Below are 115343 nucleotides of genomic sequence, written 5' to 3' on the forward strand. Positions count from 1 at the left end.
CCGGGAATGCCATAACACCCGGGACAAAAACTGTGTCGGCGCAAACACTGCCCGCTGTAATGCCACGACCGTGCCGCCGTTTACACAAGGGCAGTGCGGCATCGATGCCTGAACCCTGTTCCGGCAAATCCTTTATGTATCATTTCACCCTTTAAAATTGTTCTGATGAAAAAGAAAACTGGTTCCGGAAAAAATCTGTCGCTTACCAAGATCCACATTACGGCATTGGATAAGATCACCGGTAAAGGCGGCGTTACCGCCAGTAACAACGGCTGCGGAAGCGCCCGCACTATTGACGGCGCCTCAGGCGGATGCGGCTATTGCCAAAATTAGGAAACAGATCGCCCCATATAACGGCTATCGCGTAACGGCATACTGCTGTTACGCGATAGCCGTTTGTATCTTAAAGCTGCGTGGCCAACAGGTCATCCAGTGTTTCCCTGCGCCGGATGAGTTTATCCGTGTCGCCATCGACCAGCACCTCTGCGGGCCTTAGCCGGGAATTGTAATTTGAGGCCATCATAAAGCCGTAAGCGCCGGCATTGTGAAAGCACAACAGGTCGCCTTCCCGCACTTCCTTGAGCGGACGGTCCCAGGCAAACGTATCCGTCTCACAGATATAGCCCACAACAGTATACACCCTTTGCCGGCCGTGCGGATGCGAAAGGTTGGTGATGTGGTGGTAGGCATCGTACAGCGTGGGCCGCATCAGGTGGTTAAAGCCGGTATCCAGCCCGGCAAATACGGTAGCAGTGGTCTGCTTGATCACATTCACCTTTGCCAGGAAATAACCAGCTTCGCTTACCAGGAACTTGCCCGGCTCAAAGTGGATCTGGATCTCCCGCCCGTACTCCTTACAGAAACGCTGGTAGCGCTCCGTTAGCCTTTTTCCCAACAGGGCCACATCGGTGGTCACATCGTCGGGCTTATAACCCACCTTAAAGCCGCTGCCGAAATCGATATAAGCAATATCGGGAAAAGACAAGGCCAGGTCAAACAGCAGCTCCGCGCCGTTCAGGAACACATCGACATCCAGGATATCGCTGCCTGTATGCATATGGATGCCTTCCACCTTAATACCCAGGGAGCTTATCAACCTTTCTACATGCCGCATCTGGTGTATCGATATCCCGAATTTACTGTCGATATGACCAGTCGATATTTTATAATGACCGCCCGCCATAATGTGCGGGTTCACCCGGATGCACACAGGCACCGAAGCACCATATCTGTGTCCGAATTGCTCCAGGATGGAAATATTATCGATGTTCAGCTTTACACCTAAAGCAACACATTCCTCGATCTCGGCAAAAGATACGCAATTGGGCGTGTAGAGGATATCTTCGGGCGGATAGCCGGCCAGCAGGCCTATGCGCACCTCTTCCAGCGATACGGCATCAAGTCCCGCGCCCAGCTCCCGGAACAGCTGCAATACATGGATATTGCTCAATGCCTTCATGGCATAATGGATCTTTACCTGGCATTCCTTAAAGGCATCTTCGAGCTTGCGGTACTGCCGGCGCATGGTCTGCGCATCGTAAACATAAAGGGGGGCGCCATATTCGGCGGCCAGGCGAATCAGCTCCTGCTGGGCAATCGATGTGCTCATGGTCGTTTTTCTCGTTAGTATTAAGACATAAAAAAAGCTTACCGGTTCCGGTAAGCTGTATCATTATTGTTTCGTTCAGGACAATAAGATCTCCGCTCACCCATACAGGTAAGGTTTCTTGGTCTTTATTGTCTTTATGCTTGTTATCAGGGACATGTTGTTGTCGGTGGACGCAAAGATAAATATAAATCTGAATTCCGCTCTTCTTTAATCGATCAGGCTTTTGCGTTTGCCTGCCGGCGGCCTGGCATATCCTTTCTTATTGTGCGGCAGGTTGTCGTTCCGTTTCCTGATCGCCAGGCTATCCGATCGTGTGTAATGGCTGAATTCCTGCTCCCGGATCAGGTTGTCCACCTGGTATTCCTCTTCCCGGGTCAGCTGACCGGTAAGGGCGTCATAATAGCGCCATACGCCATGCTTGGTATAGCCCAGCTCTGTAGGCACCATCACCAGGGAGTCCTCCAGGGTTTCGGGGCTCGTTACCCAAATGGAGTCATATTTGCCATCGGCATAGAGACCGCGGTAATTGCCTACGCATACAAGCCGGCCTTGTTCGTAGTACTGGGAAGTGCCGTTGAGCTGGCCACGCAGGTAATTCTCGGTGGAAAGAAGCCGCTGATCCTCATCCAGCTTGGTCCATACGCCGGCTTTCTTGTCGTCGATGTAGCTTCCGTATTCGTAGTAATGTGGCTCCCCCATGTGGGCCGCATATTCGTAGAACCAAAGTCCCTGCTTGTGGTTGCGGATATCGGTCCGGTTCAGGTTATCCTTTTTGGCTATCGCCGGCTGATGTTCCGGCTTATTTTCCTTTTTGCTCTGGGCAAAAACGACAACATCGCCCGAAAGCGCTATTATCACCATCACTATTAAAAACCCGGTCTTTCGTTTCAATTACTTTCCTCCGTTTTTTATGCGTCCAAAGCGGGCGTCGCAGGCTTATACTGCGAACGAAGTGCCGCAACCGCAAGAGCTGCTGGCATTGGGATTATTAAATACAAAACCACGGGCGTTAAGGCCAGCAGCAAAGTCGATCTCCATACCCAACAGGTAAATGCCGTGCGCTTTTTTCATCACGACAGGAATACCCGCTACCTCGCTCACAATATCGTCTTCCTCCCGGTGGTCAAAACCCAATACATAACTAAGGCCGGAACAACCGCCGCCTTTCACCCCTACACGCAGCATCATGCCCTCCGCCTCGGGTTGGGCCTGCAGCTGCCTCAGTTCTCTCAGGGCGCCTTCCGTAAAGGAAACCGGTGCCGTCTCTGTTGTCGTCATCTTTCCAGATTTTATTTTATTGATCGTTATGCTTTGCCAACGGCCTTTTGCTCCCCTTCGCCTTCTTCTTTTTCACCCCCTTCCTTTCCATCGGCCGGCTCGATGATGAACTGCGGGAACATCATTTGCGGCCCCTGCTGCTGCTTGTCCTTCTCTTCCAGGAAAGCGCTGTAGCTTCCAAACTGGCTCATGAGCTGGTAGCCTTCATTGGTGAGCGAAAGCTTGCCCGCATTACCAAAGCCGATAATGGAATGTACCAGCCCGGTATTGATCATGATATCCCATATCCGTCCTGCATCTTTCTCCGATATCCGGATCTGGTTAGGTATCAGGATATCGTCCTGTAGAGAACGGGTTACCTTATCTCCTTCATTATACAGGGAGCTCAACGCAGTATCGATGATGTAGACATCCTGCTGTTTACGATCCTTCATCGAAGGCAGGGGCACCCTATTCTTAAAGCGCTCAACGATCTTCTTTTTCCGTTGGCGTTGCTCGTTATCTTCTATTTTCTTAAAAGCCATAAATAGCGTGACGTGATTTTTGGGACAGGGATGAAACCTGCCGGTTATATTTTAGCCAGTATAGTCTGACCGCCTTTTACGGCCTCGCCTATCTTCACCTCGATCTTGGTGCCTACGGGAAAAAAGACATCGACCCTTGATCCGAAACGGATAAACCCGAACTCAGCATTCTGCTGAATCGTCTCTCCTCCCTTTACGTAATATTTAATACGACGGGCCATAGCTCCGGCGATCTGGCGCATAAGTAAAGTTACATGATTATTGCTTACCACCACTGTAGTACGTTCATTCTCTGTGGATGATTTGGGATGCCAGGCGACCAGGTACTTTCCGGGATGATATTTTACATAATCCACTTTACCGGTGATGGGGCTGCGGTTGACATGCACATTGAGCGGCGACATAAAAATGGATACCTGCAGCCGCTTATCCTTGAAATACTCGCCTTCCTGGGTTTCTTCGATCACAACCACCTTTCCGTCGGCAGGCGCGACAACCACATTTTCCCCTTCGGTGAATTTACGTACAGGGATGCGGAAGAACCAAAGTACCCAAAACCAGAGCAGAAAAAAGACTATCTGTATCGGCCAATACAATACCGGTATAGAATAAAGGAAATGAAAATTGAGCCAGGAAATTCCAATCCAGAGGATGGTGGCAATGAGGATGTGGATATAGCCTTCGCGATGAATGTACATGTGCCGTGTTTAGATGTTAGACTTTAGATATTAGATGTTAGACTTTAGATGTTAGACTTTAGATGTTAGATATTAGACTTTAGATATTAGATTCAGGATTATCGGAATCAGAATTTCTTGATTTTTATCTTTTGATTCCTGTTTCTTGATCCTTGGTTCCTGTTTCCTGGTTCTTAATTCTTGGTTCCTGATTCCCACAAAGATACGCCGTCTTTAATTGATCATAAACAGCACAGCGTAGCAAAAAGCAAAGGGTAGCGTTACCAGCAACGAATCGAAACGATCGAGTGCACCGCCGTGTCCCGGCATAATATTGCCGGAATCCTTGATACCCGCCAGCCGTTTGAGTTTGGACTCGAGCAGGTCACCTGCTGTGCCCGCTACAGCCGCGCACAAGGCCAGCACCATCCAATCGGTCATATCGTATTGTTTGAAGGGCGCATAATAGCCCCATACTGCTGCACCGGCAATGGTAAGCAGGGCGCCGCCAGCCGTTCCTTCCCAGGTCTTTTTGGGTGAAATAGGGCTGAAAGGTGTTTTCCCGATAAAAGAACCTACTATATAAGCCATGGTATCGTTCATCCAGATCATGAGGATAAGCGCCAGGGGTATTACCCAGTTGATCCCTCTCAAGGTCACCAGGAACGCCATAGGCAAGGCAATATACAGGAGGCCGGTAATGGCGGCAAAGCCTGCTACTAGCGCAGTCTTCTTATCCAATATCGTACAGAGCAGGATCAGTATGGGGCACAACATCAATATAAAGGCGTAGCCGGGTGTAGTTATCAGCATGGGTACACTCAGCACCACCAGCACGCCCGCCACCTGGGTAAACCACATGAGCCAGCCCGGGAAATGCTGGTCGGGGAATATTTTGCCTACAAGACCAAAGAACTCACGGATACAGAGGAACTGGATGAGCAGGGCCAGTATAAAGATCGCCATCGGATGCGAATACAGCAGGCCCAGCATCATAATGATGGCAAATATAATGGCAGAACCCAGTCGGGTGAAGAATACAGGCCAGTTCATTCCGGTAGGATACGGTTTCTAGGATTAAATGATAAAGGATCAGGCATCTTTTTCGGGCAGCCAGCTACCCTTATTACTGCCGGGCGCTACGTTCCAGCCCGCTGGTAAGGGAGTCCGTTTGCGGTACAGCACAAACACACAGCCGGCAATGAGCACAGCGCCGATAACGAAGGCAATGACCGTGGGACCAGCGCCTTCCAGCGATTTTTCCATACCAGGAGTAGCGTAAATACCGATCAGCGCCTGTATCCCGTTGAACAGCAGGTGCAGCAAGATGCTCATCCACAGGCTGCCGGTAATATAGTACACCCAGCCCAGCACAACCCCTGCGATGAAGATGGGCAGAAACTCGGATATGCTGGCATGAAACAACGTGAACAATATAGACGATACGCCAATGGATAGCCACCAGCGCCGGAATATGGACTGGGCAAATTTGAATATGACTCCTCTGAAGAACAGCTCCTCGCAGATGGCTGGCACCAGGGCAATCAAGGCTACGTTGCGCAACACCGACCAGACACTGCCTGAGCTCAGATAAGCATTAATAAAGCCCTCCCGCTGGCGGTCCAGCTCTTGCGAAGCCTTACCCAGGTCCAACTGCGCCATCCATTCGGCAAGGGCACCTGTAAAGCACAACAGGCCCAGGGCCAGTACCAGCATGCCGGCAATACGGATCTTACGGACAGGATTGACGAGACCCAGGTAGCTGCGTGGCGAGGGATCGGCCAGGTAAGCATAGATGAGCGCGGGTACCAGGAAAGAAAAAACCTGGAAAAGTGTATTCGAAACAAAGATCAGGTTGGGATACCGGTAAATATCCTGCTCCAGGAAATGATCCATTTGATCGGCGCCGATACCGGTGACGGCTTTAATATACAGCGGTTGTATAAACAGACCCAGCAGCATGAGCGCGCACCAGAAAGACAGGAAAACGAGCAATTGTACCGATACAGGCTGAATTCTCAGATAACTTTTGAACATATTCGGAATGGGAAGCTGCCATAAGCGGGCCGCTACAATATAAAGGCAGCAAAAATACGGCTTTTTACGGAAGCAACAGGCTCATTGCCCGGCCAGCGAAAAAGCATCGGGCGACGATACCACCGAAGTCTGTTACAGATGGGCGCAAAACGCCCCGATGCTTTATAACTCCTTTTTAAAGCGCTGGTTAAACATAAATTATTGCTAAAGCGTCTTTGGGGCGCGGCGCAATAGCTTAATTTTAGCGATCACAATCAAAACCACGCTTGCCCTGCAAGCCAACCTCATTTGTTGTACCTTATGAATAGAAAATTTGTACTGCTATTCCTTTTTGTTGCTTCCCTGACCGTGTTGGCTGCTCCCGACGCTTTTGCCCAAAAGAAAAAGAAAAAGAAGGATAAGAAAAAGGAGAAGATCGAAAAGCTGGAACCCTGGGAAATAGATACCCTTATTGCGCCCATTCCTATCAACCGGCAAATGTTTACCGGCAATATCGAGAAGCAGGTAAAGAAAGCCGATCTGAAGGACGGTGAAGCAGATGGCGTCATCGAGCTGGAGGATACTGCCGTGTCCCATATGGTAACCCAGGCCCTGCTCAAAGACGCGCCCCTGATCATGATCCATATCGAAAACCTGCCCAATACCACACCGCAGAAAAAGATACAATACCACCGCTCACTGGAGAACCTGATGCGCCGGCTCAATAGCCGGCCGCTTACGCCCGACAATGCCACTTATATCAAACGTTCCGTAGCCAATTTTGAAGAGCTGGTGCTGGCCCGTGAGCAGAATCGCGTCATGGACTTCGTAAAGCAGAATGACAATATCTACACCCTCGACAACAGCGAACTGCTGAATGAATACCCCGAAGCCAAGGCCTATGTGTTTGAAGCAGTAGGTAAGGCCAAGCCCGAGATCATGATCAAGAGGCTACCGGAGTTTGCCAAAGAGTCTTATGCCGATCCCGTGATCGCCGCAGCGGCTAAGATAGTTCCCGGCACCATTCTCACCTACGCCACCTCTACCAGCGCGCTGAGCGCTGCCGTGCGGCGCAACAAGGATCCTCTGGTGCAGACCATAGTACAGATCGGCACCGAATCCCGCACGCCGCTAAAGGCCCTGCCCTTCCTTACAGAGATATACAATAAGAAAAGGACCATCCGCGAGGTCGATGCCATTACTGCCAACCCCAAGGCTTACTACAAGGCCCTGGTAGGCCTTAAGATAGAAGGCAACAATATATCGGAAAAAGCAGTGGACCAGGAGCTCAACCTTCGCGGCCTGGAGCTGGTACGCGAAGTGAACCGCCTGCACGACTCCCCCGCCCCGGTACGCTTTAAGTCGCTTATGGATTTTGATGCCGAGGATCTTTATTTTATGATGATCGGCAGCCAGGATGAGATCTATACCAGCAGCTTTACCTGGATGTTTGACCGTATGCTGGAAAAAATGAAGCCGATGAGTGGCGACCAGCTATTGGATAAGGTACACAAGAGCCACTTCCGCACCTTTATCCGTATGGCCGCCGGCTACAATGAGCTGTCTCCGTTCCTGTCTTCCATGGAAGAGGATAAGAAAAGTGCGCTGATGAAGGAGTTCGTGGCCAACCTGGAACAAGGCGCCGAAGATGACCTGGAAGATGCGGTGGATGTGGCCGACGCTTTCGGCAGCATCACCGATCCCAAGCTGATCGACTTCCTGAAAAGCGAGATCAAGAGCAATTACGAAAGGACCTATAATACCAACAATAAAGAAAGCGAAAAAGGTGTGATCGTTTACGGGTTGCTGAGCACGATCTTCAACAGCGCCGATAACTCGAGTGAGCTGAGCGGACAACTGAGCGTGATCCCACCCATTACCTATGTGCCCTACGAATCGCTGAAGAATGCTAAAGGAGAAGTGATTGTCCAGGCATTCTTCTATGGCGACGAGGACGGCCGTTCCTCTTTTGCCAGCTTCAAATCCAATTTTCCCGCCGCCAAATGGAAGGTAACCAGTAATAAGGACTGGGTAACCTTCTCTTCGCTGGGCGACCATCCGGTGATCGTTTATGCCAATCTGCCACTGGAAGAACCCAAGGACGAGGAAGCCCAGCGGGCCTTGCAGAAATATCTTTCCGAAAAGGAGATCGTTCCCAGCATGGTGATCCATCGCGGGCACAGCTATCACCTGGGCGGATCGCTCGAAAACCTCACACCTGATGTAAAGGTAGTAATGCTGGGTTCCTGTGGCGGTTACCACAACCTGGCACAGGTGCTCGATAAAGCGCCCGATGCCAATATCATTTCATCCAAGCAGGTAGGTTCCAAGAGCGTGAACGAGCCCATTATCCGAACCATGTTTGCGCAATTGCTGCAAGGGCAGGATATCGACTGGATCAATTCCTGGTCGGAGCTGACCAAATATTTCAACGGGCGTGGCGCGCAGGAAAGGGACCTCTTCAGCGACTACGTGCCACCCAACAAGAACCTGGGCGCGATCTTTATTAAGGCTTACCGCAAAATGGCCCTGAAGAACAATACAGAAAGCTGATCCCGGTTCTTCATATGATTGTAACGCTGCCCGTGAGTTGCCCGACTTCCGGGCAGCCTTTTATTATAGAAACGGCCCTTTTGCGATGCAGCCAGGAAAGACCGACTGGCCAAAAGTTAATACCTTTATACCGGATTTACATTTTGGCCTGAAATTTGCCGTCATTGGTTTAAACGCAAGATCTTTTTTGCCCTTGCACGCTACTATTTGTTCTCCTTACCGCATTTGTATATGAAACGCACTACCCCTATTGTTCTCGCTTCCGGCCTTTTGCTGTTGCTGGGCGCCGATGCCCTGGCCCAACAAAAAGGCAAAACCAACATCGCTGCACCCGCCCCCTGGCAGATCGACACGCTTATTCATCCTATTCCTACCAACAGGGCCATGTTTACCGATAAGGTATTGCAGCAGGTAAAGAAAGCTGACCTGCGCGACGGGGAATCGGACCATAAGATCGAGCTGGAAGATGCCACCGTATCGGGTATGCTCAGCCAGGCGCTGCTGGTGAAGGCGCCGCGGATCATGATCCATATCGAGAACATGGACATCCCCCACCAGACCAAGATCCAGTACCACAAGGCGCTGGCCAATATGCTGCGGCGTCTCAATGCCCGCAGCTCCGGTCCCGACGATGCTACCTATATCAAGCGGTCGGTAGATAACTTCGAAGAATTAATGCTGGCACGCGAACAGAACCGACTGGCCGACTATGTAAAAGCCAACGACAATATCTATACCCTCGACAACAGTGAGCTGCTCGATGACCATCCCGAGCTGAAAAGCCTGGTCTTCGCCTCGGTAGGTAAGGCAAAACCGGAAATGATGATCCGCCGGCTGCCCGACTTTGCCAAGGAAAGTTATGCTGATCCTGTGATCGCCGCTGCCGCACAAGTAATGCCCGGCACCATACTTACCTATGCCAGCTCGACCAGCGTACTGAGCGCCGCCGTGCGCCGCAACCAGGATCCTTTTGTCAAAGTGATCGTTGCCATTGCCGACAAGGCTAAAAATCCGCAAAAGGTATTGCCCTTCGTTGCCCAGATCTATGCCGGCAAAACGACCATTGCCGAGATCGACGGCATTGCCAACGATCCCAAGGCTTATTTCCAGGCCCTGGTCAACCTGAGGATGCAGGGACAATCGGTAGCCGACAAGGCCATTGACGAAGAGATCAATTTCCGCGGGCTGCAGTTTGTACGCGTGGTCAACGAGCTGCACGACTCGCCTGCCCCTGTACGCTTCAAATCCCTGATGGACTTCAATGCCGAAGACCTTTATTTTATGATGATCGGCAGCCAGGACGAGATCTATACCAGCAGCTTCACCTGGATGTTTGACCGGATGATGGAAAAAATGAAGCCGGTGAGCGGCGACGCGTTCCTGGCCAAGGTGCAGAAAAGCCATTTCCGTACCTTCCTCCGCATGGCCGCCGGCTACAATAAGCTTTCGCCTTTCCTGGCCTCCATGGAAGAGAACGCCAAGAATGAGCTGATGAAAGAATTTGTGGCCAACCTGGAACAGGGACCTATGGACGACCTGGAAGATGCTGTGGATGTGGCCGACGCCTTTGGCAGTATCAACGATCCCAAGCTCATTGCCTTTCTGAAAGAGGAGATCAGGACCAATTATGAGAAAAAGGCGAATGAAAAAGGCGTTATCGTTTATGCCCTGCTTTATACCATCTTCAATAGTGCGGAAAATGCAGAACAGCTGAATGCCAAAGTGAGCGACTTGCTTCCCCCTATCACTTATGTACCTTATGCCTCGCTCAAAGATGAGCAGGGCGACATTGTGCAGCAAGTCTTTTTCTACGGCGACAAAGACGGCATGGGCGCCTATAAAGGCTACCTGAACCTGTTCCGCAGCGCCAAATGGAAGATCGAGCAAAACCAATATTGGGCTGCCATCACTTCGACAGGGGCCAACCCCATAAAAATATTCGTGAACGTTCCCCTGCCGGAAGAAGCGGAAGAGAATGATGTCTTTGCCCAAACCAAGTTACAGCAGTACCTCGACGACAACGGCATCCATCCTTCGATCGTGATCCACCGCGGACACAGCTATTACCTGCCCACAACACTGGAGCACCTGCAGTCTTCGGTAAAAATCGTAATACTGGGCTCCTGCGGCGGCTACCACAACCTGAGCAAGGTGCTGAACAGTTCGCCCGATGCGCATATCATTTCCTCTAAGCAAGTGGGCGCCTATGCCGTAAACGTACCGATCATCAGCGCGCTCAACGATGTGCTGGTCGCCGGTAAAGACGTGAACTGGATCAGCATGTGGCAGAATCTTTCCAAATACTTTGCCGGCCGGGGCGCCGGGATCAACGACCTGTTCAGCGATTATGTACCACCCAACAAGAACCTCGGCGCTATCTTTATTAAAGCCTACCGTAAGCAGGCAATGCTGATGGGCAAACAGGATTAAGTGAAGAAAGAATAGCTCGCCGGATACCTGGAATACCGGCGGAAAGCCATTTTTAATAAGCATAACCCAAGATACCAATCGTAACCTATGGCAAAAGCAAAAGCAGCCTACCGGCTGGATAAGATCAGCACACGGGCCCCGAAAGGCCTTGATAAAGACGCGACCAAGGGCAAAACCCTGGCACTCCTCCAGGAGCTCGATGAGCTGCAAAACCTGCTCTACGCCGAAAGCAGGCACTCCCTGCTGGTGGTCGTACAAGGTATGGACGCCTCCGGTAAGGACGGTCTTGTGCGGGATGTGTTCAGCAGCATGAACCCGCAGGGTGTACGTGTGGCCTCTTTTAAGGTGCCCACGGCCGAGGAGGCTTCGCACGATTTCCTCTGGCGTATTCACCGGCAAACACCGGAAAAAGGTATGATCCAGCTTTTCAACCGCTCACACTACGAAGATGTACTGGTGACCCGTGTACATGGCTGGTGCGACGACAAGACCGCAGCAAAACGCATGCGTGCGATCAACGATTTTGAGCGCCTGCTCGAAGAAAACAATACCCATATCCTTAAGGTATACCTGCACGTATCCCACGAGGAGCAGCGCGCACGGCTGGAAGAGCGGCTGTCTATTCCGCGGAAAATGTGGAAATACAATAAGAGCGACCTGATCGAGTCCAATAACTGGGATCGATACCGCAAATACTACGAGGAAGTGTTCAGCGCCTGCAACGAAGTACCCTGGCACATTATCCCTGCCGACCAGAACTGGTACAAATCGCACCTGGTGGCTCAATTGCTTAAGGACACTTTAAGCGGGCTGAAGATGAAATATCCGGGACTGAAGAAATAAACATGATATCTTTTTTACTCCTATCAAACGGCTATGCTCCCCGGAAGCATAACCGTTTGCTCATGGTGGTCTGCCGGCTACCCTGCCCTTACCGGACAAGCAGCTTAAAGCGCCCGGCTCCCTCAGGACCCTCAAGGCGCAGCAGGTACATACCCGAAGCCAGCTGCGGAACCGCAATCCACTCATTCCCTTTAAGCTCCCGTCGCAATACAACGCTGCCCTGCCCGGTAACCAGCATCAGGCGATAAGCCGTGGCCGGGTTCAGACCGGAGAACCCAAACGCTTGTTCTTCCCGGATCAGTCGCACACCTTCCAAATTGTTTCTCAGGGAAATACCAGTGGTATTTGAAGTTTGTCCTGCCTTGATCGGTTGGTTCAACGTTTCATTACAAGCCCAGTCTTTTACGGTACAGGTAAGGGCGCTACCATTTGTCACCGTCAACCGTATCCATCCATAACGAGCGCCGCCGGCCGCCGGGATACGGAAGCCGAGGTATTTATCGTTGGCATCCGAAAGCCAATTACCCGTACCGTCCTGGCTCAGCGGCTTCAGCGCATTTTCGTACCAGCAGCTTAAGGCGCTGCTGATGTCGGCGCCGCTGTTGAGCTTATCCGGCAAGCCGCCGGCGCCGCAAAGCACCTCAATACCAGGATGTCCCAGCACGCCTATGCCAGGCATATCGCTCCAAAGCAATTGCAGGCTACCGGCGATGGCGCCGTGAAAGGTAAAGGAAGATACCATGCCTGCTGTTGCGCCAAGTGTGGTGTCGGGTGTAATGTCGTAGTACCGGATCTGAGCGCCGGCACTCAATGGGAACAGGGCCGCCAGGGCCGCGATGGAAAATAGCTGTCTGATCATTGCTTTAAAGGTTTGTGTTAAGGATCGCGCACGGGACGGCATCATTTGCGATGACGGCCGCATGCATTACCAGGATTTGTCCGGGGAAGACCCTTCCTTTTGCAAAGAAGCACACAACAGGTAATGCGCAAAAATAAAGCGCTGCGCTGTCAATACGTTTACCGGGAAGCCGGTATTTTACTTTTTGAGCAATAAAACACGAAACAGAAAGGGGCGTACACATCCGGCAAGACGTGCCCCTATTACCGCAGCACCGTTACCGTTCCTCTTGTGCGGGCAGGACCATCGCCGGGATTCAGATAGGCGGCATCAATCACATAAAAGTAATCGCCCTGCTCCACCGGCTGCCCGTTAAAGGTGCCGTCCCAGGTCTTGTCCAGGCTAAGGCTTGTGAACAGCCGCTGCCCGTAACGATTGAATACTTGCAAGTTGATCGTCCGGAAGGGGCATCCGGCTTTGACCACGAAACGGTCGTTCCTGCCATCACCATTGGGTGTAAAGGCATTGGGTACGAACAGGCAATATTTGCAATCGATATAGCCGATATGGATCTTGTCGGCAGCAGTGCCACAGTGGTTGGTAGCCCGAAGCTCGTAATCACCCGGCCGGGTAACCACCATATAATTGGTCGTATCGCCCTCGCTCCAGCGATAAGTCGCATCGGCCTGCAGCGGTGTTTCGATCCGCAGCGGCATACCGGTACACAATGTGGTATCGGCGGGTAGCTGCACTTCGGGCCTTGGCCTGATGTCGATGGTATAAGCCGTGGTCTGCGTCGCCATCAGAGGGCAGCCATCGTCGCTGTAGGTGAGATTGATGAGGTACCGGCCGGGCCGGGCCTGTGCCGCCGCCCAGCGGAAATGTGCCTTCGGCGTGGGTGTACCTTCGCCCTCGACGGTAAGACTGGCTTCCTCCGGCAGCACGCCATGGGTGATCGTGATATTATCCAGGTTGCTATCGCTTCCCTTAATATCGATCTTCAGCTCCTTATCCCAGCCTTCGCATTGACTGAAAACGAGTGCGCCGCTATCATCGCGGCTCGTGTCCAGTTCTTCAACATCGCCGATTATGCCTTGCGGTGCGTCGTTGTTACAATTATCTATCGTGACAAAGGTGACCGCTTTTTGCGTGCTGCCCATTTTCACACCTTTACGGTACTCGTTGACCTGGTACACCACCAGATTATTGCTTACCTGGTTGGGCAAGAAGCGGATCTCTCCGTTCCGGCTGTTAAGCTTGAAGCTGCCCGGTGCGGCCGCCAGGGGTGTATCTGGTGTATAAGGCGAAATGTAACGCAGATTATAAGCTTCCTGCGGCGACTGTATGGTTGGGGAGCTGAACATCTTGCCGGATATCAATTTGAATTCCAGCTGGTCGTTATCGGGATCCCGGGCGCCGGGACTATATAGGGCAGGCTTATTCTCGCAGAAGAAAGGAGCATAACCATCGTCGTAGTCAACAGAATTATTGGGGCCCATCGTATTATTCAGGGTAGCATCCAGGTATAGGGGGAATAGTTTTTCCGGATCGGGGGCAAGCGGGGAAGGCATGGCATCTATATTCTGGATAAAGGCGCCGGCCACGCCGGCATAGGTAAGCGGATCCGGCGATTGGGTAATGCCCGAGGTAAAGGCAATATGCCAATTGTCGTTCTTGCCCTTGATGGTCACATTACCGCTATATGTAATTTGGCGCACACCCGGATAAACCTCTAATGGCCCGCTGCAGGTGGTGTGATCTGCTTCATCGGGACAAATGGGCGTAATATTGAGCTCGCTCCGGCTCGAGTCGTAAGGCAGGAAAGCCATGTCCAGGGACGACTGCATACCTTTATATATCTTGATTTTTGCACGACGGCCGATCATGTAGAATATTTTATTAGGCGTACCGCAATAAGCATAAAGCTTCACGGTGACCTCATAAGTCTCTTCCTCACCCCTGGCACCCACAAAACGATAGCTGATCGCGCCGCCCAAAATATGCTCCGCCTTTGCCGGCAAGCCGGCCAGCAGCAACAATACAATAATACACCACTGCTTCATTCTTGAATCAATATTATCCTATACAGACAATAACACAACAAGGCGAATACTATACTACCGGCGGAAAAGTTGAGATATACGCAACAATTACAGGTTTTCCTTTAGTCACAGACCGTCATTATTTTACCTGAAGATAGACAGTAGCCATCCGCGACTACCGCAGCACCGTTACCGTCCCTCTTGTGCGGGCAGGACCATCGCCGGGATTCAGATAGGCGGCATCAATCACATAAAAGTAATCGCCCTGCTCCACCGGCTGCCCGTTAAAGGTGCCGTCCCAGGTCTTGTCCAGGCTAAGGCTCGTGAACAGCCGCTGTCCGTAACGATTGAACACCTGCAGGTTGATCGTCCGGAAAGGGCAGGCCGCTTTGACCACGAAACGGTCGTTCCTGCCATCACCATTGGGCGTAAAGGCGTTGGGTACGAACAGGCAATATTTGCAATCGATGTAGTCTATATGGATCTTGTCGGCAGCAGTGCCGCAGTGGTTGGTAGCCCGAAGCTCGTAGTCGCCCGGCCGGGTAACCACCATATAATTGGTCGTATCGCCCTCGCTCCAGCGATAAGTCGCATCGGACTGAAGCGGCGTTTCGATCCGCAGCGGCATACCGGTACACAATGTGGTATCGGCGGGCAGCTGCACTTCGGGCCTCGGCCTGATGTCGATGGTATAAGCCGTGGTCTGCGTCGCCATAAGAGGGCAGCCATCGTCGCTGTAGGTGAGGTTAATGAGGTAACGGCCGGGCCGGGCCTGCGCCGCCGCCCAGCGGAAATGTGCCTTCGGTGTGGGCGTTCCTTCGTCTTCGACGGTAAGGCTGGCTCCCTCCGGCAGCGCGCCATGGGTGATCGTGATATTATCCAGGTTGCTATCGCTTCCCTTAATATCGATCTTCAGCTCCTTGTCCCAGCCCTCGCATTGACTGAAGATGAGTGTTCTGTTGTCGTCGCGGCTCGTGTCCAGTTCTTCGACATCGCCTGTTATGCCTTGCGGTGCGTCGTTGTTACAATTATCTATCGTGACAAACGTGACCGCCTTTTGCGTACTGCCCATTTTCACACCCTTGCGGTACTCATTGACCTGGTACACCAATATGTTGTTGCTCACCTGGTTGGGCAGAAAGCGGATTTCCCCGGTGCCGCCGTTGAGCTTGAAGCTGCCCGGTGCGGCCGCCAGGGGTTGTTCGGGTGTAAAAGGCGAAATGTAGCGCATATCATAAGCCTCCCGTGGCGATTGTATTGCCGGGGACCCCAGCTTTCTGCAGGGTATCAATTTGAATTCCAGCCGGTCATTATCGGGATCCCGGGCGCCGGGACTATACAGCGCGGGCTTGTTGATGCAGAAAAAAGGAGCATAGCCATCGTCGTAGTCAACAGAATTATTGGGTCCCATCGTATTGTTCAGGGTAGCGTCGAGGTAGAGGGGAAATGGCTTTTCCTGATCTTCGGGAAAAGGCGGAAGCACGGCATCTAAGTTCTTGATAACGCCGGCAGCCAAACCGGCGCGGGTTAGCGGATCAGGCGTTTGCGTGATATCCGAATTAAAGGCAAAATGCCAGCTCGGGTCCTTTCCCTTAATCGTAACATTACCGCTATAGGCAAATTGAAGTACACCAGGATAAACGCCCATAGGATCGGCGCAGGTATTCTGATCCATTTCATCGGGACACACGGGCGAAATATTGATCCGGCTATGGCCGGCATCGTAGTCCAGGAACACCATATTCAGAGACGACTGGCTGCCCTTATAGATCTTGATCTTTGCACGCTGATTGATGATATCACCGCTTCTGTTGGGTGCGCCACAGTAGGCATAAAGCCGCAGCGTTACCTGGTAGGTCTCCTCCTCACCCCTGGCCTCGACAAAATGATAGCTGATAGCGACGCCGAAAATATGCGATGCCTTAGCCGGCAAACCGGCCGCTATCAGCAGCAGCAAAAATATTATCTTCACAAGCCGTATCTAATTAGTAAAAATATTATTTTTTTTACTTAAATAAAATGAACCTAAAACAAGACACAACAAATGAGGTGTCGTACCAGTTTTCTATTTCATGACAGCGAAAGTTTTCGACAGCACAAACAAGAGGTTCAACGCGACGGCAGGAACGCCAGCTCGGCATATACGGGCAGATGGTCGGAGATTTTACGGGCAATGGTCATATTCCACTGATAAGTACTTGGAAAGGAAACAATGCCGGCTTTTACTAATGCAAACATCGCAGTAGAATAAAATATATTATCATATTCCGAGGCCAGGCAATTGCCGTTGCGGCACGCCTGCTTTAAAGTGGTGGGCTGACCACTAAGCGCAGGCAGAAAATGTTGCTTCCGGAGCGGGTTGAAAACGGTATGGGATTGCGGGCAGTTAAAATCGCCCAGAAATACAGGCATTGGCAGCCGCAGGGAGTCGGGAAAGTATTTCAGGTATTTGATCTCCCGTTCGGGCTGCTTCTTTTTGGGCAACGCATGAAAGTTAACCAGGCTAAATACCTTCCCTTCTGCGCGGAAAATAGCAATAAATGGCTCCCGGCTCATCTCCGTAGCAAAAGTAGCCGCCAGGAATGGCCGTCCCATGCAAGCGACCCGGGCAGACTTCCAGATAAAGGCATACCGCTCCGATTCGCCCGGCTGCAGCGCGGTGGTCGGCTGACTGATGCGGTAATCCCATTGCTGCCCGGTCTGGTTGAGGAAAGCAACGAGCCGGGAAAGCGCATTGGCGCCGTCGCCGGTATTGATCTCCTGCAGGGCCACCAGGTCGAAATCTTTCAAATAGCCCGCCATAAGCCGTAATGTACTATCAGACTTATGCCTTCCCAGGTGCTGCAGGTTCCAGCTGGCAATCCTGATCGCGGCATTTGCCGGTAACAGGCCCCACAATAGGAGCAAGAGGACCCCAAAATATATTTTTACCTCAAAAAACCTTCTTATAAACAACACAAAAATTTCAAAATCAAATAATTAATCAACAATAAACTCGGCATGAAGCTTTTCTTCATCCAATTCCTTTTCCCAGCGGGCTACCACACAGCTAGCCAGGCAATTGCCCATAACATTAACTGAAGTACGGGCCATATCCATGAGCTCGTCGATACCGAAAATGGCCATAATGGGCCATAAAGGTAAATGAAAGGTGGCTGCAGCGCCAATGAGGATCACCAGCGAAGCCCGGGGCACCCCTGCTACACCCTTGCTGGTCAACATGAGCGTAAGCCCGATGAGCAGCTGCGAACCTATACTAAGCTCTATACCTGCCGCCTGGGCTACAAATATAGATGCAAGGGAAAGATAAAGTGTAGTGCCATCAAGATTAAAAGTGTATCCGGTCGGTATCACAAAAGAAACGATCTTCCGGGGCACGCCTATCTTTTCCATATTCTCCATGGCCTTGGGCAGGGCGCTCTCGGAACTGGTGGTGGCAAAGGCGATCGATACGGGCTCCTTGACCGCACGGTAGAAGGTACGGACCGGGATGCGACAGATCAGCAATACGGAGCCGAAGACCAGGACAACAAAAATAGCCAAAGCACAATAGAGCGTAAGCAGGAGCTTGGCGAGGGCAAAAAGGATATCGGTACCCAACTCGGCGGTCGCATGCGCTATAGCTGCTCCCACGCCAAAGGGGGCAAAATACATAATGATATTTGTGAATTTGAACATGGTTTCGGCCAGGCTTTCGGCAAAGGCCAGCATGGGCTTTTTACGCTCTTCCGGGATCATTGCCAGGGCGATACCAAATAATATACTGAAAATTACTATGGGTAATACTTGTCCCTCCGCTACGGCTTTTGCTATATTCTCCGGGAAAATGTCCAGGATATGATCTTTCCAGCTCTTGCCCGGTGCGTCGGGTAGCCGGTTGATCAGGCCCGGAGGGACACTCACATCGGCACTGTCCAGGATGGCAATCACCTTCTCCTGCATTTGTCTTTCCGACGACCTGGGCAGTTCGTGAATAATGCTGTGCGGAATATCGATATGCTTCCCCGCCTGCGATATATTGATCGCCAGCAAACCGATCACGAGCGCCAATGTCGTTACGATCTCAAAATACAATAGCGACTTCCAGCCCATCCGCCCCAATTGCTTCAGGTTGGCATGGCCCGCAATTCCGACCACCAGGGTAGCGAATAAAATAGGTCCTATTACTGTCTTAATTAATTTCAAAAAAATCTTACTTAATACCTGGAGGTCAAGGGCAAACTCTCTGAAAGTAAATCCCACCAGCACCCCGATCATCATAGCAACCAGGATCCAGGTAGTGAGCGATTTCCGGTAAATGGCATAGCCCGATACGGCAACGGCAAAAAGCCACCAGGAACCTTTAACTAATGCCAAATTGACATCAATCCATTTATTAAGATACAACAGGGAAAAAACGGCTGCTATACTCAGCGTTAGAATGGAAATTAAAGTAAATATTTTTTTCATTCAAAAATAGTATAAATCGATTAGGTGCCTACCATGGCAAGACTGTAAAAATATAAAAAATAAGCACATTTTAGCCTAAATTTTGACACTTTTCATTACACATAATTATAGATATTAATGTAATTACAGTTTTTTCAAATTGATGACTCTTTAATAGATATTTTAGTACTGGTAACCGATATAATAAATTTTATTTGAGTTTTTTAATTGAAAATTTCCGTTCAAAAATTTGTCATTGTGCCACAATGTCAGCATTCCATGTAATAATATTTGATAATAATCTGGTTATTAATTATTTAATAGATATTTTCTAAACTAAAAAATAGAAACAATAATCACAAACTACTTTTGGAAATGTATTTTTATTTTTGAACTTATAGTATAATATTAAATACAATTTTATGGCAGGTGTTTTTCGTGCGAAAAAATGAGGCGTGAATAGCAGTTCTACCCTACCCTGGTTTCTGGTTATGTTTTCCTATAGATAGTATTACAATTTTACATTTTAATAAATTATACTCTTAAATAACGGAAATCAAAACTGAATTTCTTATGAAATCAAGAATTAAGCCAAAAAGGCACACATTAAAACAATAAATAACTTAAAAATTAAAATAACATGATATATTTTTATATACTAAAAATCGCTAATAAAAATCGTACCCTCCCCTACCCGCACTAACTCTTCTATGAAGGGCTAACCGGGAGACGTAAGCCGGCAACCAGGAGGTAACAAAAACACATCATAAAATAATATAAGTTTATTTATTTAATTTGAAAAAAATTTCGTCTTTCGTGCCAGGCAATGCAAAAGAAGCGTATCAGGTAATTAGCCTCCGACTTTCAGAATAATGATATCGATTTAAAATATAAATCTGCCATTATGTATCGATCCTGATTCGAATAACCCAGGCATTAAAAAGTTATTTTTTAGCATATATTTCATCTGGTATATTTCGTAGAACGAAGAAGCGGTTCTCTATCCCGGAGTGCAAAAGATATACCCGCTTATTAAAATGTAAAATCATTCTATACTAAAGAGGGGCAAGATTATTTTTCCCGTAAAATGGCTGCATGAATACATCCAGCATTTTACGCCACTATACATAGGAAATAGATCACTTTATTATTTTGCTTGCTATCATGCTCTGGAGATAACCGGCATGTTCCGGCCGATAAATTTGTAAGAAAACCTTTTTCCCCTGGTTAGGCCGATGACATGCCCCGACCGGGCATATTTGTGGAAAACCTGCTTCTCCATTCAGGACGCTGACGTGTTCCGACCAGGCATGTTTGTGGGGAAACCAGCCTCGCCGTTCAGGTCGCTGGCGCGTCCCGACCGGTATCTCCGGCGTGCCTCTGCGGGAGAGCCTACTTTTCCGTTCAGGTCGCTGACGTGTTCCGAGCGGGCGTGTTTGTGGGAAAACCAGCCTCTTCGTTCAGGCCGCTGGCGCGTCCCGACCGGCACGTCGAAGTCGCTGACGCGTACCTACCAGTATACAAAAAAACCTCCTTCGGGTGGGAAGGAGGTTTGTCGTCTGAATCAGGATATGGCTTAACCCCAATGCGGATGCATCAGTTGATCCAGGAAGTATCGTCCATGAGAAGGGTCGATCACCAGCATACACAGCAGGCCATACAGGGAACCCCAAAGGTGCGCGTCGTGGTTGACTACTCCCGATCCCCGGCGCGCCAGGTAAGCCGTATAGGCCAGGTAAAGGACTGCAAAAATGATGCTGGGCAGCTGGATAATAAAGAAGATACCGATCTGTTGCCAGGGATTGAGATAAATTGTGGCAAAGAGTATGGCTGCTACGCCGCCGGAAGCTCCTAGTGAAGCGTAGCCGGGTATATGACGTTTTTTGAAATAGGAAGGAATGCCGGCAACGATAATTCCCGTTAGATAAACTATTGTAAATCTTTCTGGACCAATATTTTGCTCCAATAATTCACCAAAAAAATAAAAAGTGATCATATTAAAGGCCAGGTGCATATAGTCGACATGCACAAAACCCGATGTGAGGAAGCGGTAATACTGTTCGGGGCTATGCATCCGTGCGGGCCACAAGAGCAGGTTGTTCAACAGCCTTTCATTGTTAAAGGCCAGTACCGATACCACTACAGTAACGATAATGAAGATAAGGGTGACTGTCATGCTGCGAAGATAATGATTGCAGGGACAGGGCAAATGCGGGCATGCGAGATTTTGGCAGGATAACTTTACATTTGCTGCTGATTGAGCAAACTATATCCTGTTTGAACCTCCCTTTTTTTATCGCCCGCCGTATTGCGGCCAACCGGAAGGCCTCGTTTTCCCGGTTCATTATACGACTGGCCACGGTGGCCACAACCCTTAGCGTGGCGGTCATGATCGTGGCCGTAGCGGTAGTGTTTGGCTTCAAGGAAACGATAAAGGATAAGATGTTTGTGTTTTGGGGGCATATCCAGATCGCGCCATTCAACCCCAACCCAAGCTCTATCCTGTCGCCCTCCCCCTTTGACGGCAATCCGGTACTGCTGCAACATATAAGGCAGGAGCCGGGTGTACGTTCGGTCCATCCTTTTGCCGTAAAGGCCGGTATCCTCAATGCCGGACCCGTTATGGAAGGGATCAGGCTCAAGGGCGTAGACCGGGATTACGATTGGAACAGCAACGCCGAGATCCGTTTTTCGGGCAAGCCTCCCGATTTCGCAACCTCCGGCTATGCACAGCAGATCGTGTTGTCGCAATCTACCCTGGACAAGATTAACCGGAAGACAGGTGATACGGTGCTCGTGTATTTTATCGATCCGGAACAAAGCACGCCCCGCTACCGCAAGCTGGAGATATGTGGCGCCTTCCATACAGGAATGGAGGAAGTGGATAATAATTTCTGTTTTTGCGACATCAGGCTGCTGCGCCGCATCAGCAACTGGGATAGCAATGCGATCAACGGCTACCAGGTTAGTCTCAACGATTACCGCCTTTCCGATACCATTGCCAACCGTATCTATCACAAGTACCTGGAGCCGCCCATGACCCGCACCACCATGAAGGAATTGTATCCCAATATCTTTAACTGGCTGGAGCTGATGAATACCAATGCGTATATCATCCTGGTCATTATGGCCGTGGTAGCCGTGATCAATATGGCCACCGCCTTGCTGATCTTCATTATGGAACGTACCAATATGATTGGCACACTGAAAGCGCTGGGCATGCAACCGGGCAGGATGCAACTGATCTTCCTGTACCATGCCGCCAATGTAGCCGTAAAGGGTATCCTGGCCGGCACCTTGCTGGGCGTTGCTTTTTGCCTGCTGCAGTATTACACCCATTTTATCAAAATGGATGAAAGCGCCTATTATATGACTTATGCACCGGTGAAGCTGGTGGCCTGGCAGGTACTGCTGATCGATGCCGGCACTTTTCTCTTTTGCCTGCTGGTGATGCTGCTACCGGTATTGATGGTACGAAGCATCAATATTGTAAAGGCTTTGCGGTTCAAATAGGTTAATTAAGGTTAAACTTCAGGAGGCCTTGCGTGTTTCCCGTTTATTTTGCTGCATCGATGGAAATAATTGTCCTGCTTTTGAATCAAATTTTTATTTTTGCTAGCCTTTGAAACAAAAGAAAGGTTTGCCGGGAATGGGTTTGTTGACCGATGCCAGAGCGAAGCGGCCGGGCCAAGGGCACTTAAAAGATACAAGATGAAAAAAGCACCTTCTTATATATATTCGATCATAGGCATTTCACTCGTCCTGTTCCTGCTGGGCACTATAGGCTGGATGGCCATTAACGGCAGGGCATTATCCCGTTATTTTAAAGAGCAGGTAGAATTACAGGTGATCCTGCACGACAATACCAGGGAGGAAAAGACAAAAGCGCTGGAGACGATGCTGCAGCAACAGCCGTTTGTAAGCAAAGCAACGGTGGTGACCAAGGAGGAAGCTGCGCAGCAAATGACGAAGGAAATGGGTGAAGACTTTATGCAGCTGCTTGATGCCAATCCACTATATACTTCGGTTAAGATAAATCTTCATTCGGAATATGTGAATACAGACAGCATAGACAAGATCAAGCAATTCCTGCTACAGAGCAATATTGTAAGGGAAGTATCGTATGAGCGCACCGTGGTAGACAAAATGAATGCCAACCTGCGCAAAGTCGGTATCGTGCTGGGAGTGATCGCGCTGATCCTGTTCATTGCCGTGATCATTATTATCGACAATACGGTACGCCTGGCTATGTTCAGCAACCGGCTATTGATCAAGACCATGCAGATGGTGGGCGCCACACGCTGGTTTATTGCCCGTCCCTTTGACAAGCGGGCCATTATTACCGGCCTGCTGAGCGGCCTGATCGCTGTGGCCGGCCTGTTACTCCTCATGTATTTTGCCGGTTCGGTGCTGAGCGAGCTCAATGCGATCCGCGACTACACCTCGCTTGCGGTGCTCATGGCCGCTATATTGATGCTGGGTGTGCTCATCTCGCTGCTGAGCACGCATCGTTCGGTGGTTAAATACCTGAAGCTAAAGCTTGATGATCTTTACTAAACGATCCGTTTATCATTTTAATACCCTATTTTTGGCCACATAAATTTTTGAAACCATGGCAGTAACCACTTCCACAAAAGATAAAGGAAAAAAAGACAGCCGCTTATTCCTGTTTGACAAGACCAATTATTATATCATGTTTGCTGGTCTCGCCCTTATCCTGCTGGGCTTTGTGCTGATGGCGGGGGGAAAAAGCAATGATCCGCACGTTTTCAACAAAGAGGAGATCTATAGCTTCAGGCGGATCACGCTGGCGCCGTTCCTTATTATTGCCGGCTTTGTTGTGGAAGTGATCGCGATCATGCGCAAGCCCAAATCCGTCGAATAACGCTTTAGTAAAGATATTTTTAAATCATTGTAAGCCTTGAAACCCGGTTTCAGGGCTTTTTCTATGTCTCCTCTCCGCTAATCACCCACCCTATATCTTCCGTTCCATTGAGCATTTCCCCAATTACGAACAGTTGAGGAAGCTAAGCCCTATGCAAAGGAAACTTAAGAACGGTATGAAATTTATCATTAGGAATATTTTCCGCCAGGAAATATACTTGCAGCTACCAGCAGATCCGGCCCTTCTCATTTGCCAGGGACAAAATCAAAGTGTTACAAATATTGTTTTGAGCTGCATTTGTCTTCCTATCCGGAACTGCTTCTTCATAATAAGATTATCTGACTATCCGGATATAGGAAACAGGATACAATTTGCTTCCCATTAAACGGTTGCTGAGCTTGTCGAAGCATCATCTTTGTCCTTTCGACAAGCTCAAGGACCGGCTTTGTTTCCTATATCCGTATAGTCACTTAAGATTATAGTACCGGACAACATTTCACAGTTACATATACTTTAGCTGCTGATTACAATCCGGTTTTCCATATACAATAGTTCATCTGTTTTTCTAACCCACTTATTTCCTCCTCTTATCTACCCGATTCGGGTACCTACATTTATGTGCAGGATGCACATTACAAATCATCTAGATATTTATCTATAATAATTATGTCTATAAGTTTCCTTTTACAGAAATTTTATACAAACTTGACATTTGCTTAACACAACATTAAGTTTAACATACTTAAAGAGCGCGTCAGGGGGCAATGCCGAAAACCCCTGACCTAAAAACACCAAGCTAAAACAGAGTAGGCATTACCCAAAAACACCATCCTGATGATGAGAACAATTACACGGCTGTTCCCGGCATGGCGACAGCACACCAAAACCCTGCTGCTAACGACACTATTAAGCGCTGCCGGCACCAGCGCCATAGCGCAATTCCCCGCGCCTTACTGCAGCGTTACCTTCGCCAACGGCGTGGAACCGATCACGCTGGTCCAGTTTGCCGGCATTAACAACACGACACCAGCACCCATAGGCGGCACGGCCCATGAAGACTTTACGGCCATTCAGGGAACGGTATACCAGGGCTTCAGCATGCCTATCAAGCTGAAAGGCAATACCGATGGGAGCTTTACCAGTTATTTCAGGGTATATATCGACTGGAACCAAAACGGCTCTTTTACCGATGCCGGCGAATCGTATGATATAGGAACCATTGCCAGTTCAAACGGCACAGACGCCAAGGAATTGAACGGCAATATTGCTACGCCGGCAGGCGCCACATTGGGCGCTACCCGCATGCGGGTGATCAAAAAGTTCAATGCTTATCCTACCGATGCCTGTACCATAGGGGGCGGCACCACACAGTACGGACAAGCGGAGGATTATACGCTCAATGTGATGGCGGCGCCCTGCACCGCGCCGGTGGCCACATATGCCATCGTACCCGACTGCAGCAACGGCCAGTTTTCTATCAGCGTCAACATCAGCAATATGGGCAGCGCAACGAGCATTGCCATCAACGATGGCGCCACAACCCTGGGCACGGCTTCCGCGACAGGTAGTACTGTGGTAGGTCCTTTTGCCTCGGGTAGCTCCAAGACACTGACATTGGTACATAATGTCAATACGCTGTGCAACGTTACATCGGCAGCGCAAGCCTATATATGCCCGGCTCCAAATGACGATGTGGCCAATGCTATTACAGTCCCGGTAAACGCAGATTTTAATTGCACTTCCGTTATAGCCGGAAGCACGGCAGGCGCCAGCGCCAGTTTACCGGCTCCCTCCTGCCGCCCCACCGGCGCCAATGATGACGTATGGTTTAAGTTCCAGGCTACCGGGGCAATACACCGGGTATCGTTGATTAATACAGCGGGTGAGTCTGATATGAATATGGTCGTGTACAGCGACCTGGGCATAACGGAAGTTCCCGGCGGCGGAACCTGTGCCAATGTAAGCGCTCAATATCTGACAGGGCTTACCGCAGGACAGACCTACTACGTAAGAGTATTTACCTTCGTAGCAACTGCTGCAACCTCAAACTTTAATATCTGTGTCGGCACACCGCCTCCACCACCAGCCAACGACGAATGTGCCAATGCCATTAATGTGCCTGTCAATACCGGTACAACCTGTACATCGGTTATTTCAGGGACGCTGGCCGGTGCTACGGCATCGGCGGGTCCTGCTTCCTCCTGCGGCACTTACGACGACGATGTATGGTTTTCCTTTACAGCATTGGCCAACGCTCATACGATCACGTTGCAAAATCTTGCCGGCAGCACGAGTGACCTTACGTTCCAGGTACTGAGCGCCTGCGGCGCATCCACGGCAATGGTATGTAGCGATCCGCAAACAGCGCTGGTAAGCGGTCTCGTTCCGGGCAACACTTATTACCTGCGCGTAGCCAGCTATACGAGCGCCGGCGGGCAAACCAGCACCTTTGATGTCTGTATCACCACTCAAGTGATGAATTTTGTGTCTACCACTACCATACAGGCTTCTTCTTCATCGTTAACCGCCGGTACCGTTGACCAGCAGATCCTGCGTGTAGCGGTAGTAGTAAGCGGCACCGCCAATCCCCTGTCTGTAACCCAGTTGGATTTTAATACCACGGGATCTACCAATGCAGCAAATATCGCAGCGGCTAAAGTATATTATACCGGCACAAGCAACACCTTTGCCGCTACTACTCCCTTCGGAACGCCGGTAAACAGCCCGAGTGGTTCCTTCAGCGTGACCGGTAACCAGGCACTGACCGGAGGGGCCAGCAACACGACCAATTATTTCTGGCTGGTATACGATGTCAATTGCGCGGCAACCAGCCCCAATGTACTCGATGCCCAATACACATCGGCAACTATAGGCACGCCACGTACGCCCACTGCTACCAATCCCAGCGGCACCCGGGCGATTACCAACGCATCTTTTACGGCCAGCACCAACCAGCCCATGACCTCGACGGTGTTTACAGGCAGCACCGATCAACAGGTGCTTAGGGTGGCGCTGACCGGCTGCGCCAATACCGCGGTCACATCCATAGCCTTTTCCACTACGGGCAGCACAGCCCCTGCAGACATTACTGCAGCCAGGGTTTACTATACAACGACGACGACCTTTGCTACAGCAACACCGTTTGGCAGCACAATACCCAATCCCAACGGCGCCTTTACCGTAAACGGCTCGCAAACGCTTGCGACCGGTACCGGCTACTTCTGGCTGGTGTATGATATCTCGGCTACCGCTACGGCGGGAAATGTTGTCGACGCGTCCTGCTCTTCGGCAATGATCAATGGCAATACAGCAACACCTACAACTCCCAATCCTACCGGCACCCGCACTATCTTGCAGGCACTGGTTAATGACAACGCTTCCGGTGCGATGACGCTTACCCTGGGCTCTGGCTGTACCGGTGCGCCTTATACCAATGTCAATGCATCGCAATCGGCAGGCGAGCCTGTAAGCAATTGCAGCAGTTCCTCCGGTTTTCATACGGTATGGTTCAAGTTCACTGCTCCTGCCAGCGGCGCTGTAAGGGTAAGCACAGATATGGGTTCGGGAGGAACGATGACCGATACACGGTTAGGGCTGTTTACCGCGGCCGATCCCTCAGTATATTCCGGGTTTAGCATTATTGCTTGTGATGATGACGGCGGCAGCTTTATTCTGGATCCCGATGATGAAGAAGGGTATATGTCGGTGGTGTACGCTACTGGCCTTGTGCCCAACCAAACCTATTATGTAGAGGTTGATGGCTTTTCCAGTTCAACCACAGGCACCTTCTGTATTGCGGTTGATGAGCTTTCAAGCAGCATGCTGGCCACCAGCGCAGACTGCAATTCCGATGTTCAGATCCCGGAGCCCAGCACCTTACCGCCCATGTATACCGGTTGGGTTCCGTTGATGGATGCCAGCAGCAGGCTGATCGCATTGGTGAGAAATAATGCAGGAGGATCGGTAGGCAATTTTACGCCGGCTCAGAATATCAATACCGGCGCCATTCGCCAGGATGCAGGCGGGCGGCCTTATCTCGACCGCAATTTCAGGATCAGCAACAGCACTACGGGCAGCTACGAAGTACAGCTGTTCCTGCTCAACAGCGAACAGGCTGCGCTACAGGCAGCCGATCCCTCGGCGTCGCTCGGCAATCTGAATGTTACCAGGGTTACGGGCGAATCTTCCTGCAATAATAATGGCAGCGGCACTTATTCACTGCTGACACAGACAGAAAGTAACACGGCCAACGGCGTCAGCTGGATAAAGTTTGCAACGCCCGGCTTCTCGAATTTCTTTATCAGCAGCGGCACAACGCCCCTTCCTGTGAAGCTCCTCAGCTTTACCGGCAAAAAGGTTGGAGCAAGCCATATCCTGACCTGGGAAACCGCCGAGGAACGCAACTTCAGCCACTTCGAGCTGCAGCGCTCGGCCGACGGGCGCCAGTTCAGTAAGCTGGCAACCCTGCCCGGTAACAAAAAGGGTAACTATAGCTTTATCGACGAGCGGCCGCTGAACGGTATGAACCTGTACCGCCTGAACATGGCCGATGCCGATGGTAAGGTGGTGCTTTCTGACGTGGTAACACTGATTAGAACCCAAGCCGGCCAAATGGCCGTAGTGGTGTCGCCCAACCCGGTACAGCAACAGCTACAGGTACTGCTCGATGGCCATGCCGACGGCAAGCCTGAGCTGCAGCTGATGGACATTACCGGCAGGGTGCTGCAGACTGTAACCGTTACCGGTGCGCAGGCAACGATCGATATGAGCCGTTTGGCAACGGGCAGCTATTTGCTCCGTTATGCCGATAACAGCCAGCAATCCGTGATCAGGATCAGCAAGCAATAAATAAGCCCGGCACCATTTTAAGCAAAAGCCTCCGTATACGTGATTACGGGGGCTTTTGTTGTCAACAAACGTTAAAAGCAGGAAATCTAAACAGCTCATTTTCAAGGTTAAAACCGTTTCGCATTACCGGCAAATATCTGTTTACCATACTCATAACCAGGATATAATCCAGTAAAAGCGGGCAATATGGTCGTTTTTTAAAATGAGTTACAAAAAGTTTGCAAAGTGTTAAAAAAAAGTTTACATTTGACTCAACTTAGCACTTCAGACTGACCGGCTGCGGCCCGGTCCTGTTTATACAAAGGGCCTTGCCCTTAACCAAGAACCACACATAACCAAATATGGATGACCAAGCAGCCCTTCGGGCTTGCCTTGAATTCTTTTGCAGTGACCAAAGGCCGGAAAATCCTGTGTTAAACCTGTCCAGGAGGGCCGCAATTTAAACTTATGTCTATGAGAAAAATCGACACTTTCTTCAAAAGTATCTCGAAAGGAAAAATGGCAACGCTCTTTGGCGCGCTGGCCATGGCAGCTTCGGTATCGCTGCAGGCGCAGACAAATATTGCCAATTACACCTTTACACAAAGTACAAGTACCTACACCCCGATCACCGGGGGGACCGTAGTGGTAGCGGCCAATACCAATTATGACGATCTGAACTCTTCAGCCATTACAATTCCTGCTTTTCCTTTTGGAGGCGCTTCGATTACGACAGTGTATGTAAACAGCAATGGCTACATTACCATGGGCGGCTCACACAATGTCGGCGAATATACGCCACTATCAACGACCGGAACCGGAGTGAGCGGCGTGGTCTCGGGCTTAGGCTGCGACAACGGTTACAGTTCTGGAAACGGTACTACGGGGGCGACTTCAGAGATCAGATGCCAACAAATAGGCGACGAATTCGTCGCCCAATTCCAGGATGTAAAAAGGTGGAATTCGACCAACGAGCGGATCACCTTTCAAATCCGGCTGAATTCAACCACCGGAACGATTAAAATTATTTACGGTGGTACTATTGTGATAGGCAACAGTACTACAGCGCCGCAGGTGGGCATCAGAGGTAACAGTACCACATGGAGCAGCAACGTCAATAACCTCCGCTTACTGGATATACCAGCAGGTACGACCTGCAACTGGAGCAATATGGTTACGGGCAATAATAACAGCGCTACCATGACATTATCCAGTAGCAATACGGCACAAGCCCCCAGCAATGGTCTTACTTATACGTGGACATCAGCTACAGCGCCTGCCCCTGTGCGGACGTTCAGTGCGGTGACCAATATTACAGGCAATTCCGCTACCGTCGCCTGGACTGCTCCTACAGGTGCTACCCAGTATAATATCCAGTACCGCATACCGGGCACCTGTGCCTGGACCAACTTTACAGGCAACCCTGTAAGCACGGCAACCGCCAACATAACAGGCCTCGCACCTTTGACCTCCTACCAGGTAAGGGTTCAAAGCGTTTCCGGTACCAATACCTCTATCTGGTCGCATATTCCTAGTTCGAGCGGCACCGGAGATGGTTACAGCGCCACAGGCACTTTTACTACATTACCAACTTGCGGACAGCCAACAGCGGTTACCGTACCCGCTGCATCGATTAATTCCACACAGGCTGTAGTCAACTGGACCGCCCCCACCATAGGTCCGCCTACGGGCTATAAATGGGAAGTAAGAACCTCGGGCGCCGCCGGCAGTGGCCCCACTGGTCTTGCAGCCACTGGTAACAGTACAACTGCAACCGCGACACCGAATACACTCACCAGTGCAACAACTTATTCGGTGTATGTAAGAACCCTCTGTGGTGCATCAGACAGCAGCATCTGGACCTCGGCTGTAAACTTTACAACGTTGTGCACTACGCCCGCCCCCGGTGCAACGATTGCTTCAATATCGACCGGTCTTTGTGCCGGCACTACAGTTGCGTTTTCGCTTACTACCGCCACGCCCGGGCCTGGCGTTACCTATCAATGGCAGTCTTCTGTGGATAATCTGACTTTTACAAATATATCGGGAGCGACTTCAGCGACATATACCGGCCCTGCAGTTGCCAAATATTACCGCTGCATGGTCAAATGTGCCGCGGGACCCGATAGCACGGCGTCAGGACCCGTGCAATTGACTTATAACAATAACATTGCTTCCACTACCAATGTCCAGCGCTGTGGTGTGGGTACGGTCGACCTGATGGCATCCGGCCCCGCAAGTGCTACCTTAAAGTGGTTTGCTGCCGCAACCGGTGGCACGGCTATCGGAACCGGCAGTCCGTTCACTACGCCTTCGATCAATACCACGACCACCTATTATGTAGCGGCCGAAACAGGCGCTCCGTCAACTGCTACTATAGGTACCGCTACTACGCTTACCGGTGCTACCAACCAACCAACAGCATTTTGCAACCGCTGGAAACAATACTGGTGTCAAATGGTGTTTACAGCTGCAGAACTGACCAGCGCCGGACTCACCGCCGGCAATATCAGCGGTATCACCTTTAACATTAATACCCTTGGCGACGGAACCAATGTTACCAATTTCAGGATAGCGCTTGGCACGGCCCCTTCCACATTGACCGGCTTTACGACAAACGGGCTAACAAACGTCTATGGCCCCGCCACCTATACCCATGCCATTGGTGTCAATACAATTGATTTTGACGGCTATTACAATTGGGATGGCACATCCAACATATTGGTTGATATCCGGCAAACAGGAAATGATCAAACCAATAACGCGCAGACCTATTTTACAGCTACAACCAATAACACCTGCGCCTCTGCTACCACCAGCTCTACCTCGCCTGACCTGTCAACTACCAGTCCAACTGCGAGCCTGAGTATGCAAAGGCTGAATATCGTGTTTAAGCAACCGGCCTGTAGCAGTCCCCGTATACCGGTTACTGCCACAGTCAATGCCCCGCCCACCTTTACAGTCACTGCTAATAAAACCGTTTGTAACAATGCGATAACCCAACTCACAGTAACCTCTAATCAAAGCAGCTTTAATACCTACATCTGGAGTCCGGCAACCAACCTTTATACCGACGCAGGCGCAACTGTAGCCTATGTTGCAGGAGCCAGTGCGGCTACGGTGTATCACAAATCTGCAACAGCAGCCGCTACTACTTATACTGCTACCGCCAACAACAGCACCACCCAGTGTGCTGCTACTGCTACAGTGGCCGTTACCGTACTTCCCGCGTCTGCAGTAGCCATAGCCACACCGGCATCAATCTGTGTTTCCGGCACTACCTCCCTGGCATTAACACCCGCTACCGGTTATGGCGCAGCGACCTTACAATGGCAGTCTTCAATGAATAACAGCACTTTTGTAGACACTAACGGTACCGGCGTCACCTATACCACGCCGGTGTTGAATAGTACCCGGTATTACAGGGCTGTGATCAAAAACAGCGATGGTACTGTTTGCTTCAATTCGGTATCTGATACTGCCAAAGTGTATAATCCTTTGATCTCCGGCACAACGCCTGCTACTCGTTGCGGCCCGGGTACAGTAGTACTGGGTGCTACGACCACGGAAGGTACTCCTAAATGGTATGCTGCTTCTACCGGCGGTGCTCCTTTATTTACCGGCTCATCCTTTACCACACCTACTATAGCCGCGAGCACTACTTTTTATGTCTCCGGTGCGGCTGGCGGTGCGGCTGGCGTCGCCACTATTGGCGCCGGCGCGTCAACCAGCCTTTCCGGCAGTCCGGATTTTAGCGGCATCAGTCCCTATGCTTATCACTACGGCAATTATAAACACCAAATGCTACTTACTGTAGCCGAACTCAACAGTGCGGGTATCGCGGCCGGACAAATAACCTCTCTTGCTTTTGATGTTGCTACCGCAGGATCACCGGTTGCTGCTTTTAATAATTTCAAGATTACCCTCATACCCACTTCACAAAATGCGATGACGGCGACCTTTGTAACGGGTGGTACTCCAGTATACTCCGCGGCCAGCGTAACACCGACTGTAGGTATCAATACTTATACATTTAGTACACCTTTCATCTGGGATGGCGTTACCAATATCGTCGTACAGACTTGCTATAATAATGATAATAGCGGTGTTGTAGCCAGTAGCGCAGAGGTTAAATACGACAACACCAGCTTCGTTTCCCAGGCCATTTACAGGGTGGACGGTATACAAACCGGCGGTGTATGTGACTTTGCGACTGCTAATACCAGTAACGATGGCCCCATCATATCTAAAAGGCCTAAGATGCTGCTTGGATATAATGGGTCCTGCGAAAGCCCCAGAATACCTGTGATCGCTACCGTCAATCCCCTGCCCACCATCGCCGTGACCCCTAACGGTACGGTTCAGGTATGCACAGGCAGCACCACTACGCTCACGGCTACCGGCGGCGGTACTTACCAATGGAAAAATGCTTCCGGCAATATCGGCGGCCAGACCAACGCTGCCTTCACTACCGGTAATGCCGGCACTTACAAGGTAGTCGTGACTACACCAGCCACCGGCTGCTTCGACAGCTCTGCAGCCATCACCGTAAATGTAAACCCCATACCCGTAGTAAACCTCGGCAACGATACCACGTTCTGCTCAGGCAATACGCTGACGCTGAATGCCGCCAACGCCGGCGCTACTTACCTGTGGAACGACAACAGCACCAACCAGACCAGGGCGGTGACCAGCACCGGTACTTATTCGGTGAAAGTGACCAACAGCAGCAACTGTTCCAAGTCAGACACCATTAATGTGACCGTTAATCCCTCGCCCGTTCTCGACCTGGGCAACGATACCAATATCTGCCTCGGCGTGAACTATGTGCTGAATGCCGGCAACCCGGGCGCCACTTACCTGTGGGATAACGCGACTACGGCGCAAACCCGCGCGGTAACCAATACCGGCACTTATTATGTACGGGTACGCAACAGCTTCAACTGTATCGCACGCGATACCGTAACAGCAACCTTCCTACCCACCCCGATCGTGAACCTTGGCGCTAACCGCGACATCTGCGCCGGCGCCAGCGTGACCCTTGATGCCGGCAACCCCGGTGAGAGCTACCTCTGGGACGATAACTCCACCAGCCAGACCCGCACGGTGAATACCACCGGCACTTATCATGTAACGGTGAGCAATATCGCCAATTGCCGCGGACGGGATACGGTAAATGTAACCGTGCATCCGCTGCCGGTAGTCAACCTTGGTAATGACACTGTGTTCTGCCATGGCAATACCCTTACCCTGAATGCCCGTAACCCGGGCGCCAGCTACCACTGGAACGACAACTCTACCAACCAAACCCTGATTGCCGGCAGCACCGGTAATTACAATGTGGTGGTAACCGACGGCTATGGCTGTGTGGGCACCGACGATATCAATATCCTGGTTAAAGATCCGCCCAGCGGCAATATCAATGCGGTGTACAGCAACGATGCGATTTATGTGTTCAATGTGCTGAACGCGCGTTATGTATCGGGCTATACCTGGGACTTCGGCGATGGCAGCCCCAGGGTAACCGGAGCCGTGGTACAACACCAATATGCTAAGAACGGCATCTATAATGTTACCGTAATGCTGGCAGGCGAGTGTAGCGATAGCCTGGGCCGAAGCCGTACCGTCGACGTATTCGACGCCACCGGCGGCACTGGTATCCCGCAGGTGAATGATAGCAAAGACCTTCTGCTGTACCCCAATCCTGCCAGGGACATCGTTACACTGGAGAACAAGCTTAACCTGAAGATGAAGCATATCACGGTGTACAATGTAGTAGGACAGGTGATCATCGACAGCAAAGCTGACAGTGGCGACAAGCATATCCTGCATACCGGCACCTATGCTCCCGGTGTATATACCATCCGCATCGAAACGGAAAGAGGCATGGTGACCCGCAAGTTTGAGATCATGAAATAAACGGGTCAAAAAATGAATCAAAAAGGGCTGCTCCGACCAGGGCAGCCTTTTTCTGTAATGCAAAGCCCGAACGGGCGATTTGCAAATCTTTTACTTAATAAAAATCAAATAATCCGGCGGCGGTGGCTCTTTATCCTGGCCCAGACCCGATCATCCTGCTAATTCCGTTAACTTTAAGGTATAAAAGCATTGAGCGTATGCCCTTTTTCAATCAGGAAGCGGAGACCATGAACCTGGACCAGCTGCGGCGCCTCCAGGACGAACGCTTGCGCGATAAAGTCCATCTTCTTTACAACCGGGTGGCCTTCTACAGGGAGCTGCTGACGGCGCAAGGTATTACTCCCGATGATATTCGCACCGTTGCCGACCTGCACAAGCTGCCTTTTACCAAAAAGGATGCCTTGCGGCAGCAATACCCTTTCGGCCTGTTCACGCTATCACGTAGCGAAGTAGCCCGCTTGCATTGCAGCAGCGGGACCACCGGCAAACCCATCGTAGTAGGCTATACCCGCAACGATATCGATCTTTTTGCCGAGGTGGTCGCCCGTTCTTTATCGGCAGCGGGCTGCCAGCCAGGAATGCTGCTACAGAATGCTTACGGCTATGGGCTCTTTACCGGCGGGCTGGGCCTTCATTACGGCGCTGAAAAACTGGGGATGACCGTGCTGCCGATATCGGGCGGCGGTACGGAGAAACAGCTGATGCTGATGCAGGACTTCCAGAGCGAAGTGATCTGCTGCACCCCATCCTATGCGCTGACACTGGCCGAAGAGATCAAAAAAAGGAATATCGATCGCCGCCGCATTAACTTGAAATATGCTGTTCTGGGCGCCGAGCCATGGACCGAAAGCATACGGTCGGCCGTGGAAGAGGGCCTGGGCGTTACCGCTACCAATATCTACGGGCTCAGCGAGATCATGGGGCCTGGCGTGTCGCAGGAGGACTATGAGGAAAAAGGCAGCGGCAGCTATATCTGGGAAGATCATTTTTATCCCGAGGTCGTTGACAAAGACACCGGAGAGCCCCTGCCCTACGGTCAGCAAGGCGTGCTGGTATTCACCACCCTGACCAAGGAAGCCATGCCCCTGCTCCGCTACTGGACCAATGATATCACGAGCATTTATTACGATAAAAGCGTGAAGCGCACACATATTAAAATGGCGCCCATTGCCGGCCGGGCCGACGATATGCTGATCATAAGAGGCGTCAACCTCTTTCATACCCAGGTAGAAGCCATACTGGAGCATATTCCCACGCTGAGCGCCAATTACCAGCTGGTGGTAACGCACAATGGCACAATGGATGAAGTAGAGGTAAGGGTGGAGGCTGAGGCCGCGTTGTTTGAAGCGCTGTCGCGCGAGCACAGCACGCCGCTGGAATGCGACAGGCTTAGCTATGCCGCCGACCACCTGCGTAAAAAGATAAAAGACGATATAGGGCTTTCTATGAAGGTAAGCCTCACCGAACCCGGAGCGATTCCCCGTAGCGAAGGTGGTAAGCTCAACCGCATCGCCGATCTTAGAAAAGGATAGCATATGGACTTCGACAAACAGGACATTTTACGACCTCTGGCGGCCGACACCAGGCCTTTCGGGCTTATTCTTGCTACCGCCGTCGCGGAGAAGCAGCGTTCCGGCGCTTCCCTGGGCTATAGCCATCGCGACTATTGCGGTATGGGCATGGAATACAATGAAGGTGTGTACTGTTACGGCGAGCTTTGGGATGGCGGATTGGACCGTCCTATGACCTTTGACAAAGTAGAGGCCTTCATAGCATGGCTTACCGCACAATCGACCGCATCCCTGGCCCGGCTGGAAGATGACGCATTTTACCAGGGCAACCAGGTCATCACCAGGGAAAGACTGGAAGATTTCCTGTTACAACAATCTTTTTAGCATTACAAAATGGAATCACATCTCACACCACAGGAAGTACTGGATATTATGATCGCCCGCGACCGGTTTACGGCATGGCTGGGCCTGAATATAGACGAGGTGGGCGAAGGTTATTGCCGCCTGCATTACCAGGTAAAGGAAGACATGCTCAACGGATTCGAACGTATCCATGGCGGCGTCTTGTTCTCCGCATCCGATTCCGCATTCGCCTTCGCCTGCAATTCCCACGGCCTCATTACGGTAGCCCTGGACGTATCCATTACCTTTACGCGTCCGGCGGTAGCAGGAGATAAGCTGTTTGTCGAAGCCCGCGAAGTGCACCTGGGCAATAAGACCGGCCTCTACGATATTCGCACCACCAATGAAAAGGGCGAGCTCGTATGCCTGTTCAAAGGTACCGCCTACCGCACTTCCGTGAAAGTAACACCCGGGCCAATAAACAGATGAATTAATGAAGCACCTGCTGCCATTACTTATATTACCTTCCCTGCAGTTACACGCGCAGCAGGCCTACGATCATTTGCGTAAAACAGGCACACTGTTTTCGGTAATGATCGATGATAGCGCGCGTCTTATTGTTACCCGGAATGCCGACGGAAAGCGGATCCTGGACGAATCGCTTTCGGAGTATGATGCCGGCGTGCATCTCGACGACACCAGCTATGGCTTGCCCTACCGCATATGGGATATCAATTTCGATGGTTACGACGATCTTTCCTTTTCCTCTTCCAGCGGCAATGTACAGCGCTTTGAGGCCGTATATCTGTACGATCCCAGCCGGAAAACATTGGCATACCAACAGGAACTGAGCGAGATCGCCTGTCTCGATGTCGACAGGAAGCGGCGCCTGATCACCGGCAACTGCTTTCATTCAAGCGCTGCAGAGAACTGGACCGAGACCTACCGCTGGCAGAAGGGGAAACTAATCCTGGTAGAAAAAGAAGGCACAATGCCCTGCCCCGCCGATCAGGATTGCTATTATACCTACAAACAAAAAAGGATCAAGGGCAAAATGGTATACGTGTACAAAGACAAAAACAAATTATAAGCTTCTGGCGTATTCATGGATACAGCATACGAAAACAGGAAAGTGGGTCTTCGCGGCTTTGATGTCAATGTGACTTACAGGCCTGCGGATAACAGCCGCGGCACGATCGTGTTCCTGCACGATTCGCTGGGTAGTGCAGGTCTCTGGCGCAACTTTCCCTACCAGATGGGAATGGCTACAGAATGCGCTGTATTGCTCTATGACCGGCGGGGTTACGGGTTGGCCGATCCCTTTGCTACCGGCTACCGGCGGCAAACAGACTATATGGAAACGGAAGCGGAACTGTTGGTTGAGTTGCTGGAAGCCTGTGCGATAAAGCAACCCATACTCTTCGGTCACAGCGATGGCGGAACCATTGCGCTTCTGGCGGCAGCAAAGTATCCGCAGGTATTTAAAGCTGTCATTACCGAAGGCGCACACATTTTCGTCGAAGACCTGACGCTCGACGGTATCGAAAGAGCCCGGGAACAGTTTGACACGACATCGCTGAAAGAAAGGTTGGAAAAGTACCATGGCGATAAGACGGCTACGCTTTTTGAGGCCTGGGCCGGAACCTGGCTGAGCCCCGAATACCGCGACTGGAACATTGAGCCATGCTTACCTCAGGTCAGCTGTCCGGTATTGGTGATACAAGGCGCCGAAGACGAGTATGGCACACTGGCACAGGTGGAGGGAATTGTACAACAGGTATCCGGGCCTGCGGAACGCTGCGTTGTGGTCAATGCAGGACATTCGCCACACAAGCAAAGCGAGCCATGGCTGATCGAACGTTGCTATACCTTCCTGGAGCAGCACGGCTGCCTTGATGTTTTATCAGAATCATAAAATCACTGTATGCATGGAAGCCTTATTCAGGGAAATACGCCGGCTGATCGCCGCAAAAGATTTTGAAGCCCTTGCCCGGCTGGATATAAAGGCCCCCGCTCGGTTCAACTGGGTACAGGAAGTCTTTGAGCAGATCCACGTGAACGATACACCCGATGCCACAGCACTGCTGTGGACCGACGGCAGGCAAACGCACCGCTATTCTTTCCGCGACATCAGCGAGCGCAGTAACCAATTGCTGAATTTTCTAAGGAACAAAGGCGTCGGGCAACACGATGTCTTGCTAACCCAGATGGGGCTTCAGCAAAGCAATTGGCTGGCCATACTGGCGGCCATCAAGGGTGGTCTGCGTATGGTACCTGCAGCCACAATACTGGGCGTACAGGACATTGTATACCGTTTCGGCAAGCTGATGCCGCGGATCGTGATCGCCGATGCCGGCAATGCTCCCAAGATCGATGAGGCCGAAGCCTTGTCGGGACGGCAGGTAGCAGTTAAGCTAATAGCCGAAGGCACACGTCCCGGTTGGTATTCGCTGGACGATGTGGCTGCGGAAAGCATGGTAGCAACAGCAGCACCCACACTGGCCGACGATCCCCTGTTCCTGTTCTTCACCTCGGGTACTACCGGTATGCCCAAAGTGGTGACGCACACACACCTCAGCTATCCCTTCGGCCACCTTACCACTGCTGCCTGGATAGGGCTACGGCAGGAAGACATCCACTACAATATTTCACAGCCGGGTTGGGCCAAGTTTGCCTGGAGCAGCGTGTTTGCTCCCTGGAGCATCGGCGCAACGATATTTGCGTACCACCAGGAAGGCCGCTTTAATGCCAAGGATACGCTTGCCATGATCGAAGCGCATGGCATTACCACCTTTTGCGCACCGCCCACGGTATTGCGCATGCTGATATTGGAAGACCTCAAGGGTTACCGTTTCCGGTTCAGGGAATGTGTCGCTGCCGGGGAGCCATTGAATCCCGAAGTGATCGAAATATGGAAGGCACGGGCATGCTGATCCGCGACGGCTTCGGCCAGACAGAAAGCACCTGCATGGTCGCCAATCTTCCGGATAGTCATGTTAAGTTCGGCTCCATGGGCAAGCCTGCTTTCCTGTACGACGTAGTGGTCGCCGACGACGAAGGCAATATACTGCCCGATGGGGAAGAAGGCAATATATGCGTGCGTACCGGTACCGGCAAACCCAATGGTATTTTCAAAGAATATTTCGATGATGCGGAAAAGGGAAAAGAAGTATTCCGGCACGGCCTGTACTACACCGGCGACAAGGCCTACCGCGATGAAGAGGGTTATATCTGGTTTGTAGGCCGCGACGATGATGTGATCAAATCGTCCGATTATCGCATCGGGCCTTTTGAGGTGGAAAGCATACTGCTGGAGCATGAGGCAGTGCAGGAATCGGCCGTGGTGGGTAGTCCGCACGCGGTAAAAGGATACGAGGTAAAAGCATTTGTTGTGCTCAACGCCGGCTACAATGCCGGTGAAGACCTGGCCAAAGACCTGTTTGCGTATGCCAAAGATAGCCTGGCCCCTTATAAAATGCCGCGGCTGCTGGAGTTTGTAGCGGAGTTGCCCAAGACTATCAGCGGTAAGATCCGGCGCGTAGAGCTAAGGGCCCGCGAGGCCGAAGCTAAAGCAAAGGGATCGCAGCCGGAGCAGGAGTACAACTATAGGAAAATCTAAGCGGCAATTTGCCTTTTTTTAACAATGGTATTTATGAAAATAAGGCGTGCATTAAAAATGCATGTCCTATTTTTGATCTACCTATGGCAGAATTATATCATAATCGCTACAGGATACCGTCGTCGCGACTGGCCACGTGGGATTATACCAGCGAAGGCATGTATTTTGTCACAATTTGTACCCATCGCCGGGCACATTATTTTGGTGAAATCGTAGAGACGCCATGCATGGCGTCTGATCAGGTTGTTGTTCCGGAGACGCCAGGCATGGCGTCTGATCAGGTCGTTGTTCCGGAGACGCCAGGCATGGCGTCTCTACGACCGACGGCAATGGGCCTAATTGCCGAACAGGAATGGTACCGTACCATGGCATTACGCACCGATATGCGCCTGCAATCCGGCGAATTTGTGGTGATGCCCAATCATATCCATGGCATCCTGATCATCGGCGCCAATCCTTTTAATCAAGGCATTCCCGCCAATCAAAACAGGTTTGGCCCTCAATCACATAATTTGGCCTCCGTTATCAGAGGTTATAAATCAGCAGTAACGATTTACGCCAGGCAGAATGGTATCTGCTTCAACTGGCAAAGCCGTTTTCACGACCACATTATCAGGTCTTACGAAGAATATGAACGGATCGCCCGCTACATCAGGAACAACCCGCAAAAATGGGCTTCCGATAAATGGTACACACCGCACGAAGCTAATGCCGGTTAATCCTAATTATTTATGGCTGTTCATAACAACCCTGGCCCACAGGATCACCAAAACGGTCCACAGCAATATACCCAGGCAATAATAGAGCCAAAAGCTATGCCAGTTTTTCTTTTGGTTTTTCGCGCGGTAATGGCTGAGCAATAGCCAATGCGGCGCCAGCACGAACAGCAGTCTATCACGAAATCCCGGCCGCAGCGAGCCGTATTCCGTGCCTATTACCACAGACCATCCCTCAATCCATAACCACGCAGGGAACAAGAAGGGAAGTGTTACCAGCAACAGCCGATAGCGCAGCGGAAATTTCTGAAGTTCCGGCGCGCGTGTGGTATTGGGTGCTTCTCTTTTCTCCAATTCCTGTATGACTGCATTTCTTACCATTTTGTTCAGACAATTATTGTGCTTCAGGATCTGTAATTGCTTTGTGGAAAGAAGATCGGTTTTCATGAGGATAGGAGAAAGCGTAAAGATACATTGCCTGCTTGTTCTTTTCCAGGAGCAATTTTACATCGGGATATTTGCTAGCTTAGCATTTCGAAAAGCAATGACTACTTTTACCACTACCATACACCAGTTTGAAGAGAACGGCGACAAGACCGGCTGGACCTATATCGCGATACCTGCCGATATCGCACAGGAAGTTTTCCCGGGTAATAAAAAGGCATTTCGTGTCAAGGGGAAGCTGGATCATTTTGCGATCAGTAGTGTAGCGGTAATGCCTATGGGCGATGGTAGCTTTATCATGGCCATTAACGCGGCTATGCGCAAAGGGATCGGTAAACGCAAAGGCGCCATGCTCAAAGTAAACCTTGCAAAGGACGATACGCCACAGGAGATTGTGCCGGAACTGCTCGAATGCCTCGCCGACGATCCCGAGGCGCTGGCGCACTTCCGCAGCCTGGCGCCGTCGCACCAACGCTACTTCAGCAAATGGGTGGATGAAGCCAAGACCGAACCTACCAAGGTCAAACGCCTGACCTTATGCCTTTCGGCGCTTGCGCGGAAGATGGATTACGGCGCGATGATCCGCGAGCAGCAAGGGAAGAAGGGTTAGTATTGAGTAGTGAGTAATGAGTATTAGGTATTAAGTATTAAGTATTGAAACCTGGAGCTTGGAATTTAAGATTTGCCAATTACCAACTGCCAATTGTCCACCTGGTAGGTAAAAGCAAAGGGCGCAAAAGATGAGTGAGACTATTGGGATTTGGAACGTGGAATTTAAGATTTGAAAATTGCCAACTGCCAATTGTCCACCTGGTCAGTAACCGCAAAGATCGCTAAGCTGTACGCAAAGGGCGCAAAAGATGAATGTGAATATTGAGTATTGCCAACTGCAAATTGCTAACTCTGAATTTGCCCATTACCAGCTTATAGCGATTCAGACCCTGATACTTTGCGGATAATGAAACAGGTCGTCCTTATCATACTTCCGCTTCACTTCCTGTAAACGGCCGTAGTTGTCGCCATAATAAGCCTTCTCCCAGTCTTTAAAATTAATATCGGGATAATTGCGGTAATGCGCCTCAATGCCTCCGTTGCGGAATAAAGTCTGTATGTCTTCGAAAGCCTTGACCAGTCCCGCTTCCTTGCTTTCCAGCTCCCAGTAAGCCTGAAGTTCACCCAGGTAAGCCAACTGGCGATGAGGATAGCAGGACGTGCCTTCAAAAGTGCCGTCGGCGATTTTCCCGCCCAGGGTATTTACCTGGAACACGATACCGGGATTGCCCGCTACGAGGCCAAACAGGGCTTCCTTCACCTGCAAAATATCTGCTTTGCCCCGGTACAGGCCGGCCGAAGCATTCTTAAAATAGAGGGGGCCTTTTCGTCCGTAATAACGCTTCATCGCTTTAGGCAGATCGGCGTTAAGCGTAGGGCTGGTGCTATCGGCCAACACCGTCAATGGAGCGATCAGCTGGTCGAATCCCGGAATACTTTTATAGGTTGTGATCAATATGGTCAGTGTTTTTCCATTCAGCACATACGCCGCAAAGGCCTCCTCGGGTATTTTTTCGCTCACGTCAAACCAGGTGCTTAGTGAGCTTTCGAAACGTTCCACGTTCATGTTGCGGAACTTGAGCACATAGCTGTCGAAGGTAGGCGGCATGTCGTATGTTTTGAACCGGAAAGAAGTAACCACGCCGAAATTACCGTTGCCGCCTCCTTTGCAGGCCCAGAGCAGCTCCTTGTCATCCTTAGTCGTGTAAACCCTCCCATCGGCGCCTACCATCGTGAGCTCCAGCAGGCTATCGCAGGTGAGGCCATACTTGCGGCTGAAAAAACCATAACCGCCGCCCAGGGTCAGTCCTGCAATACCCACGGTACCGCAGGAGCCGGAAGGCAGCAGACGCTTCCGGGGAAAGAGCCCGGCCTGGACCTCCTGAAGCAGGCAGCCAGGCCCCATCAGCACCTCATCGTTTTCCAGCCAGCTGATCTTTTTCATCAGGGAAACATTGATCACCATGCCGCCATCGTTGGAGGAGAAGCCTTCAAAGCTGTGACCACCGCTTTTTACAGCGACCTTAAGCTTCTCTGCCTTTGCCTTTTGTATGGCATATTGCACGCCCTTTTCGGTACGGCATACGGCGATGTATTTGGGCAAATGCTTTATTCTTTTATTGAAAGCCATATTAAAGTCGGCATAGCGCTGGTCGTCGCGGGTCAGCAGCAGTATATCCTCGTCGCTTACTTTCAACTCATCTCCGCTGTTGTCTTCCGCCCGTTGATCCTTTTTCTGCTGACCGCCATCAGCCTCCTGCTCTGTGTTGCTGCTGCTATGATTGAAGCAGCTCATAAACGGCAGGAAAGCCAGGCCCAGGCCCATCATCTTCAGGAATTCTCTTTTGGTATAGGTTTTGGACATATCGGTTTTGTTTTCGTCAGGGAATGATCAGGTAAACGAAAATAAGGTTTTCAGGTAAGCAATCACCGGAGCAAAGCAAGCGATCTTATCCGGACCGGTATTCCACCAGTACTCATGTTGCTTATCATTGTTATGAATGAACAGAACACTATCGATCCCGTCAATGACCATTGCATTTTGCAAGACGTCGGGCAATGCTATAGCCACAATCAGCTTATCCAGTGACAACCGCTGCACAGGAGAAAGGTGTAGGTTATCTTCATGGATAGCAATACGGTCCAGGTTGAAGATACCCATCAGCGATCGTTGCCTGTCATACTCCCGGTCCCATCGCCGGTGGATTATCCGGTACAGCCCCTTTTCATCAGCCAGTACGACAAAAGACACCCAGTCGCCCCTGATCCAGGGCATCTCCAGGTAGCGCAGCACCACCCGGACACCATCGTCCGGTGAAAAGGCCGACAGCTCCCGCTTTACTTCGTTTACCAACCGGCTGTATTCGTTGGTGAAGCGCTCCATAGCACAGATGTTTATTGCACATTGTTCCGGTTGAGCCATTCCCGGTATTGCTCCGCGTTCTTCTCCTGCTCTTTCAGCGTAGCAGCATAAATATGGTAGCCCGGACGTTGCGGATCGGCCACAAAGTACAGGAAGTGATGCACTGCCGGATGCAGCACAGCTTCCAGCGCCGAACGGTTGGGCATGCAGATCGGGCTGGGTGGCAACCCCTTGTATTTATAGGTATTGTAGGGCGACTCAATCGCCAGGTTCTTATAGTAAACACGATGGATCTTCCGCTGAAAGCCGTCGGCCTTCTTCATGGCAAAGATCACAGTAGGATCGGCGTCCAGCTTCATGCCTATCTTCAGGCGATTGAGGTAGAGGCCTGCCACCCGCGGTTGTTCATCGACCTTGGCCGATTCCAGTTGCACGATAGATGCCAGCGTGGTTACTTCCAGCGGTGTCATGCTATGCTCACGGGCCTCTTGTTTGCGCCCTTCTGTCCAGTACTGGTCAAATTGCTGCTTCATACGGTCCACGAAGGCCTGCCCGGAGGTGTTCCAGTGAAAATGATACGTATCGGGAAAATAAAAGAAGATAAGCGCCGCTGTATCGTAGCCTTTGGCAAAAGCGGCTTCTGTCATCGCCCTGACCAGGCCCGCCGAGTCCGTTTCAAGAAAGGGACCTACTTTGCCGGCCAACTCGAAAATACTGGCATAGTTGCCGATGCGGATGCTGATCTCATCCTGCGCGCCTATGCGCAGCCGGTTGATCACCGAGCTGTTGCTCTCGCCAAGGCCAAGCGTATAGCGGCCGGGTTTCACGCGGGCGCCATACTTCTTTTGCCGGGCCAGCCATTCGAAACTTTCCCGGTTCTTCAGAAAAGGTTTCAGCGAATCCAGCACCTGGTTATAGGTAGCGCCGGTAGGGATATACAGCTTGCCGGCGCGACTGATATTGGGCGCCAGCCATCTGCTGTAATAAAAATAGCCGCCATAGCCTGCTGCCAGCAGCAAAAGGATGAGCAAAACGGACCAGTACTTTTTCTTTGGGTTATTTTTTTTCCTGCGGGGCATGCCAAAATGCTTTTACGGCTATATTTACGATACTGCGGCCACCCTACAAGGCATAGCAGCGTTGCAAAACAGCTAACGACAAATATAAAGCCTTGACCGGAAATTTGGCTTTGAACAGACGTATATAATAAAGATCGGGATATCTTATTGAGGTATAAACCTGCTATTTTGACAGTTCAATTTCGTAACTTTGCAACCTTAAATATTGACCATGCTTGACTTGCAGGAAAAAGTGATCCATGAAGCGCGCCAGGGAGAGGCTTATGCCCCTTTTGAAGGCGACCCGAACCCATACCGGAAAAAATTCTATATCGAGAGCTATGGCTGTGCCATGAACTTTAATGACAGCGAGATCGTGGCCTCTATTCTGAATGCAGAAGGATTTGGTGCGACCCGCAATATGGAAGAAGCCAACCTGATTCTGGTCAATACCTGCTCCATCAGGGAAAAAGCGGAACAAACGGTCCGCAACCGCCTGAATATATTCCGGTCGCTGAAGAAGGACCGCCCCGATATGCTGGTCGGTGTGCTGGGCTGCATGGCCGAACGCCTGAAAGCCAAGCTGCTGGATGAAGAGAAGCTGGTCGATATGGTGGTAGGTCCCGATGCTTACCGGAGCCTGCCCGGCCTCATCAGCGAGGCAGAAGGCGGCCAGAAGGCCGTGAATGTGCTGCTGAGCCGTGAAGAGACCTATGCTGATATTGCCCCGGTACGTCTCGATACCAACGGCGTCAGCGCTTTTATCAGCATCATGAGAGGCTGCAACAATATGTGTACCTTCTGTGTAGTGCCCTTCACCCGCGGACGGGAGCGCAGCCGCGACCCCCACTCTATCCTGGCCGAAGCACAGGACCTGTTTGCCAGGGGATACAAAGAGGTGACGCTGCTGGGACAAAATGTTGACAGCTATTATTATACCACACCGGGCAATGAAGATGAAGTCACCTTTGCCCAGCTGCTGGAATTGGTAGCTAAGGTAAGCCCGCAGCTACGCGTACGGTTCAGCACCTCGCATCCTAAGGACATTACCGACGAGGTGCTCCATACCATGGCGCAATATGAGAACATATGCAAATGCATCCACCTGCCGCTGCAAAGTGGCTCTACACGCGTTTTGCAGCTCATGAACCGTACTTATACCAAGGAGTGGTACCTCAGGAAGGTAGACCGCATCCGGGAGATTATGCCCGATTGCGCCATTACCTGCGACGTTATCAGCGGCTTTTGCACCGAAACGGAAGAAGATCATAAAGAAACTCTTTCGGTAATGGCCTATGGCAAATTTGACCTTTCTTATATGTATGCCTATAGCGAACGGCCGGGAACGCTTGCCCAGCGCCGCTATGCCGATGATGTTCCGGAAGAGGTAAAAAAGCGCCGCCTGATCGAGGTAGTAGACCTGCAGCGGCAGCTGTCGCAAAAGAACTTTGAGCAGGAAATCGGCAAGACCTTTACCGTGCTGATCGAAGCCGAAAGCCGCCGTAGCGACCAGGACTGGAGCGGCAGGAACAGCCAGGGCAAGGTGGTCGTTTTTCCCAAGGAAAACTATGGCCTGAAGAAAGGCGATTATGTGATGGTAGCAGTGCACAGCGCTACCTCGGGCACCCTGATGGGCAAGATCGAACGCATCGTAACCTGGTAATACCGTTTTCCCTGCAAGCATAAAAAAATGGCGGTGCTCCTGCGGCACGCCGTTATTGCTAACCTTATAATCATTCAATGGATATTCAAAGCATCAAGAACAGGTTTGGTATTATAGGCAACGATCCGCAGCTCAACTATGCCTTACAGGTAGCCGAGCAGGTAGCCAATACCGACCTGAGCGTATTGATATTCGGAGAAAGCGGTGTGGGTAAGGAAGTCTTTTCCCAGATCATTCACAACCTTTCTTCGAGAAGACATAATCCTTTTATAGCCGTTAACTGCGGCGCTATACCCGAAGGCACTATCGATTCTGAACTCTTCGGCCATGAAAAAGGCTCCTTTACCAGCGCCAGCGATCAGCGCAAAGGCTATTTTGAAACGGTGAGCGGCGGCACCATTTTCCTGGACGAGATAGGCGAAATGCCTATCGGCACCCAGGCCCGTTTGCTACGTGTGCTGGAGACCGGCGAGTTCATCCGCGTAGGCTCATCCAAGGTATTAAAGACCAATGTGCGCGTGATCGCTGCTACCAATAAGGACCTGCTCACACTCACGCAGCAGGGCAAGTTTAGAGAAGATCTGTATTACCGCCTGAACACAGTGCCCATAAGGGTCCCGGCACTACGCGAGCGCCGCGACGACATTCCTATGCTGTTCCGCAAATTTGTCGGCGACTTCGCCGAGCGCTACAAGACCCAGCCGGTACAGCTGGACGAGGGCGGCCGGCAGCTGCTGATGAGCTACGGATGGCCGGGCAATGTACGTGAGCTGAAAAATATAGCAGAGCAAATATCGGTTTTGTCAAAAGATAAAACGGTAACCGCCGAACAGCTTAGCGCTTTCCTGCCCAACCGGGAGAATGGCACGCGTATGCCGGCGCTGACGCCGCATACCAACAGTCTGCCGGTGCAGAGCTTCAGCAGCAGCCAGGAGCAGAGCAATGGCAGCAGCACCACCGAGCGCGAGATCCTGTACAAGCTCTTTTTCGACCTGAAAAAGGACATGAACGACCTGAAGAAAATGATATTTGAGCTGGCACACCAGCAGGGCTATAATCCGGGGCCGGTAAGCATGCCATCGGAACACCTGGTGCCGGCTTATGAAGGCGGTATGCCCGACAACACGTTCAGCACCCCGGCGATCACCAATTACCAGGGCGGCGAGAAGAAAAGCAATCCTTCCTTTGTGATCCATCATCCCGGAGAGGAAGTGAATCATCACGAAGAAGTGGAAGAATCGCTATCGCTCATCGACCGGGAAAAAGAGTTTATCATCAAAGCGCTCCAGAAGCATAAAGGCAAACGCAAAGACGCCGCACACGAACTAGGCATCTCCGAAAGGACCTTGTACCGCAAGATCAAGGAATACGATATCGAAGAATAACAAGAAAAAAGCGCGACCCATCCGGATCGCGCTTTTTCGATTATTTTTTCGCTGTAATAAGCTTGCCTTATTGCTTTACAAATTTGAAGGTCTCTTTACCATTGGCGCCGGCAACCTGAAGCAGGTAGAAGCCGGGAGCCAGTGAAGCGATGTCCAACTGAACAGAAGCCACACCATTTACAGACTGGTGTTGCAATACCGTACCGGCCAGGTTAACCACTTGCAGCTGGTAAGCGCCTTGTTCGCCTTTGAAGGTAACCGGCAGCACATTGCGTACCAGGTTGGCCGTTAAGGCTACATTTCCTTTTACGCCTTTTCCTTCTACTACCACAACCTTGCTGTATTCGGCGCTACCATCGCGGTCTACATTCTTCAGGCGATAATATACGGTAGCTGCGCCGGCAGTATTGTCGGTATAGCTATAGCTGGCGCCTGTAGCAATATTGCGGGCAGCTACTTTACCTACAGCAGCAAACTGGCTGCCATCCTGGCTGCGCTCGATCTCGAAGTGGCTGGCATTTTTCTCTGTAGCCGTAGCCCAGCTCAGCTGTACACTATTCTCTTTACGGGCAGCGGTGAAGTCCGTCAGGCTTACCGGCAATGGTGTCGAAGAAGTTATCAAAATATCATCTATACGGAAAGTGGCACTGCCACCGGCCTTAGTAAACGTAAGCGTGAGCGAATTACCGGTAGGGATGGTAGCCGTCGGCGTTGTAAGCACCCAGTTAGAAGTACCCGTACCAGTGCTCAGCACTACAGGCAAGTCTACAGGCGCACCTCCGTCAACGATCGCCTGTACTGACACGCCCGAGCCGTTTTCGGCATTTGTCGACTTCGCTATACCAAAGGAAACAGCGATATTTGTAGCGCCGGTAATTGGAATATTGCTGATCGAAAAATTGGTACCCGCAGCTGTCGTAAGGAAAACATTATTGCCGGCTGACGCGCTCGCATATCTTGAAGTAGAAGAAGGCGTCGTTATACGGACATCAGCAGAACCGGAGTAAACTATACTTCCTCCAGAATTCTGAAACCCGTTGTAGGCGATCACGGGCGTATTGTTTGAAACGGGCACTCCGCCCATATTTTCGGAAAAAATAGTAATCTGCGCTTGAGCGCTCATCCCCAACGCAACAGCTAAAACGGTAGCAACAAAACCTTTGCGGGTCGCTGTGTACAATAACTTCATATTTATTATATTTTTGAACCACAAAAGTACCCCCCTGGTATTACCTAATTGTTTCCCATTTTTTATGTAATTGTGTCCCATCTTTCATGTGATGCTTTTTTATGAACGCGAGGTGTTAATTTCGCAGCAAATTCCATTTTATGAAACGCATCTTTATCACGATACTGACCAGCGGCTGCCTGGTGTTCAGCACTTATGCACAAGACCTTAAACTGCCTGCGCCCAGTCCTACGGCTACTATAAAGCAGGACTTCTCCACCTCTTCTATTGAGATCAATTACAGCCGTCCGGCTATGCGTGGCCGTAAAATATTCGGCGATCTGGTACCTTATGGCCAGGTATGGCGCACCGGTGCCAATACAGCTACGAAGGTGACGTTTAACGAAGATGTGATGCTGGAGGGTGTGCCCGCGCAAAAAGGCGCCGAAATGCCTGATTTTGCTCCCGGCAAACAATATGAAGTCAACCGTTTCGCCATCCCCAAAGGCACTTATGCCCTGTACACCGTACCCGGACGCAATGCCTGGAAGATCATCCTCAACAAAGGTATCGGCAACTGGGGCGTGAGTGGCTTCGATCCCAAAGACGATGTTGCAGAGTTCGTGGTACATACCGATAAACTGGCCGATGCGGTACAATCTTTTACCATTTCGCTGGATAACCTCACCGGCAATCAATGCGCCCTGGTACTGAGCTGGGAAAATACCAAGGTAACCATCCCCGTTGTTGCCGAAAACGACCAACGCATTACCGAGTACCTGGAAAAATCCATCAATGAACCCAAACGTCCTTACCAGCAGGCAGCCAACTATTACCTCGAAACCGGTAAGAACCTGGATAAGGCTTTGACTTACGCCAACAAAGCCATCGAAGAGAATAAAGAAGCGTTCTGGCTGTACTGGCTCAAAGCCCGCATCTACCAAAAGATGGGCAACAAGAAGGAAGCCGTAACTGCTGCACAGAAATCAGCTACGCTGGCTGCCGCAACGCCTTACGCTGCTGAGTACAAACGTAACGCCGATACAATTGAAAAAGAGATGAAGTAAGGGCAACACCTCCGGGAACAAGAGGTTGAAGCGCTTAGTAAAAATGTCCCGGTCAGGCGACCGGGACATTTTACGTAAAGTATATTCATTCGTTGTTCCTGACCAGCTCTTCCAGGCCATAATAGCGGATGGCCTCCTGCCTGAGCGGGTGCACGCTCCACTCTGCCCATTCATTGGTATAAGGATCGTAGCCGCATTTCAAAGGCTTGGAAGTATCCAGGCCACCGGTGTCGATATGTGTACGGCCGGTATAGGCACGGCAATCGGTACAAATGTAGCGGTACTCACAGTCCCTGCAAACAGCGATATCATCCTTGGTAAGCCCCCAGTATTGCTTAAAGCCCGGATGTTCCAAAGCCTCTGCCAGCTTGGTTTCCCTTATGTTGCCAAAGGATGTCTCCATTGCCGGACAGTTTTTGATATTGCCATGTATGTCTATTCCTATTTTCTTATGAAGACAAGAGTTATGGTTCATGGCTTCAAGCACTTTAGGGAAATTCGTATCGAAGTAGGCTGCACTCACGATGCCACAATGCTTAAACGAATGGATATTGCTTCTGGAAAACCGGACGTCGAAATAAATATTGCGGTCCCAGGGATCGGTCCGGTCGAAGGGAGCATTGTAAAAAAGGATGCTTGTCAGAGGAGTGAGCCTGGCATTTAAGTTTTTCAGAAAATCGGCTCCAACCGCCTCATGATATGCGGTGACGATCTCCACAGAGCTTATTTCTGTGCCGTCGAAGCGCTCCAGAACGCTTTGCAGCCCATCGATGTCCATCGGCCTGTAAAACATCAGGACAAGGGAAGTGCACCGCAGCCCGTTCAGCTGTTCCAGGATCGTCCCCAGGTTCCTTTCCATATCTTCCGACACTTCGATAACCGCATTGGTTATTTTCCCCGATCCGGAAAACGCTGTGCTCATTGGCGGAAAACGGTTGAACTCTTCCAGGGATTCACAGTAAAAGCCGTATTCGTTTTCGGTAAGGTACGCCAGGTATTCGCTGATCGTTTCGCGGTTCTCTGCGCCATACTGACGGAAAAGATCTTCCACACTCGTTGCACTATCCAATTCCGTAATAATAGCGACGAGATCGTTGGGTATAAGGGTGCTGCTTTGTCTTTGCAGGTCACAGATCAGCGAACGGGCAATGCCCTTGCTGACGATGCAATTGGTGAATAGCTTGAAATAAGTCACAGTATCCGGATTAGTGCTTTACAGGGTTTCTTTACCTGGATATGAAATGGGTGCCGGGCGCTGAGCAGTGATTTGCCGGTATACGTCAATTTCTTTCGCTCGGCTTCCAGTTCGATGATCTCCATGAACTGGAAATTTAAAGGCAACTGGTCTTTATGGAGCCGGGCCAGCTCCCGTATCTGCTCTGCTTTATTCATAGTTTAGCTTTTTAAAAAATCAGCGATCTCTTTTTCCAGGTTATAGTTGCAGGGAAGCGACACCATCCCGAACTGCCCTACAGGATTGACTTCCAGGAACACATGCTCCAATGAGGGGGTGACGATCATATCGATGGAACCGGTGTTTAAGGACAATGATTCCATCAGGCAGGTCAGCTTTGCTTCTATGGCTGTGGGTAGCGTATAAGGTATATTCCGGTTGGGTCGTTCCTTGTTATACTTCCTGAAATCTGTAGTGGTCTGCGGATCGTTCTGGGAAAAGATGGCCATGCTCCAAAACCTGCCATGCAGGTAAAATATCCGCAACTCATATTTCTTCTCTGTGTACCGCTGAAAAAAAGACAAGCCGGATGAATGGCTGTCATTGAGCTTTACAACGGGCAGGATTATCCTCAGCTGATCGCTGTTAAAATGAGTATTGCCATTCACCCCTTTTACGATGTAGGTCGCATCCTGCTGCTGAAAGTCATGCTCCAGGCAATAGTCGGGCACAGTGAGCCCGCATGCCTTTGCTTTTTCAAGCACAATAAGTTTATTGACATGCAAGCCGGCCGCACTACCGATCGACTTTACCTGTTCCAGTTTGTAATTGACATAATCTTCGATGATCACATTATTCTCGTACAGGTACAGGTCCAGTTCCCTGTCCTTAAATGCATTACTCCGAATGAAGAACTTACCGCGGCGGAACCAGACAGCATGAATGTCTTTCAGGCAAATCTTGTTCTCACCTATATAAAGGGTCCCCTTATCCGCATCGGTATAACGCAGGGTATCGGTTTTAAGAACGACTGTATACGGCACGCCGTAATCGTCCAGGTAGCCGGCAACTGCCAGGGTGCTCAGGTCATTTACTTCTGAAAAGATCAATATCATTTTGGAAATATGAAGGGCCGCTCCTGCGATAGCTGCGAGCGGCCCTTATTCAATGGTGATGTACGGCGGTTAGGGGCATTGAACCTGGCCGGATCCAAGGCCACCCCATATATCGCCATCCCTTAAATCGACACAGTCGCAGGTGCCGTCGAGCGGGTAAGGACCAGTGGGGTTGCCCAGGCTGTAGTCGTCGGTCATCATAGACAATCCGATAGTAATTGGTTTGCCTCCGACTGTTACATTGATCAGCTGATCATCGGCTAAATGTGCGCCTTTGAAGGCTTTAATAGATTGTAGCTTTTTCATGTTTTTAAAAATTAATTGAATCCGTAATAGCGACAGCAAATCGCTTGCAGCCAAAGATGCCAACATTCGGCCAGCCCGATCGCAGGTAATTCACAAGAGCGGCCTTTTTCTTTATGTGCCGGGTTGTATATTTTTTTATGCACTGCTTCCTTTACGCTACCGGTTGGTGTTCAGGATACGTTACGGACGGCCAGGATACGCGATCAGCCACGATCATACCGCTTCGCGCCCCGACCGGGCTGCCCTATACAAAAGCGGCCGTCCCAGATCAGGGACGGCCGCTTACGCTTTAACAACGGTTCAGCAGAAGATCATTTTCATCAGAACTTCAGGCTCACGTTCACAAAATAGTTGGCGCCGAAACCGTAGAAGTATTTGCTCGGGAAACGGTCCGGGTTGGTGTTATCAAAACGCAGCTGCTCAAAGCCGCCGGTCTGAATGCTCTTGTTATTCAGGATATTGTTTACACCGGCATTGATGTACAGGTAGGTGCCGCGGGGCAACCAACGCATCGCTTTGCTCAGCAGGAAGGATTTGCCGGCAAATACGTCGACCGTAAAGGCTGAAGGCAGCTTTTCCTGGTCCAGCACTGTATGCCAGGGATCGCTTCCGGGTGTCAGCAGATCGACGTTCTCAACCGTACGGCGGCTGGGATTAATGTCGACGTAGTTACGATCAAGCAGGTTAAAATTCACATTGGCATACCAGTAGTGGGGCGAACGGTAATTCAGGCCCAATGTATACGCCGATTGAGGACCAGCAGCCACGTAGTGGTTCTTCAGATAAGCCGTGCTTTTGCCAACGACTTTGCTGGTATCATTATCCAGGAAAATGCTGATATTGGGATTGTCTTTATAGAACACCTGAGCCCAGGTCGCTACGGCGCTGGCGGTAAAGCTCGGCGATATTTTGGCTTGCAGCGCCAGCTCACCACCGATATGACGGACATTCACATTCTGCATAACATAGTTCACGAACGTGCGGTAATCTTCATGATAGAAACGCATGATCTCGGTGCTGTTGTCGATATCGGTAGCAAAGGCTGTAAGCCGGCCATTGAACCTTGGCGAACGCAGCAGGTAACCACCCTCGACACTCCTGATCTGCTCCACCTTGGGATTGTCGATCATGGAATTCCTTGTCCTGGGTGAGAAGAAGGTATTGTCGAAAGTAGGCGCGTTGGTCATCAATGCGCCATTCACGAACAGGTAGTTACGGCCGTTGATCTTATAGGTAACACCACCTTTAACCTGGTAGTTGAAAAAGTTTTGGGTCTCAGACTTACCGTAAGAATTTTCGGGGAACAGACCATTTTTGTACAGACCTTCCCTGCTGAAACCATCGGAGCCAAGCCGGCCTGCCACGAAGAAGTCGACCTTGTTAAAGGTAAACATGGCCTGAGCCCAGGCAAAGCCTTTCGTAAAACGGCTGTAATAGTCGTAATTATATTTATCGCCTACATGCACGATTGCGTTAGGATTATTCAGATCGACCTGGTTAAAAGTACTGTTGCCGATATAGGTACGTTCGGCAAACTGGTTCAGGTTGACATAGTAATCGCCGCCCAGAAGGTCAAGCAGCTTGCGGTAGCTTTCTGTTTGCTGATAGATGAAGCTTACACCGGCATAAATGCTGATATGCTCGTTCACGGCTTTCTGCAGGTTGGCAGCAAAGCTGTACTTATTGATATCGTCGCGGTCTTCGCCCACCACATACACAGAGCGGTGTCCGCTAACGCCGGGCATTCCGTCGGTATTCATACGGTTGGCAGCGTACAGCCGGTTCCAATCGATCTGGCGGGTATTTTCATCATTCAGCCATTTATCGCGGGTCTCATCGGCCAGGGTGTAGTTGGCGCCTTTGGGCGAATTGATATAGGCGCTGGGCAGGTAGCCATAATAATCGGGACGCGGATCGCGCGCGTTGTACCAGTCAAGGGCCGAGTTGCCGTTATAACCGTTCTGGTAAGCAGCTACGATATTCAGGTGTGTGGTGCTGTTGGGGTTATACTCGTAGTTCAGCATGTATATGGGCTGAAACGAATTGCTGACCCTGGCATTACGCTTTTCGCCATCCTGGTAACCCCAGTTGGGGTTGTAGAAATTGGTGCCGGCCAGGTCCATAGCTTCCTGAGTAGAAGGCATGGCCTTACCCCGCTTGGTAGGCGCACCGAAAGTGGTAAAATGCAGCAGGCTTTTCTTGCCCAGCTTGCGGCTGATGCCTAAGTAGTAAGAATAGCCATCGTAAAAAGTACCAGGGATATAGCCTTCGTTGGCCCAGCGCTTGGAAGCCGAAACGGAGATCGCCCAACCGTTCTGCATCATACCGGTGCTGTGGGTCAGCATCACACGATGACGGTACGTACGATTGGAATTTGAATAGGAAATGCGGGTCTGCTTACGTTGTGCGGCAGCAGTGGCGTTGATCGAGGAAGAGCCTGTAAGACCGCCGAAGCCATCTTCACCGGGCTGCAGGCCGAACACTACAGATTGGTTGCGGAACACGTCGTTGAGACCGCCCCACTGCCCGAAGAAAGCAGAGCCCATTTCAACATCGTTCATCTGCAGACCATTCATGTATACTTCCAGCTGATCGCGGTTATAGCCCCTGAGCTGGTAGCGCAGCGGGCCGAAGGTAAAGGCGGCAGCGCTCATGAACGGATCGCGGGAGGCCGTCAATACGCCCGAAATGCTCTGGTCGGCGATCCCGTCATCGTCGGCGCTGGAAGAGCTTTCCTCCAGGGCAATGGTGGGCAGCTGACCGGCCACGGGATTAGCAGCGGCATCGTCAACCTGGGCTGTAAGCTCGCCGAGCTCAACCAGGTCTTTATCCACCGCTATCTTAAAAGTATCATTAATACTGTAACCATTGCTGACCACCATCATATAGTTCCCCAAAGCCACCTGGCTAAAGATAAACTCGCCATTACCATCGGTCGTGGTAAGCAATTTAAGGTCGGGGATCAGGACTTCCAGCTCACCAATAGCATTTTTGGTATTGGCCGAAAGCACCTTGCCTTTAACAATTGCTGTAGCTTTTGCGGCATCCTGTGCAAACAACTGCGCATGGAACAACAACGCGAAGACACTGAGTAAAACAACTCTCATAATATAATTTATATTGGGGTGCAAAAGTAAAAATTATCCATCCGGGACACGAGTATCGCAAATTATCTTTCCATTAAGATATGAACAAAATACGAATACAATTAATAAGTTCGCCCGAAATCACCCGCTCGGGTGTTTCGGCGGTAAATCGTATTTTTGGCCCCTTATCATTGTAAATGACTCATGGAGACGACTAATATTCAACTGAAACCCTTGTTTGAAGAAGACAATGTACGTGCGCTGGAGGCCATCGACCGGGCCCAGATGATCGCTTTTGCTCCCTATGTATGGGAGGCCTCCCGCCTGCTGCGGGACAAAGGTATCCTGCATGCCGTGGAAGCTGCCCGCAGCGAAGGCATCACCATAGCCGAAGTCGCCCGTCAGGTAGATATGCAGATTTATGGTGTACGGATATTGCTGGAAGCGGGCCTGGGCATGTCGCTGGTCTTCCGCAAAGAAGACCGCTATTTCCTGGCCAAAACAGGACATATCCTGCTCAATCATGAAATGACGCGGGTCAATTTCGACTTCATGCGCGATGTTTGCTACAAAGGTTCCCCTACGTTGGAGGCCTCTATCGATCACAATAGCCCGGAGGGGCTCAAGACCCTGGGCAACTGGAATACCCTGTATGAGGGCCTTTCGACTTTCCCCTCCCCTGCCAAGGAAAGCTGGCTGGCCTTTGACCATTATTATTCCGATAATGCCTTTCCCGAAGCCCTGCCCATCGTTTTCAATACCCCCCCCAACCGTATGCTCGATATTGGCGGCAATACCGGCAAATGGACACTAGCCTGTCTGGAATACAACAGCCAGGTGCATATGGGCATCGTGGACCTGCCGGGACAACTGAAAATGGCAGAGCAGAACATTGATGCCGCGGGCTTTACCGGAAGGGTATCTTACCACGAGCACAACGTGCTTGATGCCGCGCTGGAACTGCCGGCCGGATACGATACCATATGGATGAGCCAGTTCCTCGATTGCTTTGCCGATGAAGAGATCGTAGCCATCCTGCAAAAATGTTACCGGGTAGCCGATGAGCACACGCGCATCTTTATCAATGAAACCTTCTGGGACCGGCAGCGTTTCGCCACTTCGGCCTTTGCGCTCCAAATGACCTCCCTGTATTTTACCAATATAGCCAATGGCAACAGCCAGATGTATGACAGCAAGGTATTTTACCAGCTCATCGACAAGGCAGGCTTCGATATTGTGCAGCAGCACGATCTCATAGGGCTCAGCCATACGATACTTGAATTGAAAAAAAGACCCTGATCGTAGCATCGACATGCGGCGGAGGTTGCCAACTCCGGCTGTTACCACTGAGGAATGCTACTATTTCACACCCATTAAAATTATCCTTTCGGTTTTTGGTATGATAACAACAGACGTATTGGTGATCGGGGCAGGCCCTTCGGGCACCGTAGCCGCAGCAATGATCAAGAACGCCGGCTTCGATGTAAGAATCGTGGAAAAACAACAGTTTCCCCGTTTCGTGATCGGTGAAAGCCTCTTGCCACGCTGTCTCGACGCCTTGAATGAAGCGGGCTTCATGGATGCGCTGAATGCGCAGCATTTCCAGATCAAGGCGGGCGCCAAATTTGTACGCAACGGTGAGATCTGCGATTTTACTTTTGAAAAACAGCATACTGACGGCTGGCGTTATGCCTGGCAAATGCCCAGGGCCGACTTTGACTTGACGCTAGCCAACGAGTGTGAGCGCAAAGGCATACCGGTCGCTTACAAACATGAAGTAACTGCAATCGAGATAGCAGAAGACGGGAGCAGCGTTACCACCATTCTGCCGGAGGGAGGCGAGCCTTACCAGATCAAGGCCCGTTTTATCGTAGATGGCAGCGGCTATGGCCGGGTGATCCCCAGGCTGTTCAATCTGGAAAAGCCTTCCAGCCAGCCAGCCCGCAAAACCATGTTTGCCCATATGACCGATCCCCGGCGCCTGGAACAGGAAGAACCCAACCGTATTGTAGTGTACGTGCATCGCGACGATTGCTGGATATGGACCATTCCCTTCGCCAACGGCAATACTTCGGTAGGTTATGTATCCAAGCCCGAGTTTTTTGACAAATATACCGGTACACCCGAAGAGCAGTTCCGTGCCATGATCGCCGATGAGCCGGCATTGAAAGAGCGCTTTGCCCATGCAGAGCTGATCTTCGAGCCCCGCGTGCTGCAGGGATGGAGCGCCACCACCGATACCTTCTGGGGCAATGGCTTTGTGCTCACCGGCAATGTAACCGAGTTCCTCGATCCCATCTTCTCTTCCGGGGTAACCTTGGCTACCGTGTCGGCGCAAACAGCCTCCAAGCTGGTGATCCGTCACCTGAACGGTGAAGCGGTAGACTGGCAAAAGGAGTATACGGAACCGACGATGCAGGGCGTGAATGTATTCCGTACCTATGTCAATGGTTGGTACGACGGGACCCTGTTCAAGATCTTCTTCGCCAGGAATAAGAGCGAGCAGTTCAAAGAGCAGATATGTAGCGTGCTCGCCGGCTATGTGTGGGATATGAGCAATCCATTTGTAAAGACACATGAGAAGGCCGTACGGAACCTGGCCAACTACCTGGACAATGTGCCGGAACACTCATGATAACCGACATTTAGCTACCTTTGCATCATCAATTATAACCGGAACAATATGAAGAAATATAGCATAGTGATTGCTGCGGCCCTTTTCCTGGCAGCCTGTGGCAATGCCAATAAAACCGAGGAATCTGCAACGGCTACCGGCAGCAGCAGCACCACGACAACAGAAACCACGACGACGCCCTCCGCTTCTGCCCCGATCGCAAAAGTGGCCGACCCGGTATGTGGCATGGAACGCGGCGAAGAGCAGTGGACTGAGTTTGTAGCCAATGGCGCCGATACCGCCTGGTTCTGCAGCCCTCATTGCAAAGAGACCTTTGAGAAGAATCCTGAGAAGTACAAGCACAAAAGCGAAGAAAAGAAAGGCTAAGCCGGGATGTCCTGCGGACAACGATAGCCTGAAAAAGGCTTCGCCGGATACCTGGATACAAAGGAGCTGCCTGTTCTCCGGGGCAGCTCCTTTTATACAAATTGCCATGCCGACACACGAAGAATACATGCAACGCTGCCTTAAGCTGGCCGCCCTGGGCGCCGGCCGGGTATCGCCCAACCCTATGGTGGGCGCGGTACTGGTATACGGCGACCGCATCATAGGCGAAGGCTGGCATCAGGAATACGGTCATGCCCATGCTGAGGTGAATTGCATCGCATCGGTGCTGGCGTCCGACCGCGACCTGATTCCGCTCAGCACGATGTACGTGAGCCTGGAGCCCTGTGCCCATTTTGGCCGCACCCCGCCCTGCGCCGACCTCATCGTGCAGCACCGTATACCCCGTGTGGTGATCGGCTGTACCGATACCTTTAGCCAGGTGAGCGGCAGGGGCATTGCCAAGCTGGAAGTCGCGGGCATCGAGGTAATACAAGGCGTACTGGAAGCGGCCTGCCGCCGGCTCAACCGCAGGTTCTTCACCCGCCAGGAACAGCAAAGGCCTTATGTGATCCTGAAATGGGCGCAAAGCGAGGATGGCTTCATCGCACCGCCCGAAGGCAGGCGGGTCATGCTATCCAATCCTTTTTCGCAAAAGATAGTACAACGCATGCGCAGCGAGGAAGACGCGATACTGGTAGGCTACCGTACAGCTTTGCTGGACGATCCGCAGCTCAGCAACCGCTATGGACCGGGCAAGCAACCCTTACGTGTGGTAATCGATCCGCAGTTGAGCCTGCCTCCTTCGCTGAAGCTGATGGACGGCAGCCAACCCACTATAGTCCTGAACGAGTTGAAAACAGTTGAACAGCATAGCCTGCAATGGAAGCAGGTGGCCACGAATACGCCAGCTGCCTGGCTACAGCAGCTGGATACGATCAATTCTATTATTATCGAAGGCGGCGCCCGCACCTTGGAGCAATTCATCGGGACGGATATGTGGGACGAAGCCTTTATTATCAAAACACCACATCTGCTGGGCGAGGGAGTACCTGCACCGGTGCTGCGCCATGCTATCCGGCAGGAGGTACTGAGCCTGCAGGCAGATGTTATTTATCATTACGATCATGAACATACCGCAAGATTATTCCCAAACCAATAAAGATGCCTGGAACAAGAGGACGATGGTACATATCGGTTCCGAGTTCTATGATATGAAACAATTCCTGGAAGGCCAATCGTCGCTGAATGAGACCGAGCTGGCGTTGCTGGGCGACATCAGGGGCAAAAGCATTCTGCACCTGCAATGCCATTTCGGACAGGACAGCCTGTCGCTGGCACGTATGGGCGCGAAGGTAACTGGCGTCGACCTGTCAGACAAAGCCATAGCCAAGGCACAGGAGCTGAACGATACCCTTGGGCTCGACGCACACTTTATCTGCTGCGATGTATACGACCTGGAACAGCACATCGACGAGTCATTCGATATGATCTTTACCTCTTACGGCGTCATTGGCTGGCTGCCCGACCTGCAGCGCTGGGGCAAGTTGCTCCATACTTTCCTCAAGCCCGGCGGACAGTTTATCATGGTTGAATTTCACCCGGTCGTGTGGATGTTCAACAGGGATTTCAGCAAAATAGAATACGACTATTTCAATACCGAGACCATTGTCGAGCAAAGCACAGGTACCTATACCGACCGCAATGCACCCATCGCATATGAAGAAGTAAGCTGGAACCATAGCCTGGACGAAGTGTTTGCAGGCCTGCTGCAAAACGGGCTTGCACTTACCGGTTTCAGGGAATACGATTTTTCACATTACAATGCTTTTGCCGGTATGATACAGACCGGCGACCGCAAATTCGTTATCGGACACCTGGAACACAAGATCCCGATGATGTACTCGGTAACAGCAATAAAAAAATAAGCGATATCCCGGTATAAGAGACAAAGGTTGCTTTCATTGTTGCGCTTATCGAAAGGAGGCTATAGAACCCTGCTTTTGACAAGCTTAGCAACTGTGATGGAAACAAATAATGACCCATGCCTCTTATACCGGGCCAATCAGAAAAAGTAAATGCAGTTGACTTATAAAACGATTACCGGAAAAGCTTCTGCCGAATTCAAAGACCGCGGCAGTAAATTTCATGGCTATGCTTTCCCGGCCCGGAGTGCGGAGGAGATCAGGCAGCACTTGCAGGAACTGAAGAAGGAGCATCCTAAAGCCGGGCATCATTGCTATGCCTACCGACTGGGCACCGACGGGCTGCAGTTTAGGGCCAACGACGACGGAGAGCCCTCGGGCAGCGCAGGACGACCGATATTGGGGCAGATTGACAGTTCAGGACTTACCGACCTGCTGGTGGTCGTAGTGCGCTATTTCGGCGGTACCCTGCTGGGTGTGCCCGGTCTGATCAATGCTTATAAGACAACAGCAGCCGATAGCCTCGCGCTGGCAACAGTCGTTGAAAAGAATATAGAACATAAGGTCGTGCTGGAATACGACTATTCGCTGATGAACGAAGTGATGATGGTACTGAAGCAAAACGACGCCACGATATACCGGCAGGACATGCAGCTGTTCTGCATCCTTGAAGCCGGCATTCCTTTAAGCCATAAGGAAAGTTGCCTGCAGAAGCTGGCCGATATCAGGGGACTGGAGATCAGGTAAACAAAGTATCGACTTCGCCTATTGTGCTATTAACGGACCGCTAACCCCTGTTTGCCCATTTCCTGCTACATTTGCTGCCTGCTTTTTATCCAAAAATATAATTACGTGGAAACAGTCTGTATACCGCACCAGGCCACTACCTTCTTCTCCCGGCTGAACACCGATTACCTGTCGGGGCACGAAGCGCTGGCGTCGTTTTACCAGTTCAGCCCCGATGATGCCGGCCTCGATCAGGCAATCGCAGCCCGTAAACAGTTTCCCGTAAACAGACAGGTTCTCGTAGATACGCTACGCAGGCAATACCGGAACCACACTTTATATGAGGCGGTGAGCAGCAATATAGACGCGCTGGCCGACCACAATACCTTTACTATATGTACGGCGCATCAGCCCAACCTGATGACCGGCTACCTGTACTTTATTTATAAGATCATCCATGCGGCACGGCTGGCCCGTCACTTGCAGGAAAGGCGCCCGGAGCACCGGTTTGTACCGGTTTTCTATATCGGTTCCGAAGATGCGGATATTGACGAGCTCAGCGTATTCCGGTTCAACGGCATCCGCTTCCGCTGGCAAACAGAGCAGGCCGGGGCCGTGGGCCGCATGTCGACCAACGATCTGCAACCTTTGCTGGGACAGCTCACAGCACTTATAGGTCCTCCCGGCGACAATGCCGAACGCCTGAAAGACATCATTCACAATGCCTACCGGCAGCACAGCACTATAGCCGAAGCGACCCGTTATATCGTCAACGAACTGCTCGGCCAATACGGTGTTGTAGTGATCGACCCCGACGATGCCGCGCTGAAACAGCTTTTCCTTCCCATCCTGCACCAGGAACTTTTTGCCCCTCGCGCTCATGAGCTGGTACAGCAGACATCGCAGGCCCTGGAACAGGAATACGGCGCACAAGCCTACTCCCGTCCCATCAACCTGTTTTACCTTAAAGATGATATCCGGGAGCGTATAGAACAGCACGGTGATGAGTGGCGTGTACTGCGGAGCGATATCCGCTGGAACCGTACAGGACTGGAACAGGAGCTGGCCGCACATCCTGAACGTTTCAGCCCTAATGTGATCCTGCGCGGGCTGTTCCAGGAGAGCATTTTACCCAACGTTGCCTTTATCGGTGGTGGCAGCGAGGTTGCCTACTGGCTGCAATTAAAACCGGTATTCGATCACTACAAGGTTTTCTTCCCGGCGCTGGTGCTGCGCCAATCGGTACTCTGGATCGATGCTGCCGCCAGCCGGCTGCAACGTAAGACCGGCCTCAGCGATGAAGAGTTGTTCCAGTCTTCTGAGAAGCTGGTCCGCGCCTTTGTACATAAGCATACCCATAAAGATCTGGCCCTCGAAGATACCCGGCAGCAGCTGAACCAGCTCTTCGACCAGATTAAGACAAAAGCAGTTAATGTTGACATTACGCTCAGGGCAAGCGCCGAAGCAGCACTGACCAAAATGCGTCATCAGCTCGATACCATGGAGAAGAAAATGATGCGCGCGGAGAAGCGGAATATGGCCGAGCAATTGTCGCAGATCTATAAGCTGAAAAACCGGCTGTTCCCCAACGAGTCGCTGCAAGAACGTTACGATACGTTCATGCCTTATTTCCTGGAGCAAGGCCCTGCTTTCTTCGACATCCTCATGGAGGCTACGCTGCCCTATGGCAATCAGTTCCTGGTGATCAGGGAGACACAGCCGGAAACCCTTACCGCGTAACAACAAACCTTCTTCCTTAACAAAATCTTGCCCCGGCGCTGCCTCTTGGCGGGCTATGCATTTGCCTCCGCATAAGCCCGCACTTTTGGGCTGTTCCCCGACGGATTTCTATTACTCTGGCCTGAATATACATTGCCGCCGTTACGGGCGACCGGGATATCGTTAGTTTGTACTGCCAATAAAACATTCACCCATTATTCAGTACAAGCCTTATGACTACCACTATTATCATTGTTGCGGTCATGGTAAGCCTTTCGGTTGCTTACATCATTTTTATGAATGCCCGCAGGAAAAAACTGTTGGGCGATTACAATGCCGATAACCAATATCATCGCGCCGCCGAGCTGCTCCCCTCTATAATGAGCGATCGCCTGGACCAGATCAGGCACCAGATGAACGGCAATGCTGTCGATGCAATAACCGAATGCGCTCATATTACCAATATCGGTCAGCAAGCCGCTTCAGCGGCCATCACCGCAGCCAAAACGGTAGCCTGGGCCGCTGTTGGCGTTAAAGCGAAATACCGCACAGCCGATCATGCCAGCTACCTGGTGCTCAGCGGCGACGACCTGCACTATATACTGTTCCAGGAAGGCGAGCTGAGCGATCACCAAGTATTTGACCGTTACGAGCTCAGCACCGCAAAGCTCGATCGTACTTCGGCTTCAGACAAAGTGACCCGTATGGGCTCGGCCATGGGCCGCAAAACGCAGAAGCTCACTCTGGATAAGGAAGGTAAAAAAATGGAGATCCTGTTCTATGACCGCATTACCCGTCTGCCGGGAGGACCTCTTTCTCCTTTTTCCGGAGATGTATTTAAGACCATGGTCGATTTCGAGATCATGGGTAAATACTTTAAAGAGCGGCTGGGTAACAAATACCACCAGCTACAGGCATCCTGATCCCTATATAACGATACAATATCTATTACACTTTTCCCGTAGCGGGTATCACCAAAGGAATGGCGACAACACGCGATGTGTCGCCATTCTCTTTTTACCAGAGGCCTATTGCGTATCTTTGGCTATGGCGACTTTCAAAGACTATTTCTCCCGGCAGGCGGCTATTTATGCGCAGCACCGGCCGGCTTATCCCGAAGCGCTTTTTACCTACCTGGCCTCGTTAAGCCCCGCGCAGGACCTGGCCTGGGATTGCGGCTGCGGCAACGGTCAATCTGCGCTGGGACTGGCAGCGCATTTTAGCTCGGTCTATGCCAGCGACCCCAGCGCCGAACAGATAAACCATGCTACGGCACATAGCCGCATCACCTATCGCATAGAGCCTGCAGAGCATTGCAGCTTGCCCGATAGATCGGCCGACCTGGTCACGGTAGCGCAAGCTTTGCATTGGTTCCGTTTTGAAGACTTCTTCGCAGAAGTGAGGCGGGTGCTTAAGCCCGGAGGCGTGCTGGCCGTATGGATCTATGGCTTACCGCAGCTATCCCCCGAGCTCGACCGGCTCATCCGCCACTTTCACGACGATGTGGTAGGCGCTTACTGGCAATATGAGAACCGGCTTATCGAAAACGGCTACGCAGATATTGCCTTTCCCTTCGAGCCCTTGCCCACACCGGCATTCAGCGCCAGCCGCAACCTTACGCGCGAGGCGCTTTCGGGGCTGCTGTATAGCTGGTCTGCCGTGCAGCGGTTCCGGGAGCACGAAGGCTATGATCCGGTCGCCGGTATACAGGAGGAGCTCACCGCCTTATGGCCTCAGGCCGAAGCACAGCGACAAGCTGTATGGCCGCTGACTTTGATTGCAGGCATACCAGGTTCCCGGCGATAAGGATAGCCGCTGCACAAGCAGGACGTCTTCCCATTCCTGTATGCTGCTGCACATAAGAGATCCAATAGGCAGCGCAATATTTTTTTGAAAATCAAGGCAAAAAAAGTTGGAAAATTAAGAACGGGCATTTACCTTTGCACTCCCTTCAGCAAACGAGTTGAAGCAGTTCTTAAAAATAATGGAAGCATAGCTCAGCTGGTTCAGAGCGTCTGCCTTACAAGCAGAGGGTCCGCGGTTCGAATCCGTGTGCTTCCACTACCCCGATTTTCAGGAGGCATAGCTCAGCTGGTTCAGAGCATCTGCCTTACAAGCAGAGGGTCCGCGGTTCGAACCCGTGTGCCTCCACCACCATCCCCCGTCATAACGGGGGATTTTTTTTGCCCCATGACAGAGCTGCCGTTCAGACCGCTGGCGCGTTCAGACCGGCAGCCGGGCAGGACGGCGTGTGCTAAACATTACTGCTTTTTCCTCTTAATTTAAATACACTTATTTGCTACAGAACTCCTTTGCCTGAATGGTTTTTATGCAAACGTGCTCCAGGAATGGCTGAATATTATTGGCCTGACGCATGAGGGGACTTACTTTACGGCAGATTACGCTACACATCAAAACGTTACTTACAAACGCAATAAAAATAATTAAGGAGAAAGTCTATTTTTGTTTAGATATCCATTCTGTTCTATAAAACCTTAAGATGCCAGCATAATGAATAGGTTCGTTAACGGATGCCCGCTTTCCCTGCTATTATTATTACTGGCATGCAATACTCCCAAAAGCAAGACACCAGCCAATGTCATTGAGCTTTTGAAAATAGATAATGAAGGTGTAAATATCAGCTATACAGACACTAAAAACGGAGACACCACCCTACTCTTTCTCCATGGCTGGGGTATTAATCAGACTTATTGGCGTGATCAGTTAACTGCCTTTTGTCCCAGGTACCGCGTGATAACGCTCGATTTGCCGGGCTTTGGACAGTCTGGGAAGAATAGGAGTAATTGGACAGTGCAGGAATATGGCAAAGACGTCTCAGCCCTTCTAGCCGAATTGGACCTGCGGAACGTTATCCTCATCGGGCATTCCATGAGTGGCGCCATAGCGGTAGAAGCGGCATTGACTAATCCGGCACGTGTAATAGGTGTTATAGGCGTAGATAACTTCAAGAACATCTCCTATGTTGAAACAGCAGCGAACAAGGCCGAAGCTGCTACATTCTACAATACTATCAGGGCGCATTACAGAGAAGTGGTTTCGGAATACAGCAACCAGGCCTTGTTTGTACCATCGACCGACAGCCTTGTACGGCGAAGGGTGATACGAGATATTTGCAATTCCGACTCCCTTATCGCTGTGGATGTTCTTGAGCATAGCGATAACTACCCGCTTGATGAAAAATTAAAAGCCCTGAAAAAGACCATCTATCTGATCAATAGCGATGCTACGCCAACGGATACAGCAGCATTCAGGAAAGACACGATCAGCTATTATCTACTGAATATAGGAGCAACAGGCCATTATCCGATGATAGAAAAGCCGAAGGAGTTTAACACATTACTGCAGGAGTCTATAAATAGGATAGGCCATTAGTAGTGTTCGTCCGGGCAACCTGCGCAGGATAGCCTGCACACATCCTTAACGTTTACATCATATTAAAATCCGTTCTTCGCTGGCTTAGGCCGGTGTGCTTACCGCCGGCAGTATTTGCCGTGGTATGAACAGAACCTGCATCTTCCTTTTTTATTTCCTGCTTTCCCTGATCCCCCTTTGCCGCCTGCATGCCCAGGAAGAACACGAGCTCCCTGTAGACCGGCTGGAAAACCTGCCTTATAGCGCACCCGACAATGACTTCCTGAAGCTGAAAGATGCTTACCGCAATGCGCTCGGCAACAGGCAGCCGGTGGCAGCAGCCGACATCCTGCGCCAGATGGGCAATATATGCTATCACCTCGGCCACTTTGCCCAGGCTCTCGAATATTACCTGCAGGCCGAGAGACTGCTGGAACAAGAACATGAATATGCACGGCTGGCAGCCAACGCCAACGACATGGGTATCCTTTACTATTATAATAAAGACATGAAGGCCGCCCGCAACGCTTACGACAAGGCTATGAGCCTCTTCCGCAGGCTAAACGATCAGAGAGGCATCGGAGATACTTATGGTCATCTTGGTCATTTGTTTGAAAAACAACAGCAGTACGACAGCGCCCTACAGTGCCAGCACAGCGCTCTGGCTGCTTATGCCAGGATAAGCGACGGCAAAGGCATGGCAAAGATCTATGAGAACCTGGGTAGCATTTACGAAGATCTGGAGCGCTACGATTCGGCCAGTATCTACTTTAACCGCGCCCTGGGGCTGTATGAACGGGAGGGCGTGCAACTCGAAAAAATCGAAGTGCTCAACAACCTGGGCGATATCAATCGCAAGACAGGCCGGCTAAAAGAAGGCCTGCATTATTCAGTTGAGGCCTTGCAGCTTGCCCTGCAACAAAAGGAACGCTATCAGGTGAGCTCGGCATACCGCGATATAGGTAAGGCTTACCACCTGCTGCACCAGGACGACAGCGCCTTTTACTATCTTGAGCTCAGCCGCAGGCACCTGCTCGAGATCTATTCTGAAGAAAGCAACAAGCAAATGGCCTTTTTACAGGTGCAATACGATATTAATAAGAAGAACCAGGAAATCGAAAGACTACAGGCTGATAAACGGGCCAACCGGATCCTGGCTGTTGCTGTGACCATCGTCATCCTGCTCCTGGTTGTACTGGGATTGGCCATTATCAGCCGGCAACGGATCAAGATCAGGAGCGAGCAGGACCTTGGGGAAAAGAACAAGCAATTTTTCGAAACACAGCATAAGCTTTCCGAAGCCGAGCTCAAAAGCCGTCTGCTGGAGGAGGATAAGCTGAAGACGGAGATCAGGAACCGGCAGCTCGAAAAAGAGAAAATGGATGCCGAGCTAAGGGGAAAGGCGCTGGAGGAGTCGCAACTGCGGGGCCAGATAGAGACCAAGACAAAAGAGCTGAGTACCCATACACTCCATATTATACAAAAGAACCAATTGCTGGAAGAATTGAAGGCCAGGCTGGAGCTGATGGCCAAAGACGACAAGAGAGACCAGAAGAAACCGATCCGGGAGCTGATCCAGCAGATCAACCAAAATTTCAACAACGATAAATACTGGGAAGAATTCAGGGCTACTTTCGAGCAGATCCACCAATCCTTTTTCGAAAAGCTAAAGCCTTATTCCGATGAGCTCACACCTTCTGAGATCCGGCTGATCTCCCTATTGAAAATGAACCTGAGCTCAGCAGACATTGCCACCATTCTGGGTATTTCCCAGGATAGTCTGAGGGTTTCCCGTTACCGCTTACGCAAAAAGCTGAACCTTGATCAGGGGGAGAACCTCGGGGCTTTCCTTCAGTCCCTGTAGTGGGTAACATTGTGGTAATGTTACGGAAATGATTTGATAATGACGGTTTTGTTACGCAGATAAATGCTGATAATCAAACAAATAGAAATCATTTGTTGCCTTTGTTCACGCCTCGCTTACGGTTTTGCTAACGCTGTTTCCTTTTTGCTTACCCTCAAAATTTGCATTTCCTTTGACCACAACCGCATCTTTGCCCTGTTCAAAAAACAGATTGCGATGACGCGTTCTTTATCTTTTTTCTTCTTCCTGCTTACCCTTCCTACACTGGCTATCGCCGGCGCCATCAAAGGCCGGGTTACTGAGCCAGGCGGTGCCGAAGCGGCCATTGGCGCCGCCGTATCGCTGCTTGAAGCACAGGACCACAACGCTGTTACCGGCCTCGATGGTAGCTTTCGCATAGGCAAGGTATCCGCTGGTACCTATACGCTCTCCATTACTTATATAGGTGCTTCTGCCTATACCCAAACCATAGCGCTTGCCGACGACCAGGAATTGTCGCTGGACATCAACCTGCGATCGCCACAAGACAAACAGCTGCAGGAAGTGGTGATCGGCGGTAAAAGGGACGGTGGCAGCGAAAACACGGCCCGCACTATGGAGCAAAAAGCCGACCAGGTGATGAACATCATCTCGGCAAAGGCCATCCAGGTATCGCCCGACCTTACCGTAGCCAACGTGATCCAACGGGTATCGGGTGTATCGATCGAGCGCAACAGCAACGGCGACGGACAATTTGCCATTCTCCGCGGCATGGACAAACGTTATAATTATACCCTGGTGAATGGCGTGAAAATACCGAGCCCGGACAATAAATACCGCTATGTTCCCCTGGATATGTTCCCTTCCGAATTACTGGACCGCCTTGAAGTCTATAAGGCTTTAACGCCCGACATGGAAGGAGATGCCATCGGCGGCGCTATCAATATGGTAATGAAAGATGCTCCCGATCGCCTTACCTTGTCGGCAAACCTGGCTACCGGCTATAGTGAATTGTTTGCCGGAAGGGATTTTATGAGCTATAATTCCGGTGGCATCAATAAGCAGTCGCCTTACGAGATCCAGGGAAAAAACTACAGCGCCGTCACAAGCGATTTCCCCTCAGCACCCCTGGATTACCAGCAAAAGAGGCCCCTCCCCAACCTGCTTGGCGGCCTTTCGTTGGGCAACCGCTTTTTCGGTGGCAAATTGGGCGTCCTCGTTGCCGGCAGCTATCAGAATACACATCGCGGCGCCAACAGTACTTTCTTCGACCAGGAAACGGTCGACACCTTTAAAGGCGTGACCCTGACCAATCGTCATGTACGCCGTTTCTCCGAGCAGCAGATCCGCTCGGGTCTCCATGCTATCGTCGATTACCGCATCAGTAAGAAGCACAAGCTGCGCTGGTACAATGCATACATGAGCCTGACCAATATACAGGTACGCGACGAAGTGATCCAGTCGCTGGGCAAGGGTACGTTTGATCCCGTAAACGGCAATGCCGAGCTACAGTACAGTACCCGCTCACGCCTTACCCAGCAGCGCATCTACAACAGCACGCTCCAGGGCGATCACCAGCTCGGCGATGCGTTGAAGCTACAATGGTCGGCGGTATATTCCAGGGCGACCAGCGAGCAGCCCGACAATACCAGGATAACGCTCAACGGCGTGGAGAACGGATTTGTACAGCAGATCACCAGCCCCGATGGTATGAGCCGCCGCTGGGAGCACAACAGCGACCGCGACCTGAGCGGCTACCTCAATCTGAGTTATGATCACAGGATTGCCGGTATTCCCATAGAATGGAAGCTGGGCGGGCTGTACCGCGATAAGCAAAGAACCAATTTCTATAACCAATACCAGTTTACCCCACTCAATACCAAAGCGCAATATGGCGTCGACTTTACCGACTACAGCGATATCGATTGGTACCTGGGCACGCCGAAAGGCAGCGTGGGCTCAGCGCTTAATTACGATGCTTATGAGAAGATAACTGCCGGCTTCTTGCGCTTTAAGCTACAGGCAGCGATGTTGGAGGTCACCGGCGGTGTAAGGATCGAGCATACCGATCAGGGCTATGCAATGCTGTCGCAGGCCGGCGAAGACCATCCTACGGGCAACCAGGTATACACCGATGTATTGCCCAGCCTGCATTTCCGCTATATGCCGTCGCCCGCGACCAATATACGGGCCTCTTATTACCGGGCCATCAACCGGCCGGGCTTCTTCGAGATCGTTCCCTATAAGATCGTAGAAGAAGACTACCAGGAACGCGGCAACTATAATCTGCAGCATGCTATTGCCGACAATATCGACCTGCGCTATGAGCTGTTTCCCAGGGCCGGCGAAATGCTGATGGCCGGTGTATTCTACAAGCATATTCAGAATCCCATCGAATATACTTTGCAGCTCGATCCTGTACGCCAGCAGGACGTATACTATGCGCCGGGCAACTATGGCAATGCCAACAACTATGGCCTGGAGCTCGATTTTATCAAGTATTTTCAAAAATTCGGCGTCAAAGGCAATTATACCTACACCCATTCCCGCATTACCACCAATAAATTTGAACGCATCAGGAATGCCCAGGGCGATCTCGCGCCGTCAACGGTCATGCAGAGCCGTCCGCTGTACGGACAAGCCGCACACATTGCCAACCTTTCACTATTATACAAGGATGCGCAACATGGCTGGGATGCGCAGCTGGCGGCCAATTACACCGGCGACCGTATCGTCACTATATCCCAGTTCCTCGATCGCGACATCTGGCAAAAAGGCTTTGTGCAACTCGATTGCTCTGTCGAAAAGACCTTCAAAAACCACATCGGGATCTTTGCCAAGGTGAATAATATCCTGAATACGCCCATGCAAACCTATATCAAAGGGCAAACCGCAGTAAATGCAGGCGTTCCCGATCAGGACATGGACGGCAATACCATGATCCAGAAAGATCTTTATCAGCGCTCCTACCTGTTGGGACTACGTTACAAGCTATAACTCATTTACATTTTTCAATCCATTTTATTTAAACATTACGACAAAATGAAAACGCGTAACCTCCTTTGCTGCACTGCCGCAGCGGTATTACTGATGGCCAGCTGCTCCAAGAAAAGCGATCCCACACCTGATCCGGAGCCTACTCCTACCGATTCTACGCTTTCCGGAGAAGTATTCGGTACCTGGACCAAAAACAGCACCTATCATATAACCGGCGATATTATTATTCCGGAAAACAAAAGCCTGACCATCGAAGAAGGCACCAAGGTGATCTTTGACGCCGGCGCCAAGCCCGAGATGCTGGTAAAGGGTAACCTGTACTGCCTCGGCACCGAGGCGGCACCAGTGATCTTTACCGTACCCGACGATAAGAAACAACAATGGGGCGAGCAATGGGGCGGTATCCTGTGCGGACCTACCTGCGCCGAGCTGCTGCTCGACCATGTGATCCTGGAACAAGGCGGTAATGTGACCACCGAAGCTTCCGCATCTGTAAAAGCACAATTTTACAAAGCTGAGGCCGGCGAGCATGTGCCTGCCTTATGGTATGGCGGTTCGGGCAAAGTAGTTGTAACCAACAGCACGATCCGCAACTTCAACGAAGATGCATTCTATATCGAAGGTGGCGACGTGCTGATCGATCACAATACTTTTTATACCACAGGTATTGCCAATGGCGAAGCCGTAAACATCAAGTCCGGCGTTTATGCCGACGTCGCGTTCAACCTGATCTACAGCCCCAATACCAATGGCATGAAGCTGTCTAACTCAGGCGACCGTCCGCGCCAGGCTTATGTAAAAGGCTACAACAATACCATGATCAATTGCGGCTGGAGAAGACCTACCACCAAAGGCGGTTCCATCTGGCTGGAAAAAGGTATCCGTGCTGACCTGTTCAACAACCTGCTGGCCAATGATCGCTACGGCATCAAGAGGGACGCCAGCAATCCGGAAGACAATCGCTCTGTAATCGCCAATACATTGTACTATGGTCATACCGCCGAAGCGGTGGCCCAGTTCCAGCCTTCTACCGACATCATAGCCGGTACCAACGATATTGTCTCTGCCACTACAGGAGCCAATGATCCCAAGTTTGTGAGCTATCCGCTGGACAATGATATGGCCAACGGCGCTTTCAATACCAGCTGGGACTTCCATCTGCAAAGCGGTTCACCGGCGCTGAATCATGGTAAAACAGATTTTACCCCACATTTTGCCACCGGTATCAGCTTTACCATTGGCAAGAGCTACAGCTCACCTGCCCCTGCGACCTATATCGGCGCGCTGGGTAGCAAATAGTGATCCCATTTTTCTGTAAGATCCGGCTTTCCGGCAGGTTGTTCAGCCTTTCAGTGTATACCGGGAAATTGAGTGCAACCCGCCTGAACGACCAGACGACCTCCCGGAGCGCCGGTTTAAAAGACAAGACACATGAACCAGAAAATAGTGCTGCTGGCCGGCGCCTGCCTGGTGCTGTACAGCGCCTGCACACAAGCCAAAGGCAATAATGAAAAAAGTAAAGCACCGGTAGCTTCTCAGGCGATCAAACCAAGTATTGTGACCGATCCTGTTGGATACGACACCGACGATCCTGCCATATGGATCAATGCCGCCGATACGGCCCGCAGCCTGATCATAGGCACAGACAAGGATACCGATGGCGGCTTGTATGTATTTGACCTGCGCGGCAAGATCGTAAATAAGGTGACTGGTCTCAAGCGCCCCAATAATGTAGACATCGCTTATGGCCTGCCATTGAACGGCAAACCCACGGATATCGCCGTAGCGACGGAAAGAGAAACCAATAGGCTCCGTATCTTCAGCCTGCCCGATATGAAACCTGTAGATGACGGCGGCATAGAAGTCTTTAGCGGTGAAGCGGCGCGCGGCCCTATGGGCATCGCCTTATATACCCGTCCTTCCGACAAAGCGATCTTCGCTATTGTCGGCCGTAAATCGGGGCCCGCCGACGGTTACCTGTGGCAGTACCGGCTGGAAGATGATGGCAGCGGTGCTGTAAAAGCCACACGGGTAAGGCAGTTTGGTAAATACAGCGGTAAAAAAGAGATCGAATCCATAGCCGTGGACAATGCCCTTGGCTATGTCTATTATTCCGACGAGCAATGCGGCGTACATAAGTACGAGGCCGACCCCGGCAAAGGAAATACAGAGCTTGCCTTATTTGCTACGGCCGGCTTCGTTTCCGATCATGAGGGCATTTCGATCTATCCTGCATCCGGCGCCACCGGTTATATCCTGGTGTCCAACCAGCAGAAGAACAGCTTTATGGTCTATCCCCGGGAAGGTAGCAAGGGCAATGCCCATGCGCATCCCCTCCTGGCCGAGATCCCGGTATCGACCATTGAAAGCGATGGATCCGATGTAACCGCAGTGAACCTGGGCAGGGCATTTCCGAAAGGACTTTTCGTGGCCATGAGCAACGGTAAGGTATTCCATTATTACGATTGGCGCGACGTGCAAAGGGTTATCGACGCACAGAAAAAATAAGCTTTTTCGTTTCTTGTTTTATATTGAGCAGGAGCTGCCCCTTTGAGGCAGCTTCTTTCTATTTATAGAGAGCCTTCAGCGATGGCATAACCCGCACATCCAGTAAGCCATTCTCCCCGGTACCGGATGCTTTTCAAAGGAAAGCATCAGACTATATGCACATTTATCAATCCATGACCAGAGGATATAAACGGAAAATACACAGTAGTCAAATACATAGCGTCAATTTTATTCCTGCGCATATCTTTGTGCATTATTTATCCAATCCATCCTTTTTCCATGAGATCATTTTTACCTCTGGCCGGGCTCTTGCTGCTCCCGGCCTTCGCACAGGCGGCAACCTTAAGCGGCAGCGTACGCAACGACAACGATGGCATGATCAATGGCGTAGACGGAGCACCGCTTACCGGCATTACGGTCAACCTGCTCAATGCTGCCGGCAATACCCAGATCAGTAGTACTGTTACCGATGCTTCGGGAAGCTACAGCTTCACGGTAAGCGATAATAACAGCTATGTTGTGTCCATCGTACCTCCCTCCGGTTTCTTTTCCGTAAGCGCTACCGACGCAACGCCAACCGATACCCGTACGCAGGTAGCCGTGGCCGGTACAGATGTTACCAACATAGACTTTGGCCTGAATCAACCGCCGACAGCTTATAATGACTATTTCAATATCGCTCCGGGTTCCTCTTTTACGATACCCAATATACTGGCCAATGATATTGACCCCAACGGCGGCACGCTTTCTCCGGACAGCGTTACGCTCATCTATCCGCTATCAACCGATATCACCAATATTATCTTCGACGCGCAGAACGACGCTATCGGCTATACGAAGGAGAACGTAGGCAGCTGGTTGCTGAATACCAGCACCGGCGAGCTTACCTTCACCCCTGTGCCGGGCTATACAGGGGTTCCCGGAACCATCTATTCTGTGACAGATAAAGCAGGGCTGACCAGCAACTGGGCCGGCCCAAACATCAACTATGTGAGGGGCTCGGTATATGACGATAATGATGCCGGCGTTCCCGATGGCACAGGCCTGTCTGGTACTACGGTCAGGCTGTATACACCCGATGGGGCCACCTTGATCTCTGCGACGCTTACCGACGCTGCCGGCCATTACCAGTTTCCCACGCTGACACCAGGCGACTACCTGATCAAGGTAGTGCTGCCCGCGGGGTATCAAAATGTAGGCGCTACCGATGCCACGCCTACCGATGGTAGCGCTGCGGTAACGATTGGAGATATGGGTGCTAGCGGGATCGACTTCGGCATCAACCGACCCCCTACCGCCAATACCACAACAGCACCTACAGTCGACCCACCGACCACCGACTCCTATATGCCTGTCGATGCAACCGGCTTTGGTGGCACCGATCCCAACAACGGCAATATCGATTCTATACGCATTACCGGCTTCCCCACCAATACCAACCGCTTTACTGTTGGCAATACAACTTATTATCCCAGCCTGGCAAACCTGCCTGCAGGCTGCTCTGATTGCGCCGTATTTCCCGCAGAGGGCATTGCCGTGGCGACCAATACCGCCGGCCAGCCGGCAGCTGCCCTTTCAGTAGACCCTTCGGGCAACACAGCAACCACCGTCGTTATCCCTTACGTTACGATCGACAACGCCCATCTGACCTCAGATGCCCCGGGTTCGCTTACCCTGCCCTTCGGTACGCCATTGCCACTTACCTGGCACTATTTTTCAGCTGAAGCTTCGGGCAATGACGTGCTGTTGCATTGGGCCACTGTAACGGAAAGGAACACCGACCGGTTCGAAGTGGAATACGCCGTCGACGGCAGTCATTTCAGCAAGCTGGGCAGCATAAAAGCGGCAGGCGACAGCTATAAGGAAACGACTTACAGCCTGAAACATGAGCATGCCTCAGCTCTGGGCGCACAGGAACTGCATTACCGCATTAAACAGATAGACCGGGACGGCCGGTATACCTATAGTGAAGTGCGCATCGCCACGCTGAAAGCAGGCGCAGCCGCTGCAAGACTTTATCCCAACCCCATAGCTTCCGGTGGCAGCATTACGCTTACCAGCGATGCTATACAGAATATCGAAATATACAGCAGCACCGGCAGGCTGGTATTTAAGGGTCAATATAAAGGTGAAAAGCATGTGCAGATACTGACCGGACAGTGGTCTTCCGGTATGTACCAGGCACATATCAATGGCAGCCAGATCCTGAAATTTGTTGTACGGTAAACCGCCCTGTCCCCTAGGATGCTCAGGCTAACAATATTTTCACAGCTAAAAGACAAGGACCGTCCTAAAATAGGGGCGGTCCTTCCTTCATTAACGAAAATCAATTTACCTTCACGGCCTGCGACAATTTGTACTACGCTAAACATTCCTTTATGCTGAGAAAACTGCTGTTCTGCTCCCTGATGCTTGCTGCCTGTAAAGGAAATGCCGGCGCACCCGATGCGACGGATAAAGAAGCTTCAACCGGAAGCCCTGATGCCGGGAAAACACTGGCTGGTCAATTTTTCCATCCCGATGCCCGGCTCAATGCGATCGTTGATTCTATATTCCGTTCTTTGAGCCCCCGCGAGAAGGCGGCGCAACTGATCATGACAGCAAGCAGCACCTCGGAGAAGCTCGGTTACCCCTACAGCGCTGCCAAGGCGATGGTATTGCAGGATGTCGCCGCCAATATCGTTTTTCTTAAAGGACAATCGACCGAGTTCAGGCAAGAGACACGGGAACTTAACCAGTTAAAGGCGGCCAAAGGAAAGCTGAAGCCGCTGTTTGCCTGCGATTGCGAGCCCACCCTGCTTCCCGGCAAATGGACCGATATTACCGGTATCAAGCCGGCCTCCGAACAAAAGGATGCAGCAACCGTGACGGAAAACACGGAGAAGATTAATGAGATAGTGAAAAAAGCCGGTGTGCAGCTCAATTTTGCACCGGTAGTGGATATCGCACTCAATAAATCTGTGATCAATAAGCGATCCTTCGGCAGCGATCCGGAAGAGATCAGCACTTTATCGCAGCAATTCGTAGCCACATCGCAAGAGGCGGGTATCGGGGCTACTTTAAAGCATTTTCCCGGTCACGGCGCCGTCAAAGGCGACTCACATAAGCAGTCTGTGTTCATCGATGGCGAGCTTACCGAACTGCCGACCTTTAAGAGCATTATCCAGTCGGCCACCCCACCGGTTGCCGTCATGGTAGGCCATATTATTGTGAAGAACAACAAGCACTATAACACCGATGGTCTTCCGGCTACCCTGTCCCGTGTGATTGTGACCGACCTGTTGCGCAACCAGCTTCGGTTTGAAGGCATTATCACTACCGATGCCCTGAACATGGAGGCGGCAGCCAAGGTACCCGACGCAGACTGGAAAGCCGTACAGGCAGGCATCGACCTGGTATTGATGCCTAAGGATGCTGCTGCATTGAACAAAAAGATCGTAGCGGCGCTTTCGGGCAATGACGCGCTTAGCCGGCAGCTGGAGACCTCTATCAAAAGGATCATCCGTTATAAAGTAGTCAGCGCTCAGTAATACTTTAATCCATATGAAAGATTATAAGAAATATTTTATTATCCCTGCCACGCCGGAAGCGGTATACCTGGCGCTCACCACACCGCATACGATACGCCTGTGGACTGGCGAAGCGGCTGAAATGAGCACAGAACCCGGATCTGAATTCTCGTTGTTTGACGGCAGCATAGAAGGCCGCAACCTCGAATTTGAAGCAAGCAGCAAGATCGTGCAGGAATGGTATTTCGGCGACGAAGAAGAAACGCCGTCAATTGTTACCATCAAGTTGCATGAACATAAGGATGGTACATCGGTGGAGCTTCGCCACAGTAATATACCAGACGAAGCATACGACGATATGGTGGAAGGCTGGAATGAGGTCTATTTCGAAGCGTTGCGTGAATTTTTTGAAGAAGAATAATTGGCAGATTAAACCAGATGCAGAAAAGCCGGTCTATTGGGCCGGCTTTTGTATTGTATAGACAGACGCGATACAGTTTATCAATAAATTCAATAACCGCTATAAATAACTGAAAATTAACAGAGATTAAGTCCGTTATTTATAACCACACACTGATTTAAGTCAATAAATTTGGGTTATCATACAAGAATAGCGCAAAAAGGCCCGTTAACATTTAAACAAACGTTTAATTAATTTTTGATAGTTCGTATCTTTGCGCCCGGCCGGTACTTCTATTATACTATCTGAAGTATCTAAAAGTTCAAATAATCCAATATCCTGATGAAGTTATATTCCATCCCAGCCCTGCTTCTGCTCATGACTTACACCACACCAGGTAAGGCACAGCAACAGCAAAGCGCTACACCGGCTACCTTCAGCCTGGAACAATGTCTTCAGTATGCTTATGAGCACAGTCCTGCGCTGCAGCAATCCTTGCTGGATCAGCGTATCGCTGAGCATGGCATCAAAAGCAAGCTGGCCGACTGGTACCCGCAGATCCGTTTTGACTACAACGTACAGCATGCTTTCCAGCTGCAGGTATCCAATTTCAACGGGCAGATTATTCCCCTGGGCCTGCGGAATACCTCGGCCGGCCAGTTTAGCCTTACGCAGAATATCTTCAGCAGCGACGCCTTGCTGGCCAGCAACAGCGCCAAAGAAGTGCGCAAGCAGGCCTCCCAGAACGTGGTCCTCACCAAGATCGACCTGAGCGTTAATGTAGGCAAGGCTTTTTACGATGTGTTGCTTACCCGCGATCAGTTGCGTTTGCTGGACGAGGATATCGTACGCCTCGACCGTAGCCTCACCGACTCTTATAACCAATATGAAGGCGGCATTGTAGATAAGGTGGATTATAAGAGAGCGACCATTGCCCTGAACAATACCAAGGCCCAGAAAAAAAGTGCTACGGAAGCCCTGAAAGCCAAGTACTCTTTTCTCAAGCTGCAGATGGGCCTGCCCGACAGCATTCCGCTTCAGCTGAGCTATGATTCGTCCAGGCTGGAAACATTAGCTATTATGGACACCTCGGCTGCAGCCCTGGCCCGTAACCGCGTGGAGTACCAACAACTGGAAACCCAGAAGCGCCTGCAGGACATCAACTACAATTATTACAAATGGCAGTTCATTCCTACCGTGCAGGCTTATGGCAACTACAACCTGAACTACCTGAACAATGACTTAGACAAGTTGTACCGCGATAACTACCCCAACTCCTTTGCGGGCCTGAGGGTAGGCATTCCGCTGTTCCAGGGATTCAAGCGAGTACAGAACATGAAGCAGGCCAAGCTGCAATCGGATCGTGTTAACTACGACCTGGAGCAGATGCGTAACAGCATCAGTACAGAGGTGAGCCAGGCGATGGCTGCCTATAAGGGTTACCTCAACGATTTTTACACGCTCCGGCAGAATGTGGCGATCGCCCAGGAAGTATTCAATACCATCGAGCTGCAATACCGTTCCGGCATTAAGGCTTACCTGGAAGTGATCACGGCCCAAACTGATTTGCGGACGGCCGAACTGAACTACAGCAACGCCCTCTACCAGCTGCTGGGCAGCAAGCTCGACCTGGAGCGCGCGCTGGGTGTAGTACAGGTACATTAATCTCCTTTTCTCTGAACTGAAAACAAAACAACATATTATGAAACGTTCCGCTTATATATCCCTGCCCGTGTTCCTGGGCGCCGCATTGGTTCTGGCTTCCTGCGGTGGCAAAAACAATACACCGCCACCGCCGCCACCCGCTTCTGTAGAGGTGGATACGGTAAGGGAAGGCGCCGCTGCTTACCACGAAGAGTACCCGGCAACGGTCACTGCTTTAAATGAGGTAGAATTACGGCCGCAGGTATCCGGTTACATTACCGGTATACATTTTAAAGATGGACAGCATGTAAGCCAGGGGCAACTGCTCTATACCATTGACCAGCAGGCATACCAGGCGGGTGTAAACCAAGCCCAGGCTAACCTGGCCGTATCCAAAGCCAACCTGAGCAAAGCCCAGCAGGATGCAGACCGCTATACTGCCCTGGACAAGAAGGACGCGATCGCAAAGCAGGTACTCGACCACGCGCTGGCCGACCTGGAAAGCGCCAAAATGCAGGTACGTGCGGCTGAAGCCGGCGTAAGAAGCGTGCAGACCAACCTGAAATATTCCAGCATAGTTGCACCGTTCAGCGGTACGATCGGTATTTCCCAGGTAAAGCTGGGCGCTTCGGTATCGCCCGGATCGACCCTGCTGAATACGATATCAACAGACGATCCGGTCGCTGTTGATTTTTTCCTGGATCAGAAAGACCTCCCGGCTTTTACTGCTTTGCAGAATGGCAAAGATGGGGCGAAAGATTCCCTGTTTACGATATTGCTGGCCGATCAGACAGAATACGCAGCGACAGGCACAGTAGCTTCTATAGATCGTGCGGTTGATGCGCAGACAGGAACGATAAGGGTGCGCCTGGCTTTTCCCAATGCGGCCAAACAGCTGCGGCCGGGTATGAGTGCCACGGTAAGAGTATACCATAACGGCGGAGAGCAGGCAATGCTGATCCCGAACAAAGCGGTAATAGAGCAAATGGGCGAATATTTTGTATACGCCGTCACGGACAGCAATACGGTTACCCAGCTTAAAGTAAAGCTCGGCCAGGCGATCGGGAATCAGGTGATCGTGAAAGAAGGATTACAGCCCGGCGAGAAGATCGTGAAGGAAGGCTTGCAACGGGTAAAAGAAGGGGCCAAAATACAGGCTTCCGACAGTGCCACTATGGCAAAACAGGCTAAAGCTGCGGCTGCCGGAAAAAAGGGCTAAGTATCGGATAATCTATTAAGGCAAACACAATACAAGAAACCAACAGATGATCCTGACTGCAGCAGATTTCGATTGCTGCAACAAAATAATAAAAAGATGATCGCAGAAACTTTTATTAAACGCCCGGTCACAGCCATCGTGATCTCCCTGGTAATCGCTTTGGTGGGTATTATTGCTATTATCAACCTGCCTATAGGACAGTATCCGGAGATTACACCGCCTACAGTGCAGGTTACGGGCTCCTTTACCGGCGCCGACGCCCTTACGGTGGAACAGACCACCACCACGCCTATTGAAACGCAGATCAATGGTACGCCGGGCATGACCTATATGGCCAGCACCAGTACCAGTGACGGTCGCAGTACCATTACCGTGAACTTTGACCTGGGTACCGATATTAATGTGGCAACGCTGGACGTGCAGAACCGGGTGAGCATTGCGCAGCCTACCCTGCCCGACCAGGTAAAGCGCCTCGGGCTTACCACCAGAAAGCGTAACCCCAGCATCCTGATGCTGGTGGCCATGTACTCGCCCAAGGGCACCCACGATGTTACGTTTACCGACAACTATACCAATATCTTTATTAAAGACGCCTTGCTGCGTGTTAAAGGTGTGGGCGATATCTTTACCCGTGCCGATGACTTCAGTATGCGTGTATGGCTTGATCCCGTAAAGATGGCCCAGCTGGGTATGAGCGCGTCTGATGTGACCAATGCCTTACAGGAACAGAACCTGCAGCTGGCAGCCGGCTCTGTAGGCGCCCCGCCTCAGCAGACTGCCCAGACCTTTGAATTTTCCGTATTTACCAATAGCCGCCTGAGCACCGTAAAGCAGTTTGAAGATGTGATCGTACGCAACGATCCTTCCAAAGGAAATATCGTATACCTCAGAGATATAGCCCGCGTGCAGCTGGGCAAGTTCTCCTATGCCAGCAACTCCTTTGTGGATGGCAAAAGGGCCTCTTATCTGCTGGTATACCAGGCGCCCGGAAGCAATGCGCTGGAAACGGCCAAAGGCATTACCGAAAAGATGGAAGAGCTGAAAAAATCTTTTCCGAAGGACATCGAATACGTAGTTCCGTTTGAATCTGTTTCTGTTGTGCGCGTATCTATTTCAGAAGTGGTGCATACCCTGGTGGAAGCCTTGCTGCTCGTAACGCTGGTGGTGTTCCTGTTCCTGCAAAACTGGAGAGCAACGCTTATTCCTGTACTGGCGATTCCCGTATCTATCCTGGGTACTTTTATCTTCTTTATTCCCTTAGGCTTTACCATCAATACCCTTACCATGTTTGGCTTCGTGCTGGCCATCGGTATTGTGGTGGATGATGCCATCGTGGTGGTGGAAGCGGTGCAGCACTATATCGATCACGAACGGATATCGGCCAAAGAAGCCACCCGCAAGGCCATGAAAGACATTTCGGCCCCGGTTATTGCTATTGCGCTTATCCTGGCCGCGGTGTTTGTGCCGGTTGGCTTTATACCCGGCCTGGTAGGTAGGCTGTACCAGCAGTTTGCCATTACCATTGCCGTATCGGTGCTGATCTCGGCTTTCGTAGCCCTTACGCTTACGCCGGCACTCTGTTCCCTGTTGCTGAAGCCCAGTGAGGTGCGTAAAGAGTCCAGGGGACTGAACAAGTTCTTCTACTTGTTTAATGAGTGGTTCCGTAGAGTGAGCCTTAAGTATACGATTGGCGTTCGCCGCACGATCAAAGGCGCCCGTTATGCGTTGATTGTGCTGCTGTGCATTATAGTCGGCACCGTATTTCTGTTCAAATCCAAGCCGACGGGCTTTATCCCTACAGAAGACGAAGGTCGCGTTTACATTACCTACGAACTGCCGGAGTCGTCTTCTACCACAAGAAGCATTGCGGTGCTGGATACGATCATGAATATTCTGAAGGAGACAAAAGGGGTAAAACACTACGCCGGTCTCGGTGGCCTCAACGTTATTACCTTTTCCACCAAGCCCAATGCGGGCACCGTCTTTGCACAGCTGGATCCCTGGGATGAACGCGAAGACAAATCCCTCCAGCTGCAAAGCCTGATGGAAACGTTGAATAAGAAATTCCAGTCGATCAAAGCCGCCAGGGTATTGGTGATCTCGCCGCCGGCTATCCCGGGCCTGGGCCAGACAGGTGGCTTTACTTTCGAACTGCAGCAAAGGTCAAGCACAGACGATGTAAAGCAGTTTGAAAACGTAGTGAACAATTTTGTAATGGAGGCCAATAAGCGTCCGGAATTGAAAGGCGTATTTTCCTTCTTTACGGCCAAGACGCCCGCTTACCAGGTGGATGTAGACCGTGAGCTGGCCAAAAAGCTTGGCGTGAACATTGCCGACGTATACCAGACTTTGCAAACCTTCCTGGGTAGTTCTTATATCAACGACTTCACCACCTACGGCCGTAACTTCCGCGTAGTGGCTCAGGCAGACGAAGCATACAGGGGAGACATTAAGGACCTGGGTAAATACTACGTAAAAAACAGCAGTGGCACTATGGTCCCGCTGAGCGCTTTGACCTCTTACAGGATTATTGAAAATGCTCCTGTATTATCGCACTTCAATATCTTCCGTAATGCGGAGATCAATGGTAATGCGGCGCCCGGTTATAGTAGCGGACAGGCTATCGAAGCATTGAAGGAAGTGGCCAAAACACTTCCTGAAGGATATGGCTATGAATTTGCCGGTATGTCCAGGGAAGAAATATTGTCGGGCAGCAGCACGGTGATCATCTTCTCCTTGTCTATTGTTTTTGTATTCCTGTTCCTGGCGGCTTTATACGAAAGCTGGTCCATACCTTTCTCGGTATTGCTGGCTGTGCCTATCGGGGCCTTCGGTGCGATACTGACGCTGTTCTTCCTGCCCAAGCTGACCAATAACGTGTACGCCCAGATCGGGTTGATCACGCTCATCGGTCTGGCAGCAAAGAATGCGATCCTGATCGTGGAATTTGCCAAAGAGCGCGTGGATCATGGTATTGCGGTGGTACCGGCGACGCTGGATGCGGTAAAACTGCGTCTGCGCCCGATCATCATGACTTCCATGGCCTTTATCCTCGGTATTCTGCCGCTGGTGTTCTCTTCCGGTGCGGGCGCCATATCCAGGCAAACGATCGGCTGGACGGTGCTGGGCGGTATGCTCGCAGCCACCTTGCTGGCGATCTTTATTGTCCCTGTGCTCTTTGTCGTGATCACCCGTATCGCCTACGGCAAAAAGATAGCAAAAGCCAAAGCAGACCAGCTGTTTTATGACAGCGACGATGAATAACCGAAGCGAAACGTTAAGGCCTGATTCATCAGACAGGCCGCTCCAGACATAACTAAAAGTAAATAATACTCATCCTTTGCAGATGAGTATTATTTTTATCCGACTATCCCGGATTTATAGCAATGGCTGGCTTCGACAGAAACGCTGCACCAAATCATCCGCTTTATACTACGCAACCCTATAACTAAAGGCTTACTTTTCTATCTGTATCTTGCTCACTATATTCCCCTTACTCGTCTGTATTTTGAGCAGATACAGACCTGCCGGATACGGCGCCAACGGTAATCTTATTTGTGTTCCGTTTATCTTTTGCTGTAGCAAGATTGTGCCGGATAAGTTATATAAAGAGACGCCGGCCAGCGAACGTTGGTTGCCGGTGACTGTTATTTCCATAAAATCTTTAGCAGGATTAGGATAAACAACTATTCCGCCACCAGCGCTTCCCGTAGACAGGACCACAGTAGTGTGCGTCACATAGATAGACTGTTTCACAGTATAGTCCGAACAGTTATTGCTAACCTTGAGCTGCACTTCATAGGATCCCGGCAGGGCAAATTGATGAACGGGCTCCTGCAGGAACGAAGAAGGTGTGTTATCGCCGAAGTCCCATTGGTACGTCAATACATCGGAAGGTACAAGCGGGTAGAATTTTACTTTTCCCAATGCTTCATAGAACAAGGGGACAAAGTTAAAGCCTTCTACATACGGCGCCGGCTGGAAAGCAATGTGGGTGCTGTCCCTGTCCCTGATGTGGCAATTGAATGGAGAAACAATAGTCACGATATAGGAACCGGAGTCTGCAGCATTGATGGTACGCGCAGTGCTACCCGTATTCCAGTTGTAGCTATAGCCCGGATTGCCTGCGTCCAGCACAATCGTATCCCCTTCACAGATGCTGGTATCTGCCCTTAGGGCCGGTAAGGGCAGCGGCCTTAAAACGACATGGGTAACGCCGTTGATCGTACAACCATCCGGGCTTTTGATGCTTACCGAATAGCTGCCTCCGGCACTTACGGTTATCGCTTGTGTTGTGCTGCTACCGGGTGTCCATAGGAAGGTGCAACCCGCATTTCCTGCATTGAGAACGGTCGTACTGCCGGCACACAGGTCAACAGCACCTGGTAAGACATTCACTGGAACTTGTCCCGCGTTTATCTGGATGGCATCGGAAGCAGTGCAACCATTAGCGGCAGTAACCAGCACAGAGTAGTTGCCCGGCACATTGACAGGAATGCCCGGAGTGCCGGCGCCCGTATTCCAGGCGTAGGTATTTCCCATTGGGCCGGCAAGCAGTGTTTGCGTTACGCCCGGGCATATCGTTGTATCATTACCAAGATTCACCTGTGGCAGTTGCAAAATAGTTACCGGAACGGCAGTCCTGGTACTGATACAAGCGGCATTGATCGCTGCGGCAGCATAGTAAGTCGTGCTCGCCGCAACCAATGGTACGGTATAGCTGTTGCCTGTAGCCAAAGGGGTTCCGCCCGTTGCCGTGCTATACCAGTTGATCGTAGTGCCCGCAGCGGCCGTAGCGGTCAGGGTTATGCTGCCCGGCCCACATCTGCTGACAGCAGTAGCAACAGGCGCCGCCGGAGCCGCGCAAGGCGGCACTACAGCCAGGGTATAGTCATGAAAATTACCGCCGCCCGCAAGGGAAAAGGAATTACAGGCCATTCCGGCAAGTAACGTGGGGCCTGTCCATACACCAAGCACCCTTAACCGGTAACTCCCCGGCGCCACCGTGGCTGGTATAGTCAATAGATTCCCGCTGACAGAGACCATGCCGCCTGCATTCCAGGGCGGAGCTCCTCCGGAGGCAAACAAGAGTTCATTCGCTCCGTTGAAATTGCCGTTATTATCAAAATCAGCATAAATGGCATAGTTCATCCATAGCCCCATTTGCAAAGAGTACGGTGTTGGGACGCCGGCTGTTACTGTGGCTACTTGCGACAGGTAGTTCGATACCCCACAGTTGGCCGTAGTGGGCGAGTTGTTGATGCCTGCATAGGTAAAATTATAGATGCGGTAGCCGGAGCATCCGACAGAAAAGGTAGGATTACAGGCTGCGGCTATTTGTGCAAACAGGTCATCATTGCGCCACAACAATCCCAACAAGGCAAAGGCAATTGAATAAAGTTGCTTCATGATATAGGTATGTTTAGCATTTATTTTCGTAATAAAAGGGCGCCCCTTCCGCATCCGGCCTGCAACTGGCACTTTAGCCGCTGGGAACATTTTTAAATGTCAAGGCTTGATTAGCATTACAAAAATAAACTTCAGAATTCATAAAATAATACATAAAAATGTAGCTACGCATTATATATTCTCAATTTACAACAATGAAAACAGAGAACTGGGATTGCGGCGACCAGCTTTATTATTTTAAATATCAAAGCAAAATCAATTATTCATATTGAGATGAAGCAATGATCCGTGTCAGTAAATGGCGGCACATACATGATACATGTAAGCAGATTATTTGTGATAATTTTTCCTTCCGGGGCGAGATTGCGGGCAATGTGCGGGCCGATGCAATACAACAGAAGAGATGGCCAGAATGCCAATCCTGACATACTTGTGGGTTGCTATAGCAGGAGGGTATGGGAAGATGATTCGCGCTGTGCAGGAATAATGCTTGGGGCGCAAGGAGGAAAGCCTGTACCTATAAGACTTTGAAGATGATCTAACAGGCCCGCTTTTGGCTAATCTTGGTTATGTCTACCGTACACAGGACTCGGGTTGCCGCTTTATACGCTGGTCCCATACGGCATAAAAACGCAAAAAAGCCGGAATGTTCCGGCTTTCAATATCGCTAATCGGCAGAATGAATGGATTGTGCTAAGGGAGTTTAACGTATTTCTCTGTATAACGGGAAGTCTTGGTCGTATCGATCGGGTTGGTCTTCAGATAGGTGATCACGAAGGTATCTATCGAAGGATAGGTCATATCTCCGGCAAGGACGGTATTGTGCGTCTCATCGTCGGGATTGCCGTACAGCTCCAGATGCTTGTCATCGTTGGTCAGCGCATAACCCAATGCAACACTGTCAGGATCGGCTACGTTACATTTTGTATCCCCTTCGAAAAAGGTCGCCCGGTTGATTGAGGTAAAAATGTAAAAATCATCCTTCTTGCAGCCTGGCAGCGGGGTATATTGGTCTACAGGTACTCCCATGGTATCGCCGATATCGGGCAACCAGGTCAGGTATTTCAGCTGCCACTTGCCGCTTTTCAGATAAGTCGTTTTGGAAACATCTATCGGATCTGTATCTTCTTTTTTCTGACAGGCAGCAAAAACCAGAGCACAGGCAATACCAGCAAGGAGTAATTTTTTCATTTCAATAATACGTTTTTCAGAATGGGAGTAAATGTAATGATAATTTTTATTTTCTCTAATTTTTTTAAAGTAAAAATTACCCTTTCACTTACAAGATAAACCACAGGATCAAAAACCCTTATTTCCCATTTACTTTTTTTTACTATTTCTTGTTTTTGGTGCTGCTGTTGCCTTGGGCGCAGCCGGCGTCTTCTTTTGCCTGCTGCTTTTGGCCTTGTTTTCCTTTACGGGCTTGTCGGGTACATAGCCAAAATCGATCTGCCGTTTTTCGAGGCTTGCCGCTGTTACTTGTATCTGCACCTTATCGCCGATACGGAACCGCCGGCCGGTATGAAGCCCCACCAGGGCGTAATCCGACTCCAGGAAGGTGAATTCATCCAGGTCGGCAAGGTCGGCGACAGAGACCAGGCCTTCGCATTTATGCGCCACCGTTTCGGCCCAGAAGCCGAAGGTAGATACGCCACTGATGACCGCATCGAAAACATCGCCGATAAACTGCTGCATATATTCCACCTGCTTGTACTTGTTGGCCGAACGCTCGGCTTCCATAGCCTTACGCTCCTGGTCGCTGCAATGACGGCATTTGGTTTCCATCTTTTTGTCCACCTTTACTTTTTCCTCGATGCATTGCTGTACGATGCGATGCACCATCACATCGGGATAGCGGCGTATAGGCGATGTAAAGTGGCAATAGCTGTCAAAGCCCAGGCCGTAGTGGCCTATATTATCGGTCGTATAAATAGCTTTGGCCATGGTACGGATGCCCAATTGCTCCAGCACATGCTGCTCCGGCTTTCCCTGCACATTGGCCAGCATTTCGTTGAAGGAGCGGGCAATCTTATCGGGGTCATTGAGGTTGAACTTATAGCCGAAGCGGGAAGCAAAGGCGGCAAACACCGCGAGCTTGTCCTCGTTGGGCACATCATGCACACGATAAGGGAACGGTATGGGACTATTGTTTACCGTTCTTTTTTCCACAAAGCCTGCCACCGTCTTATTGGCCAGCAGCATCAGCTCTTCGATCAGTTGGTTGGCCTCCTTGCTCTCCTTGATCTCGAGACCAATAGGAACACCATTTTCATCGAGCTTAAACCGGACCTCCTGCGAGGAGAAATTGATCGCGCCCTTCTTAAAGCGCTCCGTACGCAGCTTCTGCGAGATCTCATGCAGCAGCAATACTGCTTCGGCATGGTCTCCCTGCCCTGTTTCGATCACCTGTTGGGCTTCCTCGTAGGTAAAGCGGCGGTCGGAGTGGATCACCGTACGCCCGATCCAGTATTGCTTGATCTTGGCTTCTTTATTGATCTGGAAAATAGCAGAAAAAGTAAACTTATCCTCATGTGGCCTCAGCGAGCACAAAACGTTGGATATATGCTCGGGCAGCATCGGCAGCACCCTGTCGGGCAGGTATACCGAAGTCGCCCTTTCGTATGCTTCCTTATCCAGCTCTGTATCGGGAGGCACATAGTAGCTCACATCGGCGATATGCACGCCTACTTCGTAATACCCGCCTTTAAGCGGCCGTATAGAGATGGCATCGTCAAAATCCTTGGCGTCTACAGGATCTATGGTGAAGGTGAGCACATCGCGGCAATCTTTCCGCTTTTTGATCTCGGCGCTATCCAGCACATCGGGAATGCGGGCGGCTTCTTCCAGGGCATCATCCGAAAAGCGGAGCGGGAAACCGGCCTCGGTGAGGATACTTTTCATAGCGATCTCGTTCTCCCGTTCGTTGGTCAGCACCTCTACTACCTCTCCAACGGGGTTCTTGGAGCCCGAGGGCCATTCCACCACCCGGGCAATGGCCCGTTCGCCGTTGCGGCCGCCATTGAGTGCCTGCAGCGGGATAAAGATGTCGGTGCGCACTTTCTGGTTATCGGGCAGCAGGAACGCAAATTTGTCGCTCACATCCAGCTTGCCTGTAAACTCGGTTTGTATTCTTTTCACCACCTCGGTGATCACGCCTTCGGGCCGTCCTTTGCCCGATACATAGGTGATCCGCACTTTTACCTCATCCCCGTTAAAGGCGTTGAGCATATCGTCGGGTCGTACGAGCACGTCCTGCTCCTCTCCGGGCACAGCTACAAATCCCAATCCTGCCCGGGATATATCCAGCTTACCCACTACGATCTTGCCGCCCGCTTTTGCTTTTGCCTTCTGCTTCTTTGGTATATGTTGTTTATGATTCTTCTTATTTGACATAGCTTTATATATTGAAAATGGCTCCCCGCTTGTATTCCGGGCACCTTAAAGTATAAAGGTACGCATTGACCGGTCAAAACAGGCGTAAACAACGGAATTAAATTGTGATGCATCCCCGGCGGCGCCATTGCTCCCCAGTGGATATGGCCCTCTATTTATGGCCATATCTCCTTACATTTGGCTATACTTTTATACACAGCCTATGAACATAGAAACCGTTTTCCGGAACAACGAGCAATGGATCAGGGAAAAGCTGGAGGCCGACCCTGCCTATTTCGAGCACCTGGCACAGGGACAAACGCCCGAGCTGCTGTACATCGGCTGTTCCGACAGCCGGGTGACGGCAGAGGACATTATGGGCCTTCAGCCCGGCGAGGCCTTTGTGCACCGCAATATCGCCAACCTGGTCAACAATGTGGACCTGAGCGTGATGTCGGTATTGAACTATGCCGTACGCCATCTTAAGGTGAACCATGTGGTCGTATGCGGACACTATAACTGCGGCGGTGTGAAGGCAGCGATGCAGCCCGCCGATATGGGTATTCTTAACCCCTGGCTGCGCAGTATACGGGATGTGTACCGCCTCCATAAGGATGAACTGAATGCCATTACCGATGAAGGCAAACGCTACGACCGGCTGGTCGAGCTCAATGTGCAGGAGCAGTGCGTAAACCTGATCAAGACTGCCGCCGTGCAGGAAGCCTATAAAGAAAGAGGGCTACGGGTGCATGGCTGGGTATTCGACATCCGTACCGGCAAGTTGATCGACCTGAAGATCGATTTCGATAAGATACTGAAGGATATTATGGAGATATACAGCCTGTATTAAGGCGCCTGAGAAGATAAAGCAAAAATGAAGAGGAGCGGTGATCGCTCCTCTTTTCATTGCCGCTTCATTGATCAGCAATTAGGCGGGCTGGTCATGCACCCGGGCGCCAGGGTGGGCATAGGGCACTGGAAGTTAACGCTAACGGCCGGGCACCCGTTGCAGCTTGGCTTCAAGGTGGGCATGGGACATGTAAAATTAACGGTAACACCGGGACAAGCTTCACAGGAATCGCTGGCGCCGCCGCCTAGCATTTGTCCCTGCATGGGTAAGGCAAGGATGCGGGTCTTGTTCAGGTCAAGTTTTTTCAAGGCAATCTTTTGCTTTTTCATAAACTGGTTTTAAGAGATGAACATAAAAAAGGGTATTATCTATCCCCTATATTGCTGTAAAGGAAATACGGATAAAGCGCGTAGCGGGTAAAGAGTAGGGAACGGCCGCCTCTCTGTAAGCAACGGTCGTATTCAATAACCAACGGTTGCTATCGCAACACAATGATGCAGGAATGATGATATTCTCCCTGTAAGTATTTATATTAGGTTGATCAAACGCCGGACAGGCATTGTTGTGAATACCTATACCCTTATCCTGCTGCTCCTGCCGGGGCTACTACAGGCGCAGACCTGGTCGTTCCGGCAGTATACTGCCGAGCAAGGCTTGCCCAGCACCGAGGTTTACGATATACTCCAGGACCGGAAAGGCTATATATGGGTTGCTACCGATCGTGGCGTAGCCCGATTCGACGGCTATTCTTTCGAGTCGTTCACTACCGCCGAAGGGCTTTCGAACAATGTTGTCTTCAGAATATGCGAGGGCCCCGATGGCAAGATATGGTTTGGCGAAATGCCCGGTACCCTATCCTATTTTGAGAACGGTAAGATATACCAGGCTCCGGAAAACAAGGCGATACTGAAACATATCCGGCATGCCAGCTTTCCCCTTTCTATATCAGCAGGGAAAGATTATGTGGATGTCGGCTATACAGGGAGCAGTGTGCTGCGGCTGCAGCAGGGAAAGATAAGGGAATTATACCCTGGCGATAGCCTTCAGGATGTGGTTGCCGTAAAGGATAACATAGTGTGCTTCGGAACTAAAAAGACCAGCGGACTTACACTGGTTGATTATAATCGCAGGTACGTTTTTTACCAAAAAGGCTGGTCTCACGGAGCCTACAGGATAGATGCGCTGAAGCGACGCAACGGCGACCTGATCGTAACGCTATCGGGCGTGGTGCGGATCTTCAATAAAAAAGGTCTGATACAGCAATATGTAACCAACGATATCGTCTCCTTCTCCGAAACCGCCGATTCCAGCTTGTACGCTATATCTCTTAAGGGCTTCTACCGGTACGCTCCCAACGAGCCTTTCCGTCCCGACAACCGTTATTGTCATTTAAGAGGCTATCGCGTCAACAAAGTCATCAGGGACAGGGAAGGTGGTATCTGGGTCTCTACACTCGACAAGGGGGTGCTTTATTGCGCGAACCCCGACTTCAGCGTTTACGATCTCAGGGATGATCCACCCGGGGAAAGCACACTGGTATATGCGCTCTGCGGGGACTACAGGGGCAAGGTATTTGCCGGTCTCGAGAATGGATCGATCTATTGCATCACCGGAGGTAAACAACCGGTCCGCATCTTTTCTCCGGCACGCTCGTCGATTTACGGACACCTCTATTACGACACCGTACATCGTTATCTACTAACCGGCCGGACCGATCTTATCGATCCTGCCTACCGGCGAGAGGTCCGCTACCTGCCGGTCGCCACGGGCAATGGCGTCGTTGCCTACAGGAAGGGATACCTCTGCGGGTACTATGGTGCGCTATCCTATTGTTACCCGGAAGGCGGGCAAGGAAAGTGGCATGATACGAAGCTGAGCCAAAAGGAGCCTCAGATACAATGTATGCTTCGCTTAACCGGGGATAGCATTTTTATCGGAACATTGAAAGGCTTGTGCTATTACAGTCAGGGCGTATTAAAGCCTGCACTTAACGGAACTACCTACGCAACAGAAAGGATCAATGATATCGAGTGTACCGGCGGACGTACATTAATCTTATCGACTATAGGGAAGGGTCTGCTGCTCTACGACCTTATTAGTGGAAGGCTGGAACGGATTGGCAAAAGCCGGGGACTTCCTTCCGATGTGATCAACGATGCCGCCCTCGCCCCTGACGGTGCGATATGGCTCGCAGGCAACAAAGGACTTTCCAGATTGAAGCGAAACGCGGCAGGAAAATACGACATCCTTAACTATACCACCGACGATGGCATACCGGCAGCAGATATCAAGCAGGTGCACGTTGACGGGAATACGGTCTACATGACCTCTCATTTGGGACTTACCAGGCTCGACAGGCGTAGCACAGTGATCGGCCATGATGCTGAAATGCTGCTTCGGGCGGTATATATCAACGACCGGGCAGTACCGCCACAGGCCTTGACCCGGCTTGGCGCCAGGGACAATAACCTCCGTATCTCTTACCTGTCCATTATTCCCAAAATGCAGGGCAAGGTATTGTACCGGTACCGCCTGAAAAATACCGATGGCAGTGGGAATTGGGTGTATGTGCGGGAGCCCCAGTTATCCCTTTCTTCCCTGAAACCGGGCAATTATCAGCTGATCATACAGGCATGCAACAGCTCTGGACAGTGGAGCAAGACACCCTTGCTATTGCCGGTACGCATTGCTGCGCCGTTCTGGAAAACAGGGTGGTTCATCGCCGGCTGCGTTGCCGTTGTGGCGCTCGCCATCATATTGCTCCAACAGGCCAGGATGAAGGGACTCCGGCGCAGGACCGCCAACGAAAAGCTCATGCTGGATTACCAGCAAAAGGCGCTCATGAACCAGATCAATCCGCACTTCCTGTTCAACTCCATGAACAGCATTCAGAAGTACATACTCAGGGAAGATAAAGAACGGGCCGTATCATTCGTATCCAAGTTTGCCAAGCTTATGCGCCTGGGCCTGGAATACAGCCGGGAAACATTTATTTCCCTGCATCAGGAAATTGAATTGCTCCACATTTATATGCTGTTGGAGCAGGAACGCTTTGGGAAGAAAGTACAATACACAACAATAATACAACCCGGCCTGGAAACCCGCCATATGCTTGTCCCTCCCCTACTGATACAACCTTTCCTGGAGAATGCGATACGGCACGGTATACTGCATAAGGAAGGCGGTGGTACGATCACACTCCGGCTGTACCGGAAAGAGCAGCTGTTGTTTTGTGAAGTAGAAGACGATGGCATTGGCCGGCAAAGAGCCGCTACACTTAGCCGGGAGCCGGCGCACCGCTCACTCGCCACGAACATTAATACGACACGCCTGCAATTGTTGGCACGATCGCTTGGCAGTCCCTATTATTTTGAGATAATGGACAAGTCGGATGAGCAAGGCAATGCCGCCGGCACTTTGGTAAGACTCATAATACCCTTCAAAAATGACGATTGATTGTATTCTTATCGACGACGAGCCTTCGGCCACCGAAGTGCTGGAGCGATTGCTGAAGCTGTATTGTCCCCGTTTCAGGGTGCTATGCAGCTGTTATACCTTGCTGGAAGGCCTCAGAGCGGTCAGGCGGCACAGGCCGGCCATAGCGTTCCTGGACATTGCCATGCCGGGCGGAAGCGGCATCGAACTGGCAAGCGAAATTGATCCGATGCAGACGAAAGTTATTTTTATCACGGCTTACCCCGACTATAGCCTCAACGCCTTTAAGGTAAACGCATTTGACTACTTGCTGAAACCCGTAGACCCCGAAGACCTGCAGCATGCTATGGCCCGTTATCTGCAGCTGTATGACAATGAGCAGGCCGCTACTCCGCTCCGCCGCCGGCTGATAAAATTGAGTGACAAGGACAATACCTTGTTTGTAGAACCGGAAAAAATCATGTACGTAAAAGCGCAGGGCCGCTATTCACATATTGTGCTCGCCGATCAGCGATCCTTTACCTTAACCCGTAACATAGGCGAACTGGAAGGTGATCTACCCGCCCGCACATTCCTGAGGCCTCATAAAAGCTACCTGGTGAATGTAAGCTGTATCGATAAAATATCGCATAAGGACGGCGGGTTTCTTGTGCTCGCAAACGGTGTAGAAATCGAGATCGCCCGGCGCAAGCGGGTAGAGATCATCAGGCGCCTGAGCCAACCATATTCTTAAAGGCAGGCGCAAATAAAAAGAGCAGCTGGAAGGACTTTATTCCCGCTGCTCCATTCATTACCGGCAATATCCTAATGCTTCACGATCTTCTTCAGGATACCGCCTGAGGCTTCCCTGATGGTATGGGTAAAGACGAAAGCTTTGGGATCGATATCCGCTACCAGGTTCTTCAGGCGGCGCACTTCCAGGCGGGTAATAATGGTGAAAACAATATCAACATCATTACTGAATTCAAAATTTTCTTTCATAAAGCCACGCTCACCTTTGTAGATCGTAATTCCCCGGCCCATCGACATTACCAGCGCCTTCTTGATCTCCTCGCTCTCGGCCGATATAATGGTTACACCGGTATACGCTTCTATCCCTTCGATCACATACTTGGTGGTCTGGCTGGCAACATAATAGGTCAGCATAGCATATAAGGCTACTTCAAAGCGCATATAGATACCTGCTATCAGGAAAATGATGATATTCATCCCCAGTATAATTTCCGTAATACTGAAACTGCTTCGTCTCAGCGTGAACAGCGCCAGCACCTCGATACCATCTATCGCACCTCCCCCACGCATAGACAGGCCAATACCCAGGCCCAGGAAGAAACCGCCAAAAATAGCCACCAGCAGCTTGTCGTGCGTGATCTCGGGAAAGTGTACAAATTGAAGGCACAGCGCAATACCGATCACCGCCAGCGAGGTACGGATCGCAAAATGCTTGCCCACCTGCAATGCGCCCATAATAATAAAAGGAATATTGATCAGGATGAGCACAATACCTAAGGGCCAGTGAAACACTTCATGCAGGAGCAGCGAAGTACCGGTAAGACCGCCGTCGAGGAAGTGATTGGGCACCAGGAAGCTCTTAAGGCCCAAGCTGGCCGAAAGAATGCCGAGTATGAGATAGACCGTATCCTGTATGATGGAAGCCGGAGAAGAATGATGTACCTTATTCATTATTGAGCTGCGCTTTAATATACTGCAGGTGTTCGTCCTTTTTGGCTTTCCGGTTGCGGATCGCCGTCTGGGTAAAGTAGTGATGATTTTCCAGGAACCGGATCTGCAGCCGGTTCCAGTCGTTCCTGTCATTGACAATACCATACATCGCCAGCTCGTCGTAGAGGCGGTTGCCGATCGTAAAGAAATCGTCGCGACCCAGGTAATCCAGGTCGGCATCGGCCAGTATCTCCTCCAGCAGGTTATGCGGCGTTTGCGGGATACGGGTGGCCATGATCATACCTTCGATTTTGGTGATCTGGTCCTGCGTATAGCCAAAATCCGGGAGGTGCTGGCGTGCGATCTCACAGGATTTTTTCTCGTGTTCGGCAGCGCCAAACAGGAAGCCCGAATCATGGAACAGGGCTGCTGTCATCAGCAGTGTAAGGTCTTCACCTGTAATACCCTCCTGCCCGGCAATGGCTTCCGTGGCCTGGCACACGTCTTTCACATGCCCTACGCTATGGTAGGAAAGATGCTGCGGCAGCTCATGCGCCAGCTTGTCCAGGATAAATGTTTTTACTTTTTCGTATTGCATAGTTTTAGCCTTCAATTAATACGGTGCGTAAAATTAATTATTACTGTGTATTATACCCTCTACAAAGTACATATCCATATCACCTTTGTTTTTCGCGTCTATCTTTCCGCGGTAGGTACAGGTGAAATCCTTTCTCACCAGCTCATAAGTGCTTTCAGAAATATTCACCCTGCCCGGTTCACCGCTTTGCTCCATGCGTGCTGCCGTATTTACGGTGTCGCCCCAGATATCGTAAGCAAATTTCTTCACGCCGATAATACCGGCGATAAGACTTCCGGAGTTGATCCCGATCCGGATGTCCAATCCATGCGCTACGGCTTGCTTCCGTTGCTTTACAAATGCAATGATATCCAGCGCTGCCTTGACCGCATTCTCAGCATGGGCTTCTTTTTCCACCGGCAAGCCGCTCACCGCCAGGTAGGCATCCCCGATCGTCTTGATCTTTTCAAGCCCATATTTTTCCATGATACGGTCAAAGGCCGTGAAGTAAATATTCAGCTCATTGACCAGGTCCTGCACCCCAAGCCGCTCCGATACCTGGGTGAAGCTGACGAAATCCGTAAATAAAACCGTTGCATTGTTATATTGCTGCGCTACCGAATGGCCGTTGGCCTTCAGTTCCTCGGCAACTTCGGCAGGTAGTATATTGAGCAGCAGGTCATCGCTTCGTTTCTTTTCATCGGCTATTTTGCGGTTATCCCTTCGCTTCTGGCTATAGCCATACCCCGCAATTCCCGCCAGCACAAGGAGCACGCCTGCACCCAGCAGCGACATATTGCGGGTATTGCGCGACTTCCTGAGCCTTGCGAGCGAAAGCGCTCTTTCCTTTTCCTCGTTAGCCTTGGCCAGCGCTATGCCTTGTTCATATTTTGTTTGGGCAACTTCCCGGCTACGGGTATATTCCGCTTCAATGGCTTTCCGCTTCAGCTCTTCTTCAAACAACAATTCCTTGCGCTCCACTTCTGTCTTAGCCAGGGCACGTTTCTTTTCGTATTCAAACCGGAGCGCATTCAGTTCCATTTCTTTTTCCAATTCGATACGCCTTTGCTCTTCTTTCAGGCGAAGGGAATCTCTCGATTTTTCAAAGGCGTACTTCGCTTCGACGGCAACAAATTGCTTCAGATTATCTGCGCTGGCAAAGCTATCTTTATAATCGATATAAGCCCTGTAATCGTTCAAGGCGCCCTCGTAGTCGCCCATAGCCTGCCGTACATACGACATGGTCTGAAGCATACGCGACAGCTCAACATAGTTGACCGTGGCCTTCCGGTAATCCTGTGCGTAGGTTTCCATTTTCCCTATCGCGTCCACAAGTATTTTTCGTTGTTCTGTATTCAGCACGGGTTTATCATCCACAAGCGATACCGACCGGAATAATTCGGCACATCGGATGCGCTCTACGGAAAAACCATAGAAAGCCATCAGCTCCGTATCATTCAGCTCCCGGGCGAGCGATAATGATTTACTGCTAAGCGCCAGAATATTTTTCGTATCGTCGCCGGCCGCGTACAGATTGCCCAGGCGCATGTAAAGCGCAGCAAGCTTCGCTTTATCATTAAGCCGGGTATACGTTTGCAAGGAACGGTTATAATAAACCTTAGCACTGTCCGGTTGCCCTGAAGTGGAATAATATTCTCCTATATTGATCTGCAGGCTGGCGATCATCGAGGTATCGCGGGCAGCCTCATATTGGCGCAATGCCGCGTCGTATTGCTGCATAGCCATACCCATATTGCCATTCAGATGATAAAAATAGCCGGTATAGTAATAAGCAGTGCCTATCATCTTCGGATCATTTTCTTTTTGCCCCAGACGCAGCAGCTTTTGGGCATTGTCCAGGCCCTTCGCTGTAAGACCGGCCCTGTTGTAGGTTGTGATCAGATTGGCAAACCCCATCGATAATAGCTGTTTATCGCCACTTTTCTCTGCCGCCGCCACCGCCTCTTCCAGGTAGACCAAAGCGTTTTTTGTGTCCAGCTTCATATTGTAACCCTGTGCAATATTGGTTTTCACCTTCGCTATCGCCTTAATATCTTTTACGCGCTCCTGGTACGCCAGCGACTGCCTCAACAAAGCGATCGCCTCGTCATAGGCCTTTCTGGCCAATAGTTTCCGGCCCAGGTCCAGTTGCCAATAAGCCTTTGCACTGTCGTTGCCCGCTGTTGCAAGCTTATTCCTGATCTCCGCGATCTGCTGCGCGGCCGTATCCACCGGCTGACCATAGGTAAAACCGACGCATCCTGCCTGTAATAAAATCCCGGCTAAAAAGGCAATCCAATACTTCATTAATGCAATATTACTGTTTACTCTGTACGAAATACATATCCACTTCACCCTTATTCTTGGCATTGACCTTGCCGCGGTAAGTAAAGATAAAGTCGTCATCTTTTACCAGCTCATGTGTGCTTTCGGAGATGTTCACCCGACCCGCTTCACTGTTGCTTTCCATGCGGGAAGCCATATTTACAGTATCGCCCCATATATCGTAAGCAAATTTCTTTACCCCTACAATGCCCGCCACCAGCGGGCCGGAATGAATGCCGGCCCTTAAACAGAATGGCGCCGGCCCCTGTCTGCCGTCGATAAAAGCCACAATTTCCAGTGCTGCCTGCACTGCGTGACGGGCATGCGCTTCATCGGCTACAGGCATACCACTCACTGCCAGGTACGCATCGCCAATGGTCTTGATCTTCTCCATGCCATGCTTTTCGATGATCTCGTCAAAAGTACGGAAGCAATCGTGCAGCTCCCGTACCAGCTCTTCGGGCGTGAGCTGTTCTGCTATATGGGTAAAGTTGACAAAATCGGTAAACAGCACCGACACCTGGTCGAAATGCCGGGCTTTGGTAGTGCCATACTCCTTTAGCTCATCAGCCACTTCGGCAGGCAATATATTCAGCAGCAGATCGTCCGACTTTTTCTTTTCCTGCTCTACCCTTTGCTTTTGCTGCAATACTTCGCGGGTACGTATTACTACTTCCTGCTCCAGCTCTTCCTGCCGGTTTTCCAGCAGGCGCTGTTTTTCCTGTTCCTGTTCCAATGTCTTTTCCGACAGCTCCTTTACTCTGACCAGTTGTATCTTAAGATCACGGTTCACTCTTGCAAAGCTCCAGGACAGATAGGCAGACATGCTGAAGGGCAGACAGAAAACCACCAACATAGAAAGCACCAGCGCGATAATACCTGCAGTACCGTTCAGGCTTAACCATCCGGTGGTATTGCTTATGGTAATGAAGGCAAACAACAGGGCCGAGCAAAGAATGCCAAAGCCCAGGATACCCGCACCAGCAACCTTTCGCCGTAAAGCGCTTATCACCAGGATCGATGCCTCCACGATACAATAAGTGAGCTGCAGCAACAGGAACACCAGACCAAAATGATAATTGGTAAGGAATGTGATGCAAAACACAACAGCAAGGAACAGGATGCTGACCCCGATCCGTACCTTCGACCAGGAGAACAGCCGGTTGACCAAAAGGCTGAGCATAAAGAAGGAACAGGCCGGGGCCACTATGTAAACAGGCACCAGCACCAGCTGCGCCCTTTCGCTGCCCAGGGGGCCGGAAAGATAGACTGCTATAAAGAAGAGACCAAGCCCGAGATTGAACAGGGAAAAAATAAGATTGGCATTGTAATCCTTATGAAACAGATACATGACCAGGTGGCTCAGGAATAGCGCAAAGAATACCCCGCCGGAGATCAGCAAAAAGAGCGAATAGAAAAGAATGTTGATCTTCTGCGACAGGAAATAGGTATAGTACTCTGTGAAACGAAGTGAAAAGCCGCCGATATTGTTTTTCCATCCCTTCAGCATTTCTTTGTAATAGAGATTTTCGTAGCGGAGCGCCAGCACATGTCTGCCGGTATCGGAAAATACAAGTACGGCGGGAAGATAAGGCCGTTCGTACTCCGACCCCTCGCCACCGGCAATCTTACCATAAGCATACAATTTGCGTCCGTCAAGATAGATATCCACAGCGCCATTGGTAAATACCTGCAGCAACACCGGTTTGTGTACCATGCTGCTGTCTACCTGGAACGACAAACGGAACCAGCCGCTTCCTGTAAAGCCCGCCTGGCGGGCCTCTTTTTCGGACCGGATCAACGGCGAAGTTTTGCGCCGGGCTGAATCGTTCCAATCCCGAGCAGCCCAGGCCTTGTCGTCGCCGGCATGAAATCGCCACAAAGGCGTATCCAGGTCCAGTTGCTGGTAATTGCTGTCAGTAACGATAAGGCCGCTATGCTGCGCATGAAGAAAGGTAACACAGAGGCATACCGTAAGGGTAAGCAGCAGATATCTTAAGTTCATAAAGCAGCAGGGGAATTAGGGGTGTCGACAAAATACATATCCACTTCGCCCTTATTCTTGGCATTGATCTTGCCGCGGTAAGTAAAGATAAAGTCGTCATCTTTTATCAGCTCATGTGTACTCTCCGAGATGTTCACCCGCCCGGCTTCACTATTGCTTTCCATACGGGACGCCATATTTACAGTATCGCCCCATATATCGTAAGCAAACTTCTTTACCCCTACAATGCCCGCCACCAGGGAGCCGGAATTGATTCCTACCCTTACTTCGAAGGCAGCCTTTCCGCCACTTCGCGAACGGACAAAATCTAAGATCTCCAGCCCGGCCTTTACTGCGTGATAAGCATGCCGCTCATCATTAGAGGGCATGCCGCTTACCGCCAGATAGGCATCGCCGATGGTCTTGATCTTTTCCATACGGTTACGCTCAATAATCTCATCGAAGCCCCTGAAGCATTCATGCAGCTCCTGTACCAGCTCTTCGGGCGACAGGAGCTCGGCAATATGGGTAAAATTGACAAAGTCGGTGAACAGCACCGATACATGATCGAAATAACGCGCCCTGGTGGCGCCGTTCTCCTTCAACTCTTCAGCAACTTCAGCCGGAAGAATGTTGAGCAGCAGGTCGTCCGACTTCTTTTTTTCCTGTTCGATCTGTTTCTTCTGCTGCAGTACTTCCTGCGTGCGGGCTGTCACTTCCAATTCCAATGCTTCTTTCTGATTTTCAAGGATAACCTGTTTCTCTCCCGAAAGTCGCTCCACGGCAGCTACCTGGTCTTTCAGATTCTTGTTGGTATTGGAAAATTTCCAGGCGAGATAGCCGGATATAGACAATGGTATGCTGAAAACGAACAGCGCCAGGAAAACGGCCATGAGTGCCAGCGCCCAGGTATTGTCGCCTTTAACGCTGAAGCCACCTGTAGTAGCAGCCACAACCACAATGAAGATGATAGAGCCAAAAAAGAAGAGAATACCCAGGCCAAGGATCCGGGCCCCGGGCCTTTTCTTTACGATAGCGATAATGATCAGCACGATCGCCTCCAGGGCCACCAGCAAAAATAAAGCCAGCGGTATGTAGGAAATGATATCGTTGTCGAGAAAAAAGATGAAAGAAAAAAGACTAAGGATACAGAACAGGGTTATGATCCGGTAACGCCAGCCGAAGCTGCCGAACAGATGATTGATAAAGGTGCTGAGCCCGAATACAGCCAGCAGCACGCTGAATACCCATACCGGGCTAAGCCGCTCCTGCAGGCGCACGTCCACCGTATCGGTGAGCAAAAACAGCAGTATCAGCATCAGGCCTACTCCAAGATTGAACAAGGCAAAGTAAAGATTGGAACGATCTTCCCTGTAAAAGAGGAACAGCAACAGGTGTATTGCAAAAAGGGCAAGAAACACCGAACCCGTGGGAAGCAACATTACCGAAATAGCATACATGGTCTTCCGGGCACTCCACATTGCTATTTCAGCCGAAGCTATGCCTACCTGGAAGCCGCTGTTGATGAATATCAGCTGATCCTTATAGATATCCTTATTCTCATAACGTATGGCCAGCACATAAGTTCCCGGTGATTTTATATTGATCAGCAACGGTTGTTCCTGGTTTTCGTACACCGATTTACCATCCCGTTCAAAACTGCCATAAGTATCCAGCAGCACACCATCCAGGTAGATGCTCATTGCTCCGCTGTTGGTGATCTTTATCCCGAGCGGCTTTTGGATGGCTGCCGAATCGAAATGGACCGTCGTACGGAACCAGCCCGACTGCTTAAAGCCCGATTGCTTTAATACCTTTATTCCCTTTTCTTCAAAGCCGGTATTGATAAGTGCCCAATGGCTATCGTCGTAGCCTGCACCGGCCCACTGCGCACTATCGCTCGCATGGAACCGCCAGGGCTTATCAAGCGCCACACTCTGCGCTTTGCCACGGAACACATCTCCTGTAACATAATAATCGGCGCTATCCGAAGGCAGCCGGGCCATAGCATTACTGTTACACCATAGCAGCAGGAAAAAAAACAGAACAGGTTTCATAGGACTTCTTTTCAAATTACGGCGCCGGCACCCGACTGTTTATACTTTTTTCTACAAAATACATGTCCATCTCCCCTTTATGCTTGGCGTCAATCTTGCCCCTGTGCGTACATACGAATTCCCCTTTGATGAGCTGGTAAGTATTTTCTGAAATATTGATCCTGCCTGCCGCACTGCTTTGCTCCATACGCGCAGCAGTATTGACTGTGTCACCCCATATATCGTAAGCAAATTTCTTTACGCCGATAATACCTGCGATGAGGGCGCCGGAATTGATCCCGATGCGGATGTCCAGGCCATAAGGTACTTGTTTCTGACGGGCCGCAACAAAATCGAGAATGTCCAGCGCGGCGAACACGGCCTGCTGCGCATGTCGCGGATGCGCAACAGGCAAACCACTCACGGCAAGGTAAGCATCGCCGATCGTCTTTATCTTTTCAAGCCCGTATTTTTCCATAATACGGTCAAATGCCGTGAAATTAATATTTAATTCCTCCAGCAGCTCTTCGACACCGAGTTGCTCCGATATACGGGTAAAGTTGACAAAATCGGTAAACAGTACCGTGGCTTCATCATAGAGCTGCGCCTTCGATTCGCCCTTACGTTTCAGCTCTTCTGCGATCTCTGCAGGGAGAATGTTCAACAGCAGCTCATCCGACTTTTTCTTTTCCAGCTCGATCTCTTTCTTTTGCCGTACAACTTCGTGGGTACGGGCAACGACTTCTTTTTCCAGCTCCTCTTTCTGGTTTTCCAGGATGCTTTGCTTTTCCCGAGACAGGTGCTCGACCGTTACCAGCTGCTGCGTCAAATCTTTGCTGGTGGAAGAGAACCGCCAGGCCAGGTAAGACGAAATGGACAGAGGGATAGCAAATATGGACAGTATTACCAACAACAGGACATAGCCGGACAAATGGATGCCTCCGCCAAAGATGCTCCAAACAAAAACAAAAAGGAAAACACAGAGAAAGAACAGCACGCCGGCGCCGAGGATGAGCGCCCCAGGCATCCTGGTGAAAATTGCTATGAGGATCCGGATAATCGTATAACCCAGCGACAGCAATACCAGCACCGTCATGCCGAGCGAGGAGAAGTTCGTATTGCAATAGATATCGATCACCGAAATAACGGCTACCACGATGCTTACTGCCAATATGATCCGTAGGAACAATTTCCCTTTGCTGAACAGTTGCACGGTAAAGGCACTCAGGGAAAAACAGCCTGCAATGCAGCAGAGCACCATTATGGCCGCGTTACCGTAGCTGTGAAGGAAAACGCGCTCCGATACATACCCATAATACAGGAGGAACAGGAGCAGGGATACGCTGATATTGAATAGGGCAAAATACAGGTTCGATATTTCTTTCCGGTAAAAGAGGAACAGGAGCAGATGAACCAGGAACAGGGTAAAAAAAAGCGTCCCGATACCAACCAGGCCCACAGAAGCAACAAGCAAATTGTGCTTTAAGGTCAGCAATAGAAAATCAGGATGAAAGGGCTCCAGGGAAAATCCCCAGGCAATGTCCTCATACTGTCGCGCAGCCGTGTTCTCATAACGGATGGCCAGCACATGGATGCCGCTGACCGGTACACTGATCAATACCGGCGCCGAAGCCAGGCTTACATACCGGGGCTGTCCTTCGTTTTTGAAAGTGCCGATCTTGCCTACCTGCCTGCCGTCAAGATAGATGATCATGGCGCCGCTGCCTTTGAACGAAAACGCCACCGGCTGATTAACGACAGCGCTATCGGCCTGTATCCGGAACCGGAACCAGCCGACGCCACCGCTAAGGCTGTCCCGCAGCGCCTCTGAAGAAAAAAGGGGCGCACATCGTACCCACAGGCTGTCATTGTATGCAGGAAGAGCAAACTGCGGATTATCTTCCGGACTAAAACGGCATAAATAATTTAAGGAATGGGCAAGACTGAAATTGAATGTAAAGTGTTTGGCGGTCTCCGTATCAAATCCATGCAGGTATATAGTATCCGTTTTTGCCGGTTCTTTGGCCCCCAGGGTTAACGGAAGTAAAGCGACAAGCAGCAGTAGTATTCTCTTCATATTGTCTATTTGAGCAATGACAACAGATCGCTCCGGATCGTACCCGGTGGCAATGCGGCTTGTAATGCGGGGGATAAAAGGATTTTTGTCCTGGCACAAAAATATTCATTTGCATATAAAAGTCAAACAATACAGCAGTAAAATAAAAACGCCGGAACCTTAGTCCCGGCATTAATATCAGCTTGCAGCAATTTATGGCACTATTGTTATCTTTTTTACACCATGGCCTTTGTCCGTATCGATATTCAGCAGATACATACCTGCAAACGTTGCAACAGGCGGGATCGTATATTCCTGCAAACCACTATTGCCTGAGAAAAGCCTCCTATAAACAATACGACCGGTCATATCGGTGAGCTCCAGTCGCGTTATGGTGCATTTTTTTACACTCACCTTGAAGCCGGCCCCATTTGCCGGGTTGGGATAAGTAGTTATCAGTTCGTTTGCGAGCAACTGTTCGCCAATGCCGGTAACAGTAGCTGGCGGATTGTCTCCATAGACAATCGAGATCTGTGTTGGCTGGGGTACGGGGGCCAGCAGTGTGCTCTCCAGATAATACAGGACCAGCCCAGGCTGACCGGCCCTTAGCCAGGTATATATTACCGACTCAGATACAACAGTGGCACCGCCTGAAGAAGTTGTATCCCTTTGTACCATTTTCTTGCGCAATACATTGTTGAAAACGCCCAAAGGTGTGCTCACGGTGCCATAGGCATCAATGGTATAATCCAGCTTACCCGAGCTGGCGCCGCCACTTCCCGACCAGGCATAAGTATCGCTGAAGGTCTGCCCGTAGCTTAACGGAAATTCATACTCTGTTTTAGGGTTGGCGTAAGTAATGGGCGGCTGCCCTTCACTCTGTGCGCCTATCGTTTCCAATTTTAACGGCGTTTTTTTCGCCATAGCATAAGTATAACCGCCAGTAGTACTCAGAAAGGTGTGCTTGCTGTAGGTGTTGGCGCCCGGAAAATCGCTGCATACCGCCACTCCGGGGCAGTCGCCTGCTACCACGGCGCTTTTGACGCTGGAAGTCGATAGACCAGAGAAGTCCCAAGTGACATTAGGACCGGCGGGGCCGGGACCGGACATACCTGTCGACAGAAAGCTTAGCGTATCCGTAAAAGTGGTCATTAGCTGCGCACTTGTAATTACCGGTTGAGCATTGGCAGAGAAAGCTATAGGAAGCGCTATGATTAGTAAAATTCTTTTTTTCATTGAAATGAATTTTTGATGATCTGCAGAATAAATAATGATCAAAATTACCGTTAGCAGTTACGCCCACCTATACCAGGAAACCGGGATACACATAAAAAAAACCGCAACATTTCTGTTGCGGTTTTCGGGAAATTTGTCAGTTAAGCCTATTCTTCTTCGTCAAATTCAAGCACATCCTTATTGGCCAGCAACAGCTCGTACTCTTCCTTCGAACCTACGACCATATCGTGATAATCGCGGATACCGGTACCGGCCGGGATAAGGCCACCGGTAATTACGTTCTCTTTCAGGCCAAGCAGGTTATCGGATTTACCGGTTATGGCTGCAGTAGACAATACCTTAGTGGTTTCCTGGAACGAAGCTGCAGATATCCAGCTTTGCGTACCCAGCGAAGCCTTGGTAATACCCAGCAGTAGCGGCGCTGATGTAGCAGGGTTGGCATCGCGGTATTCCACCACTTTCTTATCGTTACGACGCAGGGCGCTGTTCTCTTCACGGATCTCACGCAGGGTAACGATCTGGCCCGGATGCAGCTTTTCAGAGTCGCCGGCTTCGATCACTACCTTCTTATCATAGATCCAATCGTTCTCGTCCATGAAGTCGTTCTTATCCACGGTATCGTCTTCGAGGAAGCGGGTATCGCCCTGGTCGATAATGCGCACTTTACGCATCATTTGGCGCACGATCACCTCGATGTGCTTATCGTTGATCTTCACACCCTGAAGACGGTATACTTCCTGTATCTCGTTCACCAGGTACTCCTGTACGGCATGCGGTCCTTTAATGGCCAGGATATCGCTGGGGGTGGTAGAACCATCCGAAAGCGAGTTACCAGCCTTGATAAAGTCACCATCCTGCACCGTGATCTGGCGGGACAGCGGTACCAGGTATTTTTTCACCATGCCTTCCTTGGATTCTACCAGGATCTCACGGTTACCACGCTTGATGTTACCGAAGCTTACCACACCGTCGATCTCGGCTACTACAGCAGGATTTGACGGGTTACGTGCTTCAAACAGCTCGGTAACGCGCGGCAGACCACCGGTGATATCTCGTGAACGGCCCATCACACGCGGGATCTTCACCAGCACCTGGCCGCTTCTTACTTTTTCACCTATGTTCACCACGATGTGGGAGCCAACGGGCAGGTTATAAGTTTTATTCTCCTTGCCTTCGATGAGGATAGAAGGTATCTTGGTCTTATCTTTTGTTTCGATAACCACTTTCTCGCGGTGACCGGTTTGCTCATCGGCTTCTTCACGGTAGGTAATACCTTCGATAACACTTTCGAAGTTGACAGCACCTTCAATCTCAGAAATGATAACGGCGTTGAACGGATCCCATGAACAGATCGGATCACCTTTCTTCACTTTCTGTCCGTTCTTCACTTTCAGGGTAGAGCCGTAAGGGATGTTGTTGGTGATCAGCAGACGATCGTTTTCGATATCCATGATCCTCATTTCACCGGTACGGCCGATAACCACATTCACTTCTTCGCCTTCATCGTTTACAGATTTGGTCGTACGCAGACCATCGAACTGTACGGTGCCGTCAAATTTGGCCAGCAACTGCGATTCGATAGCGGTAGAGCTCGCCGTACCACCCACGTGGAAGGTACGGAGGGTAAGCTGTGTACCAGGCTCACCGATGGACTGGGCAGCAATGATACCAACGGCATCACCTTTCTGGGCCATATAGCCGGTTGCCAGGTTCTTACCGTAACACTTGGCACAGCAGCCGCGTTGCGATTCGCAGGTCAGCACCGAACGGATCTCAACGGTTTCAATACCGGCATCCTCAATAGCATTGGCAATATCTTCGTCGATCTCAACGCCGGCCGATACGAGCAATTGCTCGGTATGCGGATGATAAACATCGTGCAGTGAAGTACGGCCAAGGATACGGTCGAACAAAGGTTCTACGATCTCCTCATTGTCTTTCAGCGCAGAAGTAGCCAGGCCACGGAGTGTGCCGCAATCCTCTTCGTTGATCACCACGTCCTGGGCCACGTCCACCAGACGACGGGTCAGGTAACCCGCATCCGCCGTTTTAAGGGCCGTATCCGCCAGACCCTTACGGGCACCGTGGGTAGAGATAAAGTATTCCAATACGCTCAGGCCGTCCTTGAAGTTGGCCAGGATCGGGTTCTCGATGATCTCGGAACCGGTCGATCCGCTACGACGGGGTTTTGCCATCAGGCCTCTCAGGCCGGCCAACTGCTTTACCTGCTGCTTGCTACCACGCGCTCCGGAATCCAGCATCATGTATACAGAGTTGAAGCCCTGCTTGTCTGTTGCCATTTCCTGGATCAGCGTTTCGGTCACACGGGTATCCACGCGGGACCAGATATCGATGATCTGGTTGTAACGTTCGTTATTGGTGATCAGACCCATGTTGTAATTGTCCCATACCTCGTCCACTTCTTCCTGAGCGCCTGCTACCAGTTGCTCTTTCACTTCAGGAATGGTAAGGTCATTGATGTTAAAGGACAGACCACCACGGAATGCCGTACGGAAACCAAGGGTCTTGATATCGTCAAGGAATCTAACCGTTTGCGGGATATTGGTGTTCTTCAGGATAGCACCGATGATCTCACGCAGTGATTTTTTGGTCAACAGCGCATTCACATAGCCATTGTCTTTGGGTACTACCTGGTTGAAGATCACACGGCCTACGGTCGTTTCGATCAGCTTGTTCTCCAGTTGTCCGTCTTTATTACGAACGATAGCCTTTACTTTGATCCAGGCATGTAGGTCCACGCGGCCTTCGTTGTGCGCGATGATCACTTCTTCAGCAGAGTAGAAGGCTTTGCCTTCACCTTTGATCACTTCGCCGGCCATGGTTTTCTTACCCTTGGTCAGGTAGTAGAGACCAAGCACCATGTCCTGTGAAGGCAGGGTGATCGGCGTACCGTTCTGCGGGTTAAGGATATTGTGCGAAGCCAGCATCAGCAGCTGGGCTTCCATAATAGCAGCGTTGCTCAGGGGCACGTGTACCGCCATCTGGTCACCATCGAAATCCGCGTTGAATGCAGAACATACGAGCGGGTGCAACTGAATGGCCTTACCCTCGATCATACGGGGCTGGAAAGCCTGGATAGACAACCTGTGGAGCGTAGGGGCACGGTTAAGGAGTACCGGGTGGCCTTTCAGCACATTCTCCAGGATATCCCAAACTACGGCTTCCTTACGTTCTACCAATTTCTTGGCGCTCTTCACGGTTTTTACAATACCCCTTTCAATCAGCTTACGGATGATAAAAGGTTTGAACAGCTCGGCAGCCATATCCTTGGGGATACCGCATTCGTGCAGCTGCATTTCGGGACCTACCACGATCACCGAACGACCGGAGTAGTCCACACGTTTACCCAACAGGTTTTGACGGAAACGGCCCTGCTTACCTTTCAGCACATCGGAAAGGGATTTCAGCGCGCGGCCGCCTTCAGCCTTAACGGCATTGGACTTACGGCTGTTATCAAACAGGGAATCCACCGCCTCCTGGAGCATACGTTTTTCGTTACGTAAGATTACTTCAGGTGCTTTGATCTCCAACAGTCTTTTCAAACGGTTGTTGCGGATGATCACACGACGGTAAAGGTCGTTAAGATCGGAGGAGGCAAAACGGCCGCCATCCAGGGGAACCAAAGGACGAAGCTCAGGCGGAATAACAGGGATGTACTGCATCACCATCCACTCGGGCTTGTTCTCCACACGGGTATTGGCGTCGCGGAACGCTTCTACTACACCCAGGCGTTTCAGGGCTTCCTGCTTACGCTGCTGCGATGTTTCGTTGGCAGCGGCATTACGCAGATCGTAAGACAGCTGGTCCAGGTTCAGGCGGCTCAGCAGGTCCTGTACGGCCTCGGCCCCCATCCTGGCGATGAACTTATTGGGATCATCATCAGACAGGAATTGGTTTTCCTTGGGCAGGGCATCGATGATGTCCAGGTATTCGTCTTCCGACAGCAAAGCCATATAGGTATCTTCGCTGTCCTTCATATTCAGTTTCTGGCGGATCAGCTCTTCTGCTTCACCGGCCTGTACGATCACATAGCGCTCGTAGTAAACGATGCTTTCCAGCTTTTTGGAGCTGGAGCCCAGCAGGTAGCCGATCTTGTTGGGCAGGCTTTTAAAATACCAGATATGCACTACGGGTACCACCAGCTTAAGGTGGCCCATGCGCTCACGGCGTACTTTCTTCTCCGTTACTTCCACACCACAACGGTCGCAAACGATACCCTTGTAACGGATACGCTTGTACTTTCCACAATAACATTCGTAGTCCTTTACCGGTCCGAATATCTTTTCACAGAAAAGACCATCGCGTTCGGGTTTGTAGGTACGATAGTTGATGGTTTCAGGCTTCAATACCTCACCGTAAGAACGGTCCAGGATACCATCGGGAGAAGCCAGGCTGATCGTAATCTTATCGAAACCTGAACGGGGACGGTTGTCTTTTTTAATGGCCATTTTATCGATATTGAGATTTGAGTATTGCGGTTGCAGACCAGGGTCGCAACCCGCTCAAAAATGAATTAAAAAAATATTTTTTGAATTGGGCGGCGGGCGTACGCCCGCCGCTTATTCTATAATTTATGCTTTTTCGGCGTCGAAGGTCAGTTCCAGACCCAGGCCGCGCAGTTCATGCACCAGTACGTTGAACGATTCCGGGATACCGGCTTTCGGAATATTATCGCCTTTCACGATAGATTCGTAAGCCTTGGCACGGCCGACAATATCGTCCGACTTGATCGTGAGCAGCTCCTGCAGGATGTTGGATGCACCGTAAGCCTCGAGTGCCCACACCTCCATCTCACCGAAACGCTGACCACCGAACTGGGCTTTACCACCCAGGGGCTGCTGCGTGATGAGCGAGTATGGTCCGATCGAACGGGCGTGCATCTTATCATCTACCATGTGGTGAAGCTTAATGATATAGATGATACCAACAGTGGCTTTCTGGTGGAAGCGGTCGCCGGTCTCACCGTCGTACAGGTAAGTATGACCGAAGCTGGGCAAACCGGCTTCTTCTATGTAATGCTTGATCTCGTCGGAAGAAGCACCATCGAAGATGGGTGTAGCAAAGCGCAGACCCAGCTTTTCGCCGGCCCATCCCAGGATGGTTTCGTAGATCTGGCCCAGGTTCATCCTCGAAGGTACACCCAGCGGGTTCAGCACGATATCTACAGGTGTGCCATCTTCCAGGAACGGCATGTCTTCTGCACGCACGATCTTGGCTACGATACCCTTGTTACCATGGCGGCCCGCCATCTTATCCCCTACTTTCAGTTTACGTTTCACTGCCAGGTACACCTTGGCCAGCTTCAGCACGCCCGTGGGCAGCTCATCACCGATAGACAGGTTGAACTTCTCACGCTTGTAGCGGCCGAGTTCTTCGTTGTACTTAATGTTGTAGTTGTGCAGCAGCTGGTTCACCAGGCCGTCTGTTTCTTCCTCGCCGGTCCATCCCAGGGGATTCACGCTCTGGAAGTCGACAGAGTTCAGCACTTTAGTAGAGAACTTGCCGCCTTTGCTGATCACCGGTTCGCCATAGGTGTTGGTCACACCTGCCGAAGCCTTGTCGGCCAGCAGCACAGACAGTTTTTCCAGCAGTAGCTTTTTGATCTCTTCAGTATTCTGGTTGTGTACTTTTTCGATCTTCTCCAGCTCGCCCTTCTCCTTCACCTTGGCATTCTTGTCTTTCTTGGCGCGTTGGAACAATTGCTTGTCGATGATGACACCTTCAACAGAAGGGGAAGCCTTGAGGGAAGCATCTTTCGCGTCGCCGGCTTTGTCGCCGAAGATCGCACGGAGCAGCTTCTCTTCAGGGGTAGGATCGCTTTCGCCTTTTGGCGTGATCTTACCGATAAGGATGTCGCCTTCTTTTACATGCGCGCCGATGCGGATGATACCGTTCTCGTCGAGGTCTTTGGTCGCCTCTTCGGAGATATTGGGGATATCGGCAGTCAGCTCTTCTTCACCCAGCTTGGTATCGCGCACTTCGAGTTCGTATTCGTCGATGTGTACGGAGGTAAAGAGGTCTTCGCGCACCACTTTTTCATTAATAACGATCGCATCCTCAAAGTTGTAACCTTTCCAGGGCATGAACGCCACTTTCAGGTTGCGGCCCAGGGCCAGCTCACCGTTCTGGGTAGCATAACCCTGTGTAAGGAAGTCGCCTTCCACCACTTTCTGACCTTTCCTTACGGCAGGGCTCAGGTTGATGCTGGTGCTCTGGTTGGTCTTCTTATACTTGGTGAGCCGGTATACCTTCAGGTCATCTTCAAATGACACCAGGCGTTGTTTTTCGCTGCGGTCGTAGCGCACATGAATTTCATTGGCATCTACGTATTCCACTACACCTTTTCCTTCGGCATGGATCTGGATACGGGCATCACGTGCCGCTTTAGCTTCCAGACCGGTACCTACGATAGGCGCTTGCGGGCGGATCAAAGGAACAGCCTGACGTTGCATGTTTGACCCCATCAGGGCACGGTTGGCATCGTCATGCTCCAGGAAGGGGATCAGGGAAGCGGACAAACCTACAATCTGGTTGGGCGCCACATCCATGTACTCCACTTCTTCACGCTCCAGGATCGGGAAGTCACCTGTTTCTCGGGATTTGATCTTATCTTCTATGAAAACGCCTTTATCGTCCAAAGGAACGTTAGCCTGTGCAATCTTCTTATCGTCTTCTTCTTCGGCACTCAGGTAGAATTCGTGCTTCAGGTCCACTTTACCATCTTTTACTTTACGGTAAGGCGTTTCGATGAAGCCCATATCGTTGATCTTGGCGTGCACGCACAGCGTAGAGATCAGACCGATGTTCGGTCCTTCCGGCGTTTCAATAGTACACAGACGGCCATAGTGGGAGTAGTGTACGTCACGCACCTCAAAGCCTGCGCGCTCACGGCTCAGACCACCGGGTCCGAGGGCGGAGATACGACGCTTGTGCGTGATCTCAGAGAGCGGGTTGGTCTGATCGAGGAACTGGCTCAGCTGTGAAGTACCGAAAAAGGAGTTGATCACAGAGCTCAGTGTACGCGCATTGATCAGGTCGATGGGCGTGAACACCTCGTTGTCACGCACATTCATACGTTCGCGGATCGTACGGGCCATACGGCTCAAACCCACACCGAACTGGGCGTACAGTTGTTCGCCCACAGTACGTACACGACGGTTGCTCAGGTGATCGATATCGTCGATCTCAGCCTTACCGTTCGACAGTCGTACCAGGTATTTGATGATAGCGATGATATCTTCTTTGGACAATACTTTTTTATCGTTGTCCATACCCAGCTCGAGCTTGCGGTTAATCTTGTAGCGGCCTACTTCGCCAAGGTCATAGCGCTTGTCGGAGAAGAACAGCTTTTCGATAATACCACGGGCGGTCTCATCATCCGGCGCGTCGCTGCCGCGCAGCTGACGGTAGATGTGCTGTACCGCTTCCAGCTCAGAGTTGGAAGTATCTTTATTTAAGGTATTGTAGATAATGGAGTAATCACCGCTCAGCTCTTCTTTCTGGATATAGATAGAATCGGCGCCCATTTCGATAATGGTGTCGACATGATCTTCGCTCAGCACGCTGTCACGCTCCAGGATCACTTCGTTACGCTCGATCGATACTACCTCTCCGGTATCTTCATCTACGAAATCTTCGGTCCAGCTACGCAGCACGCGTTCCGCAAGGCGGCGGCCGATATTGGCCTCAAGCGATTTACGGTCGGCCTTTACCTCGTCGGCCATGCCAAACAGGTTCAGGATGTCCTTATCATTTTCGTAGCCGATAGAACGCAGCAGGGTCGTTACCGGGAATTTCTTCTTACGGTCGATGTAGGCGTACATCACGTTGTTAATATCGGTAGCGAACTCCATCCAGGCGCCCTTGAAGGGGATCACGCGGGCAGAGTAGATCTTCGTACCATTGGGGTGCGTACTTTGCCCGAAGAATACACCGGGCGAACGGTGCAACTGAGACACCACTACACGTTCGGCACCATTGATCACGAAAGTACCGCGGGGGGTCATGTATGGGATGTTACCCAGGAACACATCCTGAACGATCGTTTCGAAGTCAACGTGCTCCTCATCATTACAGCTCAGACGCAGTTTGGCTTTCAGCGGTACAGAGTAGGTCAGGCCACGCTCCATACACTCTTCGATAGTGTAACGGGGCGGGTCGATAAAGTAATCGAGAAACTCCAGCACAAAGATGTTGCGGGTGTCCGTAATGGGGAAGTTTTCCTTGAACACGCGGAACAGCCCCTCTACATCACGCTTATCGGGCGTGGTTTCGAGCTGGAAGAAATCCTGGAAAGACTGAAGCTGAATAGCCAACAGATCAGGTGTGTCTGCCACATCATGGATTTTGGCAAAGTTCACACGACCTGATTGTGTGCGTTTTGTTACGTTAGACATAGTATTTTACACCGATTTTGTAAAAGACAAAATAATCCCACCTCAAAAAGCGCTTATGCTTTTTGAAATAGGTTTAGCAATAAATTTTAAAATTTCCGGACCAAAAGAGATTTTGCACGTACGATTTCCCCTATTAAGGGACAGCAAAATTAAGGAACATATTTTTAATGAGCAAATTTTTCGAACTTGAGCAAGCAGAAAATCAAATTTAACATTTTTTTGTACAAAATTTAGGTTAACATTTGGTTATTTGCATCAAAATATAGCCAACTAAATGTTAAATATTCGAATTATGGTCTCTATTTCACTTTGTTCCTTTTGCTCGACAGGTTTATTTGTGACGCCCGGCAGACAAATATCGTCATTTTTTACGGTTTTCAAGAACGACCTACCCTTTCCGGGGGATATTTGGTGTTTTTCAGCAGATTACAAGGCTATATTGTAGGACGCAAACCGGAATTCCGCTTTCTTTGCGCATTCGAAGCTACTACCACATGCTTTGATTATTTCACCTTAAACACTGGCGTTAATGTCGATCAGATCTTTGTTTACCCTAAGCCTTACCGGGCTTTGCAGCGCGTCGCTGATGGCGCAGCGCCCCGCTAATTTTTTTCCTGCCAAACTGGACAACGGACTTGAAATTCTCGTGGTAGAAGACCATTCCGTTCCCCTGGTCACCGTAGAGAT

At 50.8% G+C, this 115343-nt stretch carries 82 protein-coding genes and 2 tRNA genes (2 of these 84 running past the window's edge); 48 read left to right on the forward strand and 36 right to left on the reverse strand.

Annotated elements, in window-relative coordinates; all coding sequences use genetic code 11:
* On the forward strand, window positions 1-112 hold the 3' portion of the coding sequence (locus DZK30_RS16875; RefSeq protein ID WP_118975347.1) for a hypothetical protein. 146 nt of this gene lie to the left of the window's left edge; only the last 112 of its 258 coding nucleotides appear in the window; its start codon lies off the left edge, out of view; it ends in the stop codon at window positions 110-112.
* 53 nt (window positions 113-165) lie between these two features.
* A complete protein-coding gene (locus DZK30_RS25915; protein WP_162903170.1) occupies window positions 166-333 on the forward strand; it encodes a hypothetical protein in 168 nt (55 codons plus the stop codon).
* Window positions 334-403: 70 nt separating this feature from the next.
* Here the strand turns inward: DZK30_RS25915 and lysA are convergent, their stop codons facing one another.
* The 7 genes from lysA to DZK30_RS16910 form a co-directional block, all read right to left on the reverse strand.
* Window positions 404-1609, reverse strand: coding sequence for a diaminopimelate decarboxylase (gene lysA, locus DZK30_RS16880; protein WP_118975348.1), 1206 nt, complete (start codon window positions 1607-1609; stop codon window positions 404-406).
* A 207-nt stretch (window positions 1610-1816) separates the two neighbouring features.
* Window positions 1817-2500: a toxin-antitoxin system YwqK family antitoxin gene (locus DZK30_RS16885; protein WP_162903171.1), complete on the reverse strand. Its 684-nt coding sequence runs from the start codon at window positions 2498-2500 to the stop codon at window positions 1817-1819.
* Window positions 2501-2545: 45 nt separating this feature from the next.
* Window positions 2546-2887 carry a HesB/IscA family protein gene (locus DZK30_RS16890; RefSeq protein ID WP_118975350.1) on the reverse strand — a complete coding sequence of 114 codons (342 nt, stop codon included), beginning with the start codon at window positions 2885-2887 and terminating at the stop codon, window positions 2546-2548.
* A 26-nt stretch (window positions 2888-2913) separates the two neighbouring features.
* Complete coding sequence (locus tag DZK30_RS16895) at window positions 2914-3411, reverse strand: hypothetical protein (RefSeq protein WP_118975351.1); 498 nt, start codon at window positions 3409-3411, stop codon at window positions 2914-2916.
* A gap of 44 nt (window positions 3412-3455) precedes the next feature.
* Window positions 3456-4109: a phosphatidylserine decarboxylase family protein gene (locus DZK30_RS16900; protein WP_118975352.1), complete on the reverse strand. Its 654-nt coding sequence runs from the start codon at window positions 4107-4109 to the stop codon at window positions 3456-3458.
* Window positions 4110-4322: 213 nt separating this feature from the next.
* On the reverse strand, window positions 4323-5141 hold the full coding sequence (locus DZK30_RS16905) for a phosphatidate cytidylyltransferase (RefSeq protein ID WP_118975353.1): 819 nt from the start codon (window positions 5139-5141) through the stop codon (window positions 4323-4325).
* Between the two features lie 39 nt (window positions 5142-5180).
* The gene (locus DZK30_RS16910; protein WP_118975354.1) at window positions 5181-6125 is read right to left on the reverse strand and encodes a type II CAAX endopeptidase family protein; all 945 of its coding nucleotides are present in this window, start codon (window positions 6123-6125) and stop codon (window positions 5181-5183) included.
* Between the two features lie 300 nt (window positions 6126-6425).
* On the opposite strand from DZK30_RS16910, the gene DZK30_RS16915 reads away from it, so the two are divergent.
* From DZK30_RS16915 to DZK30_RS16925, 3 genes are all read left to right on the forward strand, one after another.
* On the forward strand, window positions 6426-8657 hold the full coding sequence (locus DZK30_RS16915; RefSeq protein WP_118975355.1) for a hypothetical protein: 2232 nt from the start codon (window positions 6426-6428) through the stop codon (window positions 8655-8657).
* A gap of 231 nt (window positions 8658-8888) precedes the next feature.
* Window positions 8889-11087 (forward strand): hypothetical protein, encoded by a 2199-nt coding sequence (locus tag DZK30_RS16920; protein ID WP_118975356.1) that lies wholly within the window; start codon window positions 8889-8891, stop codon window positions 11085-11087.
* 87 nt (window positions 11088-11174) lie between these two features.
* On the forward strand, window positions 11175-11930 hold the full coding sequence (locus tag DZK30_RS16925; protein WP_118975357.1) for a PPK2 family polyphosphate kinase: 756 nt from the start codon (window positions 11175-11177) through the stop codon (window positions 11928-11930).
* A gap of 88 nt (window positions 11931-12018) precedes the next feature.
* Here the strand turns inward: DZK30_RS16925 and DZK30_RS16930 are convergent, their stop codons facing one another.
* From DZK30_RS16930 to DZK30_RS16955, 6 genes are all read right to left on the reverse strand, one after another.
* Complete coding sequence (locus DZK30_RS16930; RefSeq protein WP_118975358.1) at window positions 12019-12789, reverse strand: T9SS type A sorting domain-containing protein; 771 nt, start codon at window positions 12787-12789, stop codon at window positions 12019-12021.
* 242 nt (window positions 12790-13031) lie between these two features.
* Window positions 13032-14831, reverse strand: coding sequence for a gliding motility-associated C-terminal domain-containing protein (locus DZK30_RS16935; RefSeq protein ID WP_118975359.1), 1800 nt, complete (start codon window positions 14829-14831; stop codon window positions 13032-13034).
* 154 nt (window positions 14832-14985) lie between these two features.
* A complete protein-coding gene (locus DZK30_RS16940) occupies window positions 14986-16782 on the reverse strand; it encodes a gliding motility-associated C-terminal domain-containing protein (protein WP_162903172.1) in 1797 nt (598 codons plus the stop codon).
* Between the two features lie 137 nt (window positions 16783-16919).
* Window positions 16920-17717 (reverse strand): endonuclease/exonuclease/phosphatase family protein, encoded by a 798-nt coding sequence (locus DZK30_RS16945; protein WP_162903173.1) that lies wholly within the window; start codon window positions 17715-17717, stop codon window positions 16920-16922.
* A gap of 72 nt (window positions 17718-17789) precedes the next feature.
* A complete protein-coding gene (locus tag DZK30_RS16950) occupies window positions 17790-19259 on the reverse strand; it encodes a dicarboxylate/amino acid:cation symporter (RefSeq protein WP_118975362.1) in 1470 nt (489 codons plus the stop codon).
* 1555 nt (window positions 19260-20814) lie between these two features.
* The gene (locus DZK30_RS16955) at window positions 20815-21414 is read right to left on the reverse strand and encodes a rhomboid family intramembrane serine protease (RefSeq protein WP_118975363.1); all 600 of its coding nucleotides are present in this window, start codon (window positions 21412-21414) and stop codon (window positions 20815-20817) included.
* A gap of 101 nt (window positions 21415-21515) precedes the next feature.
* Between DZK30_RS16955 and DZK30_RS16960 the strand changes: the two genes are divergently transcribed.
* The 13 genes from DZK30_RS16960 to DZK30_RS17020 all read left to right on the forward strand — a co-directional run bounded on the left by DZK30_RS16960 (window position 21516) and on the right by DZK30_RS17020 (window position 41060).
* A complete protein-coding gene (locus DZK30_RS16960; protein WP_162903174.1) occupies window positions 21516-22751 on the forward strand; it encodes an ABC transporter permease in 1236 nt (411 codons plus the stop codon).
* Between the two features lie 198 nt (window positions 22752-22949).
* The gene (locus DZK30_RS16965; protein WP_162903175.1) at window positions 22950-23795 is read left to right on the forward strand and encodes a cell division protein FtsX; all 846 of its coding nucleotides are present in this window, start codon (window positions 22950-22952) and stop codon (window positions 23793-23795) included.
* 55 nt (window positions 23796-23850) lie between these two features.
* Entirely contained in the window at window positions 23851-24123 is a 273-nt protein-coding gene (locus tag DZK30_RS16970) for a DUF3098 domain-containing protein (RefSeq protein WP_118975366.1), read from the forward strand.
* Window positions 24124-24957: 834 nt separating this feature from the next.
* Complete coding sequence (locus tag DZK30_RS16980) at window positions 24958-28971, forward strand: BNR-repeat neuraminidase N-terminal domain-containing protein (RefSeq protein WP_118975368.1); 4014 nt, start codon at window positions 24958-24960, stop codon at window positions 28969-28971.
* Window positions 28972-29424: 453 nt separating this feature from the next.
* Window positions 29425-34869 (forward strand): Ig-like domain-containing protein, encoded by a 5445-nt coding sequence (locus tag DZK30_RS16985; protein ID WP_162903176.1) that lies wholly within the window; start codon window positions 29425-29427, stop codon window positions 34867-34869.
* A gap of 197 nt (window positions 34870-35066) precedes the next feature.
* Window positions 35067-36401 carry a phenylacetate--CoA ligase family protein gene (locus DZK30_RS16990; protein ID WP_118975370.1) on the forward strand — a complete coding sequence of 445 codons (1335 nt, stop codon included), beginning with the start codon at window positions 35067-35069 and terminating at the stop codon, window positions 36399-36401.
* A gap of 3 nt (window positions 36402-36404) precedes the next feature.
* Window positions 36405-36764, forward strand: a complete 360-nt coding sequence (locus tag DZK30_RS16995; RefSeq protein ID WP_118975371.1) for a hypothetical protein — start codon at window positions 36405-36407, stop codon at window positions 36762-36764.
* Between the two features lie 9 nt (window positions 36765-36773).
* Window positions 36774-37211 (forward strand): hydroxyphenylacetyl-CoA thioesterase PaaI, encoded by a 438-nt coding sequence (gene paaI, locus DZK30_RS17000; protein WP_118975372.1) that lies wholly within the window; start codon window positions 36774-36776, stop codon window positions 37209-37211.
* Window positions 37212-37215: 4 nt separating this feature from the next.
* Window positions 37216-37812: an XAC2610-related protein gene (locus DZK30_RS17005; RefSeq protein ID WP_162903177.1), complete on the forward strand. Its 597-nt coding sequence runs from the start codon at window positions 37216-37218 to the stop codon at window positions 37810-37812.
* 15 nt (window positions 37813-37827) lie between these two features.
* Entirely contained in the window at window positions 37828-38637 is an 810-nt protein-coding gene (locus tag DZK30_RS17010) for an alpha/beta fold hydrolase (RefSeq protein ID WP_118975374.1), read from the forward strand.
* Window positions 38638-38650: 13 nt separating this feature from the next.
* Window positions 38651-39655 (forward strand): AMP-binding protein, encoded by a 1005-nt coding sequence (locus DZK30_RS26290; RefSeq protein WP_205529478.1) that lies wholly within the window; start codon window positions 38651-38653, stop codon window positions 39653-39655.
* Window positions 39634-40341 carry an AMP-binding enzyme gene (locus tag DZK30_RS26605; RefSeq protein ID WP_205529479.1) on the forward strand — a complete coding sequence of 236 codons (708 nt, stop codon included), beginning with the start codon at window positions 39634-39636 and terminating at the stop codon, window positions 40339-40341. Before DZK30_RS26290 ends, DZK30_RS26605 begins: the two co-directional genes overlap by 22 nt.
* An 83-nt stretch (window positions 40342-40424) precedes the next feature.
* The gene (locus DZK30_RS17020) at window positions 40425-41060 is read left to right on the forward strand and encodes a transposase (RefSeq protein ID WP_118975375.1); all 636 of its coding nucleotides are present in this window, start codon (window positions 40425-40427) and stop codon (window positions 41058-41060) included.
* Window positions 41061-41066: 6 nt separating this feature from the next.
* On the opposite strand, the gene DZK30_RS17025 is transcribed toward DZK30_RS17020, so the two are convergent.
* Window positions 41067-41504 carry a hypothetical protein gene (locus DZK30_RS17025; RefSeq protein WP_118975376.1) on the reverse strand — a complete coding sequence of 146 codons (438 nt, stop codon included), beginning with the start codon at window positions 41502-41504 and terminating at the stop codon, window positions 41067-41069.
* A gap of 97 nt (window positions 41505-41601) precedes the next feature.
* On the opposite strand from DZK30_RS17025, the gene DZK30_RS17030 reads away from it, so the two are divergent.
* Window positions 41602-42111: a YdeI/OmpD-associated family protein gene (locus DZK30_RS17030; RefSeq protein WP_118975624.1), complete on the forward strand. Its 510-nt coding sequence runs from the start codon at window positions 41602-41604 to the stop codon at window positions 42109-42111.
* A gap of 324 nt (window positions 42112-42435) precedes the next feature.
* Here DZK30_RS17030 and DZK30_RS17035 read toward each other — a convergent pair whose 3' ends face one another.
* Genes DZK30_RS17035 through mltG form a run of 3 tightly spaced genes read right to left on the reverse strand, consistent with a single transcriptional unit; the run spans window position 42436 to window position 45494 of the window.
* Window positions 42436-43917, reverse strand: coding sequence for an FAD-binding oxidoreductase (locus tag DZK30_RS17035; RefSeq protein WP_118975377.1), 1482 nt, complete (start codon window positions 43915-43917; stop codon window positions 42436-42438).
* A 27-nt stretch (window positions 43918-43944) separates the two neighbouring features.
* Window positions 43945-44436, reverse strand: coding sequence for a hypothetical protein (locus DZK30_RS17040; protein WP_118975378.1), 492 nt, complete (start codon window positions 44434-44436; stop codon window positions 43945-43947).
* Window positions 44437-44447: 11 nt separating this feature from the next.
* Window positions 44448-45494 carry an endolytic transglycosylase MltG gene (mltG, locus tag DZK30_RS17045; protein ID WP_118975379.1) on the reverse strand — a complete coding sequence of 349 codons (1047 nt, stop codon included), beginning with the start codon at window positions 45492-45494 and terminating at the stop codon, window positions 44448-44450.
* Between the two features lie 211 nt (window positions 45495-45705).
* Here mltG and miaB point away from each other — a divergent pair, with 211 nt between their 5' ends.
* Together miaB and DZK30_RS17055 are read left to right on the forward strand one after the other, a co-directional pair.
* Complete coding sequence (gene miaB / locus DZK30_RS17050) at window positions 45706-47136, forward strand: tRNA (N6-isopentenyl adenosine(37)-C2)-methylthiotransferase MiaB (protein WP_118975380.1); 1431 nt, start codon at window positions 45706-45708, stop codon at window positions 47134-47136.
* A 77-nt stretch (window positions 47137-47213) separates the two neighbouring features.
* The gene (locus tag DZK30_RS17055; protein WP_118975381.1) at window positions 47214-48521 is read left to right on the forward strand and encodes a sigma-54 interaction domain-containing protein; all 1308 of its coding nucleotides are present in this window, start codon (window positions 47214-47216) and stop codon (window positions 48519-48521) included.
* Between the two features lie 67 nt (window positions 48522-48588).
* Here DZK30_RS17055 and DZK30_RS17060 read toward each other — a convergent pair whose 3' ends face one another.
* A complete protein-coding gene (locus DZK30_RS17060; protein ID WP_162903178.1) occupies window positions 48589-49710 on the reverse strand; it encodes a T9SS type A sorting domain-containing protein in 1122 nt (373 codons plus the stop codon).
* Window positions 49711-49850: 140 nt separating this feature from the next.
* Here DZK30_RS17060 and DZK30_RS17065 point away from each other — a divergent pair, with 140 nt between their 5' ends.
* Window positions 49851-50756 carry a DUF2911 domain-containing protein gene (locus DZK30_RS17065; RefSeq protein ID WP_118975383.1) on the forward strand — a complete coding sequence of 302 codons (906 nt, stop codon included), beginning with the start codon at window positions 49851-49853 and terminating at the stop codon, window positions 50754-50756.
* Window positions 50757-50841: 85 nt separating this feature from the next.
* Here the strand turns inward: DZK30_RS17065 and gwsS are convergent, their stop codons facing one another.
* From gwsS to DZK30_RS17090, 5 genes are all read right to left on the reverse strand, one after another.
* On the reverse strand, window positions 50842-51951 hold the full coding sequence (gene gwsS, locus DZK30_RS17070; RefSeq protein WP_118975384.1) for a grasp-with-spasm system SPASM domain peptide maturase: 1110 nt from the start codon (window positions 51949-51951) through the stop codon (window positions 50842-50844).
* Window positions 51948-52148 carry a hypothetical protein gene (locus DZK30_RS17075; protein WP_118975385.1) on the reverse strand — a complete coding sequence of 67 codons (201 nt, stop codon included), beginning with the start codon at window positions 52146-52148 and terminating at the stop codon, window positions 51948-51950. The genes gwsS and DZK30_RS17075 overlap by 4 nt, the downstream gene beginning before the upstream one ends.
* Window positions 52149-52151: 3 nt before the next feature.
* The gene (gwsG, locus tag DZK30_RS17080; protein WP_118975386.1) at window positions 52152-53045 is read right to left on the reverse strand and encodes a grasp-with-spasm system ATP-grasp peptide maturase; all 894 of its coding nucleotides are present in this window, start codon (window positions 53043-53045) and stop codon (window positions 52152-52154) included.
* Window positions 53046-53114: 69 nt separating this feature from the next.
* Entirely contained in the window at window positions 53115-53351 is a 237-nt protein-coding gene (locus DZK30_RS17085; RefSeq protein WP_118975387.1) for a hypothetical protein, read from the reverse strand.
* A gap of 320 nt (window positions 53352-53671) precedes the next feature.
* Window positions 53672-56458, reverse strand: coding sequence for a TonB-dependent receptor (locus tag DZK30_RS17090; protein WP_162903179.1), 2787 nt, complete (start codon window positions 56456-56458; stop codon window positions 53672-53674).
* A 183-nt stretch (window positions 56459-56641) separates the two neighbouring features.
* Here DZK30_RS17090 and DZK30_RS17095 point away from each other — a divergent pair, with 183 nt between their 5' ends.
* From DZK30_RS17095 to DZK30_RS17200, 22 genes are all read left to right on the forward strand, one after another.
* Window positions 56642-57736, forward strand: a complete 1095-nt coding sequence (locus DZK30_RS17095) for a class I SAM-dependent methyltransferase (protein ID WP_118975389.1) — start codon at window positions 56642-56644, stop codon at window positions 57734-57736.
* 100 nt (window positions 57737-57836) lie between these two features.
* Entirely contained in the window at window positions 57837-59072 is a 1236-nt protein-coding gene (locus tag DZK30_RS17100; protein WP_118975390.1) for an NAD(P)/FAD-dependent oxidoreductase, read from the forward strand.
* A gap of 48 nt (window positions 59073-59120) precedes the next feature.
* On the forward strand, window positions 59121-59438 hold the full coding sequence (locus DZK30_RS17105; RefSeq protein WP_118975391.1) for a hypothetical protein: 318 nt from the start codon (window positions 59121-59123) through the stop codon (window positions 59436-59438).
* A gap of 106 nt (window positions 59439-59544) precedes the next feature.
* Window positions 59545-60597: a bifunctional diaminohydroxyphosphoribosylaminopyrimidine deaminase/5-amino-6-(5-phosphoribosylamino)uracil reductase RibD gene (ribD, locus tag DZK30_RS17110; RefSeq protein WP_118975392.1), complete on the forward strand. Its 1053-nt coding sequence runs from the start codon at window positions 59545-59547 to the stop codon at window positions 60595-60597.
* Window positions 60563-61363, forward strand: a complete 801-nt coding sequence (locus DZK30_RS17115; protein ID WP_118975393.1) for a class I SAM-dependent methyltransferase — start codon at window positions 60563-60565, stop codon at window positions 61361-61363. Before ribD ends, DZK30_RS17115 begins: the two co-directional genes overlap by 35 nt.
* A 156-nt stretch (window positions 61364-61519) precedes the next feature.
* The gene (locus tag DZK30_RS17120) at window positions 61520-62107 is read left to right on the forward strand and encodes an IMPACT family protein (RefSeq protein WP_394342401.1); all 588 of its coding nucleotides are present in this window, start codon (window positions 61520-61522) and stop codon (window positions 62105-62107) included.
* A 105-nt stretch (window positions 62108-62212) separates the two neighbouring features.
* A complete protein-coding gene (bshC, locus tag DZK30_RS17125; RefSeq protein WP_162903180.1) occupies window positions 62213-63826 on the forward strand; it encodes a bacillithiol biosynthesis cysteine-adding enzyme BshC in 1614 nt (537 codons plus the stop codon).
* Window positions 63827-64038: 212 nt separating this feature from the next.
* Window positions 64039-64728, forward strand: a complete 690-nt coding sequence (locus tag DZK30_RS17130) for a hypothetical protein (RefSeq protein ID WP_118975396.1) — start codon at window positions 64039-64041, stop codon at window positions 64726-64728.
* A 124-nt stretch (window positions 64729-64852) separates the two neighbouring features.
* Complete coding sequence (locus DZK30_RS17135; protein WP_118975397.1) at window positions 64853-65611, forward strand: class I SAM-dependent methyltransferase; 759 nt, start codon at window positions 64853-64855, stop codon at window positions 65609-65611.
* A gap of 180 nt (window positions 65612-65791) precedes the next feature.
* A tRNA-Val gene (locus DZK30_RS17140) sits at window positions 65792-65866 on the forward strand.
* Between the two features lie 15 nt (window positions 65867-65881).
* Window positions 65882-65959 (forward strand) — tRNA-Val (locus DZK30_RS17145).
* 357 nt (window positions 65960-66316) lie between these two features.
* Window positions 66317-67198 carry an alpha/beta fold hydrolase gene (locus tag DZK30_RS17150; protein WP_118975398.1) on the forward strand — a complete coding sequence of 294 codons (882 nt, stop codon included), beginning with the start codon at window positions 66317-66319 and terminating at the stop codon, window positions 67196-67198.
* Between the two features lie 124 nt (window positions 67199-67322).
* Window positions 67323-69041, forward strand: coding sequence for a tetratricopeptide repeat protein (locus DZK30_RS17155; protein ID WP_118975399.1), 1719 nt, complete (start codon window positions 67323-67325; stop codon window positions 69039-69041).
* A gap of 216 nt (window positions 69042-69257) precedes the next feature.
* A complete protein-coding gene (locus DZK30_RS17160; RefSeq protein ID WP_118975625.1) occupies window positions 69258-72017 on the forward strand; it encodes a TonB-dependent receptor domain-containing protein in 2760 nt (919 codons plus the stop codon).
* Window positions 72018-72062: 45 nt separating this feature from the next.
* The gene (locus DZK30_RS17165; RefSeq protein WP_118975400.1) at window positions 72063-73316 is read left to right on the forward strand and encodes a right-handed parallel beta-helix repeat-containing protein; all 1254 of its coding nucleotides are present in this window, start codon (window positions 72063-72065) and stop codon (window positions 73314-73316) included.
* 132 nt (window positions 73317-73448) lie between these two features.
* Window positions 73449-74525 (forward strand): phytase, encoded by a 1077-nt coding sequence (locus DZK30_RS17170; protein ID WP_118975401.1) that lies wholly within the window; start codon window positions 73449-73451, stop codon window positions 74523-74525.
* Window positions 74526-74804: 279 nt separating this feature from the next.
* Window positions 74805-76751, forward strand: coding sequence for an SdrD B-like domain-containing protein (locus DZK30_RS17175; protein ID WP_118975402.1), 1947 nt, complete (start codon window positions 74805-74807; stop codon window positions 76749-76751).
* A 152-nt stretch (window positions 76752-76903) separates the two neighbouring features.
* Window positions 76904-78055 (forward strand): glycoside hydrolase family 3 N-terminal domain-containing protein, encoded by a 1152-nt coding sequence (locus DZK30_RS17180; RefSeq protein ID WP_118975403.1) that lies wholly within the window; start codon window positions 76904-76906, stop codon window positions 78053-78055.
* A 13-nt stretch (window positions 78056-78068) separates the two neighbouring features.
* Complete coding sequence (locus DZK30_RS17185) at window positions 78069-78455, forward strand: SRPBCC domain-containing protein (RefSeq protein WP_118975404.1); 387 nt, start codon at window positions 78069-78071, stop codon at window positions 78453-78455.
* A gap of 321 nt (window positions 78456-78776) precedes the next feature.
* Complete coding sequence (locus DZK30_RS17190; RefSeq protein ID WP_118975405.1) at window positions 78777-80099, forward strand: TolC family protein; 1323 nt, start codon at window positions 78777-78779, stop codon at window positions 80097-80099.
* A 37-nt stretch (window positions 80100-80136) separates the two neighbouring features.
* Window positions 80137-81297, forward strand: a complete 1161-nt coding sequence (locus DZK30_RS17195; protein ID WP_118975406.1) for an efflux RND transporter periplasmic adaptor subunit — start codon at window positions 80137-80139, stop codon at window positions 81295-81297.
* Between the two features lie 96 nt (window positions 81298-81393).
* A complete protein-coding gene (locus DZK30_RS17200) occupies window positions 81394-84561 on the forward strand; it encodes an efflux RND transporter permease subunit (protein WP_118975626.1) in 3168 nt (1055 codons plus the stop codon).
* A 192-nt stretch (window positions 84562-84753) separates the two neighbouring features.
* Here the strand turns inward: DZK30_RS17200 and DZK30_RS17205 are convergent, their stop codons facing one another.
* From DZK30_RS17205 to rnr, 3 genes are all read right to left on the reverse strand, one after another.
* Window positions 84754-86706 carry an Ig-like domain-containing protein gene (locus DZK30_RS17205; RefSeq protein WP_162903181.1) on the reverse strand — a complete coding sequence of 651 codons (1953 nt, stop codon included), beginning with the start codon at window positions 86704-86706 and terminating at the stop codon, window positions 84754-84756.
* A gap of 693 nt (window positions 86707-87399) precedes the next feature.
* Window positions 87400-87897, reverse strand: a complete 498-nt coding sequence (locus tag DZK30_RS17210; protein WP_118975408.1) for a hypothetical protein — start codon at window positions 87895-87897, stop codon at window positions 87400-87402.
* Between the two features lie 129 nt (window positions 87898-88026).
* A complete protein-coding gene (gene rnr / locus DZK30_RS17215; RefSeq protein WP_118975409.1) occupies window positions 88027-90099 on the reverse strand; it encodes a ribonuclease R in 2073 nt (690 codons plus the stop codon).
* Window positions 90100-90301: 202 nt separating this feature from the next.
* Here rnr and DZK30_RS17220 point away from each other — a divergent pair, with 202 nt between their 5' ends.
* Window positions 90302-90928, forward strand: a complete 627-nt coding sequence (locus tag DZK30_RS17220; protein ID WP_118975627.1) for a carbonic anhydrase — start codon at window positions 90302-90304, stop codon at window positions 90926-90928.
* A gap of 71 nt (window positions 90929-90999) precedes the next feature.
* Here the strand turns inward: DZK30_RS17220 and DZK30_RS17225 are convergent, their stop codons facing one another.
* Window positions 91000-91257: a hypothetical protein gene (locus DZK30_RS17225; RefSeq protein WP_118975410.1), complete on the reverse strand. Its 258-nt coding sequence runs from the start codon at window positions 91255-91257 to the stop codon at window positions 91000-91002.
* A gap of 208 nt (window positions 91258-91465) precedes the next feature.
* Here DZK30_RS17225 and DZK30_RS17230 point away from each other — a divergent pair, with 208 nt between their 5' ends.
* Window positions 91466-94384, forward strand: coding sequence for a sensor histidine kinase (locus tag DZK30_RS17230; RefSeq protein ID WP_118975411.1), 2919 nt, complete (start codon window positions 91466-91468; stop codon window positions 94382-94384).
* Window positions 94374-95096, forward strand: coding sequence for a LytR/AlgR family response regulator transcription factor (locus DZK30_RS17235; protein WP_118975412.1), 723 nt, complete (start codon window positions 94374-94376; stop codon window positions 95094-95096). Before DZK30_RS17230 ends, DZK30_RS17235 begins: the two co-directional genes overlap by 11 nt.
* Before the next feature lie 71 nt (window positions 95097-95167).
* Here the strand turns inward: DZK30_RS17235 and DZK30_RS17240 are convergent, their stop codons facing one another.
* The 9 genes from DZK30_RS17240 to rpoB all read right to left on the reverse strand — a co-directional run bounded on the left by DZK30_RS17240 (window position 95168) and on the right by rpoB (window position 114656).
* Entirely contained in the window at window positions 95168-96046 is an 879-nt protein-coding gene (locus tag DZK30_RS17240) for a YitT family protein (RefSeq protein WP_118975413.1), read from the reverse strand.
* Window positions 96039-96623 carry an HD domain-containing protein gene (locus DZK30_RS17245; RefSeq protein ID WP_118975414.1) on the reverse strand — a complete coding sequence of 195 codons (585 nt, stop codon included), beginning with the start codon at window positions 96621-96623 and terminating at the stop codon, window positions 96039-96041. Before DZK30_RS17245 ends, DZK30_RS17240 begins: the two co-directional genes overlap by 8 nt.
* 33 nt (window positions 96624-96656) lie before the next feature.
* Window positions 96657-98909, reverse strand: coding sequence for an adenylate/guanylate cyclase domain-containing protein (locus DZK30_RS17250; RefSeq protein ID WP_162903182.1), 2253 nt, complete (start codon window positions 98907-98909; stop codon window positions 96657-96659).
* Window positions 98910-98919: 10 nt separating this feature from the next.
* Window positions 98920-100932 carry an adenylate/guanylate cyclase domain-containing protein gene (locus DZK30_RS17255; RefSeq protein WP_118975416.1) on the reverse strand — a complete coding sequence of 671 codons (2013 nt, stop codon included), beginning with the start codon at window positions 100930-100932 and terminating at the stop codon, window positions 98920-98922.
* Window positions 100929-102968, reverse strand: a complete 2040-nt coding sequence (locus tag DZK30_RS17260) for an adenylate/guanylate cyclase domain-containing protein (protein ID WP_118975417.1) — start codon at window positions 102966-102968, stop codon at window positions 100929-100931. The genes DZK30_RS17255 and DZK30_RS17260 overlap by 4 nt, the downstream gene beginning before the upstream one ends.
* A 16-nt stretch (window positions 102969-102984) precedes the next feature.
* The gene (locus DZK30_RS17265; protein WP_118975418.1) at window positions 102985-105024 is read right to left on the reverse strand and encodes an adenylate/guanylate cyclase domain-containing protein; all 2040 of its coding nucleotides are present in this window, start codon (window positions 105022-105024) and stop codon (window positions 102985-102987) included.
* Window positions 105025-105216: 192 nt separating this feature from the next.
* Window positions 105217-106239, reverse strand: a complete 1023-nt coding sequence (locus DZK30_RS17270; protein WP_118975419.1) for a T9SS type A sorting domain-containing protein — start codon at window positions 106237-106239, stop codon at window positions 105217-105219.
* A gap of 146 nt (window positions 106240-106385) precedes the next feature.
* Complete coding sequence (gene rpoC, locus DZK30_RS17275; RefSeq protein ID WP_118975420.1) at window positions 106386-110708, reverse strand: DNA-directed RNA polymerase subunit beta'; 4323 nt, start codon at window positions 110706-110708, stop codon at window positions 106386-106388.
* A 123-nt stretch (window positions 110709-110831) separates the two neighbouring features.
* Window positions 110832-114656 carry a DNA-directed RNA polymerase subunit beta gene (gene rpoB, locus DZK30_RS17280; protein WP_118975421.1) on the reverse strand — a complete coding sequence of 1275 codons (3825 nt, stop codon included), beginning with the start codon at window positions 114654-114656 and terminating at the stop codon, window positions 110832-110834.
* Between the two features lie 529 nt (window positions 114657-115185).
* Here rpoB and DZK30_RS17285 point away from each other — a divergent pair.
* Window positions 115186-115343 carry the beginning of a M16 family metallopeptidase gene (locus DZK30_RS17285; RefSeq protein ID WP_118975422.1) on the forward strand. Its footprint extends 1204 nt past the window's final position, so only the first 158 of its 1362 coding nucleotides appear in the window; the start codon lies at window positions 115186-115188; the stop codon falls past the right edge of the window.

It is taken from the genome of Taibaiella koreensis (assembly GCF_003545715.1).
Lineage (GTDB): Bacteria > Bacteroidota > Bacteroidia > Chitinophagales > Chitinophagaceae > Taibaiella > Taibaiella koreensis.

Excerpts from the sequence above, each read along its gene's own strand:
- DZK30_RS25915 (WP_162903170.1), top strand. The coding sequence starts at position 166 with ATGAAAAAGAAAACTGGTTCCGGAAAAAATCTGTCGCTTACCAAGATC.
- lysA (WP_118975348.1), bottom strand. The coding sequence starts at position 1,609 with ATGAGCACATCGATTGCCCAGCAGGAGCTGATTCGCCTGGCCGCCGAA.
- DZK30_RS16890 (WP_118975350.1), bottom strand. The coding sequence starts at position 2,887 with ATGACGACAACAGAGACGGCACCGGTTTCCTTTACGGAAGGCGCCCTG.
- DZK30_RS16895 (WP_118975351.1), bottom strand. The coding sequence starts at position 3,411 with ATGGCTTTTAAGAAAATAGAAGATAACGAGCAACGCCAACGGAAAAAG.
- DZK30_RS16900 (WP_118975352.1), bottom strand. The coding sequence starts at position 4,109 with ATGTACATTCATCGCGAAGGCTATATCCACATCCTCATTGCCACCATC.
- DZK30_RS16905 (WP_118975353.1), bottom strand. The coding sequence starts at position 5,141 with ATGAACTGGCCTGTATTCTTCACCCGACTGGGTTCTGCCATTATATTT.
- DZK30_RS16910 (WP_118975354.1), bottom strand. The coding sequence starts at position 6,125 with ATGTTCAAAAGTTATCTGAGAATTCAGCCTGTATCGGTACAATTGCTC.
- DZK30_RS16915 (WP_118975355.1), top strand. The coding sequence starts at position 6,426 with ATGAATAGAAAATTTGTACTGCTATTCCTTTTTGTTGCTTCCCTGACC.
- DZK30_RS16920 (WP_118975356.1), top strand. The coding sequence starts at position 8,889 with ATGAAACGCACTACCCCTATTGTTCTCGCTTCCGGCCTTTTGCTGTTG.
- DZK30_RS16925 (WP_118975357.1), top strand. The coding sequence starts at position 11,175 with ATGGCAAAAGCAAAAGCAGCCTACCGGCTGGATAAGATCAGCACACGG.
- DZK30_RS16930 (WP_118975358.1), bottom strand. The coding sequence starts at position 12,789 with ATGATCAGACAGCTATTTTCCATCGCGGCCCTGGCGGCCCTGTTCCCA.
- DZK30_RS16935 (WP_118975359.1), bottom strand. The coding sequence starts at position 14,831 with ATGAAGCAGTGGTGTATTATTGTATTGTTGCTGCTGGCCGGCTTGCCG.
- DZK30_RS16950 (WP_118975362.1), bottom strand. The coding sequence starts at position 19,259 with ATGAAAAAAATATTTACTTTAATTTCCATTCTAACGCTGAGTATAGCA.
- DZK30_RS16955 (WP_118975363.1), bottom strand. The coding sequence starts at position 21,414 with ATGACAGTCACCCTTATCTTCATTATCGTTACTGTAGTGGTATCGGTA.
- DZK30_RS16965 (WP_162903175.1), top strand. The coding sequence starts at position 22,950 with ATGAAAAAAGCACCTTCTTATATATATTCGATCATAGGCATTTCACTC.
- DZK30_RS16970 (WP_118975366.1), top strand. The coding sequence starts at position 23,851 with ATGGCAGTAACCACTTCCACAAAAGATAAAGGAAAAAAAGACAGCCGC.
- DZK30_RS16980 (WP_118975368.1), top strand. The coding sequence starts at position 24,958 with ATGATGAGAACAATTACACGGCTGTTCCCGGCATGGCGACAGCACACC.
- DZK30_RS16985 (WP_162903176.1), top strand. The coding sequence starts at position 29,425 with ATGAGAAAAATCGACACTTTCTTCAAAAGTATCTCGAAAGGAAAAATG.
- DZK30_RS16990 (WP_118975370.1), top strand. The coding sequence starts at position 35,067 with ATGCCCTTTTTCAATCAGGAAGCGGAGACCATGAACCTGGACCAGCTG.
- DZK30_RS16995 (WP_118975371.1), top strand. The coding sequence starts at position 36,405 with ATGGACTTCGACAAACAGGACATTTTACGACCTCTGGCGGCCGACACC.
- paaI (WP_118975372.1), top strand. The coding sequence starts at position 36,774 with ATGGAATCACATCTCACACCACAGGAAGTACTGGATATTATGATCGCC.
- DZK30_RS17005 (WP_162903177.1), top strand. The coding sequence starts at position 37,216 with ATGAAGCACCTGCTGCCATTACTTATATTACCTTCCCTGCAGTTACAC.
- DZK30_RS17010 (WP_118975374.1), top strand. The coding sequence starts at position 37,828 with ATGGATACAGCATACGAAAACAGGAAAGTGGGTCTTCGCGGCTTTGAT.
- DZK30_RS26290 (WP_205529478.1), top strand. The coding sequence starts at position 38,651 with ATGGAAGCCTTATTCAGGGAAATACGCCGGCTGATCGCCGCAAAAGAT.
- DZK30_RS26605 (WP_205529479.1), top strand. The coding sequence starts at position 39,634 with ATGGAAGGCACGGGCATGCTGATCCGCGACGGCTTCGGCCAGACAGAA.
- DZK30_RS17020 (WP_118975375.1), top strand. The coding sequence starts at position 40,425 with ATGGCAGAATTATATCATAATCGCTACAGGATACCGTCGTCGCGACTG.
- DZK30_RS17025 (WP_118975376.1), bottom strand. The coding sequence starts at position 41,504 with ATGAAAACCGATCTTCTTTCCACAAAGCAATTACAGATCCTGAAGCAC.
- DZK30_RS17030 (WP_118975624.1), top strand. The coding sequence starts at position 41,602 with ATGACTACTTTTACCACTACCATACACCAGTTTGAAGAGAACGGCGAC.
- DZK30_RS17035 (WP_118975377.1), bottom strand. The coding sequence starts at position 43,917 with ATGTCCAAAACCTATACCAAAAGAGAATTCCTGAAGATGATGGGCCTG.
- DZK30_RS17040 (WP_118975378.1), bottom strand. The coding sequence starts at position 44,436 with ATGGAGCGCTTCACCAACGAATACAGCCGGTTGGTAAACGAAGTAAAG.
- mltG (WP_118975379.1), bottom strand. The coding sequence starts at position 45,494 with ATGCCCCGCAGGAAAAAAAATAACCCAAAGAAAAAGTACTGGTCCGTT.
- miaB (WP_118975380.1), top strand. The coding sequence starts at position 45,706 with ATGCTTGACTTGCAGGAAAAAGTGATCCATGAAGCGCGCCAGGGAGAG.
- DZK30_RS17055 (WP_118975381.1), top strand. The coding sequence starts at position 47,214 with ATGGATATTCAAAGCATCAAGAACAGGTTTGGTATTATAGGCAACGAT.
- DZK30_RS17060 (WP_162903178.1), bottom strand. The coding sequence starts at position 49,710 with ATGAAGTTATTGTACACAGCGACCCGCAAAGGTTTTGTTGCTACCGTT.
- DZK30_RS17065 (WP_118975383.1), top strand. The coding sequence starts at position 49,851 with ATGAAACGCATCTTTATCACGATACTGACCAGCGGCTGCCTGGTGTTC.
- DZK30_RS17075 (WP_118975385.1), bottom strand. The coding sequence starts at position 52,148 with ATGAATAAAGCAGAGCAGATACGGGAGCTGGCCCGGCTCCATAAAGAC.
- gwsG (WP_118975386.1), bottom strand. The coding sequence starts at position 53,045 with ATGATATTGATCTTTTCAGAAGTAAATGACCTGAGCACCCTGGCAGTT.
- DZK30_RS17085 (WP_118975387.1), bottom strand. The coding sequence starts at position 53,351 with ATGAAAAAGCTACAATCTATTAAAGCCTTCAAAGGCGCACATTTAGCC.
- DZK30_RS17090 (WP_162903179.1), bottom strand. The coding sequence starts at position 56,458 with ATGAGAGTTGTTTTACTCAGTGTCTTCGCGTTGTTGTTCCATGCGCAG.
- DZK30_RS17095 (WP_118975389.1), top strand. The coding sequence starts at position 56,642 with ATGGAGACGACTAATATTCAACTGAAACCCTTGTTTGAAGAAGACAAT.
- DZK30_RS17100 (WP_118975390.1), top strand. The coding sequence starts at position 57,837 with ATGATAACAACAGACGTATTGGTGATCGGGGCAGGCCCTTCGGGCACC.
- DZK30_RS17105 (WP_118975391.1), top strand. The coding sequence starts at position 59,121 with ATGAAGAAATATAGCATAGTGATTGCTGCGGCCCTTTTCCTGGCAGCC.
- ribD (WP_118975392.1), top strand. The coding sequence starts at position 59,545 with ATGCCGACACACGAAGAATACATGCAACGCTGCCTTAAGCTGGCCGCC.
- DZK30_RS17115 (WP_118975393.1), top strand. The coding sequence starts at position 60,563 with ATGAACATACCGCAAGATTATTCCCAAACCAATAAAGATGCCTGGAAC.
- DZK30_RS17130 (WP_118975396.1), top strand. The coding sequence starts at position 64,039 with ATGACTACCACTATTATCATTGTTGCGGTCATGGTAAGCCTTTCGGTT.
- DZK30_RS17135 (WP_118975397.1), top strand. The coding sequence starts at position 64,853 with ATGGCGACTTTCAAAGACTATTTCTCCCGGCAGGCGGCTATTTATGCG.
- DZK30_RS17150 (WP_118975398.1), top strand. The coding sequence starts at position 66,317 with ATGAATAGGTTCGTTAACGGATGCCCGCTTTCCCTGCTATTATTATTA.
- DZK30_RS17155 (WP_118975399.1), top strand. The coding sequence starts at position 67,323 with ATGAACAGAACCTGCATCTTCCTTTTTTATTTCCTGCTTTCCCTGATC.
- DZK30_RS17160 (WP_118975625.1), top strand. The coding sequence starts at position 69,258 with ATGACGCGTTCTTTATCTTTTTTCTTCTTCCTGCTTACCCTTCCTACA.
- DZK30_RS17165 (WP_118975400.1), top strand. The coding sequence starts at position 72,063 with ATGAAAACGCGTAACCTCCTTTGCTGCACTGCCGCAGCGGTATTACTG.
- DZK30_RS17170 (WP_118975401.1), top strand. The coding sequence starts at position 73,449 with ATGAACCAGAAAATAGTGCTGCTGGCCGGCGCCTGCCTGGTGCTGTAC.
- DZK30_RS17175 (WP_118975402.1), top strand. The coding sequence starts at position 74,805 with ATGAGATCATTTTTACCTCTGGCCGGGCTCTTGCTGCTCCCGGCCTTC.
- DZK30_RS17180 (WP_118975403.1), top strand. The coding sequence starts at position 76,904 with ATGCTGAGAAAACTGCTGTTCTGCTCCCTGATGCTTGCTGCCTGTAAA.
- DZK30_RS17185 (WP_118975404.1), top strand. The coding sequence starts at position 78,069 with ATGAAAGATTATAAGAAATATTTTATTATCCCTGCCACGCCGGAAGCG.
- DZK30_RS17190 (WP_118975405.1), top strand. The coding sequence starts at position 78,777 with ATGAAGTTATATTCCATCCCAGCCCTGCTTCTGCTCATGACTTACACC.
- DZK30_RS17195 (WP_118975406.1), top strand. The coding sequence starts at position 80,137 with ATGAAACGTTCCGCTTATATATCCCTGCCCGTGTTCCTGGGCGCCGCA.
- DZK30_RS17200 (WP_118975626.1), top strand. The coding sequence starts at position 81,394 with ATGATCGCAGAAACTTTTATTAAACGCCCGGTCACAGCCATCGTGATC.
- DZK30_RS17205 (WP_162903181.1), bottom strand. The coding sequence starts at position 86,706 with ATGAAGCAACTTTATTCAATTGCCTTTGCCTTGTTGGGATTGTTGTGG.
- DZK30_RS17210 (WP_118975408.1), bottom strand. The coding sequence starts at position 87,897 with ATGAAAAAATTACTCCTTGCTGGTATTGCCTGTGCTCTGGTTTTTGCT.
- rnr (WP_118975409.1), bottom strand. The coding sequence starts at position 90,099 with ATGTCAAATAAGAAGAATCATAAACAACATATACCAAAGAAGCAGAAG.
- DZK30_RS17220 (WP_118975627.1), top strand. The coding sequence starts at position 90,302 with ATGAACATAGAAACCGTTTTCCGGAACAACGAGCAATGGATCAGGGAA.
- DZK30_RS17225 (WP_118975410.1), bottom strand. The coding sequence starts at position 91,257 with ATGAAAAAGCAAAAGATTGCCTTGAAAAAACTTGACCTGAACAAGACC.
- DZK30_RS17235 (WP_118975412.1), top strand. The coding sequence starts at position 94,374 with ATGACGATTGATTGTATTCTTATCGACGACGAGCCTTCGGCCACCGAA.
- DZK30_RS17240 (WP_118975413.1), bottom strand. The coding sequence starts at position 96,046 with ATGAATAAGGTACATCATTCTTCTCCGGCTTCCATCATACAGGATACG.
- DZK30_RS17245 (WP_118975414.1), bottom strand. The coding sequence starts at position 96,623 with ATGCAATACGAAAAAGTAAAAACATTTATCCTGGACAAGCTGGCGCAT.
- DZK30_RS17250 (WP_162903182.1), bottom strand. The coding sequence starts at position 98,909 with ATGAAGTATTGGATTGCCTTTTTAGCCGGGATTTTATTACAGGCAGGA.
- DZK30_RS17255 (WP_118975416.1), bottom strand. The coding sequence starts at position 100,932 with ATGAACTTAAGATATCTGCTGCTTACCCTTACGGTATGCCTCTGTGTT.
- DZK30_RS17260 (WP_118975417.1), bottom strand. The coding sequence starts at position 102,968 with ATGAAACCTGTTCTGTTTTTTTTCCTGCTGCTATGGTGTAACAGTAAT.
- DZK30_RS17265 (WP_118975418.1), bottom strand. The coding sequence starts at position 105,024 with ATGAAGAGAATACTACTGCTGCTTGTCGCTTTACTTCCGTTAACCCTG.
- DZK30_RS17270 (WP_118975419.1), bottom strand. The coding sequence starts at position 106,239 with ATGAAAAAAAGAATTTTACTAATCATAGCGCTTCCTATAGCTTTCTCT.
- rpoC (WP_118975420.1), bottom strand. The coding sequence starts at position 110,708 with ATGGCCATTAAAAAAGACAACCGTCCCCGTTCAGGTTTCGATAAGATT.
- rpoB (WP_118975421.1), bottom strand. The coding sequence starts at position 114,656 with ATGTCTAACGTAACAAAACGCACACAATCAGGTCGTGTGAACTTTGCC.